This is a genomic window from Denitromonas halophila (genome assembly GCF_007625155.1).
GTDB lineage: Bacteria > Pseudomonadota > Gammaproteobacteria > Burkholderiales > Rhodocyclaceae > Nitrogeniibacter > Nitrogeniibacter halophilus.
Genome location: NZ_VMNK01000002.1, coordinates 112,208 through 225,989, shown reverse-complemented (window position 1 = coordinate 225,989; position 113,782 = coordinate 112,208). Strand labels below are relative to the sequence as shown.

Annotated in this window: 107 protein-coding genes (2 of these 107 cut by a window edge); 64 read left to right on the top strand and 43 right to left on the bottom strand. The window is 64.3% G+C overall.

Annotated elements, in window-relative coordinates; genetic code table 11:
• The 3 genes from FHP91_RS01900 to FHP91_RS01890 all read right to left on the bottom strand — a co-directional run.
• Nucleotides 1-395 carry the 5' portion of an NADP-dependent isocitrate dehydrogenase gene (locus tag FHP91_RS01900; protein ID WP_144307993.1) on the bottom strand. 1,843 nt of this gene lie to the left of the window's left edge, so only the first 395 of its 2,238 coding nucleotides appear in the window; the start codon lies at nt 393-395; its stop codon lies beyond the left edge, outside the window.
• A 258-nt stretch (nt 396-653) separates the two neighbouring features.
• Nucleotides 654-965 carry a thiosulfate oxidation carrier complex protein SoxZ gene (gene soxZ / locus FHP91_RS01895; RefSeq protein ID WP_144307992.1) on the bottom strand — a complete coding sequence of 104 codons (312 nt, stop codon included), beginning with the start codon at nt 963-965 and terminating at the stop codon, nt 654-656.
• A 19-nt stretch (nt 966-984) separates the two neighbouring features.
• A complete protein-coding gene (locus tag FHP91_RS01890; protein WP_186301414.1) occupies nt 985-1,431 on the bottom strand; it encodes a thiosulfate oxidation carrier protein SoxY in 447 nt (148 codons plus the stop codon).
• A 114-nt stretch (nt 1,432-1,545) separates the two neighbouring features.
• Here FHP91_RS01890 and FHP91_RS01885 point away from each other — a divergent pair, with 114 nt between their 5' ends.
• Complete coding sequence (locus tag FHP91_RS01885) at nt 1,546-1,866, top strand: c-type cytochrome (protein WP_144307990.1); 321 nt, start codon at nt 1,546-1,548, stop codon at nt 1,864-1,866.
• A gap of 4 nt (nt 1,867-1,870) precedes the next feature.
• Nucleotides 1,871-3,130 (top strand): NAD(P)/FAD-dependent oxidoreductase, encoded by a 1,260-nt coding sequence (locus FHP91_RS01880; RefSeq protein WP_144307989.1) that lies wholly within the window; start codon nt 1,871-1,873, stop codon nt 3,128-3,130.
• Here FHP91_RS01880 and FHP91_RS01875 read toward each other — a convergent pair.
• From FHP91_RS01875 to coaBC, 3 genes are read right to left on the bottom strand one after another with little or no spacing between them, the layout of a single operon-like run.
• The gene (locus FHP91_RS01875) at nt 3,127-3,615 is read right to left on the bottom strand and encodes an NUDIX hydrolase (RefSeq protein ID WP_144307988.1); all 489 of its coding nucleotides are present in this window, start codon (nt 3,613-3,615) and stop codon (nt 3,127-3,129) included. The two genes, FHP91_RS01880 and FHP91_RS01875, sit on opposite strands and share 4 nt — an antisense overlap.
• Entirely contained in the window at nt 3,612-4,061 is a 450-nt protein-coding gene (dut, locus tag FHP91_RS01870) for a dUTP diphosphatase (RefSeq protein WP_144307987.1), read from the bottom strand. Before dut ends, FHP91_RS01875 begins: the two co-directional genes overlap by 4 nt.
• A gap of 17 nt (nt 4,062-4,078) precedes the next feature.
• A complete protein-coding gene (gene coaBC, locus FHP91_RS01865; RefSeq protein ID WP_144307986.1) occupies nt 4,079-5,269 on the bottom strand; it encodes a bifunctional phosphopantothenoylcysteine decarboxylase/phosphopantothenate--cysteine ligase CoaBC in 1,191 nt (396 codons plus the stop codon).
• Nucleotides 5,270-5,321: 52 nt separating this feature from the next.
• On the opposite strand from coaBC, the gene radC reads away from it, so the two are divergent.
• The 3 genes from radC (at nt 5,322) to rpmG (ending at nt 6,518) form a co-directional block, all read left to right on the top strand.
• Nucleotides 5,322-5,996 (top strand): RadC family protein, encoded by a 675-nt coding sequence (gene radC, locus FHP91_RS01860; RefSeq protein ID WP_144179830.1) that lies wholly within the window; start codon nt 5,322-5,324, stop codon nt 5,994-5,996.
• A gap of 93 nt (nt 5,997-6,089) precedes the next feature.
• A complete protein-coding gene (gene rpmB / locus FHP91_RS01855) occupies nt 6,090-6,326 on the top strand; it encodes a 50S ribosomal protein L28 (protein WP_144179832.1) in 237 nt (78 codons plus the stop codon).
• Between the two features lie 24 nt (nt 6,327-6,350).
• On the top strand, nt 6,351-6,518 hold the full coding sequence (rpmG, locus tag FHP91_RS01850; protein WP_144179834.1) for a 50S ribosomal protein L33: 168 nt from the start codon (nt 6,351-6,353) through the stop codon (nt 6,516-6,518).
• Nucleotides 6,519-6,729: 211 nt separating this feature from the next.
• Here the strand turns inward: rpmG and FHP91_RS01845 are convergent, their stop codons facing one another.
• On the bottom strand, nt 6,730-6,933 hold the full coding sequence (locus FHP91_RS01845; protein ID WP_144179836.1) for a cold-shock protein: 204 nt from the start codon (nt 6,931-6,933) through the stop codon (nt 6,730-6,732).
• Between the two features lie 372 nt (nt 6,934-7,305).
• Between FHP91_RS01845 and clpS the strand changes: the two genes are divergently transcribed.
• From clpS to aceA, 4 genes are all read left to right on the top strand, one after another.
• Nucleotides 7,306-7,614, top strand: coding sequence for an ATP-dependent Clp protease adapter ClpS (gene clpS, locus FHP91_RS01840; protein WP_144179838.1), 309 nt, complete (start codon nt 7,306-7,308; stop codon nt 7,612-7,614).
• A gap of 2 nt (nt 7,615-7,616) precedes the next feature.
• The gene (gene clpA / locus FHP91_RS01835) at nt 7,617-9,893 is read left to right on the top strand and encodes an ATP-dependent Clp protease ATP-binding subunit ClpA (RefSeq protein ID WP_144307985.1); all 2,277 of its coding nucleotides are present in this window, start codon (nt 7,617-7,619) and stop codon (nt 9,891-9,893) included.
• A gap of 99 nt (nt 9,894-9,992) precedes the next feature.
• On the top strand, nt 9,993-10,472 hold the full coding sequence (gene rraA / locus FHP91_RS01830; protein ID WP_144307984.1) for a ribonuclease E activity regulator RraA: 480 nt from the start codon (nt 9,993-9,995) through the stop codon (nt 10,470-10,472).
• Nucleotides 10,473-10,752: 280 nt separating this feature from the next.
• On the top strand, nt 10,753-12,066 hold the full coding sequence (aceA, locus tag FHP91_RS01825) for an isocitrate lyase (RefSeq protein ID WP_144307983.1): 1,314 nt from the start codon (nt 10,753-10,755) through the stop codon (nt 12,064-12,066).
• 101 nt (nt 12,067-12,167) lie between these two features.
• On the opposite strand, the gene FHP91_RS01820 is transcribed toward aceA, so the two are convergent.
• Nucleotides 12,168-13,166, bottom strand: coding sequence for a sensor domain-containing diguanylate cyclase (locus tag FHP91_RS01820; RefSeq protein WP_144307982.1), 999 nt, complete (start codon nt 13,164-13,166; stop codon nt 12,168-12,170).
• Nucleotides 13,167-13,305: 139 nt separating this feature from the next.
• Between FHP91_RS01820 and FHP91_RS01815 the strand changes: the two genes are divergently transcribed.
• Genes FHP91_RS01815 through FHP91_RS01805 form a run of 3 tightly spaced genes read left to right on the top strand, consistent with a single transcriptional unit; the run spans nt 13,306 to nt 17,696 of the window.
• Entirely contained in the window at nt 13,306-13,674 is a 369-nt protein-coding gene (locus FHP91_RS01815; protein ID WP_144307981.1) for a hypothetical protein, read from the top strand.
• 28 nt (nt 13,675-13,702) lie between these two features.
• On the top strand, nt 13,703-14,071 hold the full coding sequence (locus tag FHP91_RS01810; protein ID WP_144307980.1) for a hypothetical protein: 369 nt from the start codon (nt 13,703-13,705) through the stop codon (nt 14,069-14,071).
• Nucleotides 14,072-14,078: 7 nt separating this feature from the next.
• Entirely contained in the window at nt 14,079-17,696 is a 3,618-nt protein-coding gene (locus tag FHP91_RS01805) for an EAL domain-containing protein (protein WP_144307979.1), read from the top strand.
• A gap of 21 nt (nt 17,697-17,717) precedes the next feature.
• On the opposite strand, the gene FHP91_RS01800 is transcribed toward FHP91_RS01805, so the two are convergent.
• Nucleotides 17,718-18,389 (bottom strand): glutathione S-transferase family protein, encoded by a 672-nt coding sequence (locus FHP91_RS01800; protein ID WP_144307978.1) that lies wholly within the window; start codon nt 18,387-18,389, stop codon nt 17,718-17,720.
• Nucleotides 18,390-18,407: 18 nt separating this feature from the next.
• Nucleotides 18,408-18,971 carry an RBBP9/YdeN family alpha/beta hydrolase gene (locus FHP91_RS01795; RefSeq protein WP_144307977.1) on the bottom strand — a complete coding sequence of 188 codons (564 nt, stop codon included), beginning with the start codon at nt 18,969-18,971 and terminating at the stop codon, nt 18,408-18,410.
• A 102-nt stretch (nt 18,972-19,073) separates the two neighbouring features.
• Between FHP91_RS01795 and gcvA the strand changes: the two genes are divergently transcribed.
• Both gcvA and FHP91_RS01785 read left to right on the top strand, forming a co-directional pair.
• Nucleotides 19,074-20,006, top strand: coding sequence for a transcriptional regulator GcvA (gcvA, locus tag FHP91_RS01790; protein ID WP_222105081.1), 933 nt, complete (start codon nt 19,074-19,076; stop codon nt 20,004-20,006).
• A 39-nt stretch (nt 20,007-20,045) separates the two neighbouring features.
• Nucleotides 20,046-20,231, top strand: coding sequence for a hypothetical protein (locus FHP91_RS01785; RefSeq protein ID WP_144307976.1), 186 nt, complete (start codon nt 20,046-20,048; stop codon nt 20,229-20,231).
• Here the strand turns inward: FHP91_RS01785 and FHP91_RS01780 are convergent.
• The 4 genes from FHP91_RS01780 to FHP91_RS01765 form a co-directional block, all read right to left on the bottom strand.
• Nucleotides 20,215-20,820, bottom strand: coding sequence for a gamma carbonic anhydrase family protein (locus FHP91_RS01780; RefSeq protein ID WP_144307975.1), 606 nt, complete (start codon nt 20,818-20,820; stop codon nt 20,215-20,217). The genes FHP91_RS01785 and FHP91_RS01780 overlap by 17 nt on opposite strands.
• A gap of 45 nt (nt 20,821-20,865) precedes the next feature.
• Complete coding sequence (locus tag FHP91_RS01775; RefSeq protein WP_144307974.1) at nt 20,866-22,239, bottom strand: pyridoxal phosphate-dependent decarboxylase family protein; 1,374 nt, start codon at nt 22,237-22,239, stop codon at nt 20,866-20,868.
• Nucleotides 22,240-22,351: 112 nt separating this feature from the next.
• Entirely contained in the window at nt 22,352-22,840 is a 489-nt protein-coding gene (locus tag FHP91_RS01770) for a DUF3291 domain-containing protein (protein WP_246116191.1), read from the bottom strand.
• A 91-nt stretch (nt 22,841-22,931) separates the two neighbouring features.
• The gene (locus FHP91_RS01765; protein ID WP_246116190.1) at nt 22,932-23,891 is read right to left on the bottom strand and encodes a LysR substrate-binding domain-containing protein; all 960 of its coding nucleotides are present in this window, start codon (nt 23,889-23,891) and stop codon (nt 22,932-22,934) included.
• Between the two features lie 138 nt (nt 23,892-24,029).
• Here FHP91_RS01765 and FHP91_RS21075 point away from each other — a divergent pair, with 138 nt between their 5' ends.
• From FHP91_RS21075 to FHP91_RS01745, 4 genes are all read left to right on the top strand, one after another.
• On the top strand, nt 24,030-24,368 hold the full coding sequence (locus FHP91_RS21075; protein WP_186301413.1) for a DUF2917 domain-containing protein: 339 nt from the start codon (nt 24,030-24,032) through the stop codon (nt 24,366-24,368).
• An 84-nt stretch (nt 24,369-24,452) separates the two neighbouring features.
• Nucleotides 24,453-25,019 (top strand): hypothetical protein, encoded by a 567-nt coding sequence (locus FHP91_RS01755; RefSeq protein ID WP_144307971.1) that lies wholly within the window; start codon nt 24,453-24,455, stop codon nt 25,017-25,019.
• A 60-nt stretch (nt 25,020-25,079) separates the two neighbouring features.
• The gene (locus FHP91_RS01750; RefSeq protein ID WP_144307970.1) at nt 25,080-25,955 is read left to right on the top strand and encodes a LysR substrate-binding domain-containing protein; all 876 of its coding nucleotides are present in this window, start codon (nt 25,080-25,082) and stop codon (nt 25,953-25,955) included.
• A 133-nt stretch (nt 25,956-26,088) separates the two neighbouring features.
• The gene (locus FHP91_RS01745; RefSeq protein ID WP_144307969.1) at nt 26,089-26,553 is read left to right on the top strand and encodes a hypothetical protein; all 465 of its coding nucleotides are present in this window, start codon (nt 26,089-26,091) and stop codon (nt 26,551-26,553) included.
• Here FHP91_RS01745 and FHP91_RS01740 read toward each other — a convergent pair whose 3' ends face one another.
• Complete coding sequence (locus FHP91_RS01740; protein ID WP_186301412.1) at nt 26,554-27,420, bottom strand: mechanosensitive ion channel family protein; 867 nt, start codon at nt 27,418-27,420, stop codon at nt 26,554-26,556.
• Nucleotides 27,421-27,676: 256 nt separating this feature from the next.
• Between FHP91_RS01740 and FHP91_RS01735 the strand changes: the two genes are divergently transcribed.
• Nucleotides 27,677-31,135, top strand: coding sequence for a pyruvate carboxylase (locus tag FHP91_RS01735; protein ID WP_144307967.1), 3,459 nt, complete (start codon nt 27,677-27,679; stop codon nt 31,133-31,135).
• Nucleotides 31,136-31,373: 238 nt separating this feature from the next.
• Here FHP91_RS01735 and FHP91_RS21240 read toward each other — a convergent pair whose 3' ends face one another.
• The 3 genes from FHP91_RS21240 to FHP91_RS01720 all read right to left on the bottom strand — a co-directional run bounded on the left by FHP91_RS21240 (nt 31,374) and on the right by FHP91_RS01720 (nt 33,567).
• Nucleotides 31,374-31,571 carry a hypothetical protein gene (locus tag FHP91_RS21240; protein ID WP_222105080.1) on the bottom strand — a complete coding sequence of 66 codons (198 nt, stop codon included), beginning with the start codon at nt 31,569-31,571 and terminating at the stop codon, nt 31,374-31,376.
• A gap of 483 nt (nt 31,572-32,054) precedes the next feature.
• Complete coding sequence (locus FHP91_RS01725; protein WP_144307966.1) at nt 32,055-32,813, bottom strand: DUF6602 domain-containing protein; 759 nt, start codon at nt 32,811-32,813, stop codon at nt 32,055-32,057.
• 1 nt (nt 32,814) lies between these two features.
• Nucleotides 32,815-33,567 (bottom strand): nucleotidyltransferase, encoded by a 753-nt coding sequence (locus FHP91_RS01720; RefSeq protein WP_144307965.1) that lies wholly within the window; start codon nt 33,565-33,567, stop codon nt 32,815-32,817.
• A 426-nt stretch (nt 33,568-33,993) separates the two neighbouring features.
• On the opposite strand from FHP91_RS01720, the gene FHP91_RS01715 reads away from it, so the two are divergent.
• Nucleotides 33,994-37,884 (top strand): hypothetical protein, encoded by a 3,891-nt coding sequence (locus tag FHP91_RS01715; RefSeq protein ID WP_144307964.1) that lies wholly within the window; start codon nt 33,994-33,996, stop codon nt 37,882-37,884.
• A gap of 570 nt (nt 37,885-38,454) precedes the next feature.
• Here FHP91_RS01715 and FHP91_RS01705 read toward each other — a convergent pair.
• From FHP91_RS01705 to glpK, 5 genes are all read right to left on the bottom strand, one after another.
• Nucleotides 38,455-40,191 carry an N-acyl-D-amino-acid deacylase family protein gene (locus FHP91_RS01705; protein ID WP_144307963.1) on the bottom strand — a complete coding sequence of 579 codons (1,737 nt, stop codon included), beginning with the start codon at nt 40,189-40,191 and terminating at the stop codon, nt 38,455-38,457.
• Nucleotides 40,192-40,371: 180 nt separating this feature from the next.
• Nucleotides 40,372-41,880, bottom strand: coding sequence for a methyl-accepting chemotaxis protein (locus FHP91_RS01700; RefSeq protein WP_246116189.1), 1,509 nt, complete (start codon nt 41,878-41,880; stop codon nt 40,372-40,374).
• Between the two features lie 11 nt (nt 41,881-41,891).
• Nucleotides 41,892-42,428, bottom strand: coding sequence for a PAS domain-containing protein (locus FHP91_RS01695; RefSeq protein WP_144307962.1), 537 nt, complete (start codon nt 42,426-42,428; stop codon nt 41,892-41,894).
• 214 nt (nt 42,429-42,642) lie between these two features.
• Nucleotides 42,643-44,166, bottom strand: coding sequence for a glycerol-3-phosphate dehydrogenase/oxidase (locus FHP91_RS01690; protein ID WP_144307961.1), 1,524 nt, complete (start codon nt 44,164-44,166; stop codon nt 42,643-42,645).
• Nucleotides 44,156-45,646, bottom strand: coding sequence for a glycerol kinase GlpK (gene glpK, locus FHP91_RS01685; protein WP_144307960.1), 1,491 nt, complete (start codon nt 45,644-45,646; stop codon nt 44,156-44,158). The genes FHP91_RS01690 and glpK overlap by 11 nt, the downstream gene beginning before the upstream one ends.
• A gap of 330 nt (nt 45,647-45,976) precedes the next feature.
• On the opposite strand from glpK, the gene FHP91_RS01680 reads away from it, so the two are divergent.
• The 4 genes from FHP91_RS01680 to FHP91_RS01665 all read left to right on the top strand — a co-directional run bounded on the left by FHP91_RS01680 (nt 45,977) and on the right by FHP91_RS01665 (nt 48,831).
• Nucleotides 45,977-46,897: a branched-chain amino acid transaminase gene (locus tag FHP91_RS01680; protein WP_144307959.1), complete on the top strand. Its 921-nt coding sequence runs from the start codon at nt 45,977-45,979 to the stop codon at nt 46,895-46,897.
• Nucleotides 46,898-46,964: 67 nt separating this feature from the next.
• Complete coding sequence (locus FHP91_RS01675; RefSeq protein ID WP_222105079.1) at nt 46,965-47,459, top strand: ribonuclease HI family protein; 495 nt, start codon at nt 46,965-46,967, stop codon at nt 47,457-47,459.
• Between the two features lie 102 nt (nt 47,460-47,561).
• On the top strand, nt 47,562-48,023 hold the full coding sequence (locus FHP91_RS01670) for a hypothetical protein (RefSeq protein WP_144307957.1): 462 nt from the start codon (nt 47,562-47,564) through the stop codon (nt 48,021-48,023).
• 169 nt (nt 48,024-48,192) lie between these two features.
• Nucleotides 48,193-48,831 (top strand): hypothetical protein, encoded by a 639-nt coding sequence (locus tag FHP91_RS01665; protein WP_144307956.1) that lies wholly within the window; start codon nt 48,193-48,195, stop codon nt 48,829-48,831.
• 19 nt (nt 48,832-48,850) lie between these two features.
• On the opposite strand, the gene FHP91_RS01660 is transcribed toward FHP91_RS01665, so the two are convergent.
• Nucleotides 48,851-49,207 (bottom strand): DUF1304 domain-containing protein, encoded by a 357-nt coding sequence (locus FHP91_RS01660; RefSeq protein WP_144307955.1) that lies wholly within the window; start codon nt 49,205-49,207, stop codon nt 48,851-48,853.
• Nucleotides 49,208-49,665: 458 nt separating this feature from the next.
• On the opposite strand from FHP91_RS01660, the gene FHP91_RS21395 reads away from it, so the two are divergent.
• On the top strand, nt 49,666-50,475 hold the full coding sequence (locus FHP91_RS21395) for a PEP-CTERM sorting domain-containing protein (protein WP_144307954.1): 810 nt from the start codon (nt 49,666-49,668) through the stop codon (nt 50,473-50,475).
• Nucleotides 50,476-50,552: 77 nt separating this feature from the next.
• Here the strand turns inward: FHP91_RS21395 and FHP91_RS01650 are convergent, their stop codons facing one another.
• Both FHP91_RS01650 and FHP91_RS01645 read right to left on the bottom strand, forming a co-directional pair.
• Nucleotides 50,553-51,593, bottom strand: coding sequence for a DnaJ C-terminal domain-containing protein (locus tag FHP91_RS01650; RefSeq protein WP_144307953.1), 1,041 nt, complete (start codon nt 51,591-51,593; stop codon nt 50,553-50,555).
• A gap of 86 nt (nt 51,594-51,679) precedes the next feature.
• Nucleotides 51,680-52,591, bottom strand: coding sequence for a glutaminase (locus FHP91_RS01645; RefSeq protein ID WP_144307952.1), 912 nt, complete (start codon nt 52,589-52,591; stop codon nt 51,680-51,682).
• A gap of 168 nt (nt 52,592-52,759) precedes the next feature.
• Here FHP91_RS01645 and FHP91_RS01640 point away from each other — a divergent pair, with 168 nt between their 5' ends.
• Nucleotides 52,760-53,002, top strand: coding sequence for a hypothetical protein (locus FHP91_RS01640; RefSeq protein WP_144307951.1), 243 nt, complete (start codon nt 52,760-52,762; stop codon nt 53,000-53,002).
• Between the two features lie 61 nt (nt 53,003-53,063).
• On the opposite strand, the gene FHP91_RS01635 is transcribed toward FHP91_RS01640, so the two are convergent.
• From FHP91_RS01635 to FHP91_RS01620, 4 genes are all read right to left on the bottom strand, one after another.
• On the bottom strand, nt 53,064-54,185 hold the full coding sequence (locus tag FHP91_RS01635) for a PEP-CTERM sorting domain-containing protein (RefSeq protein ID WP_186301411.1): 1,122 nt from the start codon (nt 54,183-54,185) through the stop codon (nt 53,064-53,066).
• Nucleotides 54,186-54,355: 170 nt separating this feature from the next.
• Nucleotides 54,356-55,264: a DMT family transporter gene (locus FHP91_RS01630; protein WP_144307949.1), complete on the bottom strand. Its 909-nt coding sequence runs from the start codon at nt 55,262-55,264 to the stop codon at nt 54,356-54,358.
• Nucleotides 55,251-55,721, bottom strand: a complete 471-nt coding sequence (locus FHP91_RS01625; RefSeq protein ID WP_144307948.1) for a methylated-DNA--[protein]-cysteine S-methyltransferase — start codon at nt 55,719-55,721, stop codon at nt 55,251-55,253. Before FHP91_RS01625 ends, FHP91_RS01630 begins: the two co-directional genes overlap by 14 nt.
• Nucleotides 55,718-57,151 (bottom strand): DNA-3-methyladenine glycosylase 2 family protein, encoded by a 1,434-nt coding sequence (locus FHP91_RS01620; RefSeq protein WP_144307947.1) that lies wholly within the window; start codon nt 57,149-57,151, stop codon nt 55,718-55,720. The genes FHP91_RS01625 and FHP91_RS01620 overlap by 4 nt, the downstream gene beginning before the upstream one ends.
• Before the next feature lie 146 nt (nt 57,152-57,297).
• On the opposite strand from FHP91_RS01620, the gene FHP91_RS01615 reads away from it, so the two are divergent.
• The 5 genes from FHP91_RS01615 to FHP91_RS01595 all read left to right on the top strand — a co-directional run bounded on the left by FHP91_RS01615 (nt 57,298) and on the right by FHP91_RS01595 (nt 60,660).
• Nucleotides 57,298-58,161, top strand: a complete 864-nt coding sequence (locus tag FHP91_RS01615; protein WP_144307946.1) for a DMT family transporter — start codon at nt 57,298-57,300, stop codon at nt 58,159-58,161.
• Between the two features lie 58 nt (nt 58,162-58,219).
• On the top strand, nt 58,220-58,579 hold the full coding sequence (locus tag FHP91_RS01610; protein ID WP_144179767.1) for a SpoIIAA family protein: 360 nt from the start codon (nt 58,220-58,222) through the stop codon (nt 58,577-58,579).
• A complete protein-coding gene (locus tag FHP91_RS01605) occupies nt 58,576-59,427 on the top strand; it encodes a sulfurtransferase (protein ID WP_144307945.1) in 852 nt (283 codons plus the stop codon). Before FHP91_RS01610 ends, FHP91_RS01605 begins: the two co-directional genes overlap by 4 nt.
• Before the next feature lie 7 nt (nt 59,428-59,434).
• On the top strand, nt 59,435-59,818 hold the full coding sequence (locus FHP91_RS01600; RefSeq protein WP_144179765.1) for a DUF488 domain-containing protein: 384 nt from the start codon (nt 59,435-59,437) through the stop codon (nt 59,816-59,818).
• Between the two features lie 215 nt (nt 59,819-60,033).
• A complete protein-coding gene (locus tag FHP91_RS01595; RefSeq protein ID WP_222105077.1) occupies nt 60,034-60,660 on the top strand; it encodes a hypothetical protein in 627 nt (208 codons plus the stop codon).
• A gap of 11 nt (nt 60,661-60,671) precedes the next feature.
• Here FHP91_RS01595 and murI read toward each other — a convergent pair whose 3' ends face one another.
• Together murI and queG are read right to left on the bottom strand one after the other, a co-directional pair.
• Nucleotides 60,672-61,481: a glutamate racemase gene (murI, locus tag FHP91_RS01590; protein WP_144307944.1), complete on the bottom strand. Its 810-nt coding sequence runs from the start codon at nt 61,479-61,481 to the stop codon at nt 60,672-60,674.
• A gap of 29 nt (nt 61,482-61,510) precedes the next feature.
• Entirely contained in the window at nt 61,511-62,608 is a 1,098-nt protein-coding gene (gene queG / locus FHP91_RS01585) for a tRNA epoxyqueuosine(34) reductase QueG (protein WP_246116188.1), read from the bottom strand.
• Between queG and tsaE the strand changes: the two genes are divergently transcribed.
• Nucleotides 62,600-63,106, top strand: coding sequence for a tRNA (adenosine(37)-N6)-threonylcarbamoyltransferase complex ATPase subunit type 1 TsaE (gene tsaE, locus FHP91_RS01580; RefSeq protein ID WP_144307942.1), 507 nt, complete (start codon nt 62,600-62,602; stop codon nt 63,104-63,106). The genes queG and tsaE overlap by 9 nt on opposite strands.
• Nucleotides 63,070-64,395 carry an N-acetylmuramoyl-L-alanine amidase gene (locus tag FHP91_RS01575; RefSeq protein WP_144307941.1) on the top strand — a complete coding sequence of 442 codons (1,326 nt, stop codon included), beginning with the start codon at nt 63,070-63,072 and terminating at the stop codon, nt 64,393-64,395. The genes tsaE and FHP91_RS01575 overlap by 37 nt, the downstream gene beginning before the upstream one ends.
• On the opposite strand, the gene egtD is transcribed toward FHP91_RS01575, so the two are convergent.
• Both egtD and egtB read right to left on the bottom strand, forming a co-directional pair.
• Complete coding sequence (gene egtD, locus FHP91_RS01570) at nt 64,388-65,359, bottom strand: L-histidine N(alpha)-methyltransferase (protein WP_144307940.1); 972 nt, start codon at nt 65,357-65,359, stop codon at nt 64,388-64,390. The two genes, FHP91_RS01575 and egtD, sit on opposite strands and share 8 nt — an antisense overlap.
• Nucleotides 65,356-66,642 carry an ergothioneine biosynthesis protein EgtB gene (egtB, locus tag FHP91_RS01565; RefSeq protein ID WP_144307939.1) on the bottom strand — a complete coding sequence of 429 codons (1,287 nt, stop codon included), beginning with the start codon at nt 66,640-66,642 and terminating at the stop codon, nt 65,356-65,358. Before egtB ends, egtD begins: the two co-directional genes overlap by 4 nt.
• Before the next feature lie 164 nt (nt 66,643-66,806).
• On the opposite strand from egtB, the gene FHP91_RS01560 reads away from it, so the two are divergent.
• The 5 genes from FHP91_RS01560 to ispH all read left to right on the top strand — a co-directional run bounded on the left by FHP91_RS01560 (nt 66,807) and on the right by ispH (nt 72,659).
• Nucleotides 66,807-67,751 carry a bifunctional riboflavin kinase/FAD synthetase gene (locus FHP91_RS01560; RefSeq protein ID WP_144307938.1) on the top strand — a complete coding sequence of 315 codons (945 nt, stop codon included), beginning with the start codon at nt 66,807-66,809 and terminating at the stop codon, nt 67,749-67,751.
• 10 nt (nt 67,752-67,761) lie between these two features.
• Nucleotides 67,762-70,560, top strand: coding sequence for an isoleucine--tRNA ligase (gene ileS / locus FHP91_RS01555; RefSeq protein WP_144307937.1), 2,799 nt, complete (start codon nt 67,762-67,764; stop codon nt 70,558-70,560).
• Nucleotides 70,561-70,794: 234 nt separating this feature from the next.
• A complete protein-coding gene (gene lspA, locus FHP91_RS01545; RefSeq protein WP_144307936.1) occupies nt 70,795-71,289 on the top strand; it encodes a signal peptidase II in 495 nt (164 codons plus the stop codon).
• Complete coding sequence (locus FHP91_RS01540) at nt 71,286-71,714, top strand: FKBP-type peptidyl-prolyl cis-trans isomerase (RefSeq protein ID WP_144307935.1); 429 nt, start codon at nt 71,286-71,288, stop codon at nt 71,712-71,714. The genes lspA and FHP91_RS01540 overlap by 4 nt, the downstream gene beginning before the upstream one ends.
• Nucleotides 71,715-71,726: 12 nt before the next feature.
• Nucleotides 71,727-72,659: a 4-hydroxy-3-methylbut-2-enyl diphosphate reductase gene (gene ispH, locus FHP91_RS01535; protein ID WP_144307934.1), complete on the top strand. Its 933-nt coding sequence runs from the start codon at nt 71,727-71,729 to the stop codon at nt 72,657-72,659.
• Between the two features lie 67 nt (nt 72,660-72,726).
• Here ispH and FHP91_RS01530 read toward each other — a convergent pair whose 3' ends face one another.
• Nucleotides 72,727-73,827, bottom strand: a complete 1,101-nt coding sequence (locus FHP91_RS01530; RefSeq protein WP_144307933.1) for an aromatic ring-hydroxylating oxygenase subunit alpha — start codon at nt 73,825-73,827, stop codon at nt 72,727-72,729.
• A gap of 136 nt (nt 73,828-73,963) precedes the next feature.
• On the opposite strand from FHP91_RS01530, the gene FHP91_RS01525 reads away from it, so the two are divergent.
• The 6 genes from FHP91_RS01525 to FHP91_RS01500 all read left to right on the top strand — a co-directional run bounded on the left by FHP91_RS01525 (nt 73,964) and on the right by FHP91_RS01500 (nt 79,213).
• Nucleotides 73,964-74,212 (top strand): exodeoxyribonuclease VII small subunit, encoded by a 249-nt coding sequence (locus FHP91_RS01525; protein ID WP_144307932.1) that lies wholly within the window; start codon nt 73,964-73,966, stop codon nt 74,210-74,212.
• Nucleotides 74,209-75,105 (top strand): polyprenyl synthetase family protein, encoded by an 897-nt coding sequence (locus FHP91_RS01520; protein ID WP_144307931.1) that lies wholly within the window; start codon nt 74,209-74,211, stop codon nt 75,103-75,105. The genes FHP91_RS01525 and FHP91_RS01520 overlap by 4 nt, the downstream gene beginning before the upstream one ends.
• A 14-nt stretch (nt 75,106-75,119) precedes the next feature.
• A complete protein-coding gene (dxs, locus tag FHP91_RS01515) occupies nt 75,120-77,000 on the top strand; it encodes a 1-deoxy-D-xylulose-5-phosphate synthase (RefSeq protein WP_391527553.1) in 1,881 nt (626 codons plus the stop codon).
• A 54-nt stretch (nt 77,001-77,054) separates the two neighbouring features.
• Nucleotides 77,055-77,852: a GTP cyclohydrolase FolE2 gene (folE2, locus tag FHP91_RS01510; RefSeq protein WP_144307930.1), complete on the top strand. Its 798-nt coding sequence runs from the start codon at nt 77,055-77,057 to the stop codon at nt 77,850-77,852.
• Between the two features lie 139 nt (nt 77,853-77,991).
• On the top strand, nt 77,992-78,504 hold the full coding sequence (locus tag FHP91_RS01505) for a DUF2478 domain-containing protein (RefSeq protein WP_144307929.1): 513 nt from the start codon (nt 77,992-77,994) through the stop codon (nt 78,502-78,504).
• Nucleotides 78,505-78,511: 7 nt separating this feature from the next.
• The gene (locus tag FHP91_RS01500; RefSeq protein WP_144307928.1) at nt 78,512-79,213 is read left to right on the top strand and encodes a hypothetical protein; all 702 of its coding nucleotides are present in this window, start codon (nt 78,512-78,514) and stop codon (nt 79,211-79,213) included.
• A 9-nt stretch (nt 79,214-79,222) separates the two neighbouring features.
• On the opposite strand, the gene FHP91_RS01495 is transcribed toward FHP91_RS01500, so the two are convergent.
• Complete coding sequence (locus tag FHP91_RS01495) at nt 79,223-83,713, bottom strand: PAS domain S-box protein (RefSeq protein ID WP_144307927.1); 4,491 nt, start codon at nt 83,711-83,713, stop codon at nt 79,223-79,225.
• 235 nt (nt 83,714-83,948) lie between these two features.
• Between FHP91_RS01495 and FHP91_RS01490 the strand changes: the two genes are divergently transcribed.
• From FHP91_RS01490 to mgtE, 9 genes are all read left to right on the top strand, one after another.
• Nucleotides 83,949-84,782 (top strand): undecaprenyl-diphosphate phosphatase, encoded by an 834-nt coding sequence (locus FHP91_RS01490; RefSeq protein WP_144308012.1) that lies wholly within the window; start codon nt 83,949-83,951, stop codon nt 84,780-84,782.
• 21 nt (nt 84,783-84,803) lie between these two features.
• A complete protein-coding gene (locus FHP91_RS01485; protein WP_144307926.1) occupies nt 84,804-85,370 on the top strand; it encodes a YqiA/YcfP family alpha/beta fold hydrolase in 567 nt (188 codons plus the stop codon).
• Entirely contained in the window at nt 85,367-86,197 is an 831-nt protein-coding gene (locus FHP91_RS21070) for a methyltransferase domain-containing protein (RefSeq protein ID WP_186301410.1), read from the top strand. The genes FHP91_RS01485 and FHP91_RS21070 overlap by 4 nt, the downstream gene beginning before the upstream one ends.
• Before the next feature lie 3 nt (nt 86,198-86,200).
• Nucleotides 86,201-87,085, top strand: coding sequence for an EamA family transporter RarD (gene rarD / locus FHP91_RS21065; RefSeq protein ID WP_391527552.1), 885 nt, complete (start codon nt 86,201-86,203; stop codon nt 87,083-87,085).
• A 44-nt stretch (nt 87,086-87,129) separates the two neighbouring features.
• Entirely contained in the window at nt 87,130-89,031 is a 1,902-nt protein-coding gene (locus tag FHP91_RS01475) for a ribonuclease catalytic domain-containing protein (RefSeq protein ID WP_144307925.1), read from the top strand.
• Nucleotides 89,032-89,040: 9 nt separating this feature from the next.
• Nucleotides 89,041-89,976 (top strand): energy transducer TonB, encoded by a 936-nt coding sequence (locus tag FHP91_RS01470; RefSeq protein WP_144307924.1) that lies wholly within the window; start codon nt 89,041-89,043, stop codon nt 89,974-89,976.
• Between the two features lie 55 nt (nt 89,977-90,031).
• Nucleotides 90,032-90,865 carry a shikimate dehydrogenase gene (gene aroE, locus FHP91_RS01465; RefSeq protein WP_144307923.1) on the top strand — a complete coding sequence of 278 codons (834 nt, stop codon included), beginning with the start codon at nt 90,032-90,034 and terminating at the stop codon, nt 90,863-90,865.
• On the top strand, nt 90,862-91,554 hold the full coding sequence (gene mtgA, locus FHP91_RS01460; protein WP_144307922.1) for a monofunctional biosynthetic peptidoglycan transglycosylase: 693 nt from the start codon (nt 90,862-90,864) through the stop codon (nt 91,552-91,554). The genes aroE and mtgA overlap by 4 nt, the downstream gene beginning before the upstream one ends.
• 96 nt (nt 91,555-91,650) lie before the next feature.
• Complete coding sequence (gene mgtE / locus FHP91_RS01455) at nt 91,651-93,087, top strand: magnesium transporter (protein WP_144179739.1); 1,437 nt, start codon at nt 91,651-91,653, stop codon at nt 93,085-93,087.
• Here the strand turns inward: mgtE and FHP91_RS01450 are convergent.
• Genes FHP91_RS01450 through FHP91_RS01430 form a run of 5 tightly spaced genes read right to left on the bottom strand, consistent with a single transcriptional unit; the run spans nt 93,037 to nt 97,403 of the window.
• The gene (locus tag FHP91_RS01450) at nt 93,037-93,951 is read right to left on the bottom strand and encodes an alpha/beta hydrolase (RefSeq protein ID WP_144307921.1); all 915 of its coding nucleotides are present in this window, start codon (nt 93,949-93,951) and stop codon (nt 93,037-93,039) included. The two genes, mgtE and FHP91_RS01450, sit on opposite strands and share 51 nt — an antisense overlap.
• A gap of 35 nt (nt 93,952-93,986) precedes the next feature.
• Nucleotides 93,987-94,592 (bottom strand): TetR/AcrR family transcriptional regulator, encoded by a 606-nt coding sequence (locus tag FHP91_RS01445; protein ID WP_144307920.1) that lies wholly within the window; start codon nt 94,590-94,592, stop codon nt 93,987-93,989.
• A 40-nt stretch (nt 94,593-94,632) separates the two neighbouring features.
• Nucleotides 94,633-95,916: a glutamate-1-semialdehyde 2,1-aminomutase gene (gene hemL / locus FHP91_RS01440; protein ID WP_144307919.1), complete on the bottom strand. Its 1,284-nt coding sequence runs from the start codon at nt 95,914-95,916 to the stop codon at nt 94,633-94,635.
• A gap of 42 nt (nt 95,917-95,958) precedes the next feature.
• A complete protein-coding gene (gene thiE, locus FHP91_RS01435; protein WP_144307918.1) occupies nt 95,959-96,612 on the bottom strand; it encodes a thiamine phosphate synthase in 654 nt (217 codons plus the stop codon).
• A complete protein-coding gene (locus FHP91_RS01430; protein WP_186301409.1) occupies nt 96,609-97,403 on the bottom strand; it encodes a bifunctional hydroxymethylpyrimidine kinase/phosphomethylpyrimidine kinase in 795 nt (264 codons plus the stop codon). The genes thiE and FHP91_RS01430 overlap by 4 nt, the downstream gene beginning before the upstream one ends.
• 248 nt (nt 97,404-97,651) lie before the next feature.
• Between FHP91_RS01430 and FHP91_RS01425 the strand changes: the two genes are divergently transcribed.
• From FHP91_RS01425 to FHP91_RS01400, 6 genes are all read left to right on the top strand, one after another.
• Nucleotides 97,652-97,804, top strand: coding sequence for a rubredoxin (locus tag FHP91_RS01425; RefSeq protein ID WP_144179788.1), 153 nt, complete (start codon nt 97,652-97,654; stop codon nt 97,802-97,804).
• Nucleotides 97,805-97,902: 98 nt separating this feature from the next.
• A complete protein-coding gene (pilG, locus tag FHP91_RS01420; protein ID WP_144308011.1) occupies nt 97,903-98,298 on the top strand; it encodes a twitching motility response regulator PilG in 396 nt (131 codons plus the stop codon).
• An 11-nt stretch (nt 98,299-98,309) separates the two neighbouring features.
• Complete coding sequence (locus tag FHP91_RS01415) at nt 98,310-98,675, top strand: response regulator transcription factor (protein WP_144307916.1); 366 nt, start codon at nt 98,310-98,312, stop codon at nt 98,673-98,675.
• 10 nt (nt 98,676-98,685) lie between these two features.
• Entirely contained in the window at nt 98,686-99,198 is a 513-nt protein-coding gene (locus FHP91_RS01410; RefSeq protein ID WP_144179731.1) for a chemotaxis protein CheW, read from the top strand.
• 45 nt (nt 99,199-99,243) lie between these two features.
• Nucleotides 99,244-101,379 (top strand): methyl-accepting chemotaxis protein, encoded by a 2,136-nt coding sequence (locus tag FHP91_RS01405; RefSeq protein ID WP_144307915.1) that lies wholly within the window; start codon nt 99,244-99,246, stop codon nt 101,377-101,379.
• A 31-nt stretch (nt 101,380-101,410) separates the two neighbouring features.
• Complete coding sequence (locus FHP91_RS01400; protein ID WP_144307914.1) at nt 101,411-107,047, top strand: hybrid sensor histidine kinase/response regulator; 5,637 nt, start codon at nt 101,411-101,413, stop codon at nt 107,045-107,047.
• A 19-nt stretch (nt 107,048-107,066) separates the two neighbouring features.
• Here the strand turns inward: FHP91_RS01400 and FHP91_RS01395 are convergent, their stop codons facing one another.
• Complete coding sequence (locus FHP91_RS01395) at nt 107,067-108,515, bottom strand: cryptochrome/photolyase family protein (protein ID WP_144307913.1); 1,449 nt, start codon at nt 108,513-108,515, stop codon at nt 107,067-107,069.
• Between the two features lie 96 nt (nt 108,516-108,611).
• Here FHP91_RS01395 and FHP91_RS01390 point away from each other — a divergent pair, with 96 nt between their 5' ends.
• Genes FHP91_RS01390 through FHP91_RS01370 form a run of 5 tightly spaced genes read left to right on the top strand, consistent with a single transcriptional unit; the run spans nt 108,612 to nt 112,380 of the window.
• Nucleotides 108,612-109,187 (top strand): YqgE/AlgH family protein, encoded by a 576-nt coding sequence (locus FHP91_RS01390; protein ID WP_144307912.1) that lies wholly within the window; start codon nt 108,612-108,614, stop codon nt 109,185-109,187.
• Entirely contained in the window at nt 109,180-109,638 is a 459-nt protein-coding gene (gene ruvX / locus FHP91_RS01385; RefSeq protein ID WP_144307911.1) for a Holliday junction resolvase RuvX, read from the top strand. Before FHP91_RS01390 ends, ruvX begins: the two co-directional genes overlap by 8 nt.
• Nucleotides 109,622-110,125 (top strand): bifunctional pyr operon transcriptional regulator/uracil phosphoribosyltransferase PyrR, encoded by a 504-nt coding sequence (gene pyrR / locus FHP91_RS01380; protein ID WP_144173830.1) that lies wholly within the window; start codon nt 109,622-109,624, stop codon nt 110,123-110,125. Before ruvX ends, pyrR begins: the two co-directional genes overlap by 17 nt.
• Nucleotides 110,118-111,077, top strand: coding sequence for an aspartate carbamoyltransferase catalytic subunit (locus FHP91_RS01375; protein WP_144307910.1), 960 nt, complete (start codon nt 110,118-110,120; stop codon nt 111,075-111,077). The genes pyrR and FHP91_RS01375 overlap by 8 nt, the downstream gene beginning before the upstream one ends.
• Before the next feature lie 25 nt (nt 111,078-111,102).
• Nucleotides 111,103-112,380 (top strand): dihydroorotase, encoded by a 1,278-nt coding sequence (locus tag FHP91_RS01370; protein ID WP_144307909.1) that lies wholly within the window; start codon nt 111,103-111,105, stop codon nt 112,378-112,380.
• A gap of 226 nt (nt 112,381-112,606) precedes the next feature.
• Here the strand turns inward: FHP91_RS01370 and FHP91_RS01365 are convergent, their stop codons facing one another.
• On the bottom strand, nt 112,607-113,782 hold the 3' portion of the coding sequence (locus FHP91_RS01365) for an acyl-CoA synthetase (RefSeq protein ID WP_144307908.1). The gene runs 474 nt beyond the window's last position; 1,176 of the gene's 1,650 nt are visible here — the last part of the coding sequence; the start codon falls outside the window, past its right edge — the gene reads right to left on this strand; its stop codon occupies nt 112,607-112,609.

Here is a 113,782-nt window from a genome sequence, read left to right as displayed (position 1 = left end):
AGGCACTTGCCGTAGCGGACCTTGATCGCTTTGTCTTCGTCGGTTTTTGGCGCTTCCGGGTAGTCGGGAATCGCGTAGCCCTTGGACTGCAATTCCTTGACGCAGGCCATCAGCTGCGACACCGAGGCGCTGATGTTCGGCAATTTGATGATGTTGGTGTCCGGCTCCTGGGTCAGACGGCCCAGCTCGGCGAGCGTATCCGGCACCTTCTGCTCGTCGGTCAGGAATTCGGAGAATTCAGCCAGCACCCGCGCTGCCACCGAGATATCGCTCGTCGTCACGTCGATGCCAGCCGGCGCGGCGAACGTCCGGATAATCGGCAGCAGGGAGCACGTCGCCAACAAGGGCGCCTCATCGGTGAGGGTGTAGATGATCGTCGGACGCTTCGTAGTCATGCATTTCTCCCTTGTTTTATATCGTGGCGCAAAGCCAACCGGATACCGCAACCAGCCTAGTTTGCCCTAAGCGCTCCGTATTCGCATTCAGGCAAGTCAAGGCGAAGGCGTAATTATAATGCCGGATCCTTACGTCTCGCTGGCAATCATATAGATGACTGACCGCCGGTTATCACTGGGGGCATTTTCTGCCACCCATGCACCAAAATGAAGCGGCGTTTGCCGTGCGGATCGACACCGAACTTCGGCCCACTTCGCTCAGCGAATCGTGACTGTGTCGCTACGGCTATCGCCCCGGTTGTCGCGCCATGACACGCTCACCGTCTCGCCCGGCGCGCCTCCGGCAAACGAAAACACCAGATACGGGTCGCGCGACACCGACGGCCCGAAGCGCGCCTGCAAGACCACACGGGCCTCGTGCAACACCGTCAGGTCAGTGATGTAATGCGCCGCCACCAGCGCGCCCTCGGCCAGGCGCCGCCGCCCGGTTTCCATCGGGTGCGCCGCCATCAGACGCACTTGCGTCACGCCCTCTGCCACCGTCGCCCGGATCCGTACGGGATCGCTCATTGTTCTGTCCTCATTGCGCTCAGCCGCAACCGCCCTGCACAATCTTGATCTCGCGCCGCGCCAGCGAAAAACCGCCATCAGCTTCAATAACTGCAATCACGTGACTCGTTTGCGCCATCTTGATTCGGGTCTGCAGACGGGGCAAGGTCCCGTCAGGCAACGCAAATACCGCCGCCAAGGTGGTCGGATTCTGATCGACGAGCAGCGCCATTTGCCGCGTGCCCGCCAGGCGGGAGATCACCTCGACTGACACCATCGCACCGTTCTCGACGATCTCGGCCGCGACGATCTCGATCGCGTCGCTCTCACGCGCCCCGGCTGCACCCAGCGCCTCCATCACTGCGTCGACACCATGAATCGAAAACACGGATGCCGCCGACACCGGCAGCACGCCGGCCGCAACCAGCCAGGCGAGCACGCCCGCGCGCGCACCTGTTTTCAGGGCCAACCGCCGTGACCGATCCATACCTTCTCCTGAGCAAAATTTCTGTCCATTCACCGCATATCGTGCCATAGCCCGCGTCGCCGCAGCGTCAACCGGTATCATGACGGCCATTCGTTCCTGACACGGGAGACCGACTTGAAGCTGATACGGCCACTGATTTTCCTTTGGCTGGGCGCCATGGCACCAGCCATTCACGCCGGCGGCATGGCCATCGATGCCGGTCGCACACTCGCCGCCACCTGCGCCAATTGCCACGGTACAGACGGACACAGCGTCGGCGGCACGGAAAGCCTCGCCGGCGTCCCGCGCGACACGTTGCTGCGCAAGCTGTCCGCCTTCAGCCGCGGCGAAAAGCCCGCCACCATCATGCATCAGATCACCAAGGGCTACACGCCAGAACAATTGACGCTGATCGCCGAGCATTTTGCCGCCCAACGCGCCCGCACAGGACACTGACGCCATGACCAATCGACGCCATTTCCTCGCTGCCGTCGGCGCTGCCGCCCTGGCCGGATGCGCACAGATCGGCAAGTCCGCCCGCAGCGCCCATGTGGTGGTGGTCGGTGGCGGCTTCGGCGGTGCCACCGCAGCCAAGTATCTGCGCTTGTGGAGCAACGGTCAGGTCAGGGTCACGCTCATCGAGCGCAACGCCCAGTTCGTCTCCTGCCCGATGTCGAACCTTGTCATCGGTGGCATGGAGACCATGGCGCAGATCACTCACGATTACGCCGGCCTGCGCGATCATCACGGCGTGCGCGTGGTCCAGGACACCGTCACCGCCATCGACCCGGCCACGCGGGAACTGCGACTGGCCAGTGGTGAGCGCCTGCACTACGACCGCCTGCTGCTCTCGCCCGGGATCGACTTCATGCCCGAGCGCATCGAAGGCCTGGCCGGACACGAAGACGAGATTCCACACGCCTGGAAGGCCGGCCCGCAAACCACCCTTTTGCAGCGCCAACTCGCCGCCATGCCCGACGGTGGCGTGTTTGCCATTCACATTCCCAAGGCGCCCTTCCGCTGCCCGCCCGGACCCTACGAGCGCGCCAGCCTGGTGGCTGACTACTGCCGTCGCCACAAGCCGCGCGCCAAGGTGCTGGTGCTCGACGCCAACGCCGATATCCAGTCCAAGAAAGGGCTGTTCCTGGCGGCCTGGGGCGACCGTTACCGAGGCTTGATCGAATACCGGCCGAACAATCAGCTGCTCGGCGTCGATGCCCGATCGCGCACCGCGAAGCTGGAGTTCGATGACATCAAAGCCGACGTGCTCAACGTGATTCCGCCGCAGCGCGCGGGCAAGGTCGTCGAGCTCATTGGCAGTCGGCTGGTCAATGATCGCTGGGTGTCGGTGAATTGGCTGAGCACCGAAGTGAGCGACGTACCCAATGTCCACGTCATCGGTGACGCGACCCTGTCGGCGCCGCGCATGCCCAAATCCGGCACCATGGCCAACCAGCAAGCCAAGGTCGCGGCGGCGGCCATCTTGCACCTGCTCGCCGATCTGCCGCCCAACGCCTCGCCGGTGGTGATGAACACCTGCTACAGCTATGTCGGTGGCGACAGCGCCATGCATGTGGCCTCGGTGCATCGCTTCGACACGGCGGAACACACTTTCCTACCCGTCGAAGGTGCCGGTGGTCTGTCGGCCGTCGCCAGCCCCGCCGAAGCCACGGCGGCGCAGGCCTGGGCGCACAACATCTGGGCCGATATGCTGCGTTAGGGGATTTGGGCAGACGCCGCTGGACGCACGGTTTCATCCGCCGGCGGCGCAGGCCAGCCCAGCTCCATCACCCACGGCTCCGCGCACGTGCAGCCGAGTGCCTCACGAATATAGGCGACGGTGTTCGCAGGCAAGGCGGCGGGCGAATACCAGCCCAGCGCGTCGCACTTGTCGGGCTCGGCCCGGCGTGGCTCGCCCTGCCAGTGGCGAGCGCGCAAAAAGAAATCGATACGATTGGTGTCCGAGAGTCGGTGCACCACGCCAACCAGATCCAGGTCGGGCGCCGTCAGACACACATCCAGTTCTTCGGCCATCTCTCGGATCGCGGCCATACGAATCGACTCGCCCGCTTCCACATGCCCACCCGGCAAGCTGAACAAGCCATCGAAAAAGCCCGTATTGGCCCGACGCATCAGCAACACCGAGCCGGTTTGCGGCAGGATCACATGCACCCCAGTAGGGATACCCGCGATCGCGACAGTCATTTCGAACCGGTGCTGCCGAAGCCGCCCGCGCCGCGCGTCGACGCCTCGAACTGGTCCACCACATTGAAGGTCGCCTGCACCACCGGCACCACCACCAGTTGCGCGATCCGCTCCATCGGTTCGATCTTGAACGCGACCTTGCCGCGGTTCCAGACCGACACGAAGATCTGCCCCTGGTAGTCCGAATCGATCAGCCCGACGAGGTTGCCCAGCACGATGCCATGTTTGTGACCCAACCCCGAACGCGGCAGAATCATCGCGGCCAGCCCCGGATCGTCCAGATGAATCGCCACGCCGGTGGGTACCAGCACGGTATCGCCCGGCAACAAGTTCAAGGGTGCGTCGAGACAGGCGCGCAGATCCAGCCCGGCCGCGCCCGGCGTGGCGTAGGCCGGCGGATGGGTCTTGAGGCGCTCATCGAGCAGGATGACGTCGATCGGGTGCATGGTCCTTCCTTAAAATGTCAGCGTGCCGCCAGCAGGTCAGCCAGATGCTTGACGATGCTGCGGGCGAGATTGTCCTTGGCGGCGCGCGGCACCGGGTGGCGGCCCGCCTCGTCATAGATCACCACCTGGTTGTCGTCCTGGCCGAGCCCGTCCTGCACCAGATTGCCCACCACCATCGGCAGCCGCTTATTGCGTCGCTTGCCTTCGGCGTAGGTGTCCAGATCACGGCTCTCGGCGGCAAAGCCGACGCAGAACGGCGGATTCGGCCGCGCGGCCACCTCGGCCAAGATATCGGGGTTGGGCGTCAGCGCGATACTCATGGCCTCGCCGGACTTCTTGATCTTGTGTTCCGCAGGCGTTGCCGGCCGGTAATCTGCCACCGCCGCCACACCAATGAACACGTCGGCATCATCAATCGCCGCCGCCACCGCCTCACGCATCGCCAGCGCAGACTGCACGCTGACCCGCGTCACACCATAAGGCACCGGCAAGGCGACCGGCCCACTCACCAGCACCACCTCGGCGCCGGCATGGGCGCAGGCGCGTGCCAAGGCGTACCCCATCTTGCCCGAGCTGCTATTGGTAATACCGCGTACCGGATCGATGGCTTCGAAGGTCGGGCCCGCGGTCAGCACCACTTTGCGCCCCGCCAGTCGCTTGGCTTCGAAATGGCTGATCACCGCTTCGCACAACACCTCAGGCTCCAGCATGCGGCCCAGACCGGTTTCACCGCAGGCCTGCTCGCCCTCGTCCGGCCCCAGCACTACCACACCGTCGTCGAGCAACTGCCTGGCGTTGCGCTGCGTAGCCGGGTGTTGCCACATCTGGCGGTTCATCGCCGGCGCCACCATCAGGTCGCAATCCCGCGCCAGACACAGAGTGGTCAGCAAGTCATCACAGCGCCCCTGCGCCAGTCGGGCCATGAAATCAGCCGTCGCTGGTGCCACGATGATGCCGTCGGCGTCGCGCGTCAGATCAATATGCGCCATGTTGTTACCCATGCGCGGATCCCACAGATCCGTCCACACCGGATGCCCGCTGAGCGCCTGAAAGGTCACCGGCGTCACAAAATGCGCCCCGCCTTCGCTGAGCACCACGTGCACGCTGGCGCCGGCCTTGACCATCAAACGCGTCAATTCGGCCGCCTTGTAGGCCGCCACGCCGCCGGTTACGCCGAGAATAATTTTCCTACCCTTCAGTTCGATCATGACATTCACATATACTGAGCGCTGATTTCAGCCTGATCAAGGATTGTACTGCATGGCCATCACCGATTGGCCCGCCGGCGAGCGCCCGCGGGAAAAGCTCATCGAGCGCGGCCCGGCGGCCCTGTCAGACGCCGAACTCCTGGCCATTTTCCTGCGCGTTGGCGTGCGAGGCAAAAGCGCGGTCGACCTTGCACGCGACCTGATCGCCCATTTCGGCACCCTCTCAGGGCTGTGCCACGCCACGCGTGACGCCTTCGCCGCCTTCCCCGGCATGGGCCTGGCCAAATACGCCCAGCTTCAGGCCATCATGGAGATCGCCCGGCGCGCGCTGGCCGAGGACATCGGCGAAGGCGACATTCTGGGCGCCCCCGAGGCCGTCAAACGCTGGCTGCGCCTCCACCTCGGCGCCCTGCCCCATGAAGTTTTCATGGTTTTACTGCTCGACGCGCAGAACCGACTCATCCTTTCCGAGACACTTTTCCGCGGCACACTCACACAAACAAGCGTGTATCCGCGAGAAGTCGTAAAATTCGCGCTGACGCACAATGCCGCGGCGGTAATCCTGGCCCACAACCACCCCTCCGGCAATGCCATGCCCAGTGCCGCAGACCAGTCGCTGACACGCGACTTGCGCAGTGCACTGGCTTTGATCGACGTCCGTGTGCTCGATCATTTTGTCGTCACACAAGCACAGATCACGTCGTTTGCTGAAAGCGGACTGCTGTAGTTTTCTCTTTTTGAAAACAAGTCCTTGAATTCTCAGCCCTGAGTGTTGTACACTCGGCGGCTTTTCGAAAACCGATTTCCCTGGAGCACAACCATGGCTCGCGTTTGCCAAGTGACCGGTAAGGCACCGATGGTGGGTAACAATGTTTCCCACGCCCAAAACAAGTCCAAGCGTCGTTTTCTGCCGAACTTGCAGTACCGCAAGTTCTGGAGCGAAGCTGAAAACCGCTGGATTCGCATGCGCGTTTCGAGCGCCGGCCTGCGCACTATCGACAAGAAAGGCGTCGATGTGGTCGTGGCCGATCTGCGCGCCGCTGGCGCAAAAATCTAACCCCCTCACTAGACGGAGACTGACATGGCCAAAGGCGGTCGCGAAAAAATCAAGCTCGAGTCCAGTGCTGGCACGGGACACTTTTACACCACCAACAAGAACAAGCGCACGATGCCCGAAAAGCTGGAACTGAAGAAATTCGATCCGGTGGTTCGCAAGCACGTGATGTACAAGGAAACCAAGCTGAAGTAATTATTTCAGCTGCCGGGTTCGCCCAGCCGGTTTCGATCGAAGGCCCGCTCATAGCGGGCCTTTGCTTTTACGACCCTGCCTTTGTTGCTCAGCGAGCATCGCACAAGAAAAGCGCGGAAACAGGCGTAGCGGGCGGGTAGGACGTAGTGAGCGGGCGAAAAAAAAAGCTGCCCGAAGGCAGCTTTTTCTAACGCATTCTGCCTAAGCAGAATTAGCCACGCTGGATGTTCGAGGCTTGCTTGCCCTTCGGACCCTGCGTCACTTCGAAAGTGACTTTGTCACCTTCTTTGAGCGATTTGAAACCGTTCATGTTGATGGCGGAGAAGTGCGCGAACAGATCTTCGCTGCCGTCATCAGGAGTAATAAAACCAAAACCTTTGGCGTCGTTGAACCACTTAACAGTACCAGTTGCCATGTTGCCTATTTCCTCGCGATTACATCAATGATACGCCCGAGAATCGAGCCGATCCCTCTGGTCAATCGAAGGGTCGGTGTTCTGAAACCGCCAATCGACGCGAAAGGTACGCCTCAGCTTTTACCGGCATAGGCTTTTGCCGTCAAGAACTTCCTGCGGACATTTTTTGCGCAACACGGCAATATCAACTCAACGACCGATCAGAAAGCGTCAAAAAAACACATTACCATCTGTTTTATAACAACAAAATCATTCGGCACAGCAAATTTGCGCCGCAGCAAAAAAAATGCGTTATTTTTGCGACAAAACATACATCACGGCCCGGCATCACGCCGGCTTGCCATCCCCCAACGCTCCATTAGAATGGCTCTCATGGCAGTCAAGAAACAAGACGATTCTTTGCTAGAGGCGGAAAAGACGCGAGTCGGTCCGCCGCGCATGTACAAAGTGCTTTTGCTTAACGACGACTTCACCCCCATGGATTTCGTCGTCAGTGTGTTGCAACGTTTTTTTGCGCTAGACCGCGAACGCGCGACTCGTGTCATGCTCCAAGTACATACGGAGGGGCGTGGCGTATGCGGAACGTTTCCGAAAGACATCGCCGCAACCAAGGTTGAGCAAGTCATCGCTCATGCCCGGCAACACCAACATCCGTTGGCCTGTGTGATGGAGGAGAACTGAGAATGATTGCGCAAGAACTGGAAGTCAGCCTTCACATGGCCTTCGTCGAGGCGCGCCAGAAACGGCACGAATTCATTACCGTGGAGCACCTGCTCCTCGCCTTGCTCGACAACCCATCAGCCGCTGAGGTGCTCCGGGCCTGCTCGGCCAACATCGAGACCCTGCGGCGCGAACTCACCGATTTCATCAGTGAGCACACGCCCACCGTGGAGGGCGACGAGGACATCGACACCCAGCCAACGCTGGGTTTTCAGCGTGTCATCCAGCGCGCCATCCTGCACGTCCAGTCATCGGGCAAGAAGGAGGTCACTGGCGCGAATGTGCTCGTAGCCATCTTCGGCGAGAAGGAATCGCATGCGGTGTATTTCCTGCAGCGCCAGGAGGTATCGCGACTGGACGTGGTGAACTTCATTTCGCACGGTATTGCCAAGGGCGGCCACGGCAATGCGCCCGAGGCACCCAAGGGCCATGATGCAGAGCCAGAATCGCCCGAGGGCGAAAGCGCCCAGCCTGGCGGCGCGCTTGAGAGCTTTACCCAGAACCTCAACCAGCAAGCGCTGATGGGCAAGATCGACCCCTTGATCGGCCGCGACAAGGAAGTCGAGCGCGTCATCCAGACACTCTGCCGCCGCCGCAAGAACAATCCGCTGCTGGTCGGTGAGGCCGGCGTCGGCAAAACGGCCATCGCCGAGGGCCTCGCACGTCGCGTGGTCGAGGGGCGGATTCCGGACGTGCTGATCGACGCCCAGGTCTACGCACTCGACATGGGCGCCCTGCTCGCTGGCACCAAGTATCGCGGCGACTTCGAGCAACGCCTGAAGGCCGTTCTCAAGCAGCTGCTCGAAAACGAGCACTCAATTCTGTTCATCGACGAGATCCACACCTTGATCGGTGCCGGTGCGGCCTCGGGCGGCACGCTCGACGCGTCGAACCTGCTCAAGCCGGCGCTCTCCAGCGGCCAGCTCAAGTGCATCGGCGCGACCACCTACAGTGAGTTCCGCCAGATTTTCGAGAAGGACCATGCGCTGTCGCGGCGCTTCCAGAAGATCGATGTGCCCGAGCCGTCGATTGCAGAAACCGTCGAGATTCTCAAAGGGCTCAAGAGCCGCTTTGAAGAGCATCACAAAGTGCGCTACTCGGCAGCCGCGCTGGCCTCGGCGGCCGAGCTGTCGGCCAAGTACATCAACGACCGCCATCTGCCCGACAAAGCCATCGACGTGATCGACGAAGCCGGCGCCGCGCAACGCATCCTGCCCAAGTCCAAGCAGCGCAAGACCATCGGCAAGGGCGAAGTTGAAGAGATCGTGGCGAAGATCGCCCGCATCCCGCCGCGCACCGTGTCCAACGACGACAAGACCGCGCTCAAGACGCTCGATCGCGACCTGAAAAACGTCGTTTTCGGCCAGGATCCGGCGATCGACGCCCTGGCAAAAGCCATCAAGATGTCACGCTCGGGGCTTGGCAGCCCGGGCCGGCCGATTGGCAGCTTCCTGTTCAGCGGCCCGACCGGCGTCGGCAAGACCGAAGTGGCGCGCCAACTGGCCTACACGCTGGGCATCGAACTCGAGCGCTTCGACATGTCCGAGTACATGGAGCGCCATGCGGTCAGCCGGCTCATTGGCGCGCCCCCGGGCTATGTCGGCTTCGATCAGGGCGGCTTGCTCACCGAAGCCATCACCAAGAAGCCGCACTGCGTGCTGTTGCTCGACGAGATCGAAAAGGCGCATCCGGACATCTTCAATATCCTGCTGCAGGTAATGGACCACGGCACGCTCACCGACAACAATGGCCGCCAGACCGACTTCCGCAACGTGATCATCATCATGACCACCAACGCGGGCGCCGAGGCGATGCAAAAGACCGTCATGGGCTTTGCCGCCAAACGAGAATCGGGCGACGAAATGGCAGACATCAAGCGCATGTTCTCGCCGGAGTTCCGCAATCGCCTGGATGCATCCATCTCGTTCCGGGCGCTGGACAACACCGTCATCCTGCGGGTGGTCGACAAGTTCCTCACCCAGCTCGAAGCGCAGTTGCACGAGAAAAAAGTCGAAGCCACATTCACTGACAAACTGCGCACCTGGCTGGCGGCCGAGGGCTTCGATCCGCTGATGGGCGCACGGCCCATGGCGCGTCTGATCCAGGACACCATCCGCTCGGCCCTGGCCGACGAGTTGCTGTTTGGCCGACTGGCCAATGGCGGCCGGGTGACCATTGATCTGGACGATGAAGAAAAAGTGGTGCTGTCACTGGATGAAGCCTTGGCCCCAACCCACTGAACTCCGTGTCACACGGTATCGGGCGGCTCGCTGAGCCGCCCTTTTTTTGCCCGCGATTGCTACACTGCCGGCCACTTCACTCGCCGAGGAGATGTCACCATGAGTTTTCAAAATGCCGATTTGTGCGACCAGTTCGACGCCGAAGTCCGTGTCGTCGCGCCGATGTTCCATAGCTTTGGCGGCAAGCCCGCATTTTCAGGTCCGGTCACCACACTCAAGGTTTTCGAGGACAACAGTCTGGTTCGCACTGCGCTCGAAGGCGCCGGCAACGGGCGAGTACTCGTCATTGATGGCGGCGGCTCGATGCGCTGCGCGATGGTTGGTGACCAGCTCGCCGTGCTGGCGGTCAACAACGGCTGGGCAGGGATCGTGGTCTATGGCTGCATTCGCGACGCCAAAGCGATTTCAAGCATGCCGGTCGGGGTGTTTGCGCTGGGCACGCATCCACGCAAGAGCGTCAAGAAGGGTGCAGGCGATGTGGACATCCCGGTGACCTTCGGCGGCGTCACCTTTACACCAGGCGAAATGCTGTATGCCGACGAAGACGGCGTACTCGTAGCGAGCCGCGCGCTGATTTAAACAACCGCAGCACCAGGTGCGCCAGCACCAAAATTTTTTTCATAAAGCTGAAACGCTTTCCGCAATATGAGAAACAATCGCCAAGCCACTGATAAATAACAACAATGTTTTTCTTATATCTTATATAAGACATATTGCTGCTGTGCAAAAAGACGCCTATAATTTTCTCACTGCCGGATGCGCTGTATTGTTGAGGTCAAAGCCGATACAGCGCGCTGCGAGATAGCAAGCTCAATGACAGGCTCCCTCCCTGTTTTCATCGCAACACAAGGAAACCATCATGACCCAATCCCGTGAACAGCAAATCGCCGCCCTGAAAAAAGACTGGGCAGAAAACCCCCGCTGGAAGAGCGTCAAGCGCGGTTACAGCGCAGAAGACGTCGTGCGTCTGCGCGGTAGCCTGCAGCCCGAGTACACGCTGGCTCAGCGTGGTGCCGAGAAGCTGTGGGACAAGGTCAACGGCGGCGCCAAGAAAGGCTACGTCAATGCCTTCGGCGCCATCACCGCCGGCCAGGCCATGCAGCAAGCCAAGGCCGGCCTGGAAGCCGTGTATCTGTCCGGCTGGCAGGTTGCTGCCGACGGCAACACCTCTGAAACCATGTACCCGGACCAGTCGCTGTACGCCTACGACTCCGTGCCGACCATGGTGCGTCGTATCAACAACACCTTCAAGCGCGCTGACGAAATCCAGTGGTCGCGTGACATCAACCCGGGCGACAAGGACTTCGTCGACTACTTCCTGCCGATCGTCGCTGACGCGGAAGCCGGTTTCGGTGGAGTGCTGAACGCCTTCGAACTAATGAAGAACATGATCTCCGCCGGTGCCGCCGGTGTTCACTTCGAAGACCAGCTGGCTGCCGTGAAGAAATGCGGCCACATGGGTGGCAAGGTGCTCGTGCCGACCCGCGAAGCCGTCGAGAAGCTGACCGCTGCCCGTTTCGCTGCCGACGTGATGAACGTGCCGACCCTGATCCTGGCCCGTACCGATGCCGAAGCCGCCAACCTGATCACCAGCGACTACGACGCCAACGACAAGCCCTTCCTCACCGGTGAGCGCACCCAGGAAGGCTTCTACCGCGTCAAGAACGGTCTCGAGCAGGCCATCAGCCGTGGCGTGGCTTACGCCCCGTACGCTGACCTCGTGTGGTGCGAGACTGGCACGCCGGATCTGGGCTTTGCCCGCGAATTCGCGCAAGCCGTGCATGCCGCCTGCCCGGGCAAGCTGCTGTCCTACAACTGCTCGCCGTCCTTCAACTGGAAGAAGAACCTGGATGACGCGACCATCGCCAAGTTCCAGGACGAGCTCGCAGCCATGGGCTACAAGTACCAGTTCATCACGTTGGCCGGTATCCACATCAACTGGTACAACACCTTCCAGTTTGCCCACGCCTACGCACAGGGCGAAGGCATGAAGCACTACACCGAGATGGTGCAGGAGCAGGAATTTGCCGCGCGCGACAAGGGTTACACCTTCGTGTCGCACCAGCAGGAAGTCGGTGCTGGCTACTTCGACGATGTCACCACCGTGATCCAGGGTGGCTCGTCCAGCGTCAAGGCGCTGACCGGCTCGACCGAAGAAGAGCAGTTCCACTAAGCTGTTGGTGTCTGCACTGATCCGAAAGGCTCAGTGCATCACGCAAAAGGGGCCGTTCGCGAATGCGAGCGGCCCCTTTTGTATTGCAACACCCTGCCGTGTCAGGCGCCGCTGACCAAGTCGGACGCTGTCTTGACGCGATTTCTCCCGGCGCTCTTGGCCGAATACAAGGCCTGGTCAGCCGCCATCAGCAGAGCATTGGCGGCCAGTTTCGAGGGGTCTGCACTCGCGGTGCCCAAGCTCACCGTCACATGCTCTGCCACCGATGACCTCACATGCGGAATGTTCAGCGCCGAAATCGCGGTACGTATCCGTTCGGCCACCACCCGCGCGCCGGCCGCATTGGTGCCGGGCAGCACCACCACGAACTCTTCTCCGCCATAGCGCGCTGCCAGGTCGCCGGTCCGCGCCGCCACACCGGCGAGCACCGAAGCCACACTGCGCAGACAGGCATCGCCCTGCGGGTGCCCATAGGTATCGTTGTAAGCCTTGAAGTGATCGACATCCATCATGATGATGGACAGCATCTGCCCACCCCGCTGGCAACGCCGCCACTCGGCCGCCAATCGCTCATCAAAGGCGCGGCGATTGGCCAGGCCGGTCAGGGAATCTTTCGAGGCCAGCTGCTCGAGCTGAATCTGTGCCTCTTTTTGCACGGTCATGTCACGCAGCGTCTCGACAACGGCTACCAGGTGGCCCGCTTCGTCATAGATCGGGCCGGCATCCACCGCCAGGTAAAGCCGGGTCCCGGCACGAGGCATGCGGCACCAGTTCTCGACATGAAAGCCAAGCTGACTGCTGGAGTCGATGTCATAGGCCGCGTAAAAGCCTTCGATTTCGGCGGTCCGCCCCTGCGCGATCAGATCTGCCAGGCAGGGCCGGGGGTCGTCGTAGAAGGCAAACCCATGGTCGTGCGTCCCGAGCACCTCGCTCGCCGGCACCCCCGTCAGTCGTTCGCAGGCGCGGTTCCAGATTGACACCTTTCCGTCCGCGTCGAGCACGAAGGTTGGCACCACCAGATGCTGCATCAAGGCAATCGCAAAGCTCTGGTCGGCCACAGCCGCATCCACTTCGCCCGGCCGAGGTGTGCGCTGAGTCATCGGCGTATTGTCTCCAGAGCTGATTTGTATTTTGTTTTCTTATCGGCATTCGGCGACAAACATTGAGCTTGGCGCGGCGCCACGCCTGAGCGCTGTCTTGGGCTACCATGCGCATGAACGCCGCTTGCGGAGGGTCTGCATGACACAGATGTCTGCCCTGCTGTGCGCACTTGTCCTGGTGTGCTTCGCCGGCGTGGCCGCCGGTCACGAGGACGTGGTCTACGATGGATACGATCTGGCGCCGCGCGACCAAGGCGTCGATATCGGCGTCCAGCCCTTGGGCTATCCGACCGGACTGGTGGGCGCCGCCATGGGGCGAGACCGCATTTTGCGTCGCGCACTCAACCCCTTGGGCCATGACCTGAACACCTTTGCGTTCCGGCGCGGACCCGACATCGTCGAACGCCTGGGAGCCCGCGCCGAGCATCGCACTATCGCAGCATGCCAGCCACCGGATCGTATTCCGCGGGCGCAGCACCGATTACCTGCTCCTCTCGCGCGCATTTGACGCCGCCCATCCGCAAGCCGCACGTCAGGTGATCGCGGCGCTGGTGCGCGCGATCCGCTGGATGCAGCTCAGTCGTACCAACATTGAAACAGCGGCCCGATGGGCCATGGCCGACGGCGCAAAGCTGACCGGACGCCCCACCCGGGCATCGGTTGCGCAAGCGGTCGACATTACGCGTGCAGAATTGCTGGACGTGCCCGCGATCCCGATGATCCCCGCCTCGGCACACGGCATGCACGGACTGCGCGGAAAACTCACCTTGCTGCAGCGGCTTGGCAAAGTACCCAACACCATCAACAGCGATCAGATCGAGCGCGCGTTTTCTTACACCGGTCTCCACGACGTGCTGACCGATCCAGCCAAATACCGCTTAAACAATTTCGATTACGACCGTTAACCGCGCTATGCGGTCGCGTCTTTTTGCCATCTCCAACCTCAGCACCAAGATCAGTCTGGTCTTCGGCGGGAGCATCCTCGTCGTCATCGTGACGATGGTGGCCATCTGGTATTACGGGTTCGCGCCGCTGAGCCTCAAAGGCGCCCGGGATCAACGCATCAGCGACATCATCGCCACGCAGTCCATCCAGGCCGACGCCCGCATCCGCCAGCTCGCAAACGACTTACGCGAACGTCGCGGCAATCTCCAGGTTCTCGCCAGCACACCGGCGTTCGGCGCCCTGCTCGGCGCGCAGCCACTCGACCGGGCGTCGCTTCAACAGGCGCTGGAGAACGCCTTTGCACATCTCGCCTGGGCCTATCCTGATCGCTACGCCAGCCTGGTGCTGATCAGCGCCGATGGCCGAAGCCTTCTCACCGCACCCGCCGCGACCGTCCCGCGCCCGCCGGCCAACGCACACCGGCTGGACAAGGTCCTGACCCCGGGGGCCAGCGAAACCGTGATGCTCAAGCGCGAGGCGGCAACGAATGTCCTTTTGCTGATCCTGGCCCGCCAGATACGCTCGCCCACCGGCGAGACGCTCGGCACGCTGGTGCTGCGCATGCCGCCCGGCGACCTGCTGGCACCCCTCGCACAGGCAGACGAAGTCCTGCTGGGGCCCAGCGGGCGCATCGATCTGATCGATGGCGCTGGTACGCAACTGGCTCATCAAACCCCCAGGAACGCCACGCGAAGTTCCACACCCCCACCACCGTCGGTGAAAAGCCGAGGCATCGAAGGCAGCTTTCTCGAACCCCGCCCTGACGGCAGCACCGACATTGCCACCTACCGCTACCTCCAGGTCGGCGCCGACGATGGCTGGACGCTGGTGGTCCGCCGCGACAAGGACGAAGCCTTCGAATACATCGTCGATCGCCGCAATCGCGTGCTCCTGCTCAGTCTCATGGTTGCTGCCCTGTCCATCGTGCTCGTCCGTCTTTTCGCGCGACAGCTCACCCGCCCCTTGCGCGCACTGATCGACACCTCGGAGCGCATCGCCGCTGGCGAAGCATCGGTGCGCATGCCGCCATCCATGACGGAACACACCGAAGAACTCGCCCGTCTGGCGCGCAGCTTCAACCACATGGCGGCACAGGTCGACTCCCGCCGCCAGCGGCTTGAAATCGAAGTGGACCAACGCACCGAAGAACTCGCCCGCGAGAAAGCCACCCTCCAGCGCTATCTGGATGTTGCAGGGGCGATCATGCTGGTCCTCAGCCCAGCCGGCCGGATCCAGCTCATCAACCGCATCGGCTGCGAAATTGTCGGCCGCAGCGAGGCGGATCTGGTTGGCGGAAACTGGTTCGAACTTTGCCTCCCCCCGCGCCTGCATGCTGACGTTCAAGCCGCATTTGGGAGACTCGTCAGTGGTGGCCGCAATGAAGTCAGCCGCTACGAGAACCCCATCCTCACCGCCAATGGCCAGGAGCGCGCCATCACCTGGGCCAACACCTTGCTGCGCGACCCGGACGGACGCATCACCGGCATTCTGGCTTCCGGTCTCGACGTGACCGACGCCCGTGCGGCCGAAGCGGCAGTGCGCAGCGCACACGACCTGCTCCACACCATCATCGACACCTCACCCGACTGGATCTGCGCCAAGGACCGCGAACAACGCTACATCCTGGTCAATCAGGCCATGGCCAGCGCACTGGGGCAATCCCCCAAAGACATGATCGGCCAAGCGGCGCCAGATCCCGGCCTCGCCACAGCGCAGCACCGTGACGACAACAGCGACGGCAAGGTCCTGACCGGCAAAAGCATTCACCTGCGCACCGAGCATGTTCGCGACAAGGCCGGGCGTGAGCGGATTCTCGACACTTACAAACGCCCGCTGCGCGACGCCCACGGCCAGATCAATGGCCTCCTCGCCTATAGCCGCGACACCACTGCGCAACACGAGATGGAAGCCCAGCTACGCCTGTGGGCCAAGGTCTTCGAATGCTCCAGCGAAGGGGTGATGATCACCGACCCCCAGCACCGGATCATTGCGGTCAACCGCGCATTCAGCGAAATCACGGGCTACGCCGACCACGAGGCGATCGGCCAGACACCGCGCCTGCTCAGCTCAGGCCGCCACGACGCGGCCTTCTACGACACGCTGCGCGCTACCGTCACAGCGGACGATCGCTGGCAGGGCGAGATCTGGAATCGCCGCAAGAATGGCGAGGTCTACCCGCAATGGCTGACCATCAACGCCGTTCGCGACCCCACCGGCACCCTCACCCATTTCGCCGGCGTGTTCTCCGACATCAGCGACATCAAGCGCTCCGAAGCCCGCCTGGCGCACCTGGCCCACCACGACGCACTCACCGGCCTGCCCAACCGCATGCTGCTGCACGACCGGCTCGGCCACAGCATCGAGCGCGCGCGGCGCCATCAACACAGCCTGGCGGTGTGCTTTCTCGACCTCGACAACTTCAAACATGTGAACGACAGTCTCGGCCACCATGTAGGCGACGAACTGCTCAAGGCCATCGCCACCGAACTGCTTCGCCATATCCGCCGTGAAGACACCTTGTCGCGCATCGGTGGCGACGAATTCGTGCTGCTCGTCGACACCATCGACACCCCCGCCAGCGTCGAACACATCGTCAACAAACTGCTCGGCGTCCTGCGCGAGCCGCGCAATATCGCCGGCCACCAGTTGTATCTGAGCGGCAGCGTCGGCATCAGCCTCTTTCCGCAAGACGGCACCGACGCCGGCACACTCATCCAGCATGCCGACTCGGCCATGTACGACGCCAAGCAACTGGGCAAAAACCGTTTCCGCTTCTACACCCAGTCCCTCACCGATGGTGCGCTCAAACGCCTGCGCATCGAATCCGCGCTGCGCGAAGCGGCCCTGCATCAGCAGCTCACGCTGGCCTATCAACCACAGGTCGATCTGGAAACCGGCGCGCTGATCGGCGTCGAAGCCCTGCTGCGCTGGACACACCCGGAGATGGGCGCGATCCCGCCCGACGTTTTCATTCCGATCGCCGAAGAATCCGGCCTGATCGACGAGATTGGCGCCTGGGTGCTCAATACCGCCTGCCAGCAACTGAGCGACTGGGACGCCCAAGGCTGGTCACCACCGCGCATGGCGGTCAATGTCTCGGTGCGCCAACTGCGCCAGCCCGACCTGCCCAATCAAGTGCAGAACGCGCTCAACCGTGCCCGCCTGCCCGCGGCGCGGCTGGAACTGGAAATCACCGAGTCCGCCATTGCCGACCACGACGGCGTCGCCGCCATCCACCGGCTCGCCGCACTCGGTGTGCCCATCTCCGTCGACGACTTCGGCACCGGCTATTCGTCGCTCAGCTATCTCAAAAAACTGCCGATCCGAACGCTCAAGATCGACAAGAGCTTCGTCGCCGACCTGACCACCGACACCAATGACGAAGCCATCGTGCGCTCCGTCATAGCACTGGCCGGCGACCTCGGACTGGACGTCATCGCCGAAGGCGTCGAACTCGAAGCGCACCGCCGCTTCCTGCTCGAACATGGTTGCGCACACGGCCAGGGCTATCTGTTCGACCGCCCCTTAAGTGCCGAAATACTGCGGCAGCGATACCGCGCGGCGGCGAAAAAGCCCACGAAATAGACGCCACCGCGCAGGCCCACACTAACGAACGCCCCCATAGGCCTCGGCCACCGCGTCGTAAGCCGGCAAGGCCACCGTCTCCGCCCGCGCCGCGTCCGCCCATTCCACCATCGCCGGATGCGCCAGCATCGCATCGCGATACGCCGCGGCCGCCGGGGGCAAGCTTACGTTGTAGGTCACAAAGCGCATCACCACCGGCGCAAACATCGCGTCAGCCACCGAAAACGCACCAAACAGATACGGCCCGGCATCGTCCGCAAACTCGCTGCGCGCCTGCGTCCAGATCTCGGCAATGCGGTCAATATCCGCCTGCACCTCGACACTGGGCGTCTTGCCCTTCAACAGCAGCTTGATGTTCATCGGCATCGCGCTACGCACCGCGCCAAAGCCCGAGTGCATCTCGCAGGCCACACTGCGCGCACGGGCACGCGCCAGCGGATCGGCCGGCCACAGGCCAGGATGACGCTCGGCTAAAAACTCCGCAATGGCCAGCGTATCCCACACCTGGAAGCCATCCACATGCAGGCATGGCACCAATCCATTGGCCGAATAGGCACGGTGCCCGGCGTGTGCGCCCTTGCCGCTGACTTCCACCTGATGCGCTTCAAACGGGATGCCGAAATGCTTCATCAGCACCCACGGCCGCAGCGACCATGACGAGTAGTTCTTGTTGCCAAAATAGAGCGTGTACATCGAAGTCTCCTTGGGGGGTCAAAGTGTGTTTACTACACCTTCGTCATGGGTCGGTGCGCGCAGCGATTCCAGCAGCGCCAGTCCGTCCGGCCAGTTACCCAGCCCCGAATCGGCGTTGATATGACCGGCCGCGCCGATGCTTGCAAAGCGGCTACCCCAGGCCTCGGCAAATTGCCGCGCCCGCGCCATCGACACATAGGGATCGTCCTCGCTCGCCACCACGATGGACGGGAAGGGGAGCGCCTGCAGGGGCATCGGCGCGAAGCCGCGCACTACCTCCGGCGTGTGCGCGGCCGAGTCCACATCGGCCGGCGCTACCAGCAAGGCGCCACGCACCCGACCCGTATGCTGCCGCGCCCAATGCGCCACCAGCGCGCAACCCAGGCTATGCGCAATCAGGACCACCTCGCCATGGCTGCCGCGCACCGCTGCATCCAGCGTGCTGACCCAGTCGCGTCGGCTCGGCGCATCCCAGTCCCGCTGCACCACCCGACGCACCTGCGGCAAGGCGCGCGACCAATGGCTTTGCCAGTGCGCCGGCCCGGAGCCGCCCAGGCCCGGAATTGCCAACCAGATTGACATATCGCTCTCCGCTACAATGTGATTACCGTTTCATTCAAAACGCGTCGACTCACTGTATCGCACCGATCCACGGGCGTATATCGATAAGGATTCGACATTAACGTGAAAGAAATTCACATGCAGCGCATTCCACCTCTATCAGCATTGCGCGCCTTCGAAGCTGTCGCCCGGCTTGGCAGCGTGGTCAAGGCGGCGAGTGAGCTACACCTCACCCACAGCGCCATCAGCCATCAACTGCGCGCGCTCGAAGACATGCTCGGCCTGCGTCTGTTTGACCGCCAGGGCAAACGCCTGTCGGTAAATGAAAACGGCCGGGTCTATGCCATGCAAGTGCGCCATGCGCTGTCCGACCTGTCACGCGCCACCGGCACGGTGGTGGCGCAACCGCGCGACGACGAACTGGTGATCGGCACCATTCCGTCCTTTGGCGCGCACTGGCTCATCCCGCGCCTGCCGCACTTCACCTCCGCCCACCCCGAACTCAAGATCACGCTGCGCGCCGGGCTGCAGGTGGCCGACCTCGACGCAGAAGGCATCGATGTGGCGATCCGCATGGGCCACGGCGGCTGGGACAAGGTGCAACAGCGCGAGCTGTTCGCCGACCGGCTGGTCGCCATCGCTGCGCCGCACTTCCGGGGCGGGCGCCTGCCGCGCACGCCAGCCGAAGTGGTGGCCGCGCCCTTGCTGCTGTCGATCGAAAACTGGCGCCCCTGGCAGGACGCCGCCGGACTGCCCGCCGACGCGCTGCAAGGCATCCACTTCAATGATTCCAATCTTGTGATTGAAGCGGCCCGCCGCGGCCAGGGCGTGGCGCTGTCGCGACTGTCGCTGGTGCACGGCATGCTGCAGGACGGGCTGCTGGTGCAGCTCACCGACGTCAGCGTGCCCTACCACAACCCCTACTGGCTGGTATGGCCCGTCCGCAGCGCCGGACGGGCCCGGGTTGACCACTTCAGCCGGTGGCTGGACGCCGAGATCGGCGCTTACTTGGCCAATATCTCGGGCACCACCGACGGGGCAGCGTCCGACGACTGAGCGCAGCGCCACGCACTGCGGAACCCGATCGACAACGGTGTGACATATCGCGAACGGAGCACCACCACCGAAACCGATGCCGGCGGGCGGATCGATATCCGCGGCACCGGCCAGGGCATGCCAATCACCCGAAATCTGCCGCGCGCACAGCGCGGCAAGGCGGTACCAACCAACGCTGACGGTGGCGGTCTGCGGCCACAACTCACCCTCACTCGGGCGGGCTGACCGGCGCGTCGTCGCGGTGGCTGCCGAGGCTGGCCGAGAGCTTGCGGGTGATCTTTGCCATGCTCACCTCGGCCCGCTCAAAGCCATACACAAACTTGGGGAAATCCAGCGGCGCCTGCGCGGCCCAGATGGCATCGTGCTGGTCGGGCGGCAAGATGCGCAACGGATCGCCCACCGCCACCCAGCCGATCGGCACCGTCTCGCCCGGCGGCAGCGAGGTGCGCAAATGCACCACCGCATTGATACGCACCTCGCAGCCCTGTCCCAGCCGCGCCCCATGAAACACCGACGCGCCGGTGGCGATGAACACATCATCCGCCACCGTACAACCGACCACATGCGCGCCCGGCCCGACCAGGCAGTGTTTGCCGATCGTCAGCGCATGGTCGGCCGTGCTGCGCAGCACCGCGTTCTCGAGCACGATCACGCACTCACCGAGGTCGATACGACTGCCCTCGGCGATGATCTGCGCGCCATGCATCACCCGGCAACCGGGGCCGATGTGCACATTGCCGCACACGGTGGCAGTCGGCGCCACCCAGGCGTCGGGGTCGATGGTGGGCGCATGGCCGAGGTGTGTGAACAGCATGAGAACTCTCCGTGTCGAGATGCGTCGATCCTGCGCTGAAACGGCTCAGTCCGGCAAGACGGATTGAATCGCCGCCCACACCCGCTCCATGTCCGCCTGCGTGGTCGCCCAATGACTGATTGCGCCGCGAATCGCGCTTTGCCCGAAAAGCACGGTCGGCGTCATGAACACCTCGCCGGTGGCGTTGATCCGGTCGAGCAGCGCGGCCGCGTCGCCCTCGACGGGCGCAAAGCAAAAACCGTTCAGCATCACTGGCGCCAGCAGGCGCAGGCGCGGTTCGGCGGCGATCTGCTCACCCAGCCAGCGTGCCTGATCGCAATTGCGCTCGACAATGCCGGCGTAGCCCGCCTGCCCGTAGGCGCGCAGCGTGAACCAGGCCGGCAGCGCCCGAAACCGGCGGGAGTTTTCGGGCGTCAGTTGCAGAAAATTCCCCGGCTCGACCTCGCCGCGCAGGTAGGCCGCGTGATTGCGAAATACCTCGGCCTGCAGCGGCAAATGCCGGGTCAGCGCCACCGCGGAGTCATAAGGTACGTTGAGCCATTTGTGGCAATCGACGGTGATCGAATCGGCCATCTCCCAACCGGCCAGCCGGGGGCGGTAACGATCACTGGCGGCGGCGATGCCGGCAAAGGCGGCATCCACATGCAGCCAGAAATCGAAGCGATCTTTCAGCGCAGCGATGGCTGCCAGATCATCGAAATCACAGGTATTCACCGTCCCCGCATTGGCCACCACGATGCACGGCCCCGGCGCGGCCGCCAATGCCTCGGCCAGCGCCACCACATCGGCCGCCTCGCGCCCCGGTAACGCCGCCACCCGGTGCAGGCTCTGCCGCCCCAGGCCGAGCATCGCCAGACTCTTGACGGTGCTCGAATGCGCACCGGCACTCAAGACCCGCACCGGCCCCAGCGCAGCCAGCCCGGCCTCGGCCACATCCACGCCGGCCTGCACGCCCAGCCACTGCCTGCCGGTCGCCAGCCCGACAAAATTGGCCATCGTCGCGCCCGACACGAAAGCGCCATTGAAGGCGTCGGGCAAGCCGAGCATGTCGCGAAACAGCGCGAGGGTTTCGAGCTCCAGCGCGCCCGCGTTGGAGTCGGCCGAGCCGGTGGCGTTCTGGTCGATGACACTGGCCAACCAGTCACCCACCAGCGCCGCCGGGGTGGCCCCGCCGGTGACAAAACCGAAATAGCGCGGCCCGGCGCTGGCAGCCAGACCGGGCGAGAAGCGGGTCAGGTATTCGTTCAGTGCGGCGCGGGCACCGCCACTGTGCGCGATCGGCGCAGCGGGTGGCGAGCCGCCACCCACCGGCAGGGTCGGGAGCTGGGCCAGAATCTGTTTCGCCTGTGCACACACTTCGCGCAACAGCGCGTCGGTCTGGGCGAGGTCGTTGGACAAAATATCGGAGAGTTTCGACATGAGGGCGCTCTCAACCGCGATGGCGGCAATCGGAAAAAGCTTACCCTGCGCGTCGCGCGCCATTTCTCAAAGAGACAATCCGGCCGAACCAGACCGGGCCAGCACCACCACCTCATTCGGTCGTTGTCAGCACCCTGCGCCCGAGCGGCTGCCCCTCGGCATCGAAGGCCTCGCGAAAACTGAAGGCCGCGGGTGACGCCCCATTGGCGTTCAGCTCGGCCAACCGCGCCATGGCCTCGGCCATGCCGGGCCGGTGCCCGGCCGGCACCCACCACAACACCATGTGCATGTCGGCCGCCTTGGCAAACCACTCACGCCGGCGCGTCATCACCGACTTGTGCGCCGAGCGATACACATAGTCGAACAAGGCCTCGCTGCTCGCCCACACCGACAGGTTGATGATCAGATCGGCATCGCCTGGCGCCGAGGTGCTGCCCTCGCGCGCATCGCCTTCAAAGCGCCACACAAAGCCGGGGCTGCGCTCGGCCAGCGCATTGATCTCGTCCAGCCGTGCCACAAAGTCGGCCAGTTGCGGCGAATCGATGGGGGCGAGCAGGCGAGCAACGTTCAGTTGCGCCAATTGCATGTCGGGCGTGGTCATTGGGCAGTTCTCGTGAGTCGGCGTCGCCACATCATGACCCGAGCACGCAAACACCACAAACGCGTCTTTTTCACTGCAACACGAGTTTCATTCACGCAGGCGCCGCGCACGCCGGGCCAAAGCCCGCTGCCGCATCGGCCACCATTTCAGCGCGCAGCCAATCGACAAAGGCCTGGCGCAGCGGGGTTTCGCCGCCACGCTGCGGCAACACCAGCCAGTAAGCCCAGCGCCGCGGCTGGCCATCCGCATCAAAGCCGTGCTCGGCCGACACATCCTGTCCCTCGCGGTACATCACCGGCACCTCGACATCGAACAGTCGCGTGAGCTGGCCGTTGCGCAAGGCCAGCGCGGCCAGCGATCCGCGCGCCAACGCCACGCCCTGCCCTTCAATCGCCGCCTGCACCACCAGGCCCGAGTCGTTGTGCATCAGGCCGGCGCTCGGTTCCGGCCAATCCAGCCCGACCGCGCGAAACCATGGCACCCAGTCCTCACCGTCCGAACGCAGCAGCGGCAACCCGGCAAGCTCCGCCGGCGTACGCGGCAGGTGATCGGCAAAGCGCCTACCGACCACCGGAAACAGCACATCGGCCATCAGCAGTTCGCTGCGCACCCCGGTGTAGCCGCCAAAGCCCCAACGGATCGCCACATCCACGCCATCGCGCACAAAATCGGACCGCTCGGTAGTGGACACCACATTCACCTCGCAACCCGGATTCGCCTCGATAAAGCCCGCAATCCGCGGCGCCAGCCAGCGCCCCGCAAAAGACGGCATCACGCTGATCGACAGCCGATTCACATTGATCCGTCGGCGCAGCACGCTCACCGTGTCCGACACCTGACGCAGCGCCTCGTTGCTCACCGCCAGCAACTCTTCGCCCGCACGTGTCAGCACCACCGCCCGCCCCTGACGCGAAAACAGCGGGAACGCAAGCCACGCCTCCAGCGCGCGAATCTGATGGCTCACCGCGCTGTGCGTCACATGCAGTTCCTCCGCCGCACGCGTAAAGCTCAGGTGGCGAGCCGCCGCTTCGAACGTGCGCAAGGCCGGCAAGGGGGGAAGTTTTCCAGGCGCTTCCATACGAGAGTTTTGTTCACAGAATGGCAAGAAAGGATCGTTTCCGGAAAAGCAGCGAGAAGTCCATGCTTAAACCCATGCAGGACATTTTGCCCGCTCTGCCGGAGAACACTAATGAAAGCCACACTAACACAGCACCCCGAGGATCTCGCCGCCAACGCAGTACGCTCGATCGACGATTTCCAGGGCGGCACCGTGCACCGCCTGCGTGGCCGCCTGTGGATCACCGCCGAAGGCCACGCCCAGGATGTCTGGCTCACGCCCGGCATGCGCCTCACCCTCCCCGACCCCGGCAAACTCGTCATCCAGGCCGACGCGGACAGCACACTGTCACTCATCACCCCGCCGCAACGGCAGCCACTGACCGTCTCGCTGCAACACCTGTGGCAGCGCCTCCAACGGCAACGACCGGCGGCGGGGGTGATCGGACCGAAGTGTGACGGGGTGTGTTAGACGAGCGCACTCATAGGATCGAGCTTGTCGGCGGGATCTAGGTCGCGTCTAATCCAATCCACATGCCCTACGTCTCGTGCCCACATGTGTACCCTCACAAAGAGAATCGTTGATGCCTCTGGCACCGCGCTTGAGTTTGAAGATCGGTATTTGCTTGGCGCAGTCACCGCAAATCGAATTGCCTACGACGGTGAGAGCGGCGGCATTCTGCGCATCAACAACGAGCGCTACTACCAGTTTGTTGTCGCCAGGGCTCTCATGTCTTCGATGCCGTATAAGGTAAAAATCGAAGTCGATGGACACGATCTCGTCCTTGAAGACCCTGTCACAAAAGAGCGCATTGTGGTCATCGAAATGAAACGGTGGATGAGCGCATCCGGCAAGCAGGAACTCGGAGGGATTCGCAAAGACCTCGGCACCAAACTCCCAGCGGCAACCGCAAAATTGAAAATAATGCTGCTTTTCTCCTCCAATCCGCCAGGGCTAATGAAACAACAGATTGATTGGCTGTCATCACAGCTCAACACTCGCCAGGAGCACTGGGAGTCTCACTGCTTTTCAACATTCGATCCGAACGGAAAAAGTGTTGAGTTCTGGACAGCGGGTTATACAGTGATTGAGCCTCCCCCACTCCCTCGGCCGTGTTGCTAAATACCTACTTGGGACCTGAAGAACGCAGGCCGTTCAGCGCCTCCCCCTCCTACACAAACCATGCTCACCCTCCCCCCACCCCACACCCTGATCGCCTTCGAAGCTGCCGCCCGCCACGGCAGCTTTCAGCGCGCGGGCGAGGAGCTGTGCATCACACCGTCCGCGGTAAGTCATCGCATCAAAACGCTGGAAGACTGGCTGGGGCAAGCGCTGTTTTTACGGATCAACCGGAAGATTGAGCTGACTGCGGCGGGGGCGGCGTATCTGGCGGAGGTTCGGCCGGCGCTGGCGCGCATCGAGGCGGCGTCGCGGCAGTTGCGGGGGCAGGCGGGGCAGACGCTGCGTATCAGCGTGGCGCCGGCTTTCGGGGCGAAGTGGTTGGTGGGGCGGCTGGCGGGGTATCAGCAGGCGCATCCGACGCTGGAGTTTGCGCTGTCGGCCTCGACCCGGCTGGATCCGATGCTCGACGGCACGGCCGACCTCGGCCTGCGCTATGGCCGACCGCCGTGGCCCGGGCTCTCCGCCTTCAAATTGAGCGACGAGACGGTGACACCGCTGTGCACGCCGGCGCTGGCGGCGACACTGAAAACGCCAGCCGATCTCGCCCGCGTGCGCCTGCTGCGCCATCCACTGCTGCCCTGGCAACCCTGGTTTGCCGCCGCGGGGCTGGACTGGCCGGCGCCGGAGAGCGGGCCGGAATTCGATGACGCGATGATGATGCTCGAAGCAGCGGCGGCCGGCAGCGGCGTCGCACTGAGCGTCGGCCTATTGGCGCGCAGCTATCTGGTCTCTGGCGCGCTGGTGGCACCCTTCGACGTGGCTGTGCCGGGCCTGGGCTTTTACGCCGTACTGCCACCGGCGGCCGCCAATCAGGCGTGGATTCGCGATTTTGTGCGCTGGTTGCAGCTTGAGGTACGCACACCCCCGATCGGGTAGAACAACGGCCTGAAACTGCCGCCTACATGCGCCGCGGCACCTCGCGATACGCGGTTTTCCTGCGCTGGATCAGAGCAGCGCCCGCCGTGGGTTGGCACACTGCGCTCTGTTTTTCACCGACTCGGAGACTTTCATGCGTTTGCTGTTCGCTGCCCTCGCCCTTGCCATCCCCCTGAGCGCCATTGCCGAGCCGGTGGCCTGTCCGGATGCGGCCACCGTCAAACAAGTCAATGCCTGCCCGACGACCGAAGAACTTAAGTACACCTTTGACGGCTTCTGCGGCAGCAACGCCCGGCTCTATAGCCCGCTGGACACCACCTGCGAGAGCTTTGAAAACTATCGCAAGCTGAAGGACGTGGCGCTGTGGGAGTCGGCCGATGGCCAGTTTGCCAACTACCAGTCCTGCGACATGCCCAAGGACGAGATGGCCAAAGCCAAGCCGGTAAAGATCAGCGTGAGCCAGAAAAAAGGCCTCACCATGCTGCGTTGTGACTACTCCAACGGCACGTATTTTGTGCAGCGCTCGCGCGCCAAGTGTGTCGTGCCGGCCGAGGGCACCTGCCCGGCCGATGGCCCCTGCGTTGCGCAGTGCGAGTAATCAGCCGGCGTCTTTTTCAGGCATTGCCGGGCTAAACTGCCCGGCCGCCACCGCGCTCAAAAATGCGCTGGTGAGCGTCACCTCCAGCGCATGTGCACGCGCGGCGGGGCAAAACAGTTGGAGCTCAAAGCTCACATTGCCCGCGTCCGTCGTACCGACATGCACCAACGGCACCGGCCCTTGCACATCGGCCGACAAGGCGCGGTCAGCCGCCGCACTCACCCGCTCGGCCTCTTCGGCAAAATCGGCACAGGCGGCCGCCGCTTGGGCAGTCCACCACGCCAGCGCCTCACCCACGTTCAAGCCGGGTTCAACCGTGACCACGAAGGGATGCAGCACATAGTGGCGACCGAGCCGTTCGTTGCGCACCGTATGGGTCAGAAACAGGCTGTTCGGGATGACGATCAGGTTGCCGGTATAGCCATGCCCGCGCTTGGGCGGCGCGAGTTCGAGCAAGGTGGTCGTCAGCACGTTGTAGTCGCTGACTTCGCCGCGCACCCCATTGACTTCGATCCAGTCGCCCACCGAATACAGCCCGGTGCCGGTGCGCAGCATGAAGCCGCTCACGCACATGATGATTTCCTTGGTCGCCAGCACCACCGCCACGATGACAGCAGTCAGCGAGAGCACGATGTTTTGCAAATGCCCCAGCCAGAGCAGCAGCATGGCCACCGCCAGGCCAAGGTTGAAGGCGCTGCGCGCGTAAAACACCCGACGCCGACGTGAGGCGTCGAGCACGTCGGCACCCCCGCGGATGGCTTTGGTCGCCAGTCGGCGGCCAATCAAAAACACCACCACCAGTACGAGGGTGATTGCCAATCGTGGCAACCACTGATCTTCATTCAACAAGGCCTGCACGTTCTTCATCTCGCTCCGGTTCGGGCTTGAAAGCATACCGCGACCACCGCCCGATCTCATCTCATTGCGCCGCAACATTGTCGGGTTCACCCGACTAGGCAAAGCAGGTGCAAAACCCGATCATGAGCACAACATCGGCCGTCATAAACGCCAAATTTCGCCAAAAACGACGCCATTTAACGGCTAGATCGGCGATCTACAACAATAGGCAATCAGCGCAAGACGCAGCCGCCCGGCTTCAACCGCTTAATCAGGACGCAACCCCATGAATCCGATCAAGAGCATCCTCGTCGCCAACCGATCCGAAATCGCCATCCGCGTGTTCCGCGCTGCCAGCGAGATGAACATCCGCACCGTGGCGATCTACTCCAAGGAAGACCGCCTCTCACTGCATCGCTTCAAGGCCGACGAAGCCTATCTGGTGGGCGAAGGCAAAGGCCCGATCGCGGCCTACCTCGATATCGACGACATCATCCGGGTGGCCAAAGAGGCGCATGTGGATGCGATTCACCCCGGTTACGGCCTGCTCTCCGAGAACCCGGACTTTGCCGAAGCCTGCGCCAAGGCCGGCATCCGCTTCATCGGCCCCAGCCCAGACGCCATGCGCCGGCTCGGCAACAAGGTCACCGCGCGGCACCTGGCCGAAAGCGCCGGCGTGCCGGTGGTGCCCGCCACCGATGCCCTGCCCTATGACCTGGCCGGTGCCAAGGCAGCCGCAGCCAAAGTCGGCTACCCGATGATGCTCAAGGCCAGCTGGGGTGGCGGTGGCCGCGGCATGCGCGTGGTCGAAACCGAAGCCGATCTCGGCCCGGCCATGGAAGTGGCCCGCCGCGAGGCCGGCAGCGCCTTTGGCAACGACGAGGTGTATCTCGAAAAACTGGTGCGCCGCGCCCGCCATGTGGAAGTGCAGGTACTGGGCGACACCCATGGCAACCTCATCCACCTGTTCGAGCGCGACTGCTCGGTACAGCGCCGCAACCAGAAGGTGGTCGAGCGCGCCCCGGCGCCCTACCTCGACGAAAAAACCCGTACCGATCTGTGCGCCGCCGCACTGCGCCTGGCCCGCGAAGTCGGCTACAGCCACGCCGGCACGGTCGAGTTCCTCATGGACGCCGACACCGGCGCCTATTACTTCATCGAAGTGAACCCGCGTATTCAGGTCGAGCACACGGTCACCGAGCAGGTCACCGGCGTCGACATCGTCAAGGCACAGATCCGCGTCACCGAAGGCGTGCGCATCGGCGACGAAGACAGCAGCATCCCCACGCAAGACAAGATCCGTCTCAACGGCCACGCCCTGCAATGCCGCGTCACCACCGAAGACCCGGAAAACGGCTTCGCGCCCGACTACGGCAAGCTCACCGCCTACCGCAGCGCCTCGGGCATGGGCGTGCGTCTGGACGGCGGCACGGCCTACGCCGGTGCGGTCATCACCCCCTATTACGACTCGCTGCTGGTCAAGGTCACCGCTTGGGGCAACACCGCGGTTGAGGCCGCCAGCCGCATGGATCGCGCGCTGCGCGAGTTCCGCATCCGCGGGGTCACCACCAACCTCGCCTTCCTCGAAAACGTCATCGCCCATCCGCAGTTTCTGTCGGGCGAATGCATCACCCGCTTTATCGACGACACGCCCGCGCTGTTCGAATTCACCCCGCGTCGCGACCGCGCTACCCGCCTCCTCAGCTTCATCGGCGAAGTGACCGTCAACGGCAGCCCCGAGATGAAAGGCCGCACCGCGCCGGTTGGCCCGCTGGCCGCGCCGATCCTGCCCAAGGTCGACCTCACCGAGCCGCCCCCGGCCGGTTCGCGCGACCGCCTCAAAGCCCTGGGCGCCGACGCCTTCGCCCAATGGATGCGCGACACTCCGCAAGTGCTGCTGACCGACACCAGCATGCGCGACGCCCACCAGTCGCTGTTTGCCACTCGCATGCGCACCCGCGACATGGTCGCCGTGGCACCGCACTACGCCCGCCTCGGGTCCGAGCTGTTCTCCATGGAATGCTGGGGCGGCGCGACCTTCGACGTAGCGCTGCGCTTCCTCAAGGAAGACCCGTGGACCCGCCTGGCCGAGCTGCGCGAAGCCATGCCTAACCTGCTGCTGCAAATGCTGTTGCGCGCCTCCAACGCCGTGGGCTACACCAACTACCCCGACAACGTGGTGCGCCAGTTCGTCAAACAGGCCGCCGCCGGCCGCGATGGCGAAGGCGGCATCGACCTCTTCCGCGTGTTCGACTCGCTCAACTGGGTGGACAACATGCGCGTGGCCATCGACGCGGTGCGCGACACCGGCGCGCTGTGCGAGGCGGCCATCTGCTACACCGGCGACCTGTTCGACACCGCGCGCCCCAAGTACAACCTGCAGTACTACGTAAAGATGGCCAAGGACCTGGAAAAGGCCGGCGCGCAGATCCTCGCCATCAAGGACATGGCCGGCGTGTGCCGCCCGCGTGCCGCCAGCGCGCTGGTCAAGGCGCTGCGCGACGAAGTCGGCCTGCCCATCCACTTCCACACCCATGACACCAGCGGCATCGCCGCGGCCAGCGTGCTGGCCGCCGTCGAGGCCGGTGTGGATGCGGTCGACGGCGCACTCGATGCGCTGTCCGGCCTCACCGCCCAGCCCAACCTCGGCTCCATCGTCGCCGCGCTGCAAGGCCACGACCGCGACCCGGGCGTGGACCTCGCCAACCTGCAAAAGCTCTCGCGCTACTGGGAAGGCGTGCGCCGCCAGTACGCGCCGTTTGAAGCCGACATCCGCTCGGGCACCTCCGATGTCTATCTGCACGAAATGCCCGGCGGCCAATACACCAACCTGCGCGAGCAGGCCCGTGCGGTCGGCATCGACCATCACTGGCCGGAAGTCGCCCAGGCCTACGCCCAGGTCAACCTGCTGTTCGGCGACATCGTCAAGGTCACGCCGACCTCCAAGGTGGTGGGCGACATGGCGCTGTTCATGGTCACCAACGGACTGACCCCCGCCGACGTGATGGACCCGGCGCGCGAAATCGCCTTCCCTGAATCCGTCGTGCAACTGATGCGCGGCGAACTCGGCTACCCGGCCGACGGCTTCCCCGAAGCGCTGCAAGCCAAGGTACTGGGCGGCGAAAAACCCATGGTCGGCCGCGCCGGCGACCACCTGCCGGCTGTCGATCTCGACGCCACGCGCGCCGAACTGAGCAAGACGCTGGAGCGCGACGCCACCGACACCGAGCTGGCCTCGTCGCTGATGTACCCCAAGGTCTTCGCCGACTATGTCGCACACGAAGCCAAATACGGCGACGTCTCCGTGCTGCCCACCCCGGCCTTCTTCTACGGTCTGGCCGACGGTGAAGAAGTGGTGGTCGACATCGATCGCGGCAAAACCCTGGTCATCCGCCTGCTCGGCCGCGCCGAGTCAGAAGACGGTCAGATGAAGCTGTTCTTCGAACTCAACGGCCAGCCGCGCCTGATCAAGGTCCCGCGTGCCGGCGTGGTCAACACCAGCGACAAGCCCAAGGCGCAGGACGGCAACCCCGACCAGATCGGTGCGCCCATGCCCGGCGTGATCGGCAGCGTCGGCGCCCGCGACGGCCAGCATGTGAATCGTGGCGACACCCTGATGACACTCGAAGCCATGAAAATGGAACTGGCCATCAAGGCCGAACGCGATGGCACCATCGCCGCCGTGCACGTGAAGCCCGGCACCCAGGTCAACGCCAAGGATCTACTGATCGAATTCAAGGCCTGACACGCACGCGCCGGGGCCACCAAGGCCCCGGCGCCGCTCAACTCGCGTAGCCCACCGTATCGGTCAGCAAGGCCGCACTGCGCGCAAAAACACCACTGCCGCGACCGATCTCCCGCCCGCGCGCATCGGTACACGGCTTCGGCAATGAACTGCGTACGATTGCGATTGACCACACGCCCCACCGACACAATGCGCCCCGACGACACCGGCCGGGTGAGGTAGGTCGTGAATGTCGTGGTCACCACGAAAGACGTCCGCTCAAGCAAAGCGGCGGAAAAAACGCCGCATCGTCCAGCATTTTAAACACCACCGAACCATGCGCCGCCCCAGCGCCATGGAACATCGTCGGCAACACCGTCATCCCAACCCGCGCCGCGCCCTCGCTCACCGCGATATCGGGGCCGTAAAAGGCATTGATCGGCGCAGCCAGATACATGCGCTAAAGCGTACTGAAGTGAGCATCCTTGTTCATCGAAAGCGCTCCGGGTTGGCACCTCGACTACCGTACTCGCATACCCACCCGATTTGTACCGCCCCCACGCCCGCCTTTTGCGGGCGGTGCGAGCGGGTATCGAAGAGCCACAGACGAACACCAAATCGATGAATTGATTCCGTCGTGGCCAACGAAAAGCGTCATCAGCCATGCCAGACGTTTAGTGCGCCATTGCGCAGGGGCAGTGAACGACCCGGAGCTGCCCGTCAGCCGGCAGGCTTCCGAACGGCAAGTGACGAAGTACAGCTGCCGTTCCACATGCCCCCTTACTGGCAAGACCTCGGCCAAAGCGGTCGGCTGGGTATCACGACCGATCGGGCCGCAATGAGATGGTTACCTGCCCGTCAAATTTGAATGTCTGCGAACGACGGCTTCCGATCTGGTGACTGCGAACGTGCGCCCCGTTGCTGATGCTCAACGTCCAAGTCAAAGGTCACCGCTGAACACGGAGCCGTACCTGTTCCAGTCAACTGCCGGCACGGTACCGAGGTTCTGCAAGCGATCCAATAGTCCGAAGAGGAAGACGGCGAGAGATCCGTGGCAATCGCTCAGAGCGATCGACCCGTTGGAGACTTGAAACGCACGATCGGAGAGCGCAATGCCGCAATCTAGGCTTCGCTCGTCCGTAAGACTGCCAATCACTTCAGCGAAGCTCGAACTCTTGCATCCATCTGCCCAGTCGACGCAGGGGGCGACTATTCCAGCAAGAATTGGAAACAGGGTCTTCGGCGGAAATTCGCCGCCCGCATGTCTGATTGGAACGCTTGTTCGTTCCAGTCGACGAACAGATGCAGCTTTGTCGGCCGCATATTCCAGATACTGTTTGCTAATTGTCGGCTTGGCTTCAAGAACCCCGTAGACGGCCTCGGCGGGGACAAACCTGTGTGACTGCTGATCTAGGAGCGTCGGGGTGTACTGCGGATCAAAGATGATGATGTCAATCTGATCGCTTGTTGCGCCGTTTGAGTCAACAACAATGCCTTGAGCAACGGCGTATCGATTCGGCAGGTACTTCCGCAGAACTTCGATGAAATGATGTTCGTTCACCTCACCCATCACACCGTTGTGAGTAATTGACTTGCTCGACAGTTCCAATTTTAGGCGAAGGACTTCTTGCTCTGCGGCGAAGGCTTCACGAAGGAAATGCTTGCCATCAATGGCTGATGCTTTCTTGGCTTTGTTCATGTCACCAGACAATCTCGTCCCACGTCTTTTTCCCGATAGAGGCGCCGGCTTGCAAACAAATCGCCGCCTTTTCCGATGCCGAGCAATCGTCTGATACTACGTTGTTCGTGTTCGCAGGGTCGATGAATCGGGCGGTCTTGATGTTGTCGTGAAGATACTGAAGCGTCCGCCAAACGTTTGCGGCGATGTCGCCTTGGCGCGCGTAGCGCAACGCGGCTAGGACCGCGAGCTCAAGGTAAAACGAAGGGAAGCGCAGGTTGCGAAGAGTTCGCCAAATCTTGAGTATCCGAATCTCTTCAGTTCGCCCGCTTCCGGAAACGAGTGTGATGTGCGTCTGGACGTCTGTCTTCGTCCAACTACCAGTTCGGTTTCGGTAAAGGCTGTGTTCGTTGCCGTACTGAGACTGACGCCGACCTGGCACTAGGTCAATCGAGTAGCCATCGACAGTCGTTCCCACTGAGACGTCTTGCTTCCGAACCGGATAACCAGCGATCGACACAGCCTTGCTGAGCGTCTCATACATATCCGAGAGAGTGCCCGGAGTTGTCGAACTTAACGACAAGAAAATGTCGGCATCAGTTGAGAGCGAGATGCCGGTGCCCTTCGCAAGCGAACCTGAGAATTCGGCCTTGTTCAGGAAACCATTACTCCACTTTTCGAGCACTGGATAGATTTTGTTCCCGGCCGCCTCAGCCCCCTTTGTATTGACGGCGTACTTCCGAAGCAGACCGCGCAGGTATTCCTCTGCCGACACATCGCCTCCGTAGTTTGGTTGTGACGCACATTCTGACCTGTTCAGATGCGTACATCATGGCACAGTAGCTCTTGAGGGCCCAGATAGCATGATTACAATGTGCATTAGCGGCCGGATGATGTGCCGCCGCTGTGACTCTCCGCCTTGGCTACTCGTCGCCGATTGTTCCGGTATGAGTCATCCGAAAAGCGGTCATCGGACGCAGATCGGAGCCCAGCGTCGCGAGTTCGGCCACGCCGGCCGTTCAATTTCCGCACCGAATCTGGCGAAAGCGTGTTGCATACTAGCTATTGACTGTTATCCGTTTCTCATGGGAGCTTTGCTCCTCTGGGCGATTGCTCTGTATGATTAGTGGTTTTTACGCTAGCGCGATTCGTGGGCATTCGAGCCGTAACGACACCAGCCGATAGTAAGCGGGAATGCTCGATGCAAATGGTATTGATCGACCCAGAGCTATGGAAACGAACCAGAGCTGGCGCACGTGCGGGCCGCGGATTTCGATACCAAGATGCGGTCACGGCGTGGCTTGCCACGCTGACTTGGAACGGGGAAGCCAGCTGGAAAGTCGTTGTTCCGGAGGGCTTAGATGACGTTACATTGCACGGTGCAGATTTCGAACTCCGGGTTCAAATTAAATCCAGGCATGATCCTCAAGGTACCTTTACCCAAGCTGAAGCAGCCAAATACTTAGCAAAGAGCGCGGAGAACCTGCCCTACGGCTGGGATGAAGACTCGCGGTTTAAACTTGCTCTAGTTCTGGAGAGACCCGTCGAGGGACTGCTACCTACCGGCTGGTCCACTTCTCTTTCAGATAGTGGACAGTCGTTGAATGAGCTTACGCACTATCTTTCGGTGTTGATTGGTGAGAACAGCACTGTTTCGACGGAAGCGTTTCTGGCGCGCGCGCACTTGATTGTCGAAGCCGAGCCGATCGAGCGTGGTTGCTCAGCCCTGCGTACTTCGCGATTGCCACCTGCAGCTGCAAGGTTGGCATTCCAACAACTTCGAGAGCAAGCCGGGAGTATTGCAGACGCGAACTACACTGCGTCGGCTACAGCCCCTGTAACGCTGGACCAAACCGATGTGCAGATGCGTATCGACAGGGTTACAAGCGTCATCGACCCACTTGGATATGTCGAACTGACGGCCGGCCTTGCTGAATTGGCAGATTTTGGCGCGGCAGTGCCGACCGAAGGTTTCTACCGAGGCGTCAATGTCGTGCCCGGGCACGTAGGAGCGGGCTTAGTATTCAATCGGCCAAATCTAATGACTGACGTACTTGCCGGACTTGAAGCCAAGCGGTTCACCTTGGTTGCCGGACCGTCTGGCGCTGGCAAATCTGGGCTTGCGTGGCTGGCGGCGCATCGTACCCGTCATGCCGTAAGGTGGTATCGCGTCCGTGAGCTTCCGCCCTCGGGCGTCGCGCGGCTGCTACAACTGGCACGGCTACTGGAAGCAAGGCCGCAGCGGCCAGTCGGATTCGTGATCGACGACGTCGGGCGGCAAGAGACTGCCGGGTGGGATGCTCTCGTGCGAGAAATCGAGGCCGAAGACAGCATCCTCGCCATCGGTACAGTTCGAGAAGAAGACATATTCCTTCTCGCAACTGCCACCCGTACGCCTACGGTTCGACCTGCTCTGGATGAAGAACTTGCTTTTCGTATCTGGTCGGCCTTGCAAGAGTCAGGCTCAGTAGCATTCAGCCACTGGCGAGAGCCATTTGAGCTCAGTCACGGTCTCCTTCTCGAGTTCACACATCTGCTCTCAGCAGGAAAACGTCTCGAAGAGACTATTCGAGAGCAGGTTCGTAGGCGTCTTGTCGAGAACCGGGGTGACGAGTTGATACTCCTTCGAACGGTTTCGTTTGCGTCCGCCCAGGCTGCGGCCGTGGATCCGATTCTTCTCCGGTTTCAGAGCCGCCTCGACGAGACGAGGTTCGCTAAAGCACTTCAGCGATTGGTAGATGAACATGCGGTGCGATTAAGACCCGACGGAGCCCTCACGGGGCTGCACGAAATCCGTTCCACGTATCTTGATGAGGCCATCCAGGAATTCCTGATGGAGCCAAGACGAACAGCACTTTTAGCCGCAGTCGAGGCGCTAGTGCCAGATGCTTTTGCAGGCTTTATCGTGCGGGTATTGCAGAAGTGGCCCACTGAAGAGAATGCACTTATTGAAGGCCTAGCTTTACGTTTGAAGCCACATGAAACTGCGTGCTGGACTTCCATCTTTCACGGGCTGGGCCTTGCCACAGCAGATCGAGTTGCTGACAAGTGGCTTGAGATCTCACGCGCAGCAGGCATTGACGATCGTTTGAGCAGTTTCATGTTCATGCTTGCCCTTGGCAACCGAGAATTTACTGGCATCAAAGGGTTTGAGGTCGTGTCAAAGGCTCGGAGAGAATTTGCCGATGTGGACGTGACTGATCTTCGGAAGTCACTCATCGACCGAATGGCAGATAGCGTCCAAAAGCCTGAGTTAGATCTAGACGGAGCGAATGAGTTGGCAGCCGCTCTCTTGCCGATAGCAGGTTGCAAGTCACGGCCGACGATTCGCCCTCTACCAAAGCCGGATGATTTGGCCGAAGCGCCTATTAAAGAGCTGATTACCTTCTTGACAACTGTGCGGGAAACGGGAGTGGAGGCGGCCCGAAAACTGGTGGAATTGCTAGGGGGGACGGAGGCGCTTCTCGAACGCATGTTCCAGGAGATGGACTGGGTTACGCGCCCCGCCCTCGCATCGAAAGATGGCTTGTGCTGCGTCAGCAGCTACGTCCGCTTCATCCACCCGGAAATTCAGCCTGACCTCAACGACGAGGTTGTACGCCTTTGCGAGGCAATGGCGGCCGTTGTGCCAGAGGCCGAGCTTCTCGTCTCTGATGTTCTCACGGCGGATGGGAGCTCTTTCGGGCTCGGTGGAGAAGCGCTCCATTCGAAACACCTTAGCCGCTCGGCGCTGCCCGCCCCCGCACGCGTTGCGTGGAACCGAGCGCAAATCCGCGCAATTCAACGCCTTGTAGCAGCCCCTGTAGAAACGGGACGAACTACCTCTCTCGCAAACGCAATTGTGGAGCTCGAAAGTCGCCTTCGTGAGGCGGGCGACTATTTCTGCCGCATGGAGGCTCCGGGACCGAAATGGAAACTATCCCTCAAGGTGCGTGGCCTGCTTACTGACTTCGTTCAACCACCGACTGCGGACGAAGTTGTCTCGGGGCCTCTTGACAAGGGCAAACTCAAAAACTCCGACAAACCGTACGACTTCGTCATGGGATTGCAGCAGCTAATAGCTGACCTGACAGAAGATGACGTGAAGAGGCCTGATCTTCTTGTAGTACGAACTGCAGGCCTCATCAATGACGCGGATTCGCTGCTTCTCCCTGAACTGTGGCGTATGACCAGCGAGCCTCCCATCGAGGCGATAACCCGAACTCGCGCGGTTCTCAGAAATTTGCGCGCGGTGCTTGGAGATGTGGTGGCCGATTCGACGCGTCGTCGCCGCCTAGCCGCACGATTTAGATCGACTAGCCGACACCACGCGATCTTGCACCGTGCTGCGGAAGAAGCATGCCGCAGGGCGGAAAACGCTGTAGAAATTCGCCGAAATACCATTCGACAAGCGATGGGCGCGATTGGATTAGATGTTGAGGTGTTTTCGCGGCGCTTGCCAGAAGACGGTGGATACGAGTGGCCTTGTGTCGAGTTTGCCGTTCTACTCAGGGTAGAAACGCTCGTAGATTGGATGGCGACTGGCGATTCTTTTGCATCGGCTGCAACTAGCCTGGAAGGCTTTCACAGAATTGCATACGGAGCAGTACTAGGAGATCGTATCGCCCCCATGGGCATGTCCTTCCTCCAATCGCTGCATCCATACCCCGATTTCGCGGACGAATGGGCCGCCAGTCTTCCGTATCCTCCAATCGACGACGACGGGCTTAGAAATTTCGATAGGACGCTCGACGCAATCGTAACGATGTCGACAGTAGTCGCTCATTGCGGCCGCGAACTTAACGCTAGTGAGCGAGGGTACTTCGACTTAGTAGCCGAGCGGGCTAGCCTCGGTTTCCAAACTTTCAGTGCGCAGCTAAACGATGAACCTAACGAAGTGCTCGCTCAAGCCGCGAGCCAGTTGGCTCAATTGTTTGAACGCGTTGACGCTGAATTCAGCGGCGCTGACAGCCATACTTTGGCGGCCGAGCTGATGGAAGGCACCGTGGGTGGCTCGCTGAACGACTTGACGCTAGAAGTTCTGGCGGCACGAATTTCTCTGATTGAACTTGCCGCCTCCGAAGAGGCTAGTCTCGATAGCGACGGGGTGTAACCGGCAGCAGTCAAATTATCAGCGGCCGTTCGTACCCTGAGTATCAACTGTCGGCAAAGGCCGAGTCGCTTCCGTAGTGCCTCGGGCAGGTTCCCGAGCGGAGCGGCCGCTGGAGTGACAGCTCTGCCGAATTGGCGAGCGGCAGCAGTTGGCCGAGACCAGCCAGGAGCTGCACCGAAACACCAAGCGAATCAAGGTGACCGACTTGTCGAGCGACAAGCGCAGCGATCCGTGCAGGAGGGTCCCGTTGGCGGGCGCCATGCCGACTCAGCTTTTCTGTCGGACGCCGACCCGCTCGGTAGCCGACAGCCTGTGAATCCCCACGACCTGCCCTGCTGCTGGTTCTGAGGGCATCCGACGCGAGCCGCGCAGACCGAACGCAAACACATCCTCGTCGCACACATCAATACACCGCCCCCAGTTGATGCAATTGCCGCTCAGGATGACGGGCGACGCTTCCGGATGGCCGGGCTTGAGCGCCGGCGCGGAACACAACATTTTCCATGCACCAACTATAGAAACGCCGCCGCGCAGGCCGCTAGCCCGTTTCGGCAAACCGGCCGAACGGCATCAGTGCACTGGTGCCGCCTGCGCGCCGCGCACCAGCCGGCCCGGCAGCGCACCGGTGGGCTGCCCGTCGCGATACACCACGGCGCCGCTAACCACAGTGGCGGCATAGCCGTCGGCGCGCTGTACCAGGCGCCGCCCGCCGCCGGGCAGGTCGTGGGCGACTTCAGGCGCGTGCAGGGTCAGGCGCTCCGGGTGGATGACGTTGATGTCGGCCTTGTAGCCGGGGGCAAGCACGCCCCGATCGCACAGACCGACCGCCTGCGCGGTGTCGTGGCTGAGCCACTTGATCACGTCCTGCAAGGGCAGCCGCGCGCCGCGCTGCCGGTCGCGCACCCAGTGCGTCAGCATGAAGGTGGGGTAACTGCCATCACAAATGGTGCCGCAGTGCGCGCCACCGTCGCCGAGGCCGAGCACGGCGCCGGGGTGCTGCATCATCTCGCGCGAGGATTCGAGCGAGCCGTGCTCGTAGTTGCACAGGGTCACATACAGGTTGTTGCGCCCGTCGCGCTCGAGCATCAGGTCGTAGACCAGCGCCTCGGGGCTCACGCCGAGCCGCGCAGCGCGCGCGGCGATGCTGTTCTCGAACGGTTGCTCGTAGTCGGGCGGGTCGCCGAGCAGGAACATGTGGTCGAACTCGCGCGCCAGCCGCCCGAGCACGATGGTTGGATCGGGATCGGCCGCTTCGGCGAGGAGGCGCGCGCGCATCTCGGGCTGGCGCAGCGCACGGATGCGTTCCTCGAAGGGCAGCGCAGCAAGCGGTTTGTAGGAGTCGCAGGTGTAGAAGGTGTTGAGCGTCAGCTCGTGGCCGAGCATCACGCCGATGGCCCGGCTCAGCACCTGGGCCTTGATCGGCAGGCCCTGGGCGCCGGCCGCCGCGAAGCGGTCGAGCACCGTGCGCCAGTCGAGGGTCATCGGCCCGTAGGTGCCTTCGAGCAACGACACCGACAAGGGCCGGCCGGCGGCTTTGACCAGGCGTAGCAGCAAATCGAGCGTCGCCTCCGGCGCATCGAAATCGGTGATCAGCTGCATCGCGCCACGCCCTTCCTGGCGCAGCGCGCCGCCGAGCGCCATCAGTTCGGCCTCGGCGGCCTCGAAGCTGGGCGTGGAGCGCCCGTCGCTGGAGCGGTGGAAGAAGGTGCGCGAGGTGGAAAAGCCCATCGCCCCGGCGCGCACCGCCTCGGCCACGAGGCGCGCCATCGCCGCCAGGTCGTCCGCCGTGGCCGGCTCGCGGTCGGCGCCGCGCTGGCCCATGGCGTACACCCGCACCGGGGCATGCGGCACGTAACCGCAGATGTCCATGTCGTACTGCCGCGCGGCGAGGAAATCGAGGTAGTCGGGATAGCTCTCCCAGGCCCAGGGCAGACCGTCGACCAGCACCGGATGCGGGATGTCTTCGACCCCTTCCATCAGCTGGATCAGCAGCTCGTGCTGCTCGGGCCGGCACGGCGCGAAGCCGACGCCACAGTTGCCCATCACCGCCGTGGTCACACCATGCGAGGACGAGGGCACCAGCCGGTTCTCCCAGCTCACCTGACCGTCGTAGTGGGTGTGGATGTCGACGAAGCCCGGCACCACGATATGGTCGGTGGCGTCGATGACCTCGCGCGCCGCACCGGTGAGCTTACCAACGGCGCGGATGCGCCCGCCGCTCACCGCCACGTCGGCCTGGACGGGCTCGCCGCCGCGGCCGTTGACCACCCACCCATCACGAATCAACAGATCGTATTCGGCATCCATGATCGCACCTCCAGAGCGCACGCCGCTCGGCGCGGAGCACAAGGCGCCGGAGGCTAACAATGGCCCGGCAATCGATGGCATGCAAGGGATCAGGATTCAGCCTAGGCAGACGTTGGCCGCTTGTCCAGAAGCGCCGGATGCGTGGCATTCGCGGCCACGCATCCCGGGATCGGCGGCTGCCTATTGACGCGTTGCGGCCACTTGCTTCTGGGCCACCATCTCGCCGATCAGGCGGATCACGTCGCGGCTGGCATGCTCAGCGGCGCGCATTTCGTCCAGGATGCGGTCGAAAGCCACCTCGTCGCGCAGCCAGTCTTCGCGCGACGCCTCAATCGCGCGCTGCACGCTGCGGTGCACGGTCTTGTGCGGCTGCTCGAGACTGCGATAGGCCGGCAGATGCGCGAACATTTCGCGCCCTGAGCCTTCGTAATACCAATGCCCGAGACGGCACTCGGTCGGCCCCACCGCGACGATGCGCGCTTCATCGTTGTCGCCGCCGCGCTCGACCGCCACATAGCCGTTTTGCATGAAGATGACATGATCGAGCTTGACCAGCGTGCCGAAGATCTGCTCGCGCGCGGCGCTCAGCCAGGTGATGGTCTCCTCGGCCGAGTGGGCCACACCGGCGAATTCATTGGCAAAGTCGCTGACGCGCTCGGTCACCTCGGCGGTCTGCCCGGTCATCTCGCCGGTCTGGCCGACCATCTCGTCGACGCAGGCGCCCAGCCCATCCACCACGCCGCCGATCTCCTGCGTGGCCTGCCGGGTGCGTTCGGCCAGCTTGCGCACCTCGTCGGCCACCACGGCGAAGCCCCGCCCCACCTCGCCGGCACGCGCCGCCTCGATGGCCGCATTGAGCGCCAGCAGGTTGGTCTGCTCGGTGATCTCGGCGATGATCCGCACCGTCTTGTGGATCTCCTGGCTCGAGGTGCCCAGCTCGCCGGCCGCCTCGCCCAAGCGCTGCATCCGCGCGTTGACCGAGTCCATGGTCTGGCGCAGCACCTCGACGGTATCGCGGCTGGTGCGCGCGCCAGCGCGGTTGCGTTCGGCGATGGACAGCACGTTGGTCATCACATCGGTCACCTCGGTCAGATCCTGTTGATTGACCTTGAGATTGGCGAACAGCGATCCGGTGTTCATCTCGTGCAGGCCGGCCGACAGGCGGTTGCGCTGCGAGAAGGTGTCGGCCTTCTGCATGGCGTCGAGCGCCAGGTTGATCTCGTCTTCCGACTTGCCGAAATCACCCGGCATGCCCATCGACAGCGCCGGTCGGGTGAAGTCGCGCCGCGCGGCGCGCTCGAAGCAATTGGAGACGTCCTTGAAATAGGTTTCGACCACATCCATCAGGTCGTTGAAGTTCCAGGCCACATGCCCGATCTCGCCCAGCCCCTTGACATGGGTGATGCGGTGGTGGGTGTCGCCCTTGCGCGCCGCGACGATGGCGCTGTTGAGCCGCGCCACCGCATCGAGCGTGCGGCGGTGGTGGCGAAGGGCATAGGTGGCATAGGCCAGGGCGCCCAGCGGCAGCATGGTGTTGAAGAGGCTCGGGCCGTCGCGCCACCCATCGTAGACGGCCAGCGCCCAAACCGAGCCCACGAACAATGCGCACATCAGCACGAAGCGCTGCGAGGCGAACAAACTGCCACGGCTCAGGCCGCTGGTCCGGGCGAAAATCTGCTGGTGGTTCATGTGGGTCATCCTCATGCTGCCAGATGGCGCTTGTAGCAATCGAGCACGAACTGCTCGTAGCTCACACCGCGCTCGGCCAGCTGGGCACCGAGCCAGTCGATCGACGCATCAGGCGCGTTCTTCTTGCCCGCCTGGGCCTCGATCGTGCACATCTGCCGGTAGATCGGCTCAATCTCCGCAACCGCGCCCTTCGGTGCCTGACGACGCACCGAGTAGTAGCCGATGACGCGACCCTGCATGCGATCCGGCGTCACATTGGCGAACACCCAGTAATAGCCACCGTCGGCGGTCATGTTCTTGACGAAACCAAACCACTCGCGCCCCTCCGCCAGCGTGTCCCACAGCAGGCGGAAGGCGCCGCGCGGCATGTCGGGATGCCGGATCACGTTGTGCTGTTTGCCCAGCAACGCACCTTCGGGGAAGTTGGCCACGCGCATGAAGACGCGATTGGCATAGGTGAGGCGACCGGCGGTGTCGGTCTTGGAAACGATCAGCTCGTGGTTTTCGAAGCGAACCTCCTGCTGCGTCGGGACGATGCCTGATTTCATATGACGATCCTGTTTTGCCTGGCTCGGCATGACGGCGAGCGACACCGCCCGTCGAACACGAATGCGGATCCGCGCAGGCACGCATCGAATCCCCGGTTGCAGGGGGATTATCGTTCCGGACAGCCCGTCTCTTAAGAGGGTGGCGACTTAAATTTCGAAATTCTTGATGTCGCGCAAGAATGCCGGCGAATGGCGCCGGCTCAGCATTTCGACATCAATCCGGCGCAGCGTGATACGCAGCAGCCAGCACCGTGAAATCCGAGATCTGCGCGCCCAGCCAGTCGGCATCGCGGCCGAGTTCATCGGCCAGGATGCGCGCCACCTCGGGGGCGACGGCGCATGCGGCGTCGGCATCGAGAAAGAGTGCGCGGCTGCGCCGGGCGAGCACGTCCTCGACGGCCAGCGCAAACTGCGCGCTCGCCGCGTGGCGCACCTGCGCTTCGGTCAACGCCAGACGCGGATGCAGGCGTTCGCCAGCCGCGAGCACAAGGTCGACGTGCAGCGGCAGATCGGCAGTGCGGCAGACGCGTGCGCTCAAACCGGCCTCACGCGCCGCACGGTCGATCACCTCTTCGGCCATCTGCCGATACGTCGTCCACTTGCCGCCTGCGATGGTGATCAGCCCCTGCGGCGAGACACGGATCACATGCTCGCGCGACAGCTCGCTGCGCGGCGCGTCGGGGTCGGCGGCGATGAGCGGGCGCAGGCCGGCGAACACGCTCTTGATATCCGCACGGCCGGGCGCGCGTAGCAGATAGCGCGCGGCGGTGCGGAGGATAAAGTCGATCTCCGCGGCCTGCGCCTGCGGTTCGAGCGGAATGTCGTCACGCGGGGTGTCGGTGGTGCCGAGCAAGACCTTGCCCTGCCACGGGATCATGAACAGCACCCGGCCATCGTCGGTCTCGGGCACCAGCAGCGCGGTGTCGCCGGGCAACCAGTCGGCATCGACCACCACATGCACGCCCTGGCTGGGTGCGAGCATGGGCGGCGCATCGGGAATGGCCATGCGGCGGATGTCGTCGGCCCACACGCCGGTGGCGTTGATCACCACACGGCCCATGAATTCCAAAGCCTGACCGGTGATTTCATCGTGCCCGCGCACGCCGGTGATGCGCCCATCCGTCTCGATCAGGTCGGTCACCGGCGCATAGTTGAGCGCCGTGCCGCCGTGGTCGAACACGGTCTGCGCCAGGGCGATGGCCAGGCCGGCATCGTCAAACTGTCCATCGAAATATTCCACCCCGCCGAGCAGCCCCTCGGGCCGGGCGTTGGGCAGCGCCGCGCGGGTCTGGGCCACCGACAAACCGCGCACCCGCCCCAGGCTGTAGCGCCCGGCCAACCATTCGTAGGCGGTGAGACCGACGCGCAGCTTGAACTGGTCCCAGCGGCGGTAGACCGGCACCACGAAGCGCAGCGGCGTGACCTGCGCCGGCGCATTCTTGAGCAAACGCGCGCGCTCGACCAGCGCCTCGCGCACCAGCGCGATCCGGCCCTGGCCAAGGTAGCGCACCCCGCCGTGGATCAGCTTGGTCGAGCGCGAGCTGGTGCCCTTGGCAAAGTCGTACGCCTCCAGCAGCAGCGTGCGATAGCCCCGGCTGGCGGCATCCACCGCCGCGCCCAGGCCGGTGGCGCCGCCGCCGATGATGATAACGTCCCACTGCGCGACGGCCTGCGCCGCCGCCAGCAAGGCCGGTCGCGCCAGCGCGGGCGGCGCCAGCTTGATGTCGTCAGGCGCCATCGGCCCAGCCCCGGTTGCGCTCGATAGCCTTGTGCCAACGCGCGATCAAGGCCTCGCGCCAGTCAGCCGAGGCATTCGGCTCAAACGCCCGGTCAAGCTGCCAGTGCGCGGCAAGAGCCGCGTCGTCCGGCCACACACCGACCGCCCGGCCGGCCAGAAAGGCCGCGCCCAGGGCCGTGGTTTCGGTCTGCTGCGGGCGCAGCACCGGCACGCCGAGCAAGTCGGCCTGCAACTGCATGAGCAGGTTATTGCGGGTCATGCCGCCATCGACGCGCAGCTCTTTGACCTCCGCCCCATCGGCGGCCATGGCGGTGAGCAGATCGACATTTTGCAGCGCCACCGCCTCCAACGCGGCGCGGGCGATGTGGGCCGCCGTGGTGCCACGCGTCATGCCCATCAGACTGCCGCGCGCGTAGGCGTCCCAGTGCGGCGCGCCGAGCCCGGCGAAGGCCGGCACCATCACCACCTCACCGCTATCGCTCACCTGCGCGGCGAGTGCTTCGATGTCGCCCGCCGAGCGGATCAGGCCGAGCCCATCGCGCAGCCACTGCACCACGGCGCCGGCCATGAACACACCGCCTTCGAGCAGATAGTCGGTCCCCTCGGGCCGCTGCCAGCCGATGGTGGTGAGCAGGCGATGCTGCGATTCGACCGGCTGCTGACCGGTGTTGAGCGTGAGGAAACAGCCCGTGCCATACGTGTTCTTGGCCATGCCGGGCGCTAGACAGGCTTGGCCAAAGGTGGCCGCCTGCTGGTCGCCCGCCACGCCGGCGATCGGGATCGTCGCGCCCAGCACATCCGGCGCGCACTCGCCCAGCACACCGCTGGACGCCACCACCGTTGGCAACACCGCACGGGGGATGTCGAACAGCGCCACCAGATCGTCGTCCCACCGCTGGCGGTGAATGTCGAACAGCATCGTGCGGGCAGCGTTGCTGGCATCGGTCACATGACGGGCGCCATCGGTGAGGCGCCACACCAGCCAACTGTCGATGGTGCCAAAGGCCAGCTCGCCCGCCGCCGCGCGTGCACGCGCACCCGACACGGTGTCGAGTAGCCAGGCGAGTTTGGTGGCCGAAAAATACGCGTCCAGCTCCAACCCGGTGCGCGCGCGAATCAGCGGCGCATGGCCCTGAGCGCGCAACGCGTCGCAGGCTTCGGCGGTGCGGCGGTCTTGCCAGACGATGGCCGGCGCCACGGGCTCACCGCTGGCGCGGTCCCACAGCACGGTGGTCTCGCGCTGGTTGCTGATGCCCACCCCGCGCACCGCCCCCGGCGCCACGCCTGCCTCGGCCAGCGCCTGCCGCGCACAGGCCAGTTGCGTCTGCCAGATTTCGTTGGCGTCATGCTCGACCCAGCCCGGCCGCGGAAAATGCTGGGCAAACTCCTGCTGCGCCAGTGCACACACCCGCGCCTTGGCGTCGAACAGCATCGCGCGGGAGCTGGTCGTGCCCTGATCAAGCGCAAGGATGTAATCCATGAGCAATTCCCTTTGGGTTCTCGGCCGCACCCGCCGGGGGTGTGCCCGCACCGCAGGCTGGTAGATGTGCCGATGACTTCGACGATAGCGGATTCGCCTATCCGGCGAAACAACAACGCACCCAACAGATGAATGTGATTCATCTTTAACACCATGCTTTTCGTTTGAACCTCGCCGCGCCCTGCCCCAAGCTGAGCCCATCGCCTCACCGCCCGATCCTGCCCTCGCCCACCCGGCCACCGGCACCCCCTCGGGCCACCGCACCGCACAACGGACGTCCTGCCGGCAAGGCTTTGCCGGTTCATTCAAAGCATTTTGAGGACGCACATCATGAGTATGGAAAACCGCGACGGCTGGATCTGGATGGACGGGCAATGGACGCCCTGGCGCGACGCCAGAGTGCACGCCATGACCCACACCCTGCACTACGGCCTGGGCTGCTTCGAGGGCATCCGCGCCTACGCTACGCCCACCGGCCCGGCGATCTTTCGGCTGGACGAACACATCGAGCGCCTGTTTGACTCGGCCAAGATTCTCGGCCTCGACATGCCTTACGATCCATCCACGCTGCGCCAGGCCTGCATCGACGCCATCGGCAAGAACGATCTGGCAAGCGGTTACATCCGCCCGCTGGTGTATCTCGGCGCCGAAAAAGCCGGCGTCGATCCGGTCGGCACCGAGGTGCATGTGATGATCGCCGCCTGGGCCTGGGGCGCCTATCTGGGCGCCGACGGCCTGGACAAGGGCATCCGCGTCAAGGTGGCCAGTTTTGCCCGCCATCACGTGAACGTGCAGATGTGCCGCGCCAAGTCGGTGTCCACTTACACCAACTCCATCCTCGCCTGTCGCGAGGCGCGGCAGGAAGGCTACGACGAAGCCCTCCTGCTCGACACCGACGGCTTTGTCGCCGAGGGGCCCGGCGAGAACGTGTTTGTGGTCAAACGCGGCAAACTCTACGAGCCCGAGATCACCTCCGCCCTCGACGGCATCACCCGGCGCACCATCCACGCACTGGCAGCGGACGCCGGGCTGGAGATCGCCGCCCGCCGAATCACCCGCGACGAGTTGTACGTCGCCGACGAGGTGTTCTTCACCGGCACGGCGGCCGAGGTGACGCCGGTGGTGGAAGTCGACCGCCGTCGCGTCGGCAGCGGCCAGCCCGGCCCGATCACGCAGGACTTGCAGCACCGATTCTTCGCGACGGTGCGTGGCGAAGACACGACCCACGCACACTGGCTGACACCCTGCTGACGCGGTGTAGCATCGCCTCGCGGGCGGTGGCAAGATGAGCGCTCACCCCGCCCACCGAGCCACCGCAGTGCCCGCTGATCCAACGCCTGACACCTCCGACTCGCCCGCCTGTTGGCACGCCTGGTTCGACGGCTCCGCCGCGCCCAACCCCGGCAAACTCGGCCTTGGCGTGGTGCTGCAATCGCCCGACGGCGCGCAAACCGAGTTCTCGACCCGCGGCGACGGCACCGGCTGCAGCAACGAAGCGGAGCTTCAGGCGGTCTGCCTCGCGCTCACCCACGCACACGCCGCTGGCGCCCGACACCTCATCCTCACCGGCGACAGCGACTTCGCGGTGCGCCACGGAGCGGGCCTGGACCACACCGCCGTACCACGGCTGGTCGCGCTGATCGCTCAGGTGCAAGACTGGGCGAGCCGCTTCGCGCATGTCGAATTCCGCTGGATCCCCCGGCATCGCAACCAGACAGCCGACCGGCTCTCCCGCGCCGCGCTCGGCCTCCCCCACAAGCCGGCGCCACGCCCCGGCAAAGCCCGACCCGCCAAGCGTAGACGCAACGCCTGAGCACGCCCGCCAACGCACAAGTGTGCCCGCCAGTGGAATTCGGCACGCACGCCATCGCGTCACTACCACTAAACTACGGGTTTTTACCGGGGGATACTCACCGTGACCATCCGTGGCGTCTTCCATGCCCTGCCGCCCAAAGCCTTCGGGAACCGTATTCGCACGCGCGACGATCTGGCGCAATTTGTGAGCGGTACCCATGCCGTTGCGGCCAAAGCACAACTCGACCTCACCGACGCCGGCGACAGCCTGGCAGCCCTGTGCGAGCGCCTCGCCCTGCCTGACGCCATTGGCGTCCAGCCGCTGACCATTCCCAAAACCGCGGCGGCGCGCTACATCCCCGCCTATCGTTTGCCTGACCTCGCCGATCGCATCGACGCCGTCGCCCCCGGCGCGCTTGCCAAAGCCATCAGCCGTCGTGATATCGCCGCGGCCACTGACAAAGGCAACATTGCCCGCCAGTTCCTGCAACTCAAGCGCTTCTATCGCGACTGCGCGACGCATCAGTGCGACGTGCTGTTTGTGCAACACCTCGGAAAAGACAGCGCGCCCTCGGCGGACTAAGCATCGGCACCGCCGGGCAGACCGTTTCGCCGTCTTTCGTGTCACGCCGCCTCGACCCGATTCCGCTAAGATCGAGGCCTCCCCCGCACCGGCCCATCACATGCCACTGTCCGGCCGTCTCTCACGGCAAGCGCTTCTACGACTTCCCGCGACGCTGGTGCGATGCGCGATGGTGGTCGTCTGTCTGACGCCCCTGCCCGCGAGCGCCACCTCCCCCGACTTCGCCGCACGCTGCAACGCCCTGGCCGCGGCCGCGAGCGTGCGCGTGGTGTTCGAGGACCACCCCGTCGCGTATGACAATCGCCACGACACCACCGCACTCGGGCGTCGCTCAGGCGCGGCCGCGAGCCGGAATCACAGCGTGCTCGGCGTCACCCATGCCACACCGCAGAGCCGGCTGGAAGTGACCGCCCGGGCGCTTGTCGACACCGACGGGCGAGTCTGTGCCGCACCGGACATCACGCTGCATCTGGGGTTTTCGGAGATGACCGTCTCGCTGGCGCGCGAACTGACAACGGCGTGCCAGCGCCGCGTGGTCGGCGCGCACGAGCAGCAACATGTGGCGATCTGGCGCAATCACTACCGGGCCGGCGCCCGCCTGATCGAAACCCGCCTCCGTCAGGGGCCGCCCAAGCCGCTGTACTTTGCCTCCCGGCAGGCCATGCAGCGCGGCCTGTCAGTGCAGATCAAGGCGCGAGTCGCGCCCTTACTGGCACGACTGGACGCCGGCGTTGGCGCGGCGCACGCCAGTATCGACTCGCCTGCGTCTTACCGCGAAGTCGAAAGCCGGATGCGAGCCTGCCCGTAAGCAACGCTGGCCGTGGCGACTACGCGAGCGCCAGCAATACCAGCCCAAGCGCTGCGGGCAGCGCCTGCACATAGAGGATTTTCTTGCTTGCCGTGGCCGCGCCATACACCCCGGCGATCAGCACACAGAGCAGAAAGAAGACTTTCACCGGCCCGCCTTCCGCCCCAAGGCTGAGCCCCCAGATCAGGCCGGCGGCGAGAAAGCCGTTGTACAGCCCCTGATTCGCGGCCAACACTTTGGACGCTCGCGCCGCGTCCAGCGTCAGGCCAAACGCCCGCAAGCCCGCAGGCTTGTCCCACAGAAACATCTCGAGCACCAGTATATAGACGTGGATCAGCGCGACGAGCGCGGTGACAATCGAACTGAGCGTAGCCATGTACACCTCTCGAGGACTGGCGCCCGGCGCCGGACGTCGGCCTAAGCGCGGAGTGTAACGCAGCAGCCCTCGACGCAAAGTGCAAGCAGCACGCGCCCCCGCCCGTATGACCATCACTCGCTCATCATTTGTGACAGGACATCATCCGCGCCGGCGTACGGCACAGACCGTGCCACGCTGGCATCTCGACTGGTAATTGATGTGACGTCCGACGCGTGTCTCTCTTTATCGGCAAGGCCTTCAGCCTCGACGCAGCCAAACCGCGGCTACCCCGGTCGGATCCGGCAGGAGCGGCAAGCCAGGTGCAAGCCGACGGCGCTTACAAATATTCCGTTTCAATTTCCAATCGATGACAATGTCTTTGCTGACTGATGCGGTGATATACCTGCACAGGCTGATCGTTTCAACGTGGCATTGAACACAAATGCCCGACTTCCCTTGTCTCCAGGAGACGCACTATGCATTCACCCCCACTCACCATTCTCGCCATCAGCTTCGCCATCGCCGCACCGTCGGCATGGGCGCTGCCTACGGTGGAGCTCACCAGCACTGCATCCGGTGGTTATAGCTACACGCAAGGCCCCAAGTCGAGCCAACTCGACATGACAGAGTCAGACACGCTCGGAGACCTGGTTTCAGTCGCCGCAGACAAGAATGGCTATGGATTCGAAGCCCGCGCCAAGCTCGACAACACGGCGCTGTCCGCCTTTGCCGGCACCACTTACCCCACCACAAGCGGCAGCATCGGTACGGCAAATGCCCTGGCCACCGCCAGCCTGACCGACTTCATCACGTTCTCGGGCGGCAGCGGCATGGGCACGGCGAGTCTCACCGCGCTCCTGACCGGCACCCTCACCGGCACCAGCGTCGGTAATGCCGGCTACGACCTGAACATCGCGCTCTACGACGTGACCGATGTCAACGGCAGCTACAGCCTGTCCAACCCCTTGCTGCTTGCCGCCGACACTCGCAGCATCAGCGGCCGCCAATTGGTGACCGTGGATGACAGCTTCCAGTCCAGCTTCGATTTCGAATATGGCAAGACCTACGGCATCATCGCCAGCTTTTCAGTCAATGCCACCAACGGTGGCATTGCAGACTTCAGCAACACCACCAGCTTTGCCATGGCTGCTGCACCCAGCGTCTCGCTCCACTCCATCGCCGGCATCAACTACGGCATCGCGGCTGCCGTGCCCGAGCCTGAGTCCTACGCCATGCTGCTGGCCGGCCTCGGCCTGATGGGCTTGATCGCGCACCGTCGTCGATAAGCCTGCCTCCACCAAAAAAACACCGGAACGCCTCACGGCCGATCCGGTGTTTTTGCATATCCGCCCGAGCGGCGGTTTCAAGAACGTGTTTTACGTGACTTGCGACCGCCTTTCTTTGGCTCCGCCCTGAGCCACTGCGCCCGCCACGCGGTCAGATCCGGATAGAGACGGGATTCACGCCCGGCCAAAGTGGCCTGCAGTACACGCAAGGCGTCAAGATCGGTCTTGCCAAGTTTTTCGGGCAGCACCGGTTGCAGCAGTACGCTCAAATCACCGCGCCCGCCGCTGCGCAAAGGCAGCCCGTGACCGACCAGCGTGTGCCGGGTTTCGCTGGCAGTGCCCGCCGTTACGCTCACCATCTCGGTCTCGCCGCCCGGCACTGGCACCGCCACCGCACTGCCGGCCAACAAATCAAACAAAGGCACTGGCACAGTCACTTCCAGCGCGTCTCCGCGCAGGGAAAACAAGCCATGAAGCCGCAACTGGCTCTGCAGCAACAAGTCGCCCGGCGGCAAATCACCCACCGCCGCAGCCTTGCCCGCCAGGCGCAGACGCCGCCCCGGCCACATACCGGCCGGCACAGTCACACGCACCTTGCGCCCCGAGCGTGTTTCGCCCGACCCGGCGCAGGTGTCGCAGGTCGCCTCGGCACTGTAGCCCCGGCCGCCGCAGGCATCGCAATGGTCGAGCCCCGTCTTGCTACGCACCCGTCCACTGCCGCGGCAGCAGCTGCACATGCGCGACGAGGCCAATGTGACCCGCCCGGTGCCGGCGCACTCACCACAGGTTTCGGGGCGTTCGAGCTCCAGCACATGCACGCCGCCAAAAATGGCCTCTTCGATATCCAGCCACAGGGTTTCGTGCTGATCCGGACCCCGCACGGGTGCGCTTTCAGCGTCGGCCGCGGGCGTTACCTCGTCGTCTTCATCGCTGCCCCGCACCAGATAATCGTGCGCCGCCTTGATCTGCCGGAAACGCTCCGCCGCACCGTGACCGTTGTTGCGATCCGGATGCCACTGCATGGCCAGGCGGCGGAATGCGCGCTTGATCTCGGCCGGCAAGGCGCCGGGGGCGAGATCGAGAACTGCAAAAGCATCGGCACGGCTGGCAGGTGACATGGGTGATGGATCGTGACACTGAACGGAGGCAAGGCAGCAAGTCTACCTGTTGCCAGCCCGATCTGGGCGAATGCACGCGGGCTCGCTCAGAACACCGACAAGCCCGTTTTCGCCACAAACAATTCCAGGGCACGCATGCCCACCACCGAGTTGCCCGTGCTGCCCAGTCCGGGCGACCACACACACAAGGCCAACTCGCCCGGCACCACCGCCACGATGCCGCCGCCCACGCCACTCTTGCAGGGCAGCCCGATCAAAAATGCAAACTCACCCGCCGCATCGTAGGTACCGCAAGTGAGCATCAGCGCGTTGATTCGCCGCGCCTGGCGCGGCGTGACGATCTCGCGCCCACCCACCGGCTGCACGCCCGCGTTGGCCAGATAGGCCATGGCACGCGCCATCTGAACGCAGTTCATGGCGATTGAACACTGGTTGAAATACACGTCCAGCACCCGATCCACGTCGTTGTCGATCTTGCCGAAGCTCTTCATGAAATTGGCCAGCGCGGCATTGCGAAAACCGGTCGCCCGCTCCGACTCAGCCACCTCGGGGTCGAAGGCGACCGACTCGCCGCACAGCGTGCTGACCAGATCCAGCAACTCCGCCTTGGGGTCATCGCTCAAGGACATCAACTGATCGGCCACGCAAATCGCCCCCGCGTTGATGAACGGGTTACGTGCCTTACCCTGTTCAACCTCCAGCTGCATCAAGGAATTGAACGGATCACCGGAGGGCTCGCGGCCAAGGCGAAGCCACAGCTGTTCGCCGACCTTTTTCAACGCCAGCGTGAGGCTGAACACCTTGGACACGCTCTGTATCGAAAACGCCTCCAGCGCATCGCCCGCCAGCGCCACCTCGCCGTCCACCGTGTACAACGCGATCCCGAATCGCTCGACCGGCACCCGCGCCAGCGCCGGAATGTAATCCGCCACCTTGCCCTCACCGACCAGAGGTTCGACCTCGTCGACGATCGCGTCGAGCACCGATTGATAATCCACACATCACTCCTTGATGGCATCGCCGTTGCGCGCAGTGTAGCGCCTGAACGCCGGGACGCAGCCAGACGAAGCACACAATCAAACTTACTTTTTTGTTCTGGCACCAGCCCACCGCAACGACTAGCTTGGTATTAACGTGGCCCCAGGCTGCGCCCCCAAGGAGACATCATGAAAATCAAAACCGTACTGGCCGCAACGCTCTTTGCCCTCTCCACCGCCGCCTGGGCATTTCACTGTCCCGCCGACATGAAGAAAATTGACGAGGCCATGTCCAAAAACCCGCAACTCACGGCGGAACAAATGGCACAGGTCAAAACCTGGCGCGCCGAAGGCGAAACCCTGCACAAGGCCGGCAAGCATCAGGAATCCGTCGACACACTCGCCAAGGCCATGAAAGTGCTTGGGATGTGATTCCCCCAAATGCTGGATCAGGGCCGCCTTGCGCGGCCCTTCTTTTACCGAACAGTGCGCCTCAAACGTCGAATCTCCGGCGACGCCGAAACAACACACCCAGCCCGCCGAGCATCATGGCCCAAGTGGCAGGCTCTGGCACCGGGCTCAACACGAAACCGTAGCTTTGCCCATTCAACAGACCCGTACCAACGATTTGCCCCTTTTCGTTGATGCCGTTGGCGCTGCTCAGCACCCAGCCTTCGGCCGGATCAATCAAAGCATTCAGATCCTGCATGCCAGCAGTTTCGGTCCATCGCATCGCATGCGCGACATCGCCGACGTAAGACCAACCGATCACCTGTCCCGCATTGTTGATATCCGAAGCGAAACTGCTCTCGTAACCTGTGGCAGCGCCAGACAAATGCCCGAGACTCTGCATTCCGTCAGTTGCCGACCACAGAAAAGCACACCAGCAATCGTCACCCTGGTTCCATCCGATCACCTGACGCGCGTCGTTGATGCCGGTCGCACGACTGTTTTCGTAGGCACCCGGCAGAAAGCCGAGGTCTTGCATGCCGCCGGCTTCGGTCCACAAAAACGCATGGTTGCCACCCGCAACTGAGCGGCTTGTCCCGACGACATCGCCGCCCGCATTGATCGCCGCCGCCGAGCTAAACCCCGTCCAGCCGCTGTAGTCCGACCCGCCGGTCAGCGTACCAAGCAATCGCTGAGTGCCGTCGGGTGTGGTCATGGCCGCGACCTGCGTACCGGCACGATTAACGGTGCCCGCTATTTGATTCTGATCGTTGATCGCCGCCGCCAGACTGCTCACCTGAGGACTGGATGTGTTCAGGTACTGCATGCCAGTATCACGCGTCCACTGGAAGGCATCATCAGTCCACTCGAGATCGGTGCGGGGAATGCGAGTGCTTCCGGAGACCCCGGCGCCCACCACCCGATTCTCGTTGTTGATCCCCAGCGCCATCGAGTCGGGCGTCGCCCCAACGAGCTGGCCGAGATCCAGCATGCCGCTACCGGAAGACCACAAAGACGCTCGATAATTAGACGCCGTAGTTGTTCCAGCGACCCATCCGGTGTCATTGATATCGGTGGCGATAAAGCCACTCGCAATCGGCGTGACTGTGTAGCTCACCGCAGCCGACGCCACCGGGGCCGCCAGGCAAATGGACAACACGCTCACACACAGTCCGACACGCCCAATCGCAGGCAGCGGCCTCGCCGCACACAACACATTCATCGCCAACCCCACAGGAAGCAGAAAACCCCAGAAGGTTAGCACACAACAATTCCAAACGACTATGCCATAAAGCTAACCAACAGCAACATTCCCGCCACCGAATCCGCGGCACCTCACGCCGTCCGCAAGCCCAGTTTCACCGCCCAGCGCCGCAGCTTCTCGCCATCGACCAAACCGGTCGCCAGCGAGGTGCCGGCCAGGATCACCCCGGCGCCGGCGAGCATACGCAGGCCGAGGGCTTCGTCGAGGATCAGCACGCCCCAGCCCATGCCGAAGGCGGGAATCAGAAAGGTGACGGCGATGGCGCGGGCCGGGCCGATGTTGGCGATGAGGCGGAAGTACAGAATGTAGGCAACAGCCGTGCAGGCCACGGCCAGCACCGCAGCGGCGCCCCAGGCGCCGAGGCTGATCGGGCCGCTGGGCCATAGCCACCAGGCCAGGGGCGCGAGCGCAATGGACGCAGCCGTCTGACCGCCGGTGGCGATCGCGAGCGAGGACACACCTGTGAGGTATCGCTTGGTGTAGTTGGCCGACACGCCATACGACAGCGTGGCGAGCAGGCCGGCCACCACCGACAGCGCGATGTGCTCACCATGAAAGCCGGCCTTGCCCGACACCAGCACGCCCACGCCGATGAAACCGATCGCCAGACCGGCCGCGCGCCATTTGGTGAGCCGTTCACCAAACCACAACCACGCCACCACGGCCGCCCACAGTGGCGCGGTGGCGTTCACGATGGAAGCGAAGCCGGCGGTGAGCGAGAGCAACGCCCAGGCGATCAACACGAAGGGCAGCGCCGAGTTGAGGATGCCGATCACGGTCAGCGGCCAGGCATGTTGAATGAGTTCGCGCCACTGACCGCGCCAGACGATGATCGGCAGCAGAAACAGCGCGGCGAACAGTACGCGGATGAAGATCAGCCCGACCGGGCCGAACTCGGGCGCAGCCTGACGCATGAACAGAAAGCTGGCGCCCCATAGCGCGGCCAGCACGAACAGATCAAACGTGTCACGCGGTCGCATGCGCGGCCTCCAGATCCAGCAGCGCGCGCTTGCGCGGCAGGCCGCCAGCGTAGCCGGTGAGTGAGCCGTCGCGGCCGATGACGCGATGACAGGGGATGATCAGCCAAATCGGGTTCTTGCCCACGGCGGCACCGATGGCGCGGGCGGCGGTCGGTCGGCCCAGTGAAGCCGCCAGCGCACCGTAGTGCGTGGTCGCGCCGTAGGGCAGTGCCAGCAAGGCAGACCACACCGCCTGCTGGAATGGCGTGCCTTGCGGCGCCAGCGGCAGGTCGAAGACACTCAATTCGCCGCCCAGATAGGCGCCGACTTGCCGCGCCGCCTCGTGGCATAGCGCGTTGGCCGGCAGATCGCACGCCGCCTCGTCAAAGCAAACGCGGAGCAGTCCGGCGTCGCAGGCGCGCACCTGGCATACGCCGAGCGAAGTATCAAAGCGCAATCCGTAGTGCGGGGTGTTCATGATGGTGTCTCCTCGGCTTCGCCCAGCGAAGCCCATAAATGCATGACCGCGTAGGCCCGCCACGGCCGCCAGGCTTCGGCCTGGAGGCGTGCCTCGCGGGTGCTGCACATGCCCAGCGCGGCGCGCACGCCGTAGTCGCCGTCGGGGTAGGCGTCCGGCCAGGCCAGCGCGCGCATGGCGATGTAGTGCGCCGTCCAGGGGCCGATGCCGGGCAAGGCCTGAAGCTGGGCGATGGTCTCCTGCACTGGCGCGCCGGGTGAGAGCATCAGCCGCCCCTCGGCCACCCCCGCGGCGAGCGCGATGATGACTTCTGCGCGCCGGCTGATGACACCGCGCTCGGCAATCTGCGAGATGCTGAGTTCGGCGATACGCTCGGCGCTGGGGAAGCCGGTGTTCAACTCCGCCCAGGGCGTCTCGATCGGCTCGCCAAAAGCCGCGGCAAAACGCCCGGCCAGGGTACGTGCGGCCTTGACCGTGATCTGCTGGCCGAGCACCGCGCGCACCGCCATCTCGATGCCGTCGAAGGCGCCCGGCAGGCGCAAGCCGGGGCGGGCCTCGGACAACGGGCCGAGCGCTTGCAGCACGGCCAACGGATCGGCATCAAGGTCGAACAGCCGCCGCACGCCTGCCAGCACCGCGGGCACCACGGCCGACAAGGTCGGAGACAGCGTCACCTCAAGCGCGGTTTTGCCGGGGCGCACCCGCAGCCAGCCGCGGTGCCCATCGAGCCGGACGGTGCGACGGTATTCGCCATCGGCCACCTGCTCCACGCCAAGGATGGTGCGCCCGGCAAGGAAGTCGATCAGCCGCGCAAAATCGAAGGGCGGCCGGTAAGCCAACGTGAAATGCAGGCCATCGCCCGCCATCTGCCGCACCTTGCCACGCAGCGCAGACGGCACCATGCGGTAGTTGCGCTGAAAGGCCGATTCGAGTGCCCGCAAGCTGCCGAAGCCGGCGGCCGCCGCCACCTCGGTAACGGGCAGCGCTGTGTCGGTGAGCAGGCGCTTGGCCAGCAACAGGCGGCGGGTACGCAGATAGTCTGCCGGCGCGACCCCAAATTGTTCACGAAACAGGCGGCGCAGATGGCGATCGGTGATGCCAACCTTGCCGGCCAGCGACGTTACCGACAAATCGTCCGCCAGGTGCGCATCGATCAGGCCAGCCGCGGCGTGCGCCAGCGTGGCGCTCGCGTCCATGGCCGACAACCCCGGCGCCAGCTCGGGCCGGCAGCGCAGGCAAGGGCGAAAGCCAGCGGCCTCGGCGGCCGCCGCGCTCACATAAAAACTGCACACGGTTCGCCGCGGCGTGCGCACCCGGCACACCGGCCGACAGTAGATGCCGGTCGAGCTCACACCCACGAACACCCGGCCATCAAAGCGGGCATCATGGGTGGTAAAAGCGTCATAGCAGCGGTCGGGATCGAGTTCCATGCCTGCATTATGGTCAGCCCGGACGCATCGGGCACGAACACATCGGACATGGAATCAGACAAAACTGTCCGGGCCGCGGCGCACCGTCCTGTCGGTGACGCAAGGCCTGTGGTTCAATGCGTTTTTGTGTTGCACCGCGCCATGCCATGCCCGCCTTTTGGATGATCCTCGCCAGTTTGCTGTTCGCCTGCATGGGCGTATGCGTCAAGCTCGGCGCGGACCGCTTCGGCATTGCCGAGCTGACCTTTTACCGCGGTCTGGCCGGCTTGCTGTTCATGGCGGTGTTCATGCGCAGCCGGGGCACGCCTTTTCGCACCCGGCACTGGCGATTACAGCTCACCCGCGCCGTGGCGGGCTCGATTGCGCTGGGCTGCTACTTTTTTGCGATCAGCCTGCTGCCGTTGGCCGCGGCAGTCACGCTTAATTACACCTCACCCATTTTTGTCGCACTGCTGCTCGCCCTGTGGTTTCGCGAGCCGCTGCGCGCGCTGGCCATCGGCGCCGTAGCACTCGGTTTTCTCGGTGTGGTCGTGCTGCTGCGCCCCACCATCGCCCCGGAGCAATGGCTGGGCGCCGTGGCCGGGCTGGCCTCGGGCCTGATCGCCAGCCTCGCCTACATCAATGTGCGAGAACTCGGCCGCGCGGGCGAGCCGGAGTCGCGCACGGTGTTTTGCTTTTCGTGTGTCACCTGCCTGGGCGCCCTGCCCTTCGTGTTGGCCAGCGACGGCTTTACCGCGCCTGATGCCACGGGCGCCGCGCTGGTGCTGGGCATTGGCGTGTTTGGCACGGCCGCCCAACTGGCCATGACCCGCGCCTATCGCGTTGGCGCCACCATTGTCGCGGCCAATCTGGCCTATTCGACGGTGATATTCGCCAGCCTGTTCGGCGTGGTGTTGTGGGGCGAAGTGCTGCCGGCCGCGGCGTGGCTGGGCATTGGCATGATCGTGGTCAGCGGCATGCTCATCACCCGCGCCCGCGCACCGGCCCCCGCCGCATCACACCGCGATTGAAGCCCCACCGGCCGGTCGTTATAGTAGAGACAGGCCTTCTGCCCAAAAGGAGCATGGCATGATCACCAAAGAGCACTCCGACGGACTCGTCGCTATCGCCGTCTTCGGCGAATTCACCCTCGCGGACTACAAAGAGTTCGAAGAGCTGGTCAATTACAAGATCAAGTTCGAGGGTCCGGTCAATCTGCTGATCGACCTGCGCGAGATGAGCGGCTTCACCATCGACGTGGCCTGGGAAGAAATCCGCTACAGCCGTGAGCACAAACACGATTTCGGCAAGATCGCCGTCATCACCGAAGACCAATGGGCCACCTGGAGTGCCTGGGTGTCGCAGATGTTTGTTGACGCCGATGTACAGGTCTTCACGGATGAACTCAACGCCCGCGCCTGGCTGACCGACGCGGAAACCGTCGCATGACCGAGCCGCTGCGCACACTCATCACCCCCGAGCGCCTGATCCACCAATTGCAGGCGCCCGGCTGGGTGGTGGTCGACTGCCGGCATGACCTCGGCAACCCCGACTTCGGCCGCGCCGCTTACACCAAAGGCCACATCCCCTGCGCCCATTTTTTGCACATGGACGATGAGCTGTCCGGCCCGCGCACGGGCAAGAACGGCCGGCACCCCCTGCCCGATCCGGTCGCCCTGGCGCAACGTCTGGGTGAGATCGGCATCAACCGCGACAGCCAGGTCGTTGCCTATGACGACGGCGGCGGCATGTACGCGGCCCGCCTGTGGTGGCTGCTCAACTGGCTCGGCCATCGCAACGTCGCGGTACTCGACGGCGGCTTCCAGGCCTGGTGCTCGGCCAACGGACTGCTCAGTCAGAAAGAGGTCACCCCCACGGCCACCCGCTTCGACGCCGAACTTCGGCCGCTCGCCGTTGACGCGAGCTATGTCGACAGCCACAAGGGCGGCGACGCCATGCTGCTCATCGACGCGCGCAGCCCCGACCGCTTCCGCGGCGAGAACGAAACCATTGACCCGGTCGGCGGCCACATCCCCGGCGCAATCAACCGCTTCTTCAAAGACAACCTCGGCCCCGACGGCCGCTTCAAGTCAGCCGAACAACTACGCAGGGAATTCACCTCACTCGTCGCCGGCCGCGACCCGCAACAGGTCGTGCACCAATGCGGCTCCGGCGTCACCGCCTGCCACAACCTGCTGGCGATGGAAATCGCCGGGCTGTCTGGCGGGCGGCTGTATCCGGGGTCGTGGAGTGAATGGTGTGCGGATGCAGGGCGCGCCATCGCGACAGGCACCTGAGACATCAATGACCATCAGAGTCGTTCGCCTCGGCACCGACCGCGCACCGGACGAAGGCACCCGCATCGGCACGGTCCGCCGCCCGCCTCGCGGCGTGCCCAAGACCGAGTTCGCCTCACGCAATTTCTATGATGTGTGGTTCCCGGTACTGGCGCCAAGCGGCGACACCATGAAACTCGGCCAGGCGGCAAAGACCGACGCAGAATGGTCGGCGTTCAAGAAAAAGTACCGCTCAGAAATGCGCGAGCCCTCGGCCGCCCATGCCCTCGCACTGCTTGCAACGCTCTCGCACCAGAGCAACTTCTCGGTCGGTTGCTATTGCGAGAACGAATTGCACTGCCACCGCTCGGTGCTACGCGATCTCCTGAAGGAAAACGGCGCAGCCATCTAGACCACGGGCAGGCTGTAGACGAAACCCCGGTGGGGACGGCTTGATCGCGCGACGACGCGCTGATTCTGTTTCGCAGCCTTCGGGCAACGCGCAGGGAATATCTCTCACCCCACCGATGTTCTATACCTGAATGACAACCCCATTCTCACAGCAGCCAGAAACCCGTTGCTGTCGCCCGCGTGCGGGCTTCGCGCGCCGACCGGAAGGAGACGAGCATGAATCACAAGACCACACTCGCACTACTCGGCACGGTTTTACTGGCCGGCTGCAGCACCATGGGCGGACACGGCGGGATGAGCTTTTTCGTCACCAGCGCCGGACCCGGGCAAGGGGCAAACCTGGGCGGTCTGACCGGCGCGGATGCGCACTGCCAAAAGCTTGCCGCCGCTGCCGGCGCCGGTAACAAAACATGGCATGCCTACCTGAGCAGCACCGGGGTAAATGCGCGCGACCGCATTGGAAAGGGCCCGTGGGCCAACGCCAAAGGTGAGCGCATTGCGAGCAGCGTGGCCGACTTGCACAGCGACCAGAACGGGCTGACCAAGCAGACCGCGCTGACCGAAACCGGCGAGGTCATCAACGGGCGGGGCGACACGCCCAACCGTCACGACATCCTGACCGGCTCGAACCCGGACGGCACACTGGCGGCGGGCAAAACCTGTAACGACTGGACAAGCAGCGGCGCCGGCAGTGCCATCGTTGGCCACCACGACCGTATCGGTTTGCGCGACGACGCACCGTCAAAGTCGTGGAACAGCTCACACGGCTCGCGCGGCTGCAGTCAGAGCGATTTGCAGGGCACTGGCGGCGACGGCCTGTTTTATTGCTTTGCGGTGAACTAACGGCGACGCACCTACCACTCGATACGTTCGATCTGGCCGAGCGAGCGCCCCAGAAACCGCTCCCCAATGGTCTGAAACCGCAGCGGGATATCGGTCACGCAGAACTGCGCGGACGAGTGCTGCTCGCCAGCGTTGGCCAGCTTCAACCGGACTAGCGTCTGCGCAGCTTGTTCGGCAACCGTAATGGCGGAGTCGACCAGCCGCACACCTGGGCCGGCCACGTCCATCAGCAGCGGTTTGAGCAAGGGGTAGTGGGTGCAGCCGAGCACCAGCGAGTCCACATGCTCGGCGAGCACCGGCTTGAGGTATTCGAGCGCGGTCATGCGGGTGACCGGGTGGTCGAGCCAGCCCTCTTCGACCAGCGGCACGAATAGCGGACAGGCCTGCGAATAGACACGCACGCTGGGGTCGAGCGCATGCATGCGTCGGGCGTAGGCGTTGGAGTTGATGGTGGTGGGCGTACCGATGACGCCGATGGCGCGACCTGTCGAGCCGGCCACCGCGGCCTGTGCACCGGCGTCGATCACGTCCAGCACCGGCACATCACCCGCCTTTTTGCGCACCACATCGCCAGCCACCGCGGCCATGGTGTTGCATGCGACGATGAGCATCTTGACGCCGCGCGCCATCAAAAAGTCGGTGATCTGCTCGGTATAGTGGCCGATGGTGGCAACCGACTTGATGCCGTAGGGCACGCGGGCAGTGTCGCCGAAGTAGACGATGTTTTCGAGCGGCAGGCGCTCCATCAGCGCGCGCACCACGGTCAACCCGCCGACGCCGGAATCGAATACACCAATGGGCAGGGAACGGTCAGCAGGCATGACGACGGTCGGGCGAAAAAGCGGCCATTCTACGCCGATGGCGGGCTGCGGTCGGCGTGTTGCGCCAGCGCCCAGGCGACATGTTCGCGCACCAGTTCGGACGGATCCTCCGCGCGGGCCTGCAGCGCCCCCAGCACCGCCGGCATGCTCGGCGCGTTGCCCAGGCCGACGGCGAGATTGCGCAGCCAGCGCTCATGGCCGATGCGGTAGATCGGGCTGCCCGGCATACGCGACTCGAAGTCGTCAGCGGTCCAGGCGAACAGTTCGACCAGCGAGGCGGCATCGAGCCCGTTGCGCACGGCAAAATCCGCTTCGGCGGTGCGCTGCGCGAATCGGTTCCACGGGCACACCAGCTGGCAATCATCGCAGCCATACACCCGGTTGCCGATCAGCGGGCGAAACTCGGCCGGAATCGCGCCGTGCAATTCGATGGTCAGGTAAGAGATGCAGCGCCGCGCATCGAGCTTGTAAGGCGCGACGATGGCCTGGGTCGGACAGACGGTGATGCAGGCGGTGCAGTCACCGCAGTGGTCGCTCACCGGCGGGTCGACCGGCAGCGGCAGGTCGGTAAAAATTTCGCCCAAGAAAAAGAAGGAACCGGCCTCGCGGCTGATCAGCAGCGTGTGCTTGCCGCGCCAGCCGATGCCGGACTCGGTGGCCAGCGCCACTTCGGTCACCGGCGCGGAGTCGGTGAACACGCGAAACCCGTGCGGCACCTCCTCCGCGATGCGTTCGGCCAGCTTTTTGAGGCGTAAACGCAACACTTTGTGATAGTCGCGCCCAAGCGCGTAGCGCGATATATAGGCGCGCTCGGGGTCGTTCAGCGCCGCGTCGGCGTCGGCCGACTCGGGCCAGTAGTCGAGCCGTGCGGTGATCACCCGCAACGTGCCCGGCACCAGCTCGGCGGGGCGGCAACGGCGCAGGCCGTGTTTGGCCATATAATCCATCTCGCCGTGAAAACCCGCCGCAAGCCAGGCCTGCAGACCCGCTTCCGCGCCCGGCAATTCAGTGCCTGTGATGCCGACCTCGCCGAAGCCAAACCCCAGGCCCCACGCGCGAATTCGCGCCGCGAGTGCATCGACGTCGAACGCCTCGCCCACCGCCCCGGAGACCTCCTGATGATCCATTTTGTTCATAGCCCGGATGATAGCGACCCCAGCCTGCACACGCATCTGGCTGATGAAACCGACACCCTCGCCTTGGGCGCCGCACTGGCGCCGGCGATAGCCCCGGGGCTGGTGATTTACCTGCTAGGCGATCTCGGCGCGGGCAAAACCACGCTGGTGCGTGGCCTGCTCAGAGGCCTCGGTCACACCGGCAGCGTGAAAAGCCCCACATACACCTTGATTGAACCTTATGTAGTTTCTAGATTAGACTTATATCACTTTGATTTTTATCGGTTCACTTCACCAGAAGAATTTCTGGATGCAGGACTCGAAGAATATTTTTCAGCTCAGGGCGTCTGTCTGGTCGAATGGCCCCAAAAAGCCGAGCCGTATGTCAGCCCGGCGGACATCGAGATCAGGCTGGCAATTGACGGTGACGGGCGCGAAGCAATCATTCGCCCTCTGACGGACACGGGACGACAATGCGCAATAAAAATAGCGAAGCGCCCAGCCCAGTAGGGCAGCCCACCGCACGCCGCCACTTTCTCAAAGCGGCCAGCGCCAGCTTTGCCATGTTGGTCACCCCGCTCGGCCACGCCGCGCCCCGACTTGTGGCCGTACGCATCTGGCCGGCCGAAGACTACACCCGCATCACGCTCGAATCGCACAACGAAATCAAAGCATCGCAGATGGTCCTGAAAAATCCGGACCGTCTGGTCGTCGACCTCGAAGGCGTGGAATTCGACAGCGTGCTCAAGCACCTGCCCGACAACGTGACCGGTAACGACCCGTACATTCAGCTCATCCGTGCCGGCCGCAACCGCCCGGGCGTGGTGCGCGTGGTGGTCGAACTCAAGCAGGAAATCAATCCGCAGGTCTTCACGCTGCAGCCAGTGGGTGCCTATGGTCATCGGTTGGTAGTCGATCTGTACCCGACTCAGCCGATCGACCCACTGCTGGCGCTGATCGAAAAGAACTCCCCCACCGAAGCGGCCGTTGGCGAAGCGCCGACCCCGACCCGCGATGGCGCCGACGTGCAAACCGCCAAGCACACCGAGCGCCGTGACCCGGCCGGTGAGCGTCAGATGAACCGTCTGGTGACGGTCGCCATCGACCCTGGCCATGGCGGTGAAGACCCCGGCGCCGTGGGCCGTCGTGGCAGCTACGAAAAGAACGTTACGCTCAAGATCGCGCGCCTGCTCAAGAAGCGCATCGACGCCGAACCCGGCATGCGCGCCGTGCTGACCCGCGACGGCGACTACTTTGTGCCGCTGCACAAGCGCGTGCAAAAAGCGCGTGCGGTCAAGGCCGACCTGTTCCTGTCGATCCATGCCGACGCCTTCGTCAAACCCGATGCGCGCGGCAGTTCGGTGTTCGTGCTTTCCGAACGCGGCGCCTCGAGTGCGGCCGCCCGCTGGCTGGCCAAGCGCGAGAACAACGCCGACCTGATCGGTGGCGTGGCCATCGGCGGTCAGGACGGCCATCTGGCGCGCACCCTGCTCGATCTGTCGCAAACCGCCACGATCAACGACAGCATGAAAGTCGGCAAGGCCGTGCTGGCCGAGCTGGGTGACATCAACACGCTGCACAAGCGCGATGTCGAACATGCCGGCTTTGCCGTACTCAAGGCGCCGGACATCCCCTCGGTGCTGGTCGAGACCGCCTTCATCAGCAACCCGGAAGAAGAGCGCCGCCTCAACGACCACGCCTATCAGGACAAAATGGCCAACGCCATCCTGAAAGGCATCCGGCGCTACTTCGACGACAACCCGCCGCTGACCCGCACCCGCATCGCCCAGCTCAACTGAGCGCGCCCACGCGCAGACAGTGCACGCTGAACAACCGTTCAGCGTCGCACCACACCTGCTCGGTCACAAAACCCACGCTCGCCGCCAAGGCGCCGAATTCTTCCTCGCTGTACTTGTAGGAATTTTCAGTGTGGATGCCTTCGCCTTCGGCAAAATCGAAGCGCTGTCCGGCAATCTCGATGCACGTCGCGCGTTGCGCGCGCAGGTGCATTTCGATACGCCCCAGCGCCTCGTTGTAGAAGGCGTGATGCCCAAAATCTTCAACGTTCAACTGCGCATCCAACTCCTTGGCCATGCGCGTCAATACATTGCAATTGAAGGCAGCGGTCACGCCAGCTGCGTCGTTGTAGGCCGCATTCAGCCGCGCCAGGTCTTTCTTTAAATCGACGCCAATCAGCAGCCGCCCGCCCGGTCCAACCATGCCGGCGACCCAACGCAACAAGTCACGCACATCGGCCGGCTCAAAATTGCCCACGCTGGAGCCCGGATAGAACACCACCCGGTGCGCCTCGGGTGCGATCGGCGGCAGCGGAAATTCGCGGGTGTAATCGACACAGGTTGCGCGCACCCGAACCTGCGGATAGTCGCGCGCGATGCCCGAGGCCGAGTCGCGCAGATGGTCCAGCGAGATATCGAGCGGCAGGTATTCCGCCGGTCGCAAAGCATCCAGCAAACAGCGGATCTTGATGTCACTGCCGCTGCCGAGTTCGATCAGCGCGGCCTGCCGGCCCAGCCGCTCGGCGATCTCCACCCCATGGGCGCGCAGCAGGCCGATCTCGGTGCGGGTCGGGTAGTACTCGGGCTGCCGGGTGATGGCGTCGAACAAGTGCGAGCCCGCGGCATCGTAGAAAAACTTGGGCGCGATGCGCCGTGGCGATGCAGCCAGGCCGGCCAGCACCTCTCGCCGGAAATCGGCCACGGCGGGCTTCAGGTCGTGGAGTTCGAAATTGGGGAGTGCGCTCATGTGAGGTCCTGCGCGAGGCGGATGCCCTGAAACTGCCAGCGCTCCTGCGGGTAGAAGAAATTACGGTAGGTGCCGCGCACATGCCCGGCTGGCGTGGCACACGACCCGCCGCGCAAGACCATCTGCCCGGACATGAACTTGCCGTTGTATTCGCCCAGCGCGCCCTCCGGCACGCGATAGCCGGGGTACGCGAGGTAAGCCGAGGCGGTGTGCTCCCACACATCACCAAACAGCTGCACCAGCCCCTCGCCCACCGCGGTTTGCGGATGCAGTAGATCGGCATCAACAAAGTTGCCTTCGTTGGGCACGGCCCCCGCCGCATGCTCCCATTCGGCCTCGGTCGGCAGCCGCGCACCGGCCCAGGTCGCGTAGGCGTCGGCTTCAAAATGACTCACATGCGAGACCGGCGCGTTGAGATCGAGCTTGCGCATGCCGCCCAGCGTGAATTCATGCCAGTCACCGCCAATGCGCTCCCAATAGCGGGGGCCGCCCCAACCCAGGCGCTGCACCGTGGCCCAGCCATCGGACAGCCATAGCGCGGGATTGCGGTAGCCGCCAGCATCGACGAAGGCGAGGTATTCGGCATTGGTCACCGGACGGCTAGCCAGCGAGAAGGGTGTGAGAAACACGCGGTGACGCGGGCGCTCGTTGTCGTAGCAAAAGCCCTCGCCATCAAAGCCACTGCCAATCAAGCCGCCTTCGAATCCCTGCCAGGCCAGCGGCAGCGCATCGCCCTGCCGCGGCGTGGCCAGATCGCTGCGGTAGGCCGGACGCAGCGGATTGACCGAAAAGTGCTGCTTGATGTCGGTGAGCAACAACTCCTGATGCTGTTGCTCGTGGTTCAGCCCGATCGCCAGCCGCGTTTCGATCGCCGGCCACTGCGCCTCGTCCGCGCCCCCAATCAACGCGCGCATGGCGGCATCCACATGCGCCCGATAGCGATACACCGCCTCAACCGTCGGGCGCGACAAATGCCCGCGCTCGGCCCGCGGATGGAATTCGCCGACCTGTTCGTAATAGGAATTGAACAGCGTGCGGAACGCCGGATCAAAGATCGCATACCCCGGCAGATAGGGTTCGAGCAGGAAGGTTTCGAAAAACCAGCTCACATGCGCCAGATGCCATTTGGGCGGGCTGGCGAAATCGGCGCTCTGCACGCCATAGTCTTCGATGCACAAGGGCGCGCACAAGGCTTCGCTCGCCGCGCGCACCCGCATGTAGGCCTCGGCCCAGTCTTCACGCCGCTGCTGTGGCGCCTGATTGATGCTTGCCCGGTCATTCATCGCATGGCCCTCTCGGCGTCCCAGCCCTCAGCAAACCAAATGCGGATGCCATGGTCAAGCACGCGTATCGGTGCGCCGTTCACGCCGCGCACCCTTGCGGCGGCGCACCAAACGTCCGAAAATCGGCGCCTTGAGGCTATAATTGCCGCTTTTTTCAGGCGCTTATGCAGGTTACACGCGGCGACGCGGAACAGGCTACGACGGCCTCGGTACTGACCATCGGCAACTTCGACGGCATCCACCGCGGACATCAGGCCCTGCTCCGCCTTCTTACGGACAAGGCTCAGGCACTTGGCTTGCCGGCAGTGGTGCTCACCTTCGAGCCCCATCCGCGCGAGTATTTTGCGCCTGCGCAGGCGCCTGCGCGTCTGGCCTCCCTGCGCGAGAAGCTGCTGCTGCTGTCCTCCGCCGGCGTCGATATCACCCGCATCATCCGTTTCAACGCGCGCTTCGCCGCGTTTACGGCTGAAGACTTCATCGAAACCGTGCTGGTGCGCAACCTCAAGGTGCGCCATCTGATCATCGGCGACGACTTCCGCTTTGGCGCCGGCCGCAAGGGCGACTTCGCGATGCTCAAAGCCACCGGCGAACGCCTCGGCTTCATGGTCGAAGCCATGCCAACCCACGCTTGCGACGACGAACGCGTCTCCAGTTCGGCCGTGCGCGCCGCACTGGCAGGTGGCGAACTGGCCCGCGCGGCGCAACTGCTCGGCCGCCCCTACAGCATTGCCGGGCGTGTCGTCCATGGCGACCAGATCGGCCGCACCCTGGGCTACCCGACCGCCAACATCCAGCTCAAGGGCCGCCGCCCGCCGCTCTCCGGCGTGTATGCCGTCGCGGTCGAAGGCCTGGGCAATGCGCTACGCCCGGCCGTGGCCAGCGTGGGTGTGCGCCCCACGGTCAACAGCGCCGGCCGGCCGACGCTGGAAGTGCATCTGTTCGACTTCGATCAGGACTGCTACGGTGCGCATTTGCGGGTGCATTTTCTGCACAAGCTGCGCGACGAACAGAAATTCGATTCCTTCGACGCGCTGACCGCTCAGATTGCACTCGACGCCGACGCTGCCCGCGCCTGGCTCTCTCACAATTCGCTCGATACCTCACGCTAAAAGAACCGCAATGGCTGACTACCGCACGACGCTCAATCTCCCCGACACCCCCTTCCCGATGCGCGGCAATCTGCCCAAGCGCGAACCGGGCTGGGTTCAGGACTGGCAGCAGCGCAAGCTCTACCAGAAGATTCGCAAGGCGTCGGCCGGCCGGCCGAAGTTCGTGCTGCACGATGGCCCGCCGTATGCCAACGGCAGCATCCACATCGGCCACGCGCTGAACAAGATCCTCAAGGACATCATCGTCCGCTCCAAGACGCTGGCTGGCTACGACGCCCCGTATGTGCCGGGCTGGGACTGCCACGGTCTGCCGATCGAACACAAGGTGGAAGTCACCCACGGCAAGGGCCTGCCCGCCGACAAGGTGCGCGAGTTGTGCCGTGCCTACGCCGCCGAGCAGATCGAGGGCCAGAAGGCGGACTTCATTCGCCTCGGCGTGCTGGGCGACTGGGACAACCCCTACAAGACCATGGACTTCGCCAACGAAGCCGGCGAGATCCGCGCCTTGGCCAAGATGGTCGAGGCGGGCTATGTGTTCAAGGGCCTCAAGCCGGTGAACTGGTGCTTTGACTGCGGCTCGGCGCTGGCCGAGGCCGAGGTCGAGTACGCTGACAAGCAGTCGCCGCAGATTGATGTCGCCTTCCCGGTCGGTGAGGCCGACAAGCTCGCCGCCGCCTTCGGCCTGAGCACGCTCGCCAAGCCGGCCTTCGCGGTGATCTGGACCACCACACCCTGGACGATTCCGGTCAACCAGGCGCTCAACATGCACCCCGAGTTCGACTACGCACTGGTCGATGTCGGCGACCGCCTGCTGGTGCTGGCCGCTGATCTGGTGGAGGCCAGCCTGGGCCGCTACAAGCTCGACGGCAGCGTGCTGGCTACCGCCAAGGGCGCAGCCTTCGACCGCATTGAATTCCGCCACCCCTTCTACGACCGCGTCTCACCGGTATACCTGGCCGACTACGTGGGTCTGGACGCCGGCACCGGCATCGTGCATTCCTCGCCCGCGCACGGCGTGGACGACTTCAACGCCTGGCATGCCTATGGCCGCACGAACGACGAGATCCTCACCCCGGTGATGGGCGACGGCCACTATGTGCCCGACCTGCCCTTCTTCGGCGGCCAGATGATCTGGAAGGCCAACCCGGCCATCGTCGCCAAAATCGAAGAAGTCGGCTGCCTGCTCGCGCACCAGAAGATCACCCACAGCTACATGCACTGCTGGCGTCATAAAACGCCCGTCATCTACCGCGCCACCGCGCAGTGGTTCGTCGGCATGGACCGCCCGGTGGCCGACGGCTCCACCCTGCGCGAGCGCGCGCTCAAGGGCGTGGACGACACCCGCTTCTACCCCTCGTGGGGCCAGTCGCGCCTGCACGCCATGATCGCCAACCGGCCGGACTGGTGCATCTCGCGCCAGCGCAACTGGGGTGTGCCGATCCCCTTCTTCCTGCACAAGGAAACCGGCGAGCTGCATCCGCGCACCGTCGAGCTGATGGATCAGGTCGCCCAGCGCGTCGAGCAAGAAGGCATCGAAGCCTGGTTCAAGCTCGACGCCGCCGAGCTGCTCGGCGACGAGGCCAGCCAATACACCAAGATCAGCGACACGCTCGACGTGTGGTTCGACTCCGGCACCACGCACTGGCATGTGCTGCGCGGCTCGCACCCCGACGGCCACGCCACCGGCCCGCGCGCCGACCTGTATCTCGAAGGCTCTGACCAGCATCGCGGCTGGTTCCACTCCTCACTGCTCACCGGCTGCGCCATCGACGGCCATCCGCCCTACCACGCGCTGCTGACTCACGGCTTTGCGGTGGACGGCAAGGGCCACAAGATGAGCAAATCGGTCGGCAATGTGGTGGTACCGCAAGAAGTCTCCGACAAGCTCGGCGCCGAGATCCTCCGCCTGTGGGTGGCCAGCACCGACTACTCGGGCGAGCTGTCGATCTCCAAGGAGATCCTCGACCGCGTGGTCGAGGTCTATCGCCGCATCCGCAACACCCTGCGCTTCCTGCTCGCCAACACCGCCGACTTCGACATCGAGAAGAACGGCGTGCCGGTCACGCAGTGGCTGGACATCGACCGCTACGCGCTGGCCTTCACCCGCCAGATGGCCAAGCAGGCCGAGGCCGACTGCGCCACCTTCGAGTTCCACCGCGTGGTGCAGGCGATGCAGATCTTCTGCTCGGAAGAACTCGGCGCCTTCTACCTCGACATTCTCAAGGATCGCCTCTACACCACGGCCGAAAATTCGCCCGCCCGTCGCGCCGCACAAACCACGCTGTGGCATATCACCCAGACGCTGGTCAAGCTGATGGCGCCGATCCTGTCCTTCACCGCCGAAGAAGTCTGGGCGCTGATTGGCAAGGGCGAGGACGACAGCGTGATGTTCCAGACCTGGCATGTGCTGCCCGAGCAGGCCGACGAAGGCGCGCTGATCGCACGCTGGGAGATCATCCGCGAAGCCCGCGCCGACGTGCAAAAACAGCTCGAAACCCTGCGCACCACCGGCGCCATCGGTTCGGCCCTGCAGGCCGAGGTGGTGGTCAAAGCCGCGCCCGAGCGCCTGGCTGCGCTGGCCTCGCTGGGCGAAGACCTGCGTCTGGTGCTGCAAACCTCGTCGGCCACGCTCGAAGCGGTCGACCGCGAAGACGAGCAACGCGTCGACGCCGTCGCCTCCGAGCATGCCAAGTGCGAACGCTGCTGGCACTACCGGCCGGAAGTCGGGTCGATTGCCGACCACCCCGCCCTGTGCAACCGCTGCCACAGTAATCTGCATGGCGACGGCGAAGCGCGTAGTCATGCATAGAGAAAAAAGGCCCCCACGCTCACTGCGTTCGCTGCCCCCCGAGGGGGCGGCGCCCGCCCTTGGGGCGGCCCGGCGGGCGGGCGTGCCCCCACGCTCACGATGTTCGCGGAGGGTCGCCTTTGCACAGGCGACCCGTTCGGCAGGCGAAAAGCAATGCTTTGCGAAACCCCTGCCTCACCCCCCCGAGGGGGCCGCGCCCGCCCTTGGGGCGGCCCGGCGGCCGGGCGGCCGCTGATGCGCCCGCGCTTCAGCCTGTGGCTGGGCTTTGCCGCCGTGGTAGTGGTGCTCGACCAGCTGAGCAAGCAGATCGTGCTTGCCCAACTGGTGCCGGGCGAGTCGATTCCGGTCACCGGCTTCTTCAATCTGGTGCTGCTGTTCAACCCGGGCGCGGCCTTCAGCTTTCTGGCCGATCATTCCGGCTGGCAGCGCTGGTTCTTTACCGGTCTGGCGGCGGTCATCTGCCTGTGGCTGGGCCGGCTGATGTACGAGCACCAGCACGAGCGCCTGCAACCCTTCGCCTTCGCGCTGATCATCGGCGGCGCCATCGGCAATGTCATCGACCGGCTGTTCATCGGCGCGGTGGTCGATTTTCTGTATTTCCACGTGGGCCGCTACGGCTGGCCCGCCTTCAATCTGGCCGACTCGGCCATCACGCTGGGCGTGGGTCTGATGCTGTGGGCGCAGTTCCGCCCGGCCACCCAAAGCGCGCCCAAGGAGAACCATTCGTGACGCAAACCATCCAAGCCAACAGTCTGGTCACGCTCAACTACCGCATCTCGCTCGAAAACGGCCAACCGGTAATCAGCACCTTCGAAGGCAAGCCCGCCACGCTGCAACTGGGCGCCAACGAAATGATGCCCCAGCTCGAAGCGCGCCTCGCCGGCCTCGAAGACGGCAGCTATCACAGCTTCACGCTGACGCCGGAAGAAGGCTTTGGCCCCTACCGGCCCGAGCTGGTGGAAACCGTGCGCCGGCAGGACATGCCCGACGAGCCGATCGAAGCGATGACCATCATGGAGTTTGTCGCGCCGGACGGTTCGCGCTACTCCGGGCTGGTGCGCGAGATCGACGACACCCAGGCCAAGGTAGATTTCAACCACCCGCTGGCCGGCAAGACCATCACCCTGGATGTCGAGATCATCGGCATCCTCTGACGGAACACCGACATGAGTAACAAGGAAATCCTGCTCGCCAACCCGCGCGGCTTCTGCGCCGGGGTCGAGCGTGCCATCGAAATCGTCGAGCAAGCACTGATCCGCTTCGGCGCCCCGATCTATGTGCGCCATGAAGTGGTGCATAACAAGTTCGTGGTCGACGATCTGCGCGCCAAAGGCGCGATCTTTGTCGAAGAACTCGACGAAGTCCCCGATGGCAACACCGTGATCTTCAGCGCCCACGGCGTGCCGCAGTCGGTGCGTACCGAAGCCGACGCGCGCGGCCTGCGCGTGTTCGACGCCACCTGCCCGCTGGTCACCAAGGTGCACCTCGAAGTGGCCCGCATGCGCGCCCAGGGCAAGGAAATCGTCATGATCGGCCACAAGGGCCACCCCGAGGTGGAAGGCACCATGGGGCAGGTCGACGACGGCATCCTGCTGGCCGAGTCGGTCGAAGATGTCGCCACGCTGGCGGTGGCCAATCCCGACCAACTCGCCTATGTCACCCAGACCACGCTGTCAGTCGACGACGCCGCCGCCATCGTCACCGCGCTGCGCACGCGCTTCCCGAACATCGTCGGCCCGAAAAAGGACGACATCTGCTACGCCACCCAGAACCGCCAGGACGCGGTCAAGTTCATGGCCCCCAAGGTGGACCTGGTGCTGGTGGTCGGCTCGCAGAACAGCTCCAACTCCAACCGCCTGCGCGAAGTCGCGGCCCTGCGCGGGGTGGATGCCTACTTGGTGGAAAATGCCGACGCGGTCGACCCGGCCTGGCTGGACGGCAAGCGCCGTATCGGCGTCACCGCCGGCGCATCGGCACCCGAAGTGCTGGTCTCGGCGGTCATCGACCGGCTCAAATCGCTGGGCGCGCCCTCGGTGCGCACCCTCGAAGGCGCGGAAGAAAACGTGGTGTTCCCGCTGCCCAAGGCGCTGGTCGGCTGAACGCATCGGTAGCACACACGACAACGGGGCCGCATTGGCCCCGTTGTCGTTGGCCGATTCGGCGCGGTCAGAGATACCCGGCCATCATGCGCCGATAGAACTCGTGGAAGTGCAGCATGCCGTCCTCGAAGGGCGACTGGTAGGGCCCCACCTCATTGCGCCCGGCCTTGTAGAGCGCCCGGCGACCGCGATCCATGCGCTCGCCGATCTCATCGTCCTCGACGGCGGTCTCCATATAAGCTGCCTGCTCGGCATCGACAAACTCGCGCTCGAACTCGACGATCTCTTCAGGGTAGTAAAACTCGACCATGTTGGTGGTCTTGTCCACATCGGTGGGCAACAAGGTGCTCACCACCAGCACATGCGGGTAACACTCGATCATCACGTTCGGGTAGTACACCAGCCAGATCGCGCCATGCGGCGGCGTCTCCCCGCTGTAGCAATCCTGCACGGCCTGATGCCAGCGCGCATAGGCCGGTGTGCCCGGTTTCTTGAGCGAGGTGACACCCACCCGCTGCACCGAAAACCAGTCGCCAAACTGCCAGCTCAGTGCGTCGCAATCGACAAAACGCCCCAACCCGGGGTGGAAAGGCACCACATGATAGTCCTCGAGATACACCTCGATGAAGGTCTTCCAGTTGTAGTTGCACTCATGGCGCTCGACATGATCAAGCTTGTAGCCGGTGAAATCGAATGCCGGCGCCACCGTCATCGAGGCCAGATCGGTCGCCGCCGAGCGCGGTCCGCGAAACAGTAGCCCCTGCCAGCTTTCGAGCGGCTGTCGCAGCAGGTTGAGGCAGGGGTTCTCGGCGAAGTGCGGCGCCCCCAGCAAGGTGCCGCGGTTGTCGTAGGTCCAGCGATGCAGGGGGCACACAATGTGTTCGGTATTGCCCCGGCCTTCGAGCATGATCGCCTGACGGTGGCGGCAGATGTTCGACAGTTCGTAGCAGCCCTCGGCCCCGCGCACCAGCAGTTTGGCGTGGTCGCAGCCTTCGAGCGAACGGTAATCATTCAGCGCCGGCACCATCAATTCATGGCCCACGTAGCCCGGCCCCGCGTCGAAAAGCAGGCGCTTTTCGAGCGCGAACAATTTCTCATCAAAGTAGCTCGACACCGGCAGCTGAGGCGCGGCTCGCGTCAAACCGTGTTGCGTTGCGATGTTGGACATCCGCGAACCCCCTCGAAAACGCGCAAAAGGTCCAATAAAACAATGAGTAACAGAAAATTATAGTCGAAAGCTGGTTTGACCGCAGGGCCCCCCTTCGGGTATTTTTCCGCCTTTGACCCTTGCGCGCAGCCGACTCATGGCCAAACAGGCAAAATCCCCGAAAAGCTTTGAAAACGCCGTCACCCAGCTCGAAGAGATCGTGGCCGCGATGGAGTCGCGCGATCTGCCGCTGGAAGACGCGCTCGATCACTACCAGCAAGGCATCAGCCTGCTGCGTTACTGCCAGGACACGCTGAGCCGCGCCGAAGCCCGCCTCGAAACCCTCGAGGCCAACGCCGACGACACCTCGGCCGACACGATTACACCAGCAGACGACCCATCATGAGTGGCGCCATTTTCTCCGACTGGATGCGCAGCATCCAGTCGCGCACCGAAACCGCACTTGCCAACGCCCTGCCCCCGCTGGACCTCACCCCCGACCGCCTGCATGAAGCCATGCGCTATGCCGTGCTCGGCGGCGGCAAGCGGGTACGACCGCTGCTTGCCCATGGCGCGGGCCTGGTCACGGCCGCCGCGCCCGACACGGTCGACCGCGCGGCCTGTGCCGTCGAACTGATTCACGCCTACTCGCTGGTGCACGACGACATGCCGTGCATGGACGACGACAGCCTGCGCCGCGGCAAGCCAACCGTGCATGTCGAATACGACGACGCCACCGCACTGCTGGTCGGCGACGCGCTGCAATCGCTGGCCTTTCAGCTGCTGGCCGAGCCAGGCCTGATCCCGGACGCCGCCCGTCAACTAAAAATGGTCGAGCATCTGGGCGTCGCCTCCGGTTCGCGCGGCATGGCCGGCGGCCAGGCCATTGATCTGCAATCGGTGGGGCAAAACATCAGCCGCGAAGCGCTTGAAGTCATGCATGTGCACAAAACCGGCGCCCTGATCCGTGCCTCGGTGCAACTGGGCGCGCTGTGCGGCCCAACGCAGGATCCCGACACACTCGCCCGCCTCGATCAGTTCAGCAAACGCATCGGCTTGCTGTTCCAGGTGGTTGATGACATCCTCGACTGCGAAGCCGACACCGCCACGCTGGGCAAGACCGCGGGCAAGGACGCGCGCAACGACAAACCGACCTATGTCACCCTGCTGGGCCTCGAAGAGGCGCGCCGTTTTGCCGCCGAACTCGAAGCCGACGCCCTGGCCGCCCTCGGCCCACTGGACGCACGCGCCGACATGCTCCGTGCGCTAGCCAGCTACATCGTCCACCGTCGCTTCTGAGCGCAGGGACCCGAATGAACGATCCAATGCCCGCCATGTATCCCTTGCTCAACGCCATCGATTCACCGACCGAACTGCGCGCGCTAGACCGCAAACAGCTGCCGGCGCTGGCCAAGGAGTTGCGCCAGTTTCTGATCGAATCGGTCTCGCGCACCGGTGGCCACCTGTCGTCCAACCTGGGCACGGTCGAGCTGACCATCGCCTTGCACTACATTTTCAATACGCCCGAAGACCGCATCGTGTGGGACGTCGGCCACCAGACCTACGGCCACAAAATCCTCACCGGCCGGCGCGGCCGCATGCCAACGCTACGCAAATATCAGGGCATGTCGGGCTTTCCGCGACGCGATGAAAGCGAATTCGACACCTTTGGCACGGCGCATTCGTCCACCTCGATTTCCGCCGCGCTGGGCATGGCTGTCGCCGCGCGCGACCAGCGCTCCGACCGCCGGGCCATTGCCGTGATCGGTGACGGCGCCATGTCAGCCGGCATGGCTTTCGAAGCGCTCAACAACGCCGGCGACATGCGCGACACCAACTTGCTGGTGATCCTCAACGACAACGAAATGTCGATCTCGCCGCCGGTCGGTGCCCTCACCCAGATCCTGGCCCGCCTGATGACCGGACGCACCGTCAGTGCTGCCCGCCGCGCCGGGGGCAAGGTGCTGGGCGTGGCGCCGCCGATGCTCGACTTTGCCCGCCGGGTCGAAGAGCATGTCAAAGGCCTGGTCACACCGGGCACCTTGTTCGAAGAGTTCGGCTTCAACTATGTCGGCCCCATCGACGGTCACGACCTCGACGCCCTGCTGCCCACGCTGCACAACCTGCGCAAGCTCGACGGGCCGCACTTCCTGCATGTGGTCACCCGCAAGGGCCAGGGTTACAAACTGGCCGAGGCCGACCCGATCCTCTACCACGGCGTGTCGACCTTCGACCACACCGAGGGCATCAAGTCATCCGGCAAGCCCAGCAGCAAGATCAGCTACACCCAGGTCTTCAGCGACTGGCTGTGCGACATGGCCGAGGCCGATGAGCGCGTGGTTGGCGTCACCCCCGCCATGCGCGAGGGCTCGGGCCTGGTGCGCTTTGCCGAGAAATACCCCAAACGCTACTACGACGTGGGTATCGCCGAGCAGCACGCAGTCACCTTCGCCGCCGGCATGGCCGCCGACGGGCTCAAACCGGTGGTCGCCATTTACTCGACCTTCCTGCAGCGCGGCTACGATCAATTCATTCACGACGTCGCCCTTCAGAACCTGCCGGTAGTGTTCGCCATCGACCGTGCCGGTCTGGTCGGCGCCGACGGCGCCACCCACCACGGCGCCTACGATCTGTCCTACCTCACCTGTATTCCGAATCTGGTCATCATGGCGCCGGCCGACGAAAACGAATGCCGGCAGATGCTGTACACCGCACACTGCCATAACGGCCCCAGCGCGGTGCGCTACCCGCGCGGCAGCGGCATGGGCGTCACACCCGAGAAAGCCATGACGGCCTACCCCATCGGCAAGGCCGAGCTGCGCCGCAGCGGCAAGAAGATCGCCCTGCTGGCCTTCGGCTCCATGCTCAAGCCGGCGCTAGAAGCAGGTGAAGCGCTCGACGCCACGGTGGTGAACATGCGCTTCGTCAAACCACTCGACGAGGCGCTGATTCTCGAGCTGGCCCAAACCCACGATCTGATCGTGACGCTCGAAGAAAACGCCATCATCGGCGGCGCGGGCAGCGAAGTCAGCCGCGTGCTCGAAACCGCGCCCGCGCCAGTGCGCACGCTGCGCCTCGGTCTGCCGGATCGTTTCATCGATCACGGCGAGCAAGGGCAGTTGCTCAAGGAGGTCGGCCTCGACGTCGAGGGCATCCTCAAGGCCATACACGCACGCTATCCCGCCAATAGTTGAGTATTTTTGTCGGAAACCGTAGGCTTCCCGCCTGCCAGCCTGATCGAGACCCCGATGTCCGCCATTGATTCCCAAGCCATTCCCGACGTCCAGAACAGCCAGGACAGCCGCCAGATCGCCATCGACAAGGTCGGCATCAAGGCCATCCGCCACCCGGTCACGGTCAGCGACCGCAGCGGTGGCGTGCAGCACACCATCGCCATGTTCAACATGTATGTCGGCCTGCCCCACAACTTCAAGGGCACCCACATGTCGCGCTTCGTCGAGATTCTCAATGGCGGGGAGCGCGAGATCTCGGTCGAATCCTTCGAGCCGATGCTGCGCGACATGGTGCAGCGCCTCGAAGCCGAGACCGGGCATGTCGAGATGACCTTTCCCTACTTCATCAACAAGGCCGCGCCCATCTCCGGCGTCAACAGCCTGATGGACTACGACGTCACCTTCATTGGCGAAATCACCGAGGGCGGCGTCTACAGCTTCCGCATGAAGATCGTGGTGCCGGTCACCAGCTTGTGCCCCTGCTCCAAGAAAATCTCCGACTACGGCGCGCACAACCAGCGCTCACATGTCACCGTTACCGCCAGCCTGCGCGAGCATGTGTGGATCGAGGAGATCGTCGAACAGGTCGAAGCCCAGGCCTCGTGCGAACTCTACGGCCTGCTCAAGCGCCCGGACGAGAAGTACGTCACCGAGCGCGCCTACGACAACCCCAAGTTCGTCGAGGACATGGTGCGTGACGTGGCCGGCGTGCTTGACCGCGAGTCGCGCATCGGCGCCTATGTGGTCGAGTCGGAAAACTTCGAGTCCATCCACAATCACTCGGCCTACGCGCTGATCGAACGCCAGAAATAGCGCCGCACGCCATACACCCTAAAACGCCTGCCGAGCACCGCAGGCGTTTTTTGTGCACAAAGCCGATTGACCGGCGCCAATAACCACCGTACGAGTTCATGCGACAATGCCGGCCATTGATGCCGCCGGATGCCCGTCCATGAGTGCCCAGCCGATCGCTGCCATCTTCTATCCGCCCGAGTCCGACCCCACCCCGGTGCTGGCGCAGTTCGTCCGTGCACTCCAGGCGCGCGGCGTGTCGCTGGCCGGCGCCATCCAGCACGACACCGGCCCACGCGCCACCTGCACCATGGAACTCGAACTCCTGCCTTCGGGGCGGCGGATGCCCATGTCGCAATACCTGGGCAGCGGTTCGACCTCCTGCCGGCTGGACCCGGCCGCCATGGCCGAAGCCGCCATCACGGTGCAAGCCGCGATTGCAAACGGCGCGGAATTGGCGGTGTTCAACAAGTTCGGCTCGCAGGAAGCGCTGGGCGATGGCTTGCGCGACGAAATGGCCGCCTCAGTGATGGCTGGCGTGCCGCTGATCACCGCCGTGGGCGAGCGTTTTCTTGACGCCTGGACCGAGTTCACCGGCGGCGACTACGACCGCCTGAGTTGCTCGGCCGAGGCCGCGCTGGCCTGGTGGGACGCCTTCAATACGCCAGACTGAGCCCCGGGTGGCCACCCCCGCCCCGCGCCTGAAATCGCACTGGACCGACGCCAGCGGCGGCCTGGGCTACCACTGGCGCGCCTGGCGCCTTCGCCATCGCCTCTGGGTGCCCTTCCTGCGTCAGGTCGGTGACTGGCTGGACGCATGGCAGCCCCCCACCCGCGAACTGGTGCTGATCGGCCCGTCGGCCGGCTACGCCTTGACTGAGCGCTTTCTGTCGCGCTTCACAAAAATCACCGTCCTTGAGCCCGATCGCCTGGCCCGCGCCTTGCTGCGCCGACGCTTTCCCGGCGTGCCACTGCAATTCGCGTGGCTGGATGTGTTTTCGCTGCCCGACGGTCCGGCGGCCTTGGCACGTCAGTGGCCCGACGCGGCCATCCTGTTTTGCAATGTGATCGGCCAACGGCTGGACACCGACACCGCGCCGCCCTGGCGCCTCGCCCAGCAAGACGCGCTCGCGCAACACCACTGGGCCAGCTGGCACGACGTTTTCTCGGCACCGCAGGCGCCGCGCCGTCTGCCGGCGTCTCCCATCGACGCAAGCACCGACAGCAGCGCCGTCGCCCGCCAGCTCTGGGCCGGCATCGGCTGCGAGGTGGTCGATCACGGCACGCTGGGCTGGCGCCGCGAGGCCGACTACGCCCTGTGGCATCTGGAGACGACGCAATGGCAGCTGATTGAATGGGTCTGCCACCAGAGCACCGCTTGAAACCGGCCCTTAGACGCTGGAGCCAAGCTGCTCGTCGATCGCCGCCATCACCTCGTCAAAACGCGCGCGAACCAGCCCGAGGCCGGCACTGATCCCGCCCGGATCTTCCTTGTGGTAGGCCTCCTCGAGCGCGCGCGCCACCTCCGACAAGGCCATCGCGCCAATGGTCGCCGACGAGCTCTTCAAGGTATGCGCCAGTCGATACGCCTCCTGGCGCGCCCCGCTGCGCTGCGCGCGGTCGAATCGAAGCATCAGGTCGTGCTGGGTATCGCGAAAACGACTCAGCAGGCGCAACCTCAAGGCCTCCTTGCCGCCAGCGTAGCGTAACCCGATCTCAGGTTGAATCACCGGACCCGACAACACATCGACCGCCGGCATCCCGGATGCTGGCGGCGTTGCCGAGCCGGGCGTCCGGCCGTTGCGATAGCGGGCAAGCACAGCGTACAAAGCACTCGGCTCGACCGGCTTGGTCAGGAAGTCATCCATCCCCGCGGCCACGCAACGTTCGCGCTCCTCGGCCAGCGCATGGGCCGTCATGGCAATCACCGGCAAGCCGCTGTGACGCCGAGTGGCCCGCAGTTGCCGGGTGGCCGCGTAACCGTCCATACGCGGCATCTGGATATCCATCAGCACCGCGTCGAACACGTTGGCTTCGATTTGCGCCAGGGCCAGTTCGCCATCCTCCGCCACGCTGACCTTGACGCCCACCTCTTCGAGCAGCTCCCGCGCCAGTTGCTGGTTGAGCGAATTGTCTTCAACCACCAGCACATGCATGCCAACCAGTGACTTGGCGTCCAGCGCCGCAGGCGCGGCCGCCACGCGCACGCCGGCATCCGCAATATCGAACTCCGCCTCAAAAACAAAGCGACTGCCCTGGCCGGGTGCACTGTCCGCCGAAATGACACCGCCCATGGCCTCGGCGAGATGACGAGAAATGGCCAGTCCCAGACCCGACCCGCCGTATCGCCGTGAGGTGCTGGTGTCCGCCTGCCAGAACGGGCTGAACAGCTGCGCCATCGCCTCATCGGCGATCCCGATGCCGGTGTCGATCACACTAAAGCGCAGTCGGACGCGTCCGGCCAGCGTGTTCAGCCGTTCTACGACCAGATCAACGCGACCGCGCTCGGTGAACTTGACCGCATTTCCGGCCAGATTGGTCAGGATCTGGCGCAAGCGCAGCGCGTCGCCGATGACCGACGCCGGCACATCGTCACCCACCGACACCACCCAGCTCAACCCTTTCTGAATGGCCCGGTAAGACACCATGGCGGCAACGCTCTCGACGACATCGCGCACCGCAAAGGGCGCCACCTCCAGTTCCAGCCGCTGGGCTTCGACCTTTGACAGATCGAGGATATCGTTCAGGATGCCGAGCAAGGACTGCGCGGACTCGTTGACCTTGACGATGTAATCGCGCTGGCGGGCATCGAGCCCGGTTTTGAGGCACTGCCCCGACAAGCCAATGATCGCGTTCATCGGCGTGCGGATTTCATGACTCATGTTGGCCAAAAAGGCGCTCTTGGCCTGATTGGCGCGCTCGGCGTTCTCCTTGGCACCCACCAGATCGACCGTCCGCTGCCCCACCAGTGCCTCGAGCTCTTCGGTGCGCCGTGCCTGCTCGAGCGCCAGCTGGCGGCGCGCGGTCACGTCGCGAATCACCACGAGATACCGCTGCTCCTCGCCCGTGAGCATGGGCATGCCCGTCAGCTCCACATCGACCTCTGCCTGCGCCTCTGGCGCCAGACGGCCTTGCAGGCTCACCGGTCGCCGATGGCGCATCCGGGCCGCCAGGCGCGGGCCCCAGCGACGCCCCGCACTGCCCGACAGGCTCACCAGATCCGCCTGCGACATGGTCTCGGCCGGCCGACCCAGCATCTGCGCCGCCGTCGCGTTCGACTCCACCACCATGCCGTGCTCATCAAACACCAGCAAGCCATCGCGCACGGCATCGAACACCCCGCCCAGCAAGGCGTCACGCGCGCGCAAGCGCTGCGCGGCGATCTCATAACGCGTCATGTCGCGACCAATCACCACCATGGCCTCACGTTTGCCCGTGGCATCGAACAAGGGCACTTTGGAGACATCGAAGAAGCCGATTTCGCCACCGGGAAAGGGAATCTCCTCGCGATCGGTATACAAGCGCCCCAGGCTCCAGGCGCGCTCATCACTCTCGGCGCATTGGATAAACTGTGCCGCGCGATCGGGAAAGCGTTCTGCCAGTTCGGGATCGGCGTAGCCATACCAGTCGGACTGGCACGTCAGCCCGAACAGTCGCATGGCAACGCTGTTGATCACCCGCCAGCGATTCTGACCATCCTTGAAGAAGGCCGGATCGGGCATGGCCTCGATCAAGGTACGCAACTGACGCTCGCTGGCCCGCAGCGCCGCCTCTGCCTCCTTGCGAACCGTGATATCGGTGTGCGTGCCCATCACCCGCAGCGCTTCGCCAGCGGCATTGCGCTCCACCGCCCGGCCACGATCAAGAATCCACCGCCAGCTGCCATCCTTGTGACGCATCCGGTGTTCGTTGGTATAGCTCGCCGTCTTACCATCCAGGTGCCGCTGGAGGGTGGCCTGGGTGTCCAGCAGGTCGTCCGGATGCACGCGGCTTTCCCACTCGCTGAGCGTATCGCCAATCTCTGCCTCGGTGTAGCCGAGCATCGCCTTCCACTGAGTAGAGAAAAACACCCGATTGCTTGTGGCGTCCCAGTCCCACACTCCGTGATCAGCGCTCTCGATGGCGTACTGCCAGCGCAGCTGCGCTTCGCGTGCCAGCGCGACCATCTCCTTTTGTTCGGTGATATCCGTGTTGGTACCCACCACCCGCACGGCGCGGCCCGTCTCGTCACGCTCGACCACCCCGCCACAATTAAGAATCCAGCGATAGCTGCCATCCTTGCAGCGCACCCGGTGCTCGCTCCGCCACACCCCGGTCTCACCCTTGAGGTGCGCGATCAAGGAGGCGCGCACCTGATCGAGATCGTCCGGATGGATCAGCCACAGCCATTGCGCGACGGTGTTTTCGAGCTCCCAATGCGCATAGCCGCCCAACGCCTTGGCCTGCTCCGACACGCTGACTTCACCGCTCGGCGCGTTCCACTCCCACAAACCATGGCCCGCCGCCTCCAGCGCGAACAGCCAGCGCGATTTGGCTGCCTCGGCCTGACGTGCCTCGGCCTCAGCACGTTTGCGATCGCTGATGTCTTCGATCACCGACACGTAGTACGTAGGGCGCGTCGCGCCGTCGAACACCGGCGACACCACCACCCGCACCCACACCAGATGTCCATCACGATGGCGATACCGTTTGTCGGTGGTGTACACCTCGATCTCGCCGCGCTCCATTTTGGCTTTGGCCTCAAGATCCCGCGCCAGATCGTCCGACTCGGTGATGCCAGCAAACCCTTTTTCGAGCAGTTCGTCGCGCGAATAGCCAACCAGCTTGCACAAGGTGTCGTTGACCATCAGCCACTGGCCATCCGGGCCGATATGCGACATGCCCACCGCAACCTGTTCGAAGGCCGAAGTAAAGCGGGCTTCCGTCTCGGCCAGCGCCCGGGTCCGCGCCTCGACCAGTCGCGAGATATCGGCGTGACGACGCAGAAACACGCGCACCAACGCGGCCAGCGCCAGTGCGGCGACCAGCCCCGCCACAAGGATCAACCATGGCGCAGGGCTGACGTGGCGGCTGACAAAGGCCTCCGTACGCCGGCTCTCGATCCGCCATGTTCGTTCGGCTAATACCAACTCGCGAAACGCGGTGGCGGGCACCTCGTCCGACACTGACGCCCCATACCCGCCAAGCTCGGTGGACGCACCACCACTCACATCGCGCAAAACAAAATTCAGATCGGCGGCCTGCCCCACCGACGTAGGCATCACCATCAGCTGTTCCGGCAACAGGAGCGCCAGCAAGATGCCGACCGTTTTTGCAGCATCTCGATCGCGCACGACCATCGCGACCGGCACAACCGATGGCGAATCAGGGCCGGTCGCGATCAATCCGCCACCGACCAGACCGGGCTGGGCCAGCGCACGCGGCAACAATGCCGACGCAGCCGGGTCTGCACGCAGATCGTTGCCGATTGTCAGCGCGGCCAGACCGCGCCCGATGGACAGCGACACCGGATACGCGGCCATGGCTGGATCGGGGCCATCGGCCATGGCCCATACGAGTTGGTGATACACCGGCGAATGCGCCAGTGCGCCCCGCGCGATCTCGTCAAACAACCCGGCCGCCGCCTCCGGGTCTGTCGCCACCAAGTGGCCGATCACATGCAGATCACCCGACACATGCGCCAGACGCTCGCGCAGCAACGCCGCCTGGGCATCCACCGCCTCGGTTTCAGCCTGCGTGACGTTGCGCCACTCAGCGAGGCTCAGTTGCGCGCTGAAGGCAACGCTGATCAGCGCACCGACCACCACGGTCAGCAGCGCCCAACGTGATGCCCCCGGCACCGACGCAACACGCGGCGTGTCTGACGGCGCACTCACCGGCATGCGACGACCAAAACGCAGCTCACTGCCGCCGCCCGGCCCGCCATGTGGTTTTCAAACTTCCCGCCCATCCAGCCCCCCTCGTTTGCCCGACAGGAATCCGTCAAGGATAGATCATCCTGGCATCAACGTCCGCGCCGGCCACCAAAAATCGTCCCAGCGGCGCCGCGATACGACGCGTCACATGCCAATCACCTCGGCCGGCTATAATCGCGCCTTTGTGCAAACCGTAGCCAAAATGGATCTCCCCCTGCTCTTCAAGGCCGCCATCCTCGGTGTCATCGAGGGTCTGACCGAATTCCTGCCCGTGTCATCCACCGGCCACCTGATCATTTTCGGGGACCTCCTCGACTATACGGACGCGCAGAGCAAGGTCTTTAAGATCGTGATCCAGCTCGCCGCCATTCTCGCCGTGTGCTGGGATTATCGCCAGCGTATTACCACGGTGCTTGGTGGCCTGCGCACCGATCCGCTCGCCCGGCGCTTCACCGGCCACCTGATCGTCGCCTTCCTGCCGGCGGCCGTGCTCGGGCTGATGTTCTACAAGATCATCAAGGGCTATCTGTTCAATCCGCTCACCGTGGCCGGCGCACTGATCGCCGGCGGTCTGCTGATTCTGTATATCGAGCGCCGCGCCTACCACCCGCGCCTGAACACCGTCGAAGACATGAGCTGGAAAGACGCACTCAAGGTCGGCTTTGCCCAATCGCTGGCGATGTTTCCCGGCGTCTCACGCTCCGGCGCCACCATCATGGGCGGGCTGATGCTCGGCCTGTCGCGCAAGGCCGCCACCGAATTCTCTTTCTTCCTCGCCATCCCCACCATGCTCGCGGCGACGGTCTACGACGTCTATAAAAACTGGGCGCTGCTCAGCGGCATGAGCAGCGACGGCTACCTGGTCTTTGCCGTCGGCTTTGTGGCCTCCTTCGTCGCCGCCATGGTCGCGGTCAAGGCCTTCATCCACTACGTGTCGAACAACAGCTTCGCCCCGTTCGCCTGGTATCGCATCGTCTTTGGTATCGTGGTGCTGGTGTCCTGGCAAGCCGGCTGGGTGAGCTGGCACGACGCCTGACACACGGCACAGGATCGCCCCATGATCATCTATCTCCACGGCTTCCGCTCCGCCCCCGCCTCGATCAAAGCCTCGCGCCTGAAAGCCTACATGGCCGAGCGCGGCCTGGCCGATCAGTTCTGGTGCGGACAGTTGCCAATCGCTCCGAACGCCGCCATCGACCTTATCGAGGCACAGATCGCCCGCTGCGACGCGCCACCGACGCTGGTCGGCAGTTCGCTGGGCGGCTTCTACGCCACCTGGCTGGCCGAAAAACACGGGCTCAGGGCCATCGCGGTCAATCCCGGCGTGCTCTCGCACATCTCGCTCGCGCCCTACGTCGGCCAACAGACCAATCTCTACACCGGCGAAGTCTTCGATTTCACCGCGCAGCACATCGCCGAGCTCAAAGCGATGGAGGTGCCGCGCATCACCCGACCCGAGCGCTACTGGCTGATGGTCGAGACCGGCGACGAGGTCCTCGACTATCGTCTCGCCGTGGCCAAATACGCTGGCGCCCGCCAGACCGTGCTCGACGGCGGCGACCATAGCTTCTCGCGCTGGAACGACTACCTCGACGACATCCTCGCCTTCGCGGAGATCACATGAGTTCCGACTTCGACGCCCGCCGCTTCAAGGCCATGGAGCGCGCCGGCTTCAACCGCATCGCCGCCCACTACGACAACGCCGCCCATCTGCGCGCCAGCCTGCAGGACGCGCTCATCGCGGCCGCCGCGCCCGCGCCCGGTGAGCACTGGCTCGACGTGGCCAGCGGCCCCGGGCTGCTCGCCCGCGCCATGGCGCCGCAGCTCGGCCCGACCGGCTCAGTGCTGGCCACCGACATCGCCGACGGCATGCTCGCCCACGCCCGGCGCAGCATCGACGCCAGCAACGTACTGTTCGCCGCCACCGACGCCGAGCACCTGTGCACACCTGATGTCCACTTCGACGGCATCAGCATCGGGCTCGGCCTGTTCGTGCTGCCACACCCGGACAAAGCCCTGGCCGAACTGCGCCGCAGCCTCAAACCCGGCGGTCGCATCGCCTTGTCGGTGTGGGGTGCGGCCGGCACCGTGCCGCTGATCGAGCGCGCGCAGCAATGCATCGCCCGCCTGCTGCCGGCGCCCAAAGTGGCGCGCCCCTCGGTGTTCCGCTTTGGCGATCCGGCCTACCTGAGCGCCATGCTGACCGAGGCCGGCTTCGGCCGCATCACGCTTGAGCCGCATGACTTCCACTGCCGCTTCGCCACCGCCGACGCCTACTGGGATGCCTTTCTCGCCCTCGCCGGTGGCGCCACCGAAGCCCTGTCCCGCCTCCCCGCCGACAAACAGCAGGCGCTGCGCGCGGCCGTCGCCGACGACCTCGCCGATCTGGCCGATGACGACGGCTACCACGTCCCCGCCAGCACGCTGATCGCCACCGCCATCAAGCCCTGAACCGTGGACGACACCCGCCGCGGCATCTTCGCCGCCCTGGCGGCCTTCACCATCTGGGGCCTGGCGCCGCTGTATTTCAAGGCGGTGGGCACCGTGCCGGCCGACGAAATCGTCGCCCACCGCGTGCTGTGGTCGGTCGTCTTTCTGGCCGCGCTGGTCGGCTTCATGCGACAAGGCCCGGCGCTGCGCGCCGCGTTTGGTAACCGCCGACTGCTTCGCACCTTGTTGTTCACCGCCTTGCTCACCGGCAGCAACTGGCTGGTTTTTGTCTGGGCGATCACGCACGAGCGCGTGCTCGAAGGCAGCCTGGGCTACTTCATCAACCCGCTGCTCAGTGTGCTGCTCGGCCGGCTGTTTCTGGGCGAACGGCTCCGGCCGCTGCAGAAACTGGCCGTCGCCATCGCCGCCTGCGGCGTGGCCTGGCGCATCGCCGCGGTCGGCGCGGTGCCGTGGATCGCCCTTTTTCTGGCACTGACCTTCGGCATCTACGGCCTGCTGCGCAAGCGCACCCCGGTCGACGCCATCGTCGGCCTGTGCGTCGAAACCGTGCTGGTCTTGCCACTGGCGGTCGGCTGGCTGGGTTGGCTCTACCTCACCGGCGACCTTCACTTCGGCCACGACCTGCACGTCGATCTGCTGCTGCCGATCGCCGGCGTGCTCACCGCGACGCCACTCATGCTGTTTGCCTTCGGCGCCCGCCGCCTGCCGCTGGCCACGGTCGGCTTTCTGCAATATCTGGCGCCCAGTCTCAACTTCCTGCTGGCCATCTTCGTCTTCCACGAAGCCTTCGACGCCGCCCGCCTGGCGGGCTTCGTGATCATCTGGTGCGCGCTGGCGCTCTACACCGCCGATCTGCTGCGTGCCAGCCGAGCGCCATCGCGCGCCTGAATCCATTAAACTGTCGGGCCTCAACCTCCCAGACAGCCCCCCCGATGCACGTGCTTTATGACGAGAGCGGCGCCTTTAAATGCGGCACCGTTCTGCTGGACAACGACAGCTCCCTGCAAGTCGAGAACACGCATGGCAAGCGCCTCAAGATCAAGCGCAACCATGTGCTGCTCAATTTCGACAGCCCCGCGCCCGGCGAGCTGATCCCGCGCGCGGAGTCCGAAGCCGAATCGCTGGAGGTCGACTTTCTGTGGGAGGTCTGCGGCGACGACGAATTCGATTTTGTCGACTTTGCCAAAGACTACTTCGGCCATGCGCCCAACGCGGTCGAATCCGCCGCTGTGCTGCTGTGCCTGCATTCGGCGCCGATCTACTTCCACCGCAAGGGCCGCGGCCGCTTCCGCAAGGCACCCGACGACATCCTCCAGGCCGCCTTGGCCGGGCTGGAGAAAAAACGTCAGCAAAGCCTCGCCATCGAAACCATGCGCGACCGCCTGCTCGCCGGCGAGCTGCCCGACGAGTTCGAGGGCATGGTGCCGCAACTGCTCTACCGCCCTGACCGCAACCGCCTCGAAGCCAAGGCCCTCGAAGCCGCCTGCGTCGATAGTGGCCTGAGCGCCGCCGCGCTGCTGCTCAAATGCGGCGCCTTCAGTTCGACCTACGAGGTGCATTACGGTCGCTTCCTGTTCGACCAGTTCCCCGACGGCACCGACTTTGGCGAGGTGCCCACCTGCCCCTGGCCACAAGATCTGCCGGTCGCCAACGTCAAAGCCTTCTCCATCGACGACGCCACCACCACCGAGATCGACGACGCGTTTTCGGTCACCCCGCGCGACGGCGGTGGCTGGCGCATCGGCATCCACATCGCCGCACCGGGCCTCGGTTTTGCCCGCGGCTCGACGCTCGACGAGATCGCCCGCAAGCGCCTGTCGACGGTGTACATGCCGGGTAACAAGATCACCATGCTGCCCGACTCGGTGGTCGACACCTTCACGCTGGAGGCCGGGCGCACCTGCCCGGCGGTGTCGCTCTACCTCGACATCACCAATGCCCTGGCAGTGCTCAGTCACGAGACCCGGCTGGAGATGGTCCCCATCGCCGCCAACCTGCGCCACCACGACCTGGAGCCGGTGTTCAACGACGACACCCTGATGAACGGCGGCCCCGACTTCCCCTGGAAGAAAGAGCTGACCCTGCTGTGGGAGCTGGCCACCATTCTGGAAGCCGGCCGCGGCAAGCCGGCCACCAACCAGACGCAAACCGACTTCAGCTTCGCGGTCGATTGGGACGCCACCTCGCCCGACGGCCCCGGCGTGATCAGCATCGGTCAGCGCCTGCGCGGCTCGCCCATCGACAAGACCGTCTCCGAGCTGATGATTGCCGCCAATTCCACCTGGGGCAAGCGCCTGGATGAAGCCGGCGTACCGGGCATCTACCGCGTGCAGGGCGGCGGCAAGGTGCGCATGGCCACCGTGGCCGCACCGCATGAAGGCCTGGGCGTCGATTGCTACGCCTGGTCCAGCTCGCCGCTGCGCCGTTATGTCGACATGGTCAATCAGTGGCAGTTGATCAGCGTGCTGCAAGGCGTCGAGCCGCCCTTCCCACCCAAATCGCAAGACCTGATGGAAGCCGTGCGCGACTTCGACCTCGCCTACACCGCCTACGCCGAGTTCCAGCGCCACATGGAGCGTTACTGGTGCGTGCGCTGGCTGCGTCAACGCGAAGACCCGATCATCACCGCCCGCGTGCTGCGCGACAACGTGGTGCGCCTCGACGATTCGCCCTTCGTGTTCAAGGTCAACGGCATGCCCCTGCAAGCGCCGGGCGCGCATATCAGTCTGGAGCTCAAGGATTCTGACCTGCTTGATGTGGACGTGCGTGCGCGCTTCGTCAGCCTGCTCTCCGAAGCCACCGACGAGGCCGCTGCCGATTCGCTTGCACAGTAGAATGTTGTCATGATCAAAGCCGTCAAAGCCCCGACACCACGCGCCAAGAAGGCGGCCCCGCGGCCGTCGGCGCATGCATGGGCGCGGCGCGGCTCATCGGCGGTGATCATCGCCTTCGGCATCTCTTTTTTATTGCACGCCGCGGTGTTGTCGCTGCATTTCGAGTTTCCCGACATCAAAAAGGCGTTCAAGCGCGACAGCGGCCTCGAAGTGGTACTGGTCAACGCCCGCCACGCGCGCGCGCCCGACAAGGCCGAAGCGCTGGCGCAGGCCAACCTCGATGGCGGCGGCAATACCGACGCCAAGCAGATGGCCAGCACGCCGGTGCCGCCCAAACCAAAGCAAAAGGACGGCGACCAGTTGATGGACGCCAAGCGCAAGGTCGAAGCGCTCGAAGCGGCCCAGCGCAAACTGGTGGCCGAGGCCAAAAAGGCCCGCCCGACCACGCAGCCCGTGGTCAAAAACAGCGACGCCCCGGCCGAGACCCCGCGCGAGCTCTCGGGCACCGAGCTGATGGACAGCGCCGCCGCCATCGCCCGACTCGAAGCCAAGATCGACAAGAACCTCAATGAATACGCCAAGCGCCCGCGCAAGAAGTTCATCGGCGCGCGCACCAAGGAATACCGCTTCGCGCAGTATGTCGAAGACTGGCGCCTCAAGATCGAGCGCGTCGGCACGCTCAACTACCCCGACTCGGCCCGCGGCAAGCTCTACGGCAGCCTGCTGATGTCGGTGGTCATCCGAGCCGACGGCAGCGTCGAATCCATCAACATCCATCGCTCCTCCGGCCACAAAGTGCTCGACAACGCCGCCCGGCGCATCGTCGAGCTGGCGGCGCCCTTCTCGGCCTTCCCGGCCAGCATCCGCAAAGACACCGACATTGTCGAAATCACCCGCACCTGGAGCTTCACCAACGCGGACGCGCTCGAGACCAGCGCCAAATAGCCGGTACACTGGCCAGCAACGATAAAATGGCGTTTTATCAAACGCCCCCGAGCCCATGGACCGCTACGCCCTGATCGGCCACCCCGTCGCCCACAGCAAATCTCCGTCCATCCACGCCGCCTTTGCCGCGCAGACCGGACAGGCGATGACCTACGAGCGCATCCTGGCCCCGCTCGACGGTTTCACCGACACCGTGCGCGACTTCATCGCCGCGGGCGGCCGCGGCATGAACGTGACCGTGCCCTTCAAGCTCGAAGCCTTCGCGCTGGCCGACCACCTGTCGCCTCGCGCCCAAGCCGCCGGCGCGGTCAACACGCTCAGTTTTCGCGCCGACGGCATCCATGGCGACAACACCGATGGCGTCGGTGTGGTGCGCGACCTGATCGCCAATCTCGACTGCCCGCTGGCGGGCCGGCGCGTGCTGCTGCTCGGCGCGGGCGGCGCGGCGCGCGGCGCGCTCCAACCACTGATCGAAGCTGGCCCGGCACGCCTGCATCTGGCCAATCGCACAGCCGCCAAGGCGGCGGAACTGGTCGCGCAGTTCCAAGCTTTGGCCGGCGCGCTCACGCTGACCGCCAGCGGCTTCGACGAGCTCGGCCGCGACGCCTTCGACGTCATCATCAATGCCACCTCGGCCAGCCTGTCGTCCGCCGCCCCGGCTATCCCCGACACCGTCTACGCCCCCGGCGCCCTGGCCTACGACATGATGTACGGCGCCGAGCCCACCGCCTTCCTGATCGCGGCGTCTACCGCCGGCGCGGCTCGCGTGGCCGACGGCCTGGGCATGCTCATCGAACAGGCGGCGGAGAGCTTCCTGATCTGGCGCGGCGTCCGTCCCGACACTGCCCCGGTACTCGCCGCACAGCGCGCGACACTGGCGGGCGGATGAAAGCCATCGGCCGCTGGACCGGCGGCGCACTGCTGCTCCTGCTGGCGGCCTTCGTCCTTTACGAGTGCTGGATTTTCGCGCATGTGCTGTGGTGGACCCGCAACGACCCGGACATGACCCGCTTCATGTCCACCCAGTTGTCTGTCCTGCGCGAAAGCGACCCCAACGCCCGGCTCAAGCACCAGTGGGTGCCCTACGCCAAGATCTCCCGTCACCTCAAGCAAGCCGTAGTGGCCGCCGAGGATGATCGCTTTCTCGAACATGAAGGCTTCGACTGGGAAGGCATCCAGCGCGCCATCGAAAAGAATCAAAAGCGTGGCGCCGCCGTTGCGGGCGGCTCGACGATCAGCCAGCAACTGGCCAAGAACCTGTTTCTGCCACCCTCGCGCAGCTATGTGCGCAAGGCGCAAGAGGCGATTGTCACCCTGATGATCGAGACCACCTGGAGCAAGCGGCGGATTCTTGAGGTGTATCTCAACGTGGTCGAGTGGGGGCGCGGTGTGTTCGGCGCCGAGGCCGCCGCGCGCCATTATTTCGGCCAACCGGCCGCCTCGCTCGGCCCGGCACAAGCGGCGCGACTGGCCGTGATGCTGCCCAACCCGCGCCGCTACGAGCGCCAGTTCGGCCCCCGTCTGGCCGCCCACGCCGAGCGCATACAAGCCCGGATGCACCGATCGCAAGTGCCCTGATCCGGCCAAAAACCGGCATCGCGCCCCCCGGGCAAAGCACGTACAATGGCCCCCGCCAAAACCGGCCGCCCCCTTCAGCGCCGCGGAATCCACGTCATGTCCGAACTCGAGCAGCCTCGCGAGAATGTCCAGGCGCACCTGAAAGAGGTGCAAGACCTGCTGCGCCGGCAGTCGCTGGTCGAGACCCTCGTGCACCGCCAGGAGATGCCCCGCCACGAGCTGGTGGACGCCTTGGTCCATCGCCAGCATGTGGCCGAACTGACGCAAAAGCTCGAAGAGCTGCACCCGGCTGACATCGCCTACATCCTTGAAGCCCTGCCAGTGGACGAGCGTCTGTTCGTCTGGGATCTGGTCAAGGCCGAGCGTGACGGCGAAATCCTGCTCGAAGTCTCCGATGCGGTGCGTGAGTCCCTGATCGAAACCATGGCGCACGAGGAGCTCAAGGCCGCGGCCGAGCAACTCGACGCTGACGAGCTGGCCGACCTTGCACCTGACCTGCCCGACGCGGTGATGGAGGATGTGTACCTGTCGCTGGACGTGGAAGAGCGCGCCCAGTTGCGCGCCGCCATGTCCTACCCCGAAGGTACGGTCGGTGCCTTGATGGACTTCGACATGGTGACCGTCCGCGAAGACGTGCGCCTGGAAGTCGTGCTGCGCTACCTGCGCCGCTTTACCGAACTGCCCGACCACACCGACAAGCTCTATGTCGTCGACCGCGAGGAAGCCGTGCGCGGCGTGCTCTCGCTCAGGCGCATGCTGGTGTGCGACCCGGACGCACTGGTATCGGAGATCATGAATGATGATCCGCTGCTGCTACGCCCCGACGACAAGGCCGAGGATGCCGCCACCGCCTTCGAACGCTACGATCTGGTGTCGGCGCCGGTGGTCTCCTCCGACGACCGCCTCATCGGCCGCGTAACCGTGGCCGCGGTGGTGGATTACATCCGCGAAGAATCCGAAGCCGAACTGCTCAATCAGGCCGGTCTGCGCGAAGAAGAAGACATCTTTGCCCCGGTGCTCGACTCGGTGCGCAACCGCTGGGCCTGGCTGGCGGTCAATCTGGTCACCGCTTTCATCGCCTCGCGGGTGATCGGCGTCTTCGAAGGCGCCATCGAGAAACTGGTCGCCCTCGCCGCACTGATGCCCATCGTGGCGGGCATTGGCGGCAACTCCGGCAATCAGACCATCACCATGATCGTGCGCGCCATGGCCGTCGGCCAGATCAGCCACGAGAGCGGCAAGCGCCTGCTCAAAAAGGAAGTTGGCGTCGCCCTGATCAATGGCCTGGTGTGGGGCGGCCTGCTCGGCGTGATGGCCTGGTTGTTGTACAGCAACGCCGAACTCGGTCTGGTCATGACCCTGGCGACCACGCTCAACCTGCTGCTGGCCGCCAGCATGGGCGTCATCATCCCGACCACCATGCAGCGCCTCGGGCGCGACCCGGCCCTCGGCGCCAGCGTGATGATCACCGCCTGCACCGACTCAGGCGGCTTCTTCATCTTCCTTGGGCTGGCCTCGATTTTTTTGCTTTAGGGCCTCCTCCAGAAAGTCCACCGATCTCGCGATCACCTCCGGCGCGCGCAGGATCCGATGGTGCCCGTAGCCGTGGGTGGCCATCGTCTCGCTCCCCGGCCAGGCGGCATGCAGTCGTGCCAGATGGCTGAAGTCGACTTCCGAGTCATCCTCGTCATGCACAAACAGGGCACGCGTGCGCGCCACGGGCAGGTCGCGCAAGGCATCCATTTCAACGATTGGCACATAGCGACGCTCCAGTCGGCCGCGTAGCGAGTGATGCGCCCGCCGCCCCAGACCAACCCGCCGAGACAAACTTTCCAGGTGGATGTCGAAGGAGCCCGGCGAGCCAATCAACACCAGGGCATCCACCGGCAAGCCCTCGCGCACCGCATGCAAGGCACTGGCGGCGCCCATCGAATGCGCCACCACGGCCGCCACATCGGGCACCACCGCCATCACCGCTCGCAAGCCGGCAATGAAGTCGGGCAAGATCCCCGCCTGGCCATCGCTGTCGCCATGGCCAGGCTGGTCGAATACGCTGACCGCAAACCCACGCGCCAGCAAAGCCGGCACCCAGGTGGCCAGTTGCGCGCCATACCCGCCCCAGCCATGCACCAGCACCACGCGCCGCCGCCCGGCCTCGCCGAAATGCCACACCGCCATCGCGTGGCCGCCCACGCTCAAGGTCTCGCGCTGGCCCCAGGCACTAAGCACCTCACCCGCCCGCCCCCGTTTGCGCGGTGGTCGAAGCAGCAGCGCCTCGGCCTTGCCCGCCGTCCAGCCCGGAAACAGCCGCGCGCTGAGCGATACCCAGCGGCGTTGCGCGGGGGTCAGCAATTCAATACGATCGGTCGTGCTATTTTTTGGCAAAGTTTTCATCATGCCTCTCTCTGTCAGATCGCCTATCCCGGACGGGATCAGTGGGTTGCCGGTATCGTCCGGCTACGTGAAATCAGATCGTTGAAGCTGCGCAGCGCCATGGCGCGCGTGTTCGCATCGGAGAGCAGGCGTCGCCGGTAGTAGGTAACGAAAACAATGCCCAGCATGTCGAACACGAACTGACTCAGCTCGAGATCGGCACGGAACTCGCCCTGCTCCACCGCCAAGCGCACGGTGCGCGTGAGCTCTCGTTCCAGCTGCCGATAATGGGCAATCACCACGTCGCGCACCGGGCCGGGCTTGTCATCGAATTCCAGCGCGGCCGATTGCAAGGGGCAACCGCCGCCCCAGCCGCCCCGGTCGACCCAGGTCAGCCAGTTGCCGAGCAAGGCTTCGAGACGCGGCACCCCGCGTGGTGCCTTGAGCGCCGGCAGGAAGACCAGCTCGGTAAAACGTGCGGCCGCCGCCTCGATGGCGGCGATCTGCAAGTCTTCGCGTGAGCCGAAGTGGGCGAACAGTCCGCTCTTCGACATGCCGACCCGATCAGCCAGCGCCCCGATCGACAGCGACTCGAAGCCTGCTTCGCAAGCCATGGCCACTGCCGCATCGAGGATGGTTTGCCGGGTACGTTCGCCTTTGTTCATGCGCTCACACTATAGAACGATCGTTCTTTTATCAAGGCTTTTACGCCGCCATGCCGGCAAACACCCGATCCGCTGCCGCGATGGTAGCGTCAATGTCCGCCTCGGTATGGGCGGCCGAGACAAAGCCGGCTTCGAAGGCCGAGGGCGCAAAGTAATGGCCCGCGTCGAGCATGGCATGGAAGAACTGGTTGAAGCGGTTGCGATCAGAGGCCATCACGTCAGCAAAGGACTGCGGCAACGCGTCGGCGAAATACAGTCCGAACATGCCACCAAAGGATTGGGCGCAGAAAGTGACGCCGTGGCGTTTGGCAGCAGCCTGCAGGCCCTCGACCAGTTGCACGGTGCGCGCTTCGAGCGCTTCGTAAAAGCCCGGCGCCTGGATCAATTTGAGCGACGCCAGTCCGGCAGCGACGGCCACCGGACTGCCAGACAGTGTGCCAGCCTGATACACCGAACCGAGCGGCGCGATCTTTTCCATGATGTCGCGACGGCCACCAAAGGCACCCACCGGCATGCCGCCGCCGATGACTTTGCCCAGGGTGGTGAGGTCCGGCGTGATGCCGACCAGACCTTGCACACCTTGCGGGCCAACGCGCAGACCGGTCATCACTTCGTCAAAAATCAGCACGGTGCCATGCGCGGTGCACAGCTGGCGCAGCAGATGCAGGAAGCGGTCGCTCGGGCGGATCAGGTTCATGTTGCCGGCGAAGGGCTCGACGATAACCGCGGCGATGCTGTCGCCCTTGGCGCGGAAGGTTTCTTCGAGCTGCTCGGGGTTGTTGTAGTCGAGCACCAGGGTGTGCTTGGCGAAGTCGTCGGGCACGCCGCCGGACGACGGGTTGCCAAAGGTCAGCAGCCCCGAGCCGGCCTTGACCAGCAGGCAGTCGGCGTGGCCGTGGTAGCAGCCTTCGAACTTGATGATGGTGTCGCGGCCGGTAAAACCACGCGCCAGACGAATGGCGCTCATCGTCGCCTCGGTGCCGGAGCTGACCAGGCGCACCATGTCGAGGCTGGGCAGATGCGCACACAGTTCCTCGGCAATCTCCACTTCCGCCTCGGTCGGCGCGCCAAAGGACAAGCCCTTCAGCGCCGCCTCGCGCACCGCCTCGACGATGGCCGGGTGGGCATGACCGGCGATGGCCGGGCCCCAGGAGCCGACATAGTCGATATAGGCCGCGCCGTCGGCATCCCACATGCGTGAGCCTTCGGCCCGCGCGATGAAGCGCGGGAAGCCGCCGACCGACCCGAAGGCGCGCACCGGAGAATTGACGCCGCCGGGGATCACGGTTTGGGCGCGGTTGAACAAGGTTTCGTTTCGGCTCATGAGTTCTTCCAGATAAGGTGTTCTTGAATCCGCAGTGCGCGGTCAGGGCCTGGCGGGCGGTGTCGCACCATCAAACAGGGCGCCATACGCCGCCGCGCGCGCGGCCACATCGGCCGCCATGAAAACATCACTGATCACCGCAAGCAAGTCCGCACCCGCTGCGACCAGCGGCGCGGCGTTCTCCAGCGTGATGCCACCGATGGCCGCGACCGGCACCGCGCAACGCTGGCGCGCCAACGACAGCACGGCCGGCGTGGCGACCACCGCCTGCGGTTTGCTTGGCGACGGAAACATGGCGCCAAAGGCCACATAATCGGCGCCGAGCACCTCGGCGGCCTCCGCCCGCGCCACATCGTTGTAGCAGGTCACGCCGAGCATCCGGTCGGCGCCCAGGCGTTCGCGCGCCCTCTCGAGCGCGCCGTCGTCCCGGCCAAGATGCACGCCGTCGGCCTCGACACGCAGCGCCAGTTCGAGATCGTCGTTGACGATGAAGGGCACACCCGCGCGCCGGCAAAGTGCAGCGAGCCGCGAGGCCTCGTTCAGCCGCCGGGCGGCGTCCGTCGACTTGTTGCGGTATTGCAGCAGAGCCGGCTGCCCCGCCAACGCGGCGTCAACCGCGCTGAAGAGGCGCGCGCTGTCGTCCCAGTCTGGGGTCACCAGGTACAGGCCGCGCATCGGGGGTGTCGCGACGCTCATTTGCGCGTCCCACGACCAGGCACCGCAGTGCCCATGCCCAGGCGGAAGTGTCGGCCTTCGGCGGCATGCGCACAACGCAGCGCTGCCTGCACGGCAGCGGGGACACCCAGCCCCTCGGCCAGGCTCGCCGCCAGCGCCGCCGACGCGGAACTGGCCAGGCCCAGCACCGGCACCGAAGCGCGCTCGAACACATCACGACGAACCACACCCGACGACCCATGCAAAACGTGCACCACCTGCACGCCGGCAGCACCGCCGAGCAACAACACATGGTCCGCACCCGTCGCACACAAGGCGGCACCGAGGTCTTCGACGCTCAACTGCGACTCGTCCCCCTCAAACGCCGAGCTCACCAGGCGACGGCAGACCGCGACGTCACCCACCAGCACAGCCGCCTGCGGCAACAAGAGCTCGATCGCAGCAGACAAGGGGGAGTCGTCGGTGTCATCTTCGTTCAGAATCAACGACGGCGCCTCGATCACGAGCGGCACGTTCCCGTAGTCTGACACCAGCCCGGCCAGCGCCACCACCATATCAACCGAGCCTGGCAAGGTCAGCTTGATCGCGGCAACCGGCGCGTCTTCGAGAATCATCCGCGCCTGCTCAAGCACGAGCTCGGGGTCAAGCGCGATGCGCGCGTCGAATTGCGCGGTGTCACGCAGGCACATTTCCGAAACGACACTCAGCGGATAGGCCCCCTGCGACGCGATGGTCAGGACATCGGCAGTCACGCCGGCAGCGGAGGTCGGGTCGGCCGGGCCGACAACTAGAACAGCAGCAACATGACGCATTGATGTCTCCCGCCTCGAGCCGGGCGGACCGCTGCACACTGGCATGCGCAGCAAAATACGGTAAGATGCCGCAAATTTTAGCATCCCGCGCCCGTCTCAGCGTGAGCGAGCCGTTACCGCGGAATCGGGACAAGAACACACACGAGACACGAGCTTCCTTTTCCGCTGGCGCCACCCGCTGGCGGAGCAGGATGACTCGGACGAGGCAGACGCGAACACCGATGCTCGAGACTGATTTCAAGACCTACATGTGCCTGATCTGTGGCTTTATTTACGATGAAGCCGCCGGACTCCCAGACGAAGGCATTGCGCCCGGAACCCGCTGGGAAGACATTCCCCCGAACTGGAATTGCCCCGAGTGCGAAGCGCGCAAGGAAGATTTCGAAATGGTCGAAATCTAAACTTTCGCTCAAGATGCGAAATGATTGTCCGATAGTGATACACGACAAGACTTCGTGCAGCGCTCCATGAGCAGCGCAAACCGATACGCAGGGTGACTATGGTTGATCTGACCGGACTGAAAGTAATGGTGATTGACGACAGCAACACCATTCGACGCAGTGCTGAGATTTTTCTCGCGCAGGCGGGCTGCCAGGTGGTGCTCGCCGAAGACGGTTTCGACGCCCTCGCGAAAATTGCCGACCACCGACCCGATGTCATTTTTGTCGACATCATGATGCCGCGCCTCGACGGCTATCAGACCTGCGCCCTGATCAAGAAAAACGCCCGCCTCACCAAGACCCCGGTCATCATGCTGTCCTCCAAGGACGGCCTGTTCGACCGGGCGCGCGGCCGTATGGTCGGCTCCGACGAATACCTGACCAAACCTTTTACCAAGGACAGTCTGCTGCGGGCCGTTGCCAAGCATGGCACGCCCCTCCAATCCACCGAGTGAGTTGAACTTCCATGCCGATCAAGAAAATTCTCATCGTCGACGACTCCCCGACGGAGCGTTACGCACTGAGCGAAGCGCTGACCAAAAACGGGTACCAGGTCATCACCGCCGAAACCGGCGAAGAAGGCATTGCCAAGAGCAAGAGCGAACTGCCCGACCTGATCCTGATGGATGTGGTCATGCCGGGCATGAATGGCTACCAGGCCACGCGCACCATTTCGCGCGACGAAGCCACCCGCGCCATTCCGGTCATCATCTGCACCACCAAGGGCCAGGAAACCGACAAGATCTGGGGTATGCGCCAGGGCGCCTACGACTACCTCGTCAAGCCGGTCGACCACACCGAGTTGCTGGCCCGCATCAAGGCCATCGGCTGAGCCGCCCCGCATGGCCAAGCGCATCAGCCTCAGAGAATTTCAGGAAAGCCTTGTCCGACGCCTCGCCGATGCACAATCGGCACCGCGGCGCGACCTGCTGGGCCTGACCGCCGGCGGCGAACAATGGCTGGTTGACCTGGCTGACGCGGGCGAAATCCTGTCCGTCCCGCCGCTAGCAAGCGTCCCGCTCACCCAGCCGTGGTTCCGCGGCCTGGCCAATGTGCGCGGCACGCTGTTCGGGGTCATCGACCTGTCAGCCTTCTGCGGCGGCCCCACCACCTCGCTGGCCGGCACCGCCCGGCTCGTCCTGATCGGCGCCCGACACGGCGCCAACTGCGCCTTGCTGGTCAGCAACACGGTCGGCCTGCGCAGCCCCGAAGACTTTGAACCCGGTGACACACCGGAAACCCCCGTGGCGTGGATTCCTCGCCACGTGAACGATCTGCACGGTCGCCGCTGGAAGCACATCGACGTCCCGCAACTGCTCACGAACACCGAATTCCTCGAAGCAAGCGCAGTTTGACTTCGCCTTCTTTCTGACCTCGCCCATCCACACGGAGCGAACGCCATGGCAACAACGACTACCTCTTCCCTGAAAGGCGCAGCCGCCCAGGCCCCCACCATCATGGAGTCCGAGGCCTCGCAAAAAGCCGGTAACGCATCGGCCGCGCGCCCAGGGTTGGCCATCTTGGGCAAACGCCCGATCGCCGATCAACTTCGCTTGCTGGGCGCGGTCCTGCTCGTGCTCGTCATCGCCCTCGGCGTCCTGATCTACCAGCAGACGCAACAAGCGGCCAACGCCACGTCCTACCTGTTCGCCGCCGGTGAAATGCGCATGCTCTCGGAGCAGACCGCCAAGTCTGGTCAGCTCTCACTGCAAGGGGATGCCGCCGCGTTTGCCGAACTACGCAACGGCCGCGCTGAATTCGACCGTCTCCTCGCCGCCGTCACCTCCGGGGGTCAGGTCAGCCCGGCCAAAGCCGACAGCGCCGTGCCGGCCAGCCCCGCCCCGTTCGCGGCGCCGCTCGAGAGTCTGGCCGCCATCTGGGCCAAGACCGACAAAGACACCCAGTTGCTGCTGGCGCAAGAGAAGAACCTCACCACGCTCAGCACCTCGGTGGAAACCATTAACGAAAAGAACGCGCTACTGCTCGACATCACCGAGCAAGTGGCCGCGCTCAAGCTGCAAGGTGGCGCCAGCGCCCGCGAAATCGCCACTGCCAACCGGCTGGTGATGCTGACCCAGCGGATCGCCAAGAATGCCAACGCACTGCTCGTCGCTGACGCCATCGACCCCGAAGTGGCCTTCCTGCTCGGCAAGGACACCAACAGCTTCCGCGAGATTCTCGGTCAGCTCAAAGAGATGACGCCCGATGGCACCACCCGCGGAAAACTTGCCGAACTGGAAACCGTCGCCAACGAAAGTCTGGCCGCGGTCTCCGGCATTCTCGGCAACATTCAGTATCTGGTGCAGGCCAAGCAGGCCGGCCGCCGAATCATCGACAACGCCCGCCCGCTGTCCGAACAGGCCAACCAGCTGACCAGCAGCTACGCCGACTACTACGGCGGTTTCGGCACCCTGCCGCTGGCCATTGCCGTCGTTGGTGCGCTGGCCGTGCTGACCCTGATCGCCATGGTCAAAATGTATCGTGACGACCTCGGCGCCCGACAGCTCGAAGCCGAAGGCCAGAAGAAGTCTGCCGAAGACGAGCGAAACCAGACCCAGCAGGCCATTCTTCGCCTGATGAACGAAATGGGCGACCTCGCCGACGGTGACTTGACCATCCGCGCCACGGTGACCGAAGACATCACCGGCGCCATTGCCGACTCGGTGAACTACACGGTTGAAGAGCTCGCCGTGCTGGTGCGTCGAATCAACGACGCGGCCGGCCGAGTCACCAGCGCCACCGAGGCCGCCCGCCGCACCTCCAACGAGCTGCTCAGCGCCGCGCAGCGGCAGTCCGAAGAACTCGAAGAAGTGGGCGATACCGTGCAGTCGATGGCCCGTTCCATGACTGAAGCCTCCGAACTTGCCATGCAGTCCGCCCAGGTGGCCCGTCGCTCGCTCGACTCGGCCAACAAAGGCCGTGACGCGGTGGAAAACACCATCAAGGGCATGAACGAGATTCGCGAAAAGATCCAGGAGACCTCCAAGCGCATCAAGCGCCTGGGCGAGTCGTCCCAAGAAATTGGCGAGATCGTGGAACTGATTTCCGACATTACCGAACAGACCAACGTACTCGCCCTCAACGCCGCCATTCAGGCCGCATCGGCCGGCGAAGCAGGCCGCGGCTTTACGGTGGTTGCCGAAGAAGTGCAGCGACTGGCCGAACGCTCGGCCGAAGCCACGAAGCAGATCTCGGCGATTGTGAAGACCATTCAGACCGACACGCAGGACGCGGTATCCGCCATGGAAACCGCCACCCGCGACGTGGTGGCCGGTGCCGCCCTGTCCGACTCTGCCGGTCAGGCCCTGGTCGAGATCCGCAGCGTGTCGTCCGAAACCGCCTCGCTGATTGAACAGATTTCCACCGACACGCAACGCCAGGCCGCCAGCGCCACCCGCGTGGCCGAGTCCATGCGCGGCATCCAGGCCATTACCGAACAGACCACCCGCGGCACCAAGCAAACCGCCGTATCCATTGGCGAACTGGCCGATCTGGCCGTCGAACTGAAAGGGTCCGTTTCCGGCTTCAAGGTTTGATCCGGAACGCCCGCGCCACGAGGCAGCACGCATGAGTCATGTCATTGAGCACGACCTTGGCCCCCTCACCTGGGTCAAGGGAGAAATCGACCAAGCGCTCGCTCGCGCCCTGGAGGCCATCGACAAGGCCGTTGCCGACGAGGAGCGCACGACCCAATTGCAGTTTGCGCAATCGCATCTGCACCAGGCGCGCGGCGCCTTGTCGATCATCGGCCTGGACGGTCTGACCCAGTTTGCCGACAGCGTCGATAAACTGCTGGGCGATCTGGCCCGCGGCGAGCCCGAGTTCTCCAATGAGCTGGCCGACCTGTGCCGCCGTGCCATTGCCGCCATTGGCAATTATCTGGACGAGCTGACCCACGGCGCGCCCGACCAGGCCCTGCGCCTGGCCCGCCTGCACGCGCGTATCGCGCTGGCCCGCGGTGTGGAAGCGCCAAGCGAAGGCGATCTGTTTTTTCCCGACCTGAGCACCGCCGTCCCCCGCCGCGTCGCACCGCAAACGCTCGACAGCGCTACCGAAACCCGCTTGTTGCGCGGCCTGCGCATTCAGTTTCAGCGCGGCATGCTCGCATGGATCAAAAAGCCGGGCGATCCCGCCGGTCCGATGCAGATGCGCGATGCCGTCGCCGGCATCGAATCACGCCAGACCCAGTCAAACAGCCGCGCGCTGTGGCTGGCGGCCACGGCTTTCTTTGACGCGCTGGCCGAAGGCCATGTGCAGAACTCGCCCTATGTTCGCCGCCTCGGGAGCCGGATCGACGCACAGATCCGCCGCTTGCTGGCCGGGAGCGGGCAAGTCTCCGAGCGCCTGCACCGAGACGCCCTATACGTGGTGGCCCGCGCCCCGGCCACCACGCCGCTCATCAAGGCACTCCACGCGCTGTACCGGCTTCCCGCCCTTTTGCCGCCGCCCAATGCCGCGATCAGCGAACAACCCCTGGCGCCGCTGCTGACAGACTTGCGCGGCCAGCTCGGCCTTGCCAAAGAAGCCTGGGATCAGTTCGCCGAAGGCACGGCCGCCGCCCTGCCAAACTTCGAAGATCGCATGGGTTCGCTTGCCGCTGCGGCACGCAAACTCGGCCGCCCCGCCTTCGTGCGCCTGATGACCACGCTGTCGGCCTTCGCGCAATGGCTACGCAAAGACCCCTTGCGCCTCAGTGAGGCCATTTCCATGGAAGTGGCCTCGGCCCTGCTGCTGGCCGAAAACGCACTCAATTCCGGCCGCGTGCCCGATCCGGCATTCTCGACCCAGGTCGAAGAGTCGATCGTGCGCATCGAAGCCTGCTCGCGCGGCGAATCGGTCGCCAAAAGCGAAGTCAGCGATGCCGCCCGAATGGCCCAGGAGCACAGCGCGGTTGCCCAACTGTGCAAGGAAATGCAGGTCAGCCTGGCGCAGGTCGAACAAGCGCTCGACAGCTTCTTCCGCCACCCCGAGAAGCGCGATGTGCTCTCCGGCATCCGCGCGCCGGTGCAGCAAGTCGAGTCCATTCTCACCCTGCTTGACGAGCAGGATGCCCACAATGCGCTGAGCGATTGCGAAGCCATGATTGCCCAGTTTCTGGACACTGAGCAGACGCCCGACACCGAACTGTTCGAGCCGCTCGCCGACCAACTCTCGGCGCTGGGCTTCTATATCGACAGCCTGCGCCGCGGACGCCCCGAGCGCCACCATCTGGTGGGCTATGTCGAAGACGACACCGCCGATACCGATAGCGCGAACACGGCGGCCTCAGCGCCCGACGCCGCACCAGAGCTGCCGACGGCCGACGTTCCGCTGCCGGATCTGCCCAGCAGCGCCGAGACACCTGCCACCGAGCCGGAAACCGAGCCGGGTCCGCAAGCGCTTGAGCCCGTCGTCGAACCCGCCATTGAGCACGAAGAGGATCGCCCCGAAGCGCCCGTGCCGGTGCCTGCCCCCTCTGCCGAAGCCAGCCAGCTGCTGGCCGCCAGCGATGAAGAAATCGACGCCGAACTGCTCGAGATCTTCATCGAAGAAGCCCGCGAAGTCCTCGGCAACATTGCCACCAATCTGGCAACCTCGCGCGCCAACCCGGCCGATTCCGACGCGCTAACCATCATCCGCCGCGGCTTCCATACCCTGAAAGGCTCCGGCCGCATGGTCGGTCTCAACGCCTTGGGCGAAGCCGCCTGGTCGATGGAGCAGGCACTCAACCGCTGGCTGCAATTCGACTGGTCGCCCACCCCGGCGCTGCATGCACTGCTTGGCGAATCGCACGGCGTCTTCTCGGCCTGGGTGGATCAGCTGGTGGCCGGTGGCAGCACCGCCTACGACGCTCAGCGCATGGTGGCCGAAGCCACGCGCCTGATGAGTATCGAGCGTCCCGAAGACAGCGAACAGTCGCCGGGCGAAGACGCCCCGACGCTGAACGACATTGAAGCCACCGCTGACAGCGCCGCAGAAAACGCACTGACCGAGGCCGACGACACCTCCGATCCTGACACCGAGGTCGACACCTCGACAGAAACACCGAGCGAACTGTCACTCAACCTGACCGACACCGACCTCGACATCTCCGATCTGGAAAGCACCGATCTGTCGCTGCCGACACTTGACGGCTTTACCGTCGACGAAGGCCCCGACGACAGCCCGCTGGAGCCTATCTCCGCTGACGACAGCGCCACGGCCTCCGACGCCGACGATGAAGAACTCGCCGATCTCGAACTGCTCGAAGACATCGACACCCCGGCCATCGCCGACGCACCCACCGACACCGATGCGGCCATTGACGCAGCGGCAAGCACAATCGAACCCGCTGCCGACATGAGCGTCGCCAGCGACGCCGCGCCGGATGCCGAGCGCATGCCTGAGCCTGAGCCTGAGCCTGAGCCTGAGCCTGAGCCTGAGCCTGAGCCTGAGCCTGAGCCTGAGCCTGAGCCTGAAGCCCCCGTTGAGAGCGACACGCTCACGGTCGGCAGCGTGACGCTCTCGCGCCCGCTCTATCAGCTGTATATCAACGAAGCACGTCAGCATCTCGCCACGCTGCACCGCGAAATCACACAGCTTCAAGCCAACCCCACCCGCATGCCGCAGGAAGAAGCCCTGCGCGCGGCACACACCCTGGCCGGCATTTCCGGCACGGCGGGGTTCAATGGTGCCCTCAGCCTCGGGCGCGCGCTCGAACACGCTTTCGCCCGGCTGATCGACACCGAGTGCACCCCCAGCGCAGATCAAACCGCCGTCCTCGGCGCCGCCTCCGATACGCTGGATGCGATGGTCAGCGAAATCATCAAAGGCATCGAGCCGCTGCCCGCGCCCATGCTGGAGACTCAGCTCGACGCCCTGCTGCGCCCCAGCGCCGAACCCGACAGCGCGACGCCAGCCCCAGCCGACGAGGCTGCCGCCGCTCTGGACGCTCCCGACAGCACCGCCCTGGCCGCCACCGACGCACCCACCGCACCCGCCGGGTACAGCCCGCCGCCGGAGCCGGACGTTCTCGATGTTCACGACGACATCGACGAACAGCTCTTGCCGATCTTCCTGGAAGAATGTTCGGATCTGTTGAGCGAACTGGGCGCTGCGCTGCGCAGCTGGCGCGCCGAGCCCGCCGACGCCGACGCAGCCGGCGCCGTCGCCCGCTTGCTGCACACCCTCAAGGGCAGCGCACGCATGACCGGGGCGATGAGCCTCGGCGAGCACCTGCACGCCCTCGAAAGTCGCCTTGAAGTCAGCGAAACGGCCACCGACGAGCTGTTCGACAGTCTCGACCAGGGCGCCGACATCGCGCAGCAATATCTGGATCGCCTGGCGCATGGCCTGCCCATGCTTGAAACACCCGATGCCGCTACCCCCGAAGCGGAGTCCGTCGCCATCACCGCCGACGACGTTGGCGCCGCCACCAGCGGCACACTGCGGGTGCGCGCCGATCTGGTCGACCGTTTCGTCAACGACGCGGGCGAAATCGGCATCACCCGCACCCGGGTCGAAGGCGAGCTGCGCACTCAGCGCCGCGCCCTGCTCGACCTGACCGAAAACGTCATTCGTCTGCGCAACCAGCTGCGCGAACTCGAAATCCAGGCCGACACGCAGATGCAGACCCGCATCGCGCAAGCCGAGTCCGAACATGCCGAGTTCGATCCGCTCGAGATGGACCGCTACACCCGGTTGCAGGAACTGACCCGGATGATGGCCGAGAGCGTCAACGACGTCACCACCGTGCAGCACACCTTGCTGCGCAACCTCGACGGCGCCGACGCCGCCCTGACCTCGCAAGGCCGGCTCAACCGCGACCTGCAACAGGCGCTGATGTCGGTTCGCATGACGCCCTTCGACAGCCTCGCCGACCGCCTCTACCGCGTGGTTCGCCAGAGCGCCAAAGACCTCGGCAAGCGTGCCAACCTCGACCTGCGCGGTGGCCGTATCGAGCTCGACCGTTCGGTGCTCGAACGCATCACCAGCCCGATCGAACACTTGCTGCGCAACGCCATTGCCCACGGCATCGAAACGCCCGAAGCACGCAAGGCCGCCGGCAAACCGGAGATCGGCGAAATCCAGCTGACCGTTCGCCACGAAAGCAACGAAGTGGTCATCGACATGATCGACGACGGCGCCGGTCTCGATTTCGCGCGCATTGAAGCCCGTGCCCGCGAAAACGGCCAGCTTGGCCCCGACGAAATCGCCGACGAAAGCCGCCTCACCAACCTGATCTTCCTGCCCGGCTTTTCGACGGCAGGCAGCCTGTCGGCCGTGTCGGGCCGCGGTGTGGGCATGGACGTGGTCAAGTCCGAAACCGCCTCCGTCGGCGGTCGGATCGATGTCACTTCCACGCAGGGCAGCGGCACCCGGTTCCGCCTCTATCTGCCGCTCACCCTGGCCGTCACGCAGGCGCTGCTGGTGCGCGCCGCCGGACGCACTTATGCCATTCCGTCAAACATGGTGGCGCAGGTGATGGAACTCAAGGCTGCCCCGCTGGCCGCCCTGCAGGCTGAAGGCGGCACGACCTGGCAAGACACCGACTACCGCTACCGCTACCTGCCGCGCCTGCTCGGCGACAACGAGACCCAGCCCGAGGCACAACGCTTCAACTGGGTGCTGCTGCTGCGCTCAGGCACCCAGACGCTCGCGCTGCATGTCGACGCGCTGCGCGGCAACCAGGAAATCGTGGTCAAGAAGGCCGGCCCGCAGCTTGCCCGCCTGGTGGGTTACACCGGTGCCACCGTGCTTGGCGACGGCGAGATCGTACTCATCATCAACCCGGTCGCACTGGCCGGCGTGCAAGCCAGCCAAGGCACCGACACCGCCCTGCCGGTCACCAAAGCGGTCGCCGCCAGCGTCGACCCCACGGTGATGGTGGTCGATGACTCGCTGACCGTGCGCAAGATCACCGGCCGCCTGCTCGAACGCGAAGGCTTCCGCGTGGTCACCGCCAAGGATGGTGTCGATGCGCTCGAACAGCTCCTCGACACCCTGCCTGACGTGATCCTGTCGGACATCGAGATGCCGCGCATGGACGGCTTCGATCTGGCGCGCAATATCCGCAACGACGCGCGCCTCAAGGCCGTGCCGATCGTGATGATCACCTCGCGACTGGCTGACAAGCACCGCGAATACGCGCGCCAGATCGGTGTCGATCACTACCTCGGCAAGCCCTACCAGGAAGAAGAACTGCTCGCCCTGATTCGCGAATACACCGGCCCCGCCAAACACTGACCCACCGCCGGCCGACGCATCACGATGCGCCGGCCGATGCCTTATCGGCCGGTGTGACCGCCCGAAACCGGGCCAGGGTTCGTGCGCGCGCCTCGGCGTGATCGACAATCGGTGCCGGATAGGTTTCACCGATCCGGATGCCAAGCGCCGATTGCGTCAGGGGCGGCAGCGTCCACGGCGCATGGATGTCGCGATCCGGTACTGCCGCCAGTTCCGGCACATAGCGCCGGATGAACGCACCCGCCGGATCAAATTTTTGGGACTGCGTGACCGGGTTGAAGATGCGAAACCACGGCTGCGCATCGCAGCCTGTCGACGCCGCCCACTGCCACCCCCCATTGTTTGCCGCCAGATCGTAGTCGATCAGCTGCTGCGCGAAATAGCGCTCGCCGGCACGCCAGTCGATCCCCAGGTCCTTGGTCAGGAAGGACGCCGCGATCATGCGCAACCGGTTGTGCATGTAGCCACTCTGATTGAGCTGCCGCATCGCCGCATCGACCAGCGGATAACCGGTTTGCCCGGCACACCAGGCCGCAAAACCTTCCGCCCAGTCGTCCCACTGCAGTGCGTCATAGACCGGCCGGTAACAGTGATCGACCACCTCCGGCCGGTGCCACAACACCATCTGGTAGAACTCCCGCCAGATCAACTCACTCAACCAGGTTTCCGCGCCCTGCCCCCCCTGAAACGAGGCATAGCTCGCCAACTGGCGGATCGACACCGTACCGAAGCGCAAGTGCGCCGACAGATAGGACACGCCTTTTCGCGCCGGAAAATCGCGCAACGCTCGATACCTGTCGATGCGATCGCGAAAGTCGGCAAACAGCGCCTCGCCCCCCGACATGCCGGTCGGCATCGGCAGTTCCGACAGATTACCCGCCGAAAAACCGATCGCATCCAGTGTCGGCAGCGCCGCACCGGCGGGCGGCGGGCACAACGCCGCGAGGTGATCTCCCACCGGATACGACTGCAGTCGATCCGGCGTCAGCGCCGCCTGCCATGCACGTCGATACGGCGTGAACACACTGTACGGCGTGCCGCCCTTGGTCAGGATCTCGTCCTGCTCGAAGATGACCTGATCCTTGAAGTCATGCAGCGCCCGCCCCGCTGACGCCAAGGCCTTCGCCACGGCCGCGTCTCGCGCGATGGCCTGCGGCTCGTAGTCACGATTGACATACACCGCATCCGCACCAAGTTCTTCCGCCAGTCGGGGTACTTCGTCGACAGCCCGGCCATGACGCACCACCAAGCCGCCGCCGGCGGCGCGCAAGGCCGCATCCAGCTCGACCAGCGCAGCATGGATGAAACCCACCCGACGATCCTCACGCGAGGGGAGCGCATCGAGAATGTCGCGGTCGAACACGAACACACAGAACACCGACGCGCAGTCGCGTAGCGCGTGATACAAGGCCGCGTGGTCGAAATGACGCAGGTCGCGCCGGAACCATACCAATGCTTTTTGCCCCATTCATCCTGCTCCTTACCGTGCTTCAGTGTAAATTGTGGCTGACAAGGCGCCCAACCGGGTGCGCTGCGCTTTCCCCGGAAAATCCGTGCGTTTAAAATGCACGGTGTGACGACCCCCGACATGAACCTGACCCACCACTTCCTGATCGCCATGCCCAGTATGGCGGACACCAATTTTGCCCGCACGCTCACCTATATTGCCGAGCACAACGACGGCGGTGCGCTTGGCGTGATCGTCAATCGCCCCATCGACATGAGCCTGGCCACACTGTTCGAGCGAGTCGACATGGCACTTGAGAGCGACCGCTACGCCCAGCAGCCAGTCTATTTTGGCGGCCCGGTGCAAACCGATCGTGGCTTCGTACTGCATCGCCCGGCTGGCGACTGGAGTGCCACGCTCAAGGTTAACGACGAAGTCGGCCTGACCAGCTCAAAAGACATTCTCCAGGCCATGGCCACCGAAGGCTGTGATCTGGAGGTGCTGGTCACCCTCGGCTACGCCGGCTGGGATGCCGGCCAGCTCGAACAGGAACTGGCCGACAACGCCTGGCTGACCGCGCCGGCCGATCTGAGCATCGTCTTCGACCTGCCCGCCGAAGAGCGCTTTGCCGCCGCCATGCAGCTGCTTGGCATCGACTTTGCCAATCTGTCCGAGTCCGCCGGTCATGCCTGAAGGCGCGGCGCGGCCCGCGCGCGGCTCGCTGCTTGGCTTTGATTTCGGCTTGGCACGCGTCGGCATCGCCGTCGGCGAATTCGAAACCGGCCGCGCCAATGCCTTGACCACCCTCACCGTCGAAGCCAATACCGCACGCTTCGAGGCCATCGCCCGCCTGATCGACGAATGGCGACCGGTGCAGCTGGTGGTCGGCCTGCCGCTGTCGGAAGACGGTACGCCGCAAGAACTCACCCCGCGCTGTCGTCGCTTTGCCAATCAACTGGGCGGCCGCTTCGGACTGCCCGTGGCCCTCATCGACGAGCGCTTCAGCTCGGCCGAGGCCGAGCGCCAGCTAGCCGACGCCGGCCAGCGCCGCTGGGCCGACCGCAAACCGATGCTCGACGCCGTGGCCGCCCAAATCATTCTTCAGCACTACCTGGACCAAACCGCCCATGCCCCAACTGCCTGACGCAGACACCCTGTTTGCGGCGCTGATCGAACAGATGGCGCCCCATGTTAACGACGACACCGCCCTGGTCGGCATCTACACCGGCGGCGCCTGGCTGGCCGAACGGCTGCACGAGGCGCTCGGCATCCGCCACCCGCTGGGCACCATCGACGTGTCCTTCTACCGCGACGACTACGCCGCCAAGGGGCTGCACCCGCAGCTGCGCCGCTCCGACATCCCCTTCGACATGGAAGGGCGTTCAGTCATCCTGGTCGACGACGTGCTGTTTACCGGCCGCACCACCCGCGCCGCGCTCAACGAGCTGTTCGACTACGGCCGCCCCGCACGGGTCGATCTGGCCGTACTGGTCGACCGCGGCGAACGCCAATTGCCCATCGCCGCCCGCTTCTGCGGCCACACCCTGGCCACGCCACTCGGTGGCAAGCAAAACCTGCAACTCGAAAAAGCCGACAACGGCAGCCTGTCCCTGAGGTTGATCGATGCATAACCCCCAACTCAACGCCCACGGCGAACTCCAGCACCTGCTGTCCCTCGACGGCCTCCCGCGCGAGATTCTCACCGCCATTCTCGACACTGCCGAACCCTTCACCGAAGTGGCCGAGCGCGAGATCAAGAAACTGCCCATCCTGCGCGGCAAGAGCATCTTCAACCTGTTCTTCGAGAACTCGACGCGTACCCGCACCACCTTCGAGATCGCCGCCAAGCGACTATCGGCCGACGTCATCAACCTCAACGTGGCGACCTCGTCGACCAACAAGGGCGAAACCCTGCTCGACACCGTCGACAACCTGTGCGCGATGCAGGCCGACATGTTCGTGGTGCGCCACGCCTCCAGCGGCGCGCCCTACCTGATCGCCGAGCACCTGCACAACACCCGCCGTCACGACATCCATGTCATCAACGCCGGCGACGGCCGTCATGCACACCCCACGCAGGGGCTGCTCGACATGTACACCATCCGCCACTACAAGCAGGACTTCACCGGTCTGGTGGTCGCCATCGTCGGCGATGTGCTGCACTCGCGGGTGGCGCGCTCGCAGATCGCCGCGCTGACCACGCTGGGTGTGCCCGAGGTGCGGGTCATCGGCCCGAAAACACTGATGCCCACCGACCTCGACAAGCTCGGCGTGCGCGTCTTCCACGACATGCGCGAAGGCCTGCGCGATGTCGACGTGGTGATGATGCTGCGCCTGCAAAACGAGCGCATGAGCGGCCCGCTGCTACCCAGCGGCCAGGAGTTTTTCAAGGTCTGGGGGCTCACCCCCGAAAAACTCGCCGTCGCCCGCCCCGACGCCATCGTGATGCACCCCGGCCCCATGAACCGCGGCGTCGAGATCGACTCGGCCGTCGCCGATGGTACCCAGGCCGTCATTCTCCCGCAGGTCACCTTCGGCATTGCCGTCCGCATGGCTGTCATGAGCATGCTGGGCAGCAACTGAACCCGCACAGAATTCGAGCACATTCATGAAGATCCATATCGCCAACGGCCGGCTCATCGATCCGGCCCATGACATCGACCAACAGCGCGACCTGTTCGTTGCCAACGGAAAAATCGTCGGCATCGGCAGCGCGCCCGACGGCTTCTCCGCCACACGCCACATCGACGCCACCGGCAAGATCATCTGCCCCGGCCTGGTCGACCTCGCCGCCCGACTGCGCGAACCCGGTTTCGAGTACCTCGCCACGCTGGAGTCCGAAATGGAAGCCGCGATGGCCGGCGGCGTCACCAGCCTGGCCATCCCGCCCGACACCGACCCCCCGCTGGACGAACCCGGTCTGGTCGAAATGCTGTGCTATCGCGCCAAGAAGCTCAACCGCGCCCATGTGTATCCGGTCGGCGCGCTCACCGAGCGGCTCGAAGGCAAGCGCCTGTCCGAAATGGCCGAGCTGGTCGACGCCGGCTGCGTCGCCTTCAGCCAGGCCAACACCCCCATCGTCGACACCCAGGTGCTGTTCTGCGCGCTGCAATACGCCGCCACCTTTGGCTATCGCGTCTGGCTGCAGCCCATCGCCCCGCGCTTTGGTCACGAGGGCGTCGCGCATGACGGCGAAGTCGCTACCCGCCTCGGCCTGCCCGGCATTCCCACCGCGGCCGAAACCATCGCCCTGTTCACCTACATCGAACTGGCCCGCCTGACCGGCGCCAAGCTGCACATCACCCGTCTGTCCAGCGCCGAAGGCCTGGCACTGGTGCGCGCTGCCAAAGCCGAGGGCCTGGACATCACCTGCGACGTGTCGATCAACCATCTGCACCTGTCCGACATGGACATCGGCTACTTCAACGCCCATTGCCGCCTCAACCCGCCGCTGCGCAGCCAGCGCGACCGCGACGCTTTGCAAGCCGCCCTGGCCACTGGCGATATCGACGCACTGTGCTCCAACCATTCGCCCATCGACGACGACGCCAAACAGGTGCCTTTCTCCGAAGCCGAACCGGGCGCCACCGGCATCGAACTGCTGCTGCCGCTCGCCCTGAAATGGGGCCGGAGCCACAAGCTCAGCCTGCTCGAAACGCTACGCCGCGTCACCATCAACCCGGCGCGAATCATCGGCTCCAAGGCGGGTCAGTTGAGCCTCGGCGCACGGGCGGACATCTGTGTTTTTGATGCGGAAGGCGAAACCACCGTCACCCGCGAACGACTGCGCAGCCAAGGCAAGAACACGCCATTTCTGGGCCACAACCTGCCTGGCAAGGTCTGCTACACCGTGGTCGAGGGCAAGGTGATGTACGCCGAGCCCTGAAAAATCCACCCCCTTCGTGCGCGCATGAGACGAAATTCACCATGGCAGCATCGCGTTTTGTTGCACCGCAACACAAAACGCGCTATGGTTGAGCCGTCTCCTCCACGCGCAACAATTTGGTGTGGATTCAGCCCGGGTCTCTGGCCCGGGCTTTTTTTCGTCCAATGTCCGACTCTGCAGCTAAAGCATCAGCGCACACTGACCGAATCGCCGCCGAATTGACCGCCTATGCTTGATCTTCCGATTTGGCCAACTCACGCAAGCGCAGCACACGCCGCTGCACCTTGCCGGTGGTGGTCATCGGCAGGGCATCAAGAAACTCGATTTCTTTGGGATATTCATAAGGCGCCAGCTGGCCACGCACATGTTGCTGCAACGCATCAATCAGCGCTGGACTGGGCGAAAAACCCTCGGCCAGCACCACAAAGGCTTTGACCACCGCGCCCCGCTCCGGGTCCGGCTTGGGCACCACGGCAGCGTTGGCGACGGCCGGGTGTTTGACCAGGCAGTTCTCCACCTCGCCCGGCCCGATCCGGTAGCCGGCGGCCTTGAACACATCATCGGCCCGGCCCTTGTACCAGAGGTAGCCCTCGGCATCCTGGGTGGCCAGATCGCCCGTTCGGCACCAGCCATCGACATACTTTCGTTCCGTCGCCTCCTGGTTCTTCCAGTAGCCCAGGAAAAACACCGGATCGGGATCGCCGTGAATGTCCAGGCGATGCACCGCCACCTCGCCCTCCTCGCCCGGCGGCAGTACCCGTCCGGCGTCGTCGATCACGGCCACCCGGTGGCCGGGGTAAGCGCGCCCCATCGAACCGGGCCGCGCCGGCCATTCGGTGGCGCTGTTACCGACGATGTAGTTGATCTCGGTCTGACCAAACATTTCATTGACCGTCACCCCCAGCGCCGACTGGCACCAGTCGAACACCGCATCACCCACCGCCTCGCCAGCGCTCATGATGGCGCGCAGGTGCAGGTCAAACTGCGCCCGCGGTGCGGGGAAGGCTTTCATCATGGCCTTGAGCGCCGTCGGGAACAGAAACGTATGTGTCACCCGATAGCGCGCCATCAACGACAGCGCCACCTCCGGCGAGAAGCGGCCGCTGTACGCGACGATCGGTTGTCCAAAGTACAGCGTCGGCAGCAAGGCGTCCCACAGACCGCCGGTCCACGCCCAGTCGGCCGGCGACCAGAACACCGCGTCGACCTGCGGAAAGCCGTTCTGACTGGCGACAAAGCCCGATAGATTGCCGAGCATGGCGCGATGCGGCACCAGTGCGCCCTTCGGCGCACCGGTTGTGCCGCTGGTGTAGATCAGCACCGCCGGGTCGTCCGGCGCGGTGACTTCACACGGAAATTCATCACTCGCGGCTGCCAGCAGCGTCGTCCAGTCCAGCCCATC

What these genes read in the sequence shown, in the direction of transcription:
- soxZ (WP_144307992.1), bottom strand. Translation starts at nt 965, where the DNA reads ATGAGCGATCCCGTACGGATCCGGGCGACGGTGGCAGAGGGCGTGACG.
- FHP91_RS01890 (WP_186301414.1), bottom strand. Translation starts at nt 1,431, where the DNA reads ATGGATCGGTCACGGCGGTTGGCCCTGAAAACAGGTGCGCGCGCGGGC.
- FHP91_RS01880 (WP_144307989.1), top strand. Translation starts at nt 1,871, where the DNA reads ATGACCAATCGACGCCATTTCCTCGCTGCCGTCGGCGCTGCCGCCCTG.
- FHP91_RS01875 (WP_144307988.1), bottom strand. Translation starts at nt 3,615, where the DNA reads ATGACTGTCGCGATCGCGGGTATCCCTACTGGGGTGCATGTGATCCTG.
- dut (WP_144307987.1), bottom strand. Translation starts at nt 4,061, where the DNA reads ATGCACCCGATCGACGTCATCCTGCTCGATGAGCGCCTCAAGACCCAT.
- coaBC (WP_144307986.1), bottom strand. Translation starts at nt 5,269, where the DNA reads ATGATCGAACTGAAGGGTAGGAAAATTATTCTCGGCGTAACCGGCGGC.
- radC (WP_144179830.1), top strand. Translation starts at nt 5,322, where the DNA reads ATGGCCATCACCGATTGGCCCGCCGGCGAGCGCCCGCGGGAAAAGCTC.
- rpmB (WP_144179832.1), top strand. Translation starts at nt 6,090, where the DNA reads ATGGCTCGCGTTTGCCAAGTGACCGGTAAGGCACCGATGGTGGGTAAC.
- rpmG (WP_144179834.1), top strand. Translation starts at nt 6,351, where the DNA reads ATGGCCAAAGGCGGTCGCGAAAAAATCAAGCTCGAGTCCAGTGCTGGC.
- FHP91_RS01845 (WP_144179836.1), bottom strand. Translation starts at nt 6,933, where the DNA reads ATGGCAACTGGTACTGTTAAGTGGTTCAACGACGCCAAAGGTTTTGGT.
- clpS (WP_144179838.1), top strand. Translation starts at nt 7,306, where the DNA reads ATGGCAGTCAAGAAACAAGACGATTCTTTGCTAGAGGCGGAAAAGACG.
- clpA (WP_144307985.1), top strand. Translation starts at nt 7,617, where the DNA reads ATGATTGCGCAAGAACTGGAAGTCAGCCTTCACATGGCCTTCGTCGAG.
- rraA (WP_144307984.1), top strand. Translation starts at nt 9,993, where the DNA reads ATGAGTTTTCAAAATGCCGATTTGTGCGACCAGTTCGACGCCGAAGTC.
- aceA (WP_144307983.1), top strand. Translation starts at nt 10,753, where the DNA reads ATGACCCAATCCCGTGAACAGCAAATCGCCGCCCTGAAAAAAGACTGG.
- FHP91_RS01820 (WP_144307982.1), bottom strand. Translation starts at nt 13,166, where the DNA reads ATGACTCAGCGCACACCTCGGCCGGGCGAAGTGGATGCGGCTGTGGCC.
- FHP91_RS01815 (WP_144307981.1), top strand. Translation starts at nt 13,306, where the DNA reads ATGACACAGATGTCTGCCCTGCTGTGCGCACTTGTCCTGGTGTGCTTC.
- FHP91_RS01805 (WP_144307979.1), top strand. Translation starts at nt 14,079, where the DNA reads ATGCGGTCGCGTCTTTTTGCCATCTCCAACCTCAGCACCAAGATCAGT.
- FHP91_RS01800 (WP_144307978.1), bottom strand. Translation starts at nt 18,389, where the DNA reads ATGTACACGCTCTATTTTGGCAACAAGAACTACTCGTCATGGTCGCTG.
- FHP91_RS01795 (WP_144307977.1), bottom strand. Translation starts at nt 18,971, where the DNA reads ATGTCAATCTGGTTGGCAATTCCGGGCCTGGGCGGCTCCGGGCCGGCG.
- FHP91_RS01780 (WP_144307975.1), bottom strand. Translation starts at nt 20,820, where the DNA reads ATGCTGTTCACACACCTCGGCCATGCGCCCACCATCGACCCCGACGCC.
- FHP91_RS01775 (WP_144307974.1), bottom strand. Translation starts at nt 22,239, where the DNA reads ATGTCGAAACTCTCCGATATTTTGTCCAACGACCTCGCCCAGACCGAC.
- FHP91_RS01770 (WP_246116191.1), bottom strand. Translation starts at nt 22,840, where the DNA reads ATGACCACGCCCGACATGCAATTGGCGCAACTGAACGTTGCTCGCCTG.
- FHP91_RS21075 (WP_186301413.1), top strand. Translation starts at nt 24,030, where the DNA reads ATGAAAGCCACACTAACACAGCACCCCGAGGATCTCGCCGCCAACGCA.
- FHP91_RS01755 (WP_144307971.1), top strand. Translation starts at nt 24,453, where the DNA reads ATGTGTACCCTCACAAAGAGAATCGTTGATGCCTCTGGCACCGCGCTT.
- FHP91_RS01750 (WP_144307970.1), top strand. Translation starts at nt 25,080, where the DNA reads ATGCTCACCCTCCCCCCACCCCACACCCTGATCGCCTTCGAAGCTGCC.
- FHP91_RS01745 (WP_144307969.1), top strand. Translation starts at nt 26,089, where the DNA reads ATGCGTTTGCTGTTCGCTGCCCTCGCCCTTGCCATCCCCCTGAGCGCC.
- FHP91_RS01740 (WP_186301412.1), bottom strand. Translation starts at nt 27,420, where the DNA reads ATGAAGAACGTGCAGGCCTTGTTGAATGAAGATCAGTGGTTGCCACGA.
- FHP91_RS01735 (WP_144307967.1), top strand. Translation starts at nt 27,677, where the DNA reads ATGAATCCGATCAAGAGCATCCTCGTCGCCAACCGATCCGAAATCGCC.
- FHP91_RS21240 (WP_222105080.1), bottom strand. Translation starts at nt 31,571, where the DNA reads ATGTATCTGGCTGCGCCGATCAATGCCTTTTACGGCCCCGATATCGCG.
- FHP91_RS01725 (WP_144307966.1), bottom strand. Translation starts at nt 32,813, where the DNA reads ATGAACAAAGCCAAGAAAGCATCAGCCATTGATGGCAAGCATTTCCTT.
- FHP91_RS01715 (WP_144307964.1), top strand. Translation starts at nt 33,994, where the DNA reads ATGCAAATGGTATTGATCGACCCAGAGCTATGGAAACGAACCAGAGCT.
- FHP91_RS01705 (WP_144307963.1), bottom strand. Translation starts at nt 40,191, where the DNA reads ATGGATGCCGAATACGATCTGTTGATTCGTGATGGGTGGGTGGTCAAC.
- FHP91_RS01700 (WP_246116189.1), bottom strand. Translation starts at nt 41,880, where the DNA reads ATGAACCACCAGCAGATTTTCGCCCGGACCAGCGGCCTGAGCCGTGGC.
- FHP91_RS01695 (WP_144307962.1), bottom strand. Translation starts at nt 42,428, where the DNA reads ATGAAATCAGGCATCGTCCCGACGCAGCAGGAGGTTCGCTTCGAAAAC.
- FHP91_RS01690 (WP_144307961.1), bottom strand. Translation starts at nt 44,166, where the DNA reads ATGGCGCCTGACGACATCAAGCTGGCGCCGCCCGCGCTGGCGCGACCG.
- glpK (WP_144307960.1), bottom strand. Translation starts at nt 45,646, where the DNA reads ATGGATTACATCCTTGCGCTTGATCAGGGCACGACCAGCTCCCGCGCG.
- FHP91_RS01680 (WP_144307959.1), top strand. Translation starts at nt 45,977, where the DNA reads ATGAGTATGGAAAACCGCGACGGCTGGATCTGGATGGACGGGCAATGG.
- FHP91_RS01665 (WP_144307956.1), top strand. Translation starts at nt 48,193, where the DNA reads ATGGTGGTCGTCTGTCTGACGCCCCTGCCCGCGAGCGCCACCTCCCCC.
- FHP91_RS01660 (WP_144307955.1), bottom strand. Translation starts at nt 49,207, where the DNA reads ATGGCTACGCTCAGTTCGATTGTCACCGCGCTCGTCGCGCTGATCCAC.
- FHP91_RS21395 (WP_144307954.1), top strand. Translation starts at nt 49,666, where the DNA reads ATGCATTCACCCCCACTCACCATTCTCGCCATCAGCTTCGCCATCGCC.
- FHP91_RS01650 (WP_144307953.1), bottom strand. Translation starts at nt 51,593, where the DNA reads ATGTCACCTGCCAGCCGTGCCGATGCTTTTGCAGTTCTCGATCTCGCC.
- FHP91_RS01640 (WP_144307951.1), top strand. Translation starts at nt 52,760, where the DNA reads ATGAAAATCAAAACCGTACTGGCCGCAACGCTCTTTGCCCTCTCCACC.
- FHP91_RS01630 (WP_144307949.1), bottom strand. Translation starts at nt 55,264, where the DNA reads ATGCGACCGCGTGACACGTTTGATCTGTTCGTGCTGGCCGCGCTATGG.
- FHP91_RS01625 (WP_144307948.1), bottom strand. Translation starts at nt 55,721, where the DNA reads ATGAACACCCCGCACTACGGATTGCGCTTTGATACTTCGCTCGGCGTA.
- FHP91_RS01620 (WP_144307947.1), bottom strand. Translation starts at nt 57,151, where the DNA reads ATGGAACTCGATCCCGACCGCTGCTATGACGCTTTTACCACCCATGAT.
- FHP91_RS01615 (WP_144307946.1), top strand. Translation starts at nt 57,298, where the DNA reads ATGCCCGCCTTTTGGATGATCCTCGCCAGTTTGCTGTTCGCCTGCATG.
- FHP91_RS01610 (WP_144179767.1), top strand. Translation starts at nt 58,220, where the DNA reads ATGATCACCAAAGAGCACTCCGACGGACTCGTCGCTATCGCCGTCTTC.
- FHP91_RS01605 (WP_144307945.1), top strand. Translation starts at nt 58,576, where the DNA reads ATGACCGAGCCGCTGCGCACACTCATCACCCCCGAGCGCCTGATCCAC.
- FHP91_RS01600 (WP_144179765.1), top strand. Translation starts at nt 59,435, where the DNA reads ATGACCATCAGAGTCGTTCGCCTCGGCACCGACCGCGCACCGGACGAA.
- FHP91_RS01595 (WP_222105077.1), top strand. Translation starts at nt 60,034, where the DNA reads ATGAATCACAAGACCACACTCGCACTACTCGGCACGGTTTTACTGGCC.
- murI (WP_144307944.1), bottom strand. Translation starts at nt 61,481, where the DNA reads ATGCCTGCTGACCGTTCCCTGCCCATTGGTGTATTCGATTCCGGCGTC.
- tsaE (WP_144307942.1), top strand. Translation starts at nt 62,600, where the DNA reads ATGATCCATTTTGTTCATAGCCCGGATGATAGCGACCCCAGCCTGCAC.
- queG (WP_246116188.1), bottom strand. Translation starts at nt 62,608, where the DNA reads ATGGATCATCAGGAGGTCTCCGGGGCGGTGGGCGAGGCGTTCGACGTC.
- FHP91_RS01575 (WP_144307941.1), top strand. Translation starts at nt 63,070, where the DNA reads ATGCGCAATAAAAATAGCGAAGCGCCCAGCCCAGTAGGGCAGCCCACC.
- egtD (WP_144307940.1), bottom strand. Translation starts at nt 65,359, where the DNA reads ATGAGCGCACTCCCCAATTTCGAACTCCACGACCTGAAGCCCGCCGTG.
- egtB (WP_144307939.1), bottom strand. Translation starts at nt 66,642, where the DNA reads ATGAATGACCGGGCAAGCATCAATCAGGCGCCACAGCAGCGGCGTGAA.
- FHP91_RS01560 (WP_144307938.1), top strand. Translation starts at nt 66,807, where the DNA reads ATGCAGGTTACACGCGGCGACGCGGAACAGGCTACGACGGCCTCGGTA.
- ileS (WP_144307937.1), top strand. Translation starts at nt 67,762, where the DNA reads ATGGCTGACTACCGCACGACGCTCAATCTCCCCGACACCCCCTTCCCG.
- lspA (WP_144307936.1), top strand. Translation starts at nt 70,795, where the DNA reads ATGCGCCCGCGCTTCAGCCTGTGGCTGGGCTTTGCCGCCGTGGTAGTG.
- ispH (WP_144307934.1), top strand. Translation starts at nt 71,727, where the DNA reads ATGAGTAACAAGGAAATCCTGCTCGCCAACCCGCGCGGCTTCTGCGCC.
- FHP91_RS01530 (WP_144307933.1), bottom strand. Translation starts at nt 73,827, where the DNA reads ATGTCCAACATCGCAACGCAACACGGTTTGACGCGAGCCGCGCCTCAG.
- FHP91_RS01525 (WP_144307932.1), top strand. Translation starts at nt 73,964, where the DNA reads ATGGCCAAACAGGCAAAATCCCCGAAAAGCTTTGAAAACGCCGTCACC.
- FHP91_RS01520 (WP_144307931.1), top strand. Translation starts at nt 74,209, where the DNA reads ATGAGTGGCGCCATTTTCTCCGACTGGATGCGCAGCATCCAGTCGCGC.
- dxs (WP_391527553.1), top strand. Translation starts at nt 75,120, where the DNA reads ATGAACGATCCAATGCCCGCCATGTATCCCTTGCTCAACGCCATCGAT.
- folE2 (WP_144307930.1), top strand. Translation starts at nt 77,055, where the DNA reads ATGTCCGCCATTGATTCCCAAGCCATTCCCGACGTCCAGAACAGCCAG.
- FHP91_RS01505 (WP_144307929.1), top strand. Translation starts at nt 77,992, where the DNA reads ATGAGTGCCCAGCCGATCGCTGCCATCTTCTATCCGCCCGAGTCCGAC.
- FHP91_RS01495 (WP_144307927.1), bottom strand. Translation starts at nt 83,713, where the DNA reads ATGCCGGTGAGTGCGCCGTCAGACACGCCGCGTGTTGCGTCGGTGCCG.
- FHP91_RS01490 (WP_144308012.1), top strand. Translation starts at nt 83,949, where the DNA reads ATGGATCTCCCCCTGCTCTTCAAGGCCGCCATCCTCGGTGTCATCGAG.
- FHP91_RS01485 (WP_144307926.1), top strand. Translation starts at nt 84,804, where the DNA reads ATGATCATCTATCTCCACGGCTTCCGCTCCGCCCCCGCCTCGATCAAA.
- FHP91_RS21070 (WP_186301410.1), top strand. Translation starts at nt 85,367, where the DNA reads ATGAGTTCCGACTTCGACGCCCGCCGCTTCAAGGCCATGGAGCGCGCC.
- FHP91_RS01475 (WP_144307925.1), top strand. Translation starts at nt 87,130, where the DNA reads ATGCACGTGCTTTATGACGAGAGCGGCGCCTTTAAATGCGGCACCGTT.
- FHP91_RS01470 (WP_144307924.1), top strand. Translation starts at nt 89,041, where the DNA reads ATGATCAAAGCCGTCAAAGCCCCGACACCACGCGCCAAGAAGGCGGCC.
- aroE (WP_144307923.1), top strand. Translation starts at nt 90,032, where the DNA reads ATGGACCGCTACGCCCTGATCGGCCACCCCGTCGCCCACAGCAAATCT.
- mtgA (WP_144307922.1), top strand. Translation starts at nt 90,862, where the DNA reads ATGAAAGCCATCGGCCGCTGGACCGGCGGCGCACTGCTGCTCCTGCTG.
- mgtE (WP_144179739.1), top strand. Translation starts at nt 91,651, where the DNA reads ATGTCCGAACTCGAGCAGCCTCGCGAGAATGTCCAGGCGCACCTGAAA.
- FHP91_RS01450 (WP_144307921.1), bottom strand. Translation starts at nt 93,951, where the DNA reads ATGATGAAAACTTTGCCAAAAAATAGCACGACCGATCGTATTGAATTG.
- FHP91_RS01445 (WP_144307920.1), bottom strand. Translation starts at nt 94,592, where the DNA reads ATGAACAAAGGCGAACGTACCCGGCAAACCATCCTCGATGCGGCAGTG.
- hemL (WP_144307919.1), bottom strand. Translation starts at nt 95,916, where the DNA reads ATGAGCCGAAACGAAACCTTGTTCAACCGCGCCCAAACCGTGATCCCC.
- thiE (WP_144307918.1), bottom strand. Translation starts at nt 96,612, where the DNA reads ATGAGCGTCGCGACACCCCCGATGCGCGGCCTGTACCTGGTGACCCCA.
- FHP91_RS01430 (WP_186301409.1), bottom strand. Translation starts at nt 97,403, where the DNA reads ATGCGTCATGTTGCTGCTGTTCTAGTTGTCGGCCCGGCCGACCCGACC.
- FHP91_RS01425 (WP_144179788.1), top strand. Translation starts at nt 97,652, where the DNA reads ATGTGCCTGATCTGTGGCTTTATTTACGATGAAGCCGCCGGACTCCCA.
- pilG (WP_144308011.1), top strand. Translation starts at nt 97,903, where the DNA reads ATGGTTGATCTGACCGGACTGAAAGTAATGGTGATTGACGACAGCAAC.
- FHP91_RS01415 (WP_144307916.1), top strand. Translation starts at nt 98,310, where the DNA reads ATGCCGATCAAGAAAATTCTCATCGTCGACGACTCCCCGACGGAGCGT.
- FHP91_RS01410 (WP_144179731.1), top strand. Translation starts at nt 98,686, where the DNA reads ATGGCCAAGCGCATCAGCCTCAGAGAATTTCAGGAAAGCCTTGTCCGA.
- FHP91_RS01405 (WP_144307915.1), top strand. Translation starts at nt 99,244, where the DNA reads ATGGCAACAACGACTACCTCTTCCCTGAAAGGCGCAGCCGCCCAGGCC.
- FHP91_RS01400 (WP_144307914.1), top strand. Translation starts at nt 101,411, where the DNA reads ATGAGTCATGTCATTGAGCACGACCTTGGCCCCCTCACCTGGGTCAAG.
- FHP91_RS01395 (WP_144307913.1), bottom strand. Translation starts at nt 108,515, where the DNA reads ATGGGGCAAAAAGCATTGGTATGGTTCCGGCGCGACCTGCGTCATTTC.
- FHP91_RS01390 (WP_144307912.1), top strand. Translation starts at nt 108,612, where the DNA reads ATGCACGGTGTGACGACCCCCGACATGAACCTGACCCACCACTTCCTG.
- ruvX (WP_144307911.1), top strand. Translation starts at nt 109,180, where the DNA reads ATGCCTGAAGGCGCGGCGCGGCCCGCGCGCGGCTCGCTGCTTGGCTTT.
- pyrR (WP_144173830.1), top strand. Translation starts at nt 109,622, where the DNA reads ATGCCCCAACTGCCTGACGCAGACACCCTGTTTGCGGCGCTGATCGAA.
- FHP91_RS01375 (WP_144307910.1), top strand. Translation starts at nt 110,118, where the DNA reads ATGCATAACCCCCAACTCAACGCCCACGGCGAACTCCAGCACCTGCTG.
- FHP91_RS01370 (WP_144307909.1), top strand. Translation starts at nt 111,103, where the DNA reads ATGAAGATCCATATCGCCAACGGCCGGCTCATCGATCCGGCCCATGAC.